This is a genomic window from Enterococcus sp. AZ067, assembly GCF_051715005.1.
Classification (GTDB): Bacteria; Bacillota; Bacilli; order Lactobacillales; family Enterococcaceae; genus Enterococcus_D; species Enterococcus_D casseliflavus.
Genome location: NZ_JBIOSY010000001.1, coordinates 3,510,172 through 3,625,514, shown reverse-complemented (window position 1 = coordinate 3,625,514; position 115,343 = coordinate 3,510,172). Strand labels below are relative to the sequence as shown.

General features: G+C 39.0%; 105 protein-coding genes, 3 pseudogenes and 1 riboswitch (2 of these 109 only partly in view). Of the genes and pseudogenes, 79 read left to right on the top strand and 29 right to left on the bottom strand.

Going from position 1 to position 115,343, the window contains the following annotated elements:
- On the top strand, positions 1–551 hold the 3' end of the coding sequence (locus IGI82_RS17235) for an ATP-binding protein (protein ID WP_438842559.1). Its footprint begins 1,255 nt before the window's first position; only the last 551 of its 1,806 coding nucleotides appear in the window; the start codon falls outside the window, past its left edge; the stop codon is at positions 549–551.
- A gap of 15 nt (positions 552–566) precedes the next feature.
- Here IGI82_RS17235 and IGI82_RS17230 read toward each other — a convergent pair whose 3' ends face one another.
- Positions 567–986, bottom strand: a complete 420-nt coding sequence (locus IGI82_RS17230) for a phosphate-starvation-inducible PsiE family protein (protein WP_438842558.1) — start codon at positions 984–986, stop codon at positions 567–569.
- A gap of 476 nt (positions 987–1,462) precedes the next feature.
- Between IGI82_RS17230 and IGI82_RS17225 the strand changes: the two genes are divergently transcribed.
- Both IGI82_RS17225 and IGI82_RS17220 read left to right on the top strand, forming a co-directional pair.
- The gene (locus tag IGI82_RS17225; protein WP_438842557.1) at positions 1,463–2,986 is read left to right on the top strand and encodes a flavocytochrome c; all 1,524 of its coding nucleotides are present in this window, start codon (positions 1,463–1,465) and stop codon (positions 2,984–2,986) included.
- A gap of 278 nt (positions 2,987–3,264) precedes the next feature.
- Positions 3,265–4,647 carry a lytic polysaccharide monooxygenase gene (locus IGI82_RS17220; RefSeq protein ID WP_034869493.1) on the top strand — a complete coding sequence of 461 codons (1,383 nt, stop codon included), beginning with the start codon at positions 3,265–3,267 and terminating at the stop codon, positions 4,645–4,647.
- A 177-nt stretch (positions 4,648–4,824) separates the two neighbouring features.
- On the opposite strand, the gene IGI82_RS17215 is transcribed toward IGI82_RS17220, so the two are convergent.
- Complete coding sequence (locus IGI82_RS17215) at positions 4,825–6,105, bottom strand: 2-hydroxycarboxylate transporter family protein (protein WP_005230514.1); 1,281 nt, start codon at positions 6,103–6,105, stop codon at positions 4,825–4,827.
- Positions 6,106–6,118: 13 nt separating this feature from the next.
- Positions 6,119–7,780 (bottom strand): malolactic enzyme, encoded by a 1,662-nt coding sequence (locus tag IGI82_RS17210; protein ID WP_438842614.1) that lies wholly within the window; start codon positions 7,778–7,780, stop codon positions 6,119–6,121.
- 116 nt (positions 7,781–7,896) lie between these two features.
- On the opposite strand from IGI82_RS17210, the gene IGI82_RS17205 reads away from it, so the two are divergent.
- From IGI82_RS17205 to IGI82_RS17180, 6 genes are all read left to right on the top strand, one after another.
- Positions 7,897–8,811 carry a LysR family transcriptional regulator gene (locus IGI82_RS17205; RefSeq protein WP_101699520.1) on the top strand — a complete coding sequence of 305 codons (915 nt, stop codon included), beginning with the start codon at positions 7,897–7,899 and terminating at the stop codon, positions 8,809–8,811.
- Positions 8,812–9,071: 260 nt separating this feature from the next.
- The gene (locus IGI82_RS17200) at positions 9,072–9,215 is read left to right on the top strand and encodes a putative holin-like toxin (RefSeq protein WP_015510573.1); all 144 of its coding nucleotides are present in this window, start codon (positions 9,072–9,074) and stop codon (positions 9,213–9,215) included.
- A gap of 1,165 nt (positions 9,216–10,380) precedes the next feature.
- Entirely contained in the window at positions 10,381–10,782 is a 402-nt protein-coding gene (locus IGI82_RS17195; RefSeq protein ID WP_115232979.1) for a hypothetical protein, read from the top strand.
- Positions 10,751–11,302: an ATP-binding cassette domain-containing protein gene (locus tag IGI82_RS17190; RefSeq protein WP_438842556.1), complete on the top strand. Its 552-nt coding sequence runs from the start codon at positions 10,751–10,753 to the stop codon at positions 11,300–11,302. The genes IGI82_RS17195 and IGI82_RS17190 overlap by 32 nt, the downstream gene beginning before the upstream one ends.
- A complete protein-coding gene (locus tag IGI82_RS17185) occupies positions 11,281–11,919 on the top strand; it encodes an ABC-2 transporter permease (protein ID WP_438842555.1) in 639 nt (212 codons plus the stop codon). The genes IGI82_RS17190 and IGI82_RS17185 overlap by 22 nt, the downstream gene beginning before the upstream one ends.
- A 1,537-nt stretch (positions 11,920–13,456) precedes the next feature.
- A complete protein-coding gene (locus IGI82_RS17180) occupies positions 13,457–14,008 on the top strand; it encodes a hypothetical protein (protein ID WP_438842554.1) in 552 nt (183 codons plus the stop codon).
- 264 nt (positions 14,009–14,272) lie between these two features.
- Here IGI82_RS17180 and IGI82_RS17175 read toward each other — a convergent pair whose 3' ends face one another.
- From IGI82_RS17175 to IGI82_RS17160, 4 genes are all read right to left on the bottom strand, one after another.
- Positions 14,273–16,516: a glycoside hydrolase domain-containing protein gene (locus tag IGI82_RS17175; RefSeq protein WP_115232975.1), complete on the bottom strand. Its 2,244-nt coding sequence runs from the start codon at positions 16,514–16,516 to the stop codon at positions 14,273–14,275.
- A 123-nt stretch (positions 16,517–16,639) separates the two neighbouring features.
- Entirely contained in the window at positions 16,640–16,837 is a 198-nt protein-coding gene (locus IGI82_RS17170) for a hypothetical protein (RefSeq protein ID WP_141373897.1), read from the bottom strand.
- Between the two features lie 1,300 nt (positions 16,838–18,137).
- Entirely contained in the window at positions 18,138–18,770 is a 633-nt protein-coding gene (gene bacL2, locus IGI82_RS17165) for a BacL2 family protein (RefSeq protein WP_271771871.1), read from the bottom strand.
- Between the two features lie 230 nt (positions 18,771–19,000).
- Positions 19,001–19,378: a hypothetical protein gene (locus IGI82_RS17160; protein WP_115232970.1), complete on the bottom strand. Its 378-nt coding sequence runs from the start codon at positions 19,376–19,378 to the stop codon at positions 19,001–19,003.
- A gap of 104 nt (positions 19,379–19,482) precedes the next feature.
- On the opposite strand from IGI82_RS17160, the gene IGI82_RS17155 reads away from it, so the two are divergent.
- The 6 genes and pseudogenes from IGI82_RS17155 to tnpA all read left to right on the top strand — a co-directional run bounded on the left by IGI82_RS17155 (position 19,483) and on the right by tnpA (position 24,510).
- Positions 19,483–20,349, top strand: coding sequence for a helix-turn-helix domain-containing protein (locus IGI82_RS17155; protein WP_375820239.1), 867 nt, complete (start codon positions 19,483–19,485; stop codon positions 20,347–20,349).
- A 43-nt stretch (positions 20,350–20,392) separates the two neighbouring features.
- A complete protein-coding gene (locus tag IGI82_RS17150; protein WP_438842553.1) occupies positions 20,393–20,935 on the top strand; it encodes an RNA polymerase sigma factor in 543 nt (180 codons plus the stop codon).
- Positions 20,936–20,937: 2 nt separating this feature from the next.
- A complete protein-coding gene (locus IGI82_RS17145; RefSeq protein WP_115232967.1) occupies positions 20,938–22,197 on the top strand; it encodes a hypothetical protein in 1,260 nt (419 codons plus the stop codon).
- A gap of 137 nt (positions 22,198–22,334) precedes the next feature.
- Entirely contained in the window at positions 22,335–22,829 is a 495-nt protein-coding gene (locus tag IGI82_RS17140; RefSeq protein WP_115232966.1) for a hypothetical protein, read from the top strand.
- A gap of 423 nt (positions 22,830–23,252) precedes the next feature.
- The gene (locus IGI82_RS17135) at positions 23,253–23,804 is read left to right on the top strand and encodes a hypothetical protein (protein WP_115232965.1); all 552 of its coding nucleotides are present in this window, start codon (positions 23,253–23,255) and stop codon (positions 23,802–23,804) included.
- A gap of 251 nt (positions 23,805–24,055) precedes the next feature.
- Positions 24,056–24,510, top strand: a pseudogene (gene tnpA, locus IGI82_RS17130) (IS200/IS605 family transposase).
- Between the two features lie 306 nt (positions 24,511–24,816).
- On the opposite strand, the gene IGI82_RS17125 reads toward tnpA, so the two are convergent.
- The 3 genes from IGI82_RS17125 to IGI82_RS17115 form a co-directional block, all read right to left on the bottom strand.
- Positions 24,817–25,389 (bottom strand): peptidoglycan amidohydrolase family protein, encoded by a 573-nt coding sequence (locus IGI82_RS17125; protein ID WP_270290804.1) that lies wholly within the window; start codon positions 25,387–25,389, stop codon positions 24,817–24,819.
- Between the two features lie 135 nt (positions 25,390–25,524).
- Positions 25,525–27,765, bottom strand: a complete 2,241-nt coding sequence (locus tag IGI82_RS17120) for a glycoside hydrolase domain-containing protein (protein ID WP_271771875.1) — start codon at positions 27,763–27,765, stop codon at positions 25,525–25,527.
- Between the two features lie 73 nt (positions 27,766–27,838).
- Positions 27,839–28,210, bottom strand: a complete 372-nt coding sequence (locus tag IGI82_RS17115) for a phage holin family protein (RefSeq protein ID WP_087628143.1) — start codon at positions 28,208–28,210, stop codon at positions 27,839–27,841.
- Between the two features lie 667 nt (positions 28,211–28,877).
- On the opposite strand from IGI82_RS17115, the gene fic reads away from it, so the two are divergent.
- The 19 genes and pseudogenes from fic (at position 28,878) to IGI82_RS17020 (ending at position 44,035) form a co-directional block, all read left to right on the top strand.
- Entirely contained in the window at positions 28,878–29,489 is a 612-nt protein-coding gene (gene fic, locus IGI82_RS17110) for a protein adenylyltransferase Fic (protein ID WP_271771879.1), read from the top strand.
- 61 nt (positions 29,490–29,550) lie between these two features.
- Positions 29,551–29,760: pseudogene (locus IGI82_RS17105) on the top strand (recombinase family protein); the annotation flags it as partial.
- Between the two features lie 713 nt (positions 29,761–30,473).
- Positions 30,474–30,809 (top strand): hypothetical protein, encoded by a 336-nt coding sequence (locus tag IGI82_RS17100; protein WP_325837041.1) that lies wholly within the window; start codon positions 30,474–30,476, stop codon positions 30,807–30,809.
- Positions 30,810–31,073: 264 nt separating this feature from the next.
- Entirely contained in the window at positions 31,074–31,592 is a 519-nt protein-coding gene (locus tag IGI82_RS17095; protein ID WP_236550365.1) for a hypothetical protein, read from the top strand.
- Between the two features lie 22 nt (positions 31,593–31,614).
- A pseudogene (locus IGI82_RS17090) lies at positions 31,615–32,029 on the top strand (family 1 glycosylhydrolase); the annotation flags it as partial.
- Positions 32,030–32,142: 113 nt separating this feature from the next.
- Positions 32,143–32,943, top strand: coding sequence for a MurR/RpiR family transcriptional regulator (locus IGI82_RS17085; protein ID WP_087628140.1), 801 nt, complete (start codon positions 32,143–32,145; stop codon positions 32,941–32,943).
- Positions 32,944–33,062: 119 nt separating this feature from the next.
- The gene (locus IGI82_RS17080) at positions 33,063–34,319 is read left to right on the top strand and encodes a PTS sugar transporter subunit IIC (RefSeq protein WP_087628139.1); all 1,257 of its coding nucleotides are present in this window, start codon (positions 33,063–33,065) and stop codon (positions 34,317–34,319) included.
- 22 nt (positions 34,320–34,341) lie between these two features.
- On the top strand, positions 34,342–35,790 hold the full coding sequence (locus IGI82_RS17075) for a glycoside hydrolase family 1 protein (RefSeq protein ID WP_438842552.1): 1,449 nt from the start codon (positions 34,342–34,344) through the stop codon (positions 35,788–35,790).
- Complete coding sequence (locus IGI82_RS17070) at positions 35,774–36,397, top strand: YitT family protein (protein ID WP_438842551.1); 624 nt, start codon at positions 35,774–35,776, stop codon at positions 36,395–36,397. The genes IGI82_RS17075 and IGI82_RS17070 overlap by 17 nt, the downstream gene beginning before the upstream one ends.
- Positions 36,398–36,494: 97 nt before the next feature.
- Positions 36,495–36,785: a PTS lactose/cellobiose transporter subunit IIA gene (locus IGI82_RS17065; RefSeq protein ID WP_271771892.1), complete on the top strand. Its 291-nt coding sequence runs from the start codon at positions 36,495–36,497 to the stop codon at positions 36,783–36,785.
- 38 nt (positions 36,786–36,823) lie between these two features.
- Complete coding sequence (locus IGI82_RS17060) at positions 36,824–37,234, top strand: dihydrodipicolinate synthase family protein (protein ID WP_159161470.1); 411 nt, start codon at positions 36,824–36,826, stop codon at positions 37,232–37,234.
- A 207-nt stretch (positions 37,235–37,441) separates the two neighbouring features.
- The gene (locus tag IGI82_RS17055; RefSeq protein WP_128432556.1) at positions 37,442–37,894 is read left to right on the top strand and encodes a MarR family winged helix-turn-helix transcriptional regulator; all 453 of its coding nucleotides are present in this window, start codon (positions 37,442–37,444) and stop codon (positions 37,892–37,894) included.
- A gap of 13 nt (positions 37,895–37,907) precedes the next feature.
- Positions 37,908–38,426, top strand: coding sequence for a GNAT family N-acetyltransferase (locus IGI82_RS17050; RefSeq protein WP_236550384.1), 519 nt, complete (start codon positions 37,908–37,910; stop codon positions 38,424–38,426).
- Positions 38,427–38,523: 97 nt separating this feature from the next.
- Positions 38,524–39,222 (top strand): B3/B4 domain-containing protein, encoded by a 699-nt coding sequence (locus IGI82_RS17045; protein ID WP_115232955.1) that lies wholly within the window; start codon positions 38,524–38,526, stop codon positions 39,220–39,222.
- Between the two features lie 256 nt (positions 39,223–39,478).
- Complete coding sequence (locus IGI82_RS17040) at positions 39,479–42,040, top strand: cation-translocating P-type ATPase (protein ID WP_115232954.1); 2,562 nt, start codon at positions 39,479–39,481, stop codon at positions 42,038–42,040.
- A gap of 310 nt (positions 42,041–42,350) precedes the next feature.
- The gene (locus tag IGI82_RS17035; protein WP_271771894.1) at positions 42,351–42,842 is read left to right on the top strand and encodes a helix-turn-helix domain-containing protein; all 492 of its coding nucleotides are present in this window, start codon (positions 42,351–42,353) and stop codon (positions 42,840–42,842) included.
- Between the two features lie 113 nt (positions 42,843–42,955).
- Positions 42,956–43,162 carry a hypothetical protein gene (locus tag IGI82_RS17030; RefSeq protein WP_142967669.1) on the top strand — a complete coding sequence of 69 codons (207 nt, stop codon included), beginning with the start codon at positions 42,956–42,958 and terminating at the stop codon, positions 43,160–43,162.
- 173 nt (positions 43,163–43,335) lie between these two features.
- Complete coding sequence (locus tag IGI82_RS17025) at positions 43,336–43,629, top strand: hypothetical protein (protein WP_375820219.1); 294 nt, start codon at positions 43,336–43,338, stop codon at positions 43,627–43,629.
- 13 nt (positions 43,630–43,642) lie between these two features.
- Positions 43,643–44,035 (top strand): hypothetical protein, encoded by a 393-nt coding sequence (locus IGI82_RS17020; RefSeq protein ID WP_438842550.1) that lies wholly within the window; start codon positions 43,643–43,645, stop codon positions 44,033–44,035.
- A gap of 161 nt (positions 44,036–44,196) precedes the next feature.
- Here IGI82_RS17020 and IGI82_RS17015 read toward each other — a convergent pair whose 3' ends face one another.
- A complete protein-coding gene (locus IGI82_RS17015) occupies positions 44,197–44,523 on the bottom strand; it encodes a YbjQ family protein (protein ID WP_438842549.1) in 327 nt (108 codons plus the stop codon).
- 15 nt (positions 44,524–44,538) lie between these two features.
- Entirely contained in the window at positions 44,539–45,270 is a 732-nt protein-coding gene (locus IGI82_RS17010) for a MerR family transcriptional regulator (protein ID WP_438842548.1), read from the bottom strand.
- Positions 45,271–46,157: 887 nt separating this feature from the next.
- Between IGI82_RS17010 and IGI82_RS17005 the strand changes: the two genes are divergently transcribed.
- The 11 genes from IGI82_RS17005 to IGI82_RS16955 all read left to right on the top strand — a co-directional run bounded on the left by IGI82_RS17005 (position 46,158) and on the right by IGI82_RS16955 (position 58,957).
- Entirely contained in the window at positions 46,158–46,508 is a 351-nt protein-coding gene (locus IGI82_RS17005) for an LPXTG cell wall anchor domain-containing protein (RefSeq protein WP_438842547.1), read from the top strand.
- A complete protein-coding gene (locus tag IGI82_RS17000) occupies positions 46,505–47,332 on the top strand; it encodes a WxL domain-containing protein (RefSeq protein ID WP_438842546.1) in 828 nt (275 codons plus the stop codon). Before IGI82_RS17005 ends, IGI82_RS17000 begins: the two co-directional genes overlap by 4 nt.
- 103 nt (positions 47,333–47,435) lie before the next feature.
- Entirely contained in the window at positions 47,436–48,494 is a 1,059-nt protein-coding gene (locus tag IGI82_RS16995; protein ID WP_438842545.1) for a DUF916 and DUF3324 domain-containing protein, read from the top strand.
- A gap of 14 nt (positions 48,495–48,508) precedes the next feature.
- Positions 48,509–50,911, top strand: coding sequence for a WxL domain-containing protein (locus IGI82_RS16990; RefSeq protein WP_438842544.1), 2,403 nt, complete (start codon positions 48,509–48,511; stop codon positions 50,909–50,911).
- Between the two features lie 60 nt (positions 50,912–50,971).
- A complete protein-coding gene (locus IGI82_RS16985; protein ID WP_438842543.1) occupies positions 50,972–52,249 on the top strand; it encodes a helix-turn-helix domain-containing protein in 1,278 nt (425 codons plus the stop codon).
- A 59-nt stretch (positions 52,250–52,308) separates the two neighbouring features.
- Positions 52,309–53,793, top strand: a complete 1,485-nt coding sequence (locus IGI82_RS16980) for a helix-turn-helix domain-containing protein (protein ID WP_438842542.1) — start codon at positions 52,309–52,311, stop codon at positions 53,791–53,793.
- Between the two features lie 161 nt (positions 53,794–53,954).
- On the top strand, positions 53,955–54,308 hold the full coding sequence (locus IGI82_RS16975; RefSeq protein ID WP_438842541.1) for a DUF7006 family protein: 354 nt from the start codon (positions 53,955–53,957) through the stop codon (positions 54,306–54,308).
- 533 nt (positions 54,309–54,841) lie between these two features.
- On the top strand, positions 54,842–56,248 hold the full coding sequence (locus tag IGI82_RS16970; protein ID WP_438842540.1) for an ABC transporter permease: 1,407 nt from the start codon (positions 54,842–54,844) through the stop codon (positions 56,246–56,248).
- 80 nt (positions 56,249–56,328) lie between these two features.
- The gene (locus IGI82_RS16965; protein ID WP_438842539.1) at positions 56,329–56,964 is read left to right on the top strand and encodes an ATP-binding cassette domain-containing protein; all 636 of its coding nucleotides are present in this window, start codon (positions 56,329–56,331) and stop codon (positions 56,962–56,964) included.
- A gap of 12 nt (positions 56,965–56,976) precedes the next feature.
- Positions 56,977–57,645 (top strand): response regulator transcription factor, encoded by a 669-nt coding sequence (locus IGI82_RS16960; RefSeq protein WP_438842538.1) that lies wholly within the window; start codon positions 56,977–56,979, stop codon positions 57,643–57,645.
- Complete coding sequence (locus tag IGI82_RS16955) at positions 57,626–58,957, top strand: sensor histidine kinase (protein WP_438842537.1); 1,332 nt, start codon at positions 57,626–57,628, stop codon at positions 58,955–58,957. Before IGI82_RS16960 ends, IGI82_RS16955 begins: the two co-directional genes overlap by 20 nt.
- Positions 58,958–59,064: 107 nt before the next feature.
- On the opposite strand, the gene IGI82_RS16950 is transcribed toward IGI82_RS16955, so the two are convergent.
- A complete protein-coding gene (locus IGI82_RS16950) occupies positions 59,065–60,879 on the bottom strand; it encodes an alpha/beta fold hydrolase (RefSeq protein WP_438842536.1) in 1,815 nt (604 codons plus the stop codon).
- Between the two features lie 55 nt (positions 60,880–60,934).
- Positions 60,935–61,519 (bottom strand): TetR/AcrR family transcriptional regulator, encoded by a 585-nt coding sequence (locus tag IGI82_RS16945; RefSeq protein ID WP_413126892.1) that lies wholly within the window; start codon positions 61,517–61,519, stop codon positions 60,935–60,937.
- A gap of 176 nt (positions 61,520–61,695) precedes the next feature.
- On the opposite strand from IGI82_RS16945, the gene IGI82_RS16940 reads away from it, so the two are divergent.
- The 3 genes from IGI82_RS16940 to IGI82_RS16930 all read left to right on the top strand — a co-directional run bounded on the left by IGI82_RS16940 (position 61,696) and on the right by IGI82_RS16930 (position 62,852).
- Positions 61,696–61,944: a hypothetical protein gene (locus tag IGI82_RS16940; RefSeq protein ID WP_015510558.1), complete on the top strand. Its 249-nt coding sequence runs from the start codon at positions 61,696–61,698 to the stop codon at positions 61,942–61,944.
- Between the two features lie 135 nt (positions 61,945–62,079).
- Positions 62,080–62,364: a hypothetical protein gene (locus IGI82_RS16935; RefSeq protein WP_016608520.1), complete on the top strand. Its 285-nt coding sequence runs from the start codon at positions 62,080–62,082 to the stop codon at positions 62,362–62,364.
- Positions 62,365–62,480: 116 nt separating this feature from the next.
- Positions 62,481–62,852, top strand: a complete 372-nt coding sequence (locus IGI82_RS16930; RefSeq protein WP_005230536.1) for a hypothetical protein — start codon at positions 62,481–62,483, stop codon at positions 62,850–62,852.
- A gap of 759 nt (positions 62,853–63,611) precedes the next feature.
- On the opposite strand, the gene IGI82_RS16925 is transcribed toward IGI82_RS16930, so the two are convergent.
- Together IGI82_RS16925 and IGI82_RS16920 are read right to left on the bottom strand one after the other, a co-directional pair.
- A complete protein-coding gene (locus IGI82_RS16925; protein ID WP_271771945.1) occupies positions 63,612–64,478 on the bottom strand; it encodes an aldo/keto reductase in 867 nt (288 codons plus the stop codon).
- Positions 64,479–64,553: 75 nt separating this feature from the next.
- Entirely contained in the window at positions 64,554–64,973 is a 420-nt protein-coding gene (locus IGI82_RS16920) for a MerR family transcriptional regulator (protein WP_015510553.1), read from the bottom strand.
- Positions 64,974–65,364: 391 nt separating this feature from the next.
- Here IGI82_RS16920 and IGI82_RS16915 point away from each other — a divergent pair, with 391 nt between their 5' ends.
- Positions 65,365–65,817 (top strand): GNAT family N-acetyltransferase, encoded by a 453-nt coding sequence (locus IGI82_RS16915; RefSeq protein WP_271771948.1) that lies wholly within the window; start codon positions 65,365–65,367, stop codon positions 65,815–65,817.
- A gap of 130 nt (positions 65,818–65,947) precedes the next feature.
- On the opposite strand, the gene IGI82_RS16910 is transcribed toward IGI82_RS16915, so the two are convergent.
- The 3 genes from IGI82_RS16910 to IGI82_RS16900 all read right to left on the bottom strand — a co-directional run bounded on the left by IGI82_RS16910 (position 65,948) and on the right by IGI82_RS16900 (position 68,845).
- On the bottom strand, positions 65,948–66,106 hold the full coding sequence (locus IGI82_RS16910) for a hypothetical protein (protein ID WP_008380281.1): 159 nt from the start codon (positions 66,104–66,106) through the stop codon (positions 65,948–65,950).
- Between the two features lie 62 nt (positions 66,107–66,168).
- Complete coding sequence (locus IGI82_RS16905) at positions 66,169–67,776, bottom strand: ATP-binding cassette domain-containing protein (protein WP_271771951.1); 1,608 nt, start codon at positions 67,774–67,776, stop codon at positions 66,169–66,171.
- Positions 67,777–68,458: 682 nt separating this feature from the next.
- Positions 68,459–68,845, bottom strand: a complete 387-nt coding sequence (locus IGI82_RS16900) for a hypothetical protein (RefSeq protein ID WP_438842535.1) — start codon at positions 68,843–68,845, stop codon at positions 68,459–68,461.
- A 194-nt stretch (positions 68,846–69,039) separates the two neighbouring features.
- Here IGI82_RS16900 and IGI82_RS16895 point away from each other — a divergent pair, with 194 nt between their 5' ends.
- From IGI82_RS16895 to IGI82_RS16880, 4 genes are all read left to right on the top strand, one after another.
- Positions 69,040–69,681 carry a hypothetical protein gene (locus IGI82_RS16895; protein ID WP_438842534.1) on the top strand — a complete coding sequence of 214 codons (642 nt, stop codon included), beginning with the start codon at positions 69,040–69,042 and terminating at the stop codon, positions 69,679–69,681.
- Between the two features lie 25 nt (positions 69,682–69,706).
- A complete protein-coding gene (locus IGI82_RS16890) occupies positions 69,707–71,116 on the top strand; it encodes an amino acid permease (protein WP_016612532.1) in 1,410 nt (469 codons plus the stop codon).
- Positions 71,117–71,145: 29 nt separating this feature from the next.
- Entirely contained in the window at positions 71,146–72,540 is a 1,395-nt protein-coding gene (locus IGI82_RS16885) for a glutamate decarboxylase (protein WP_005233215.1), read from the top strand.
- Between the two features lie 536 nt (positions 72,541–73,076).
- Positions 73,077–74,525, top strand: a complete 1,449-nt coding sequence (locus IGI82_RS16880) for a helix-turn-helix domain-containing protein (RefSeq protein ID WP_438842533.1) — start codon at positions 73,077–73,079, stop codon at positions 74,523–74,525.
- A gap of 295 nt (positions 74,526–74,820) precedes the next feature.
- Here IGI82_RS16880 and IGI82_RS16875 read toward each other — a convergent pair whose 3' ends face one another.
- Together IGI82_RS16875 and IGI82_RS16870 are read right to left on the bottom strand one after the other, a co-directional pair.
- Complete coding sequence (locus tag IGI82_RS16875; protein WP_115232937.1) at positions 74,821–75,219, bottom strand: YxeA family protein; 399 nt, start codon at positions 75,217–75,219, stop codon at positions 74,821–74,823.
- A gap of 411 nt (positions 75,220–75,630) precedes the next feature.
- Positions 75,631–77,052, bottom strand: coding sequence for a cryptochrome/photolyase family protein (locus tag IGI82_RS16870; RefSeq protein WP_115232936.1), 1,422 nt, complete (start codon positions 77,050–77,052; stop codon positions 75,631–75,633).
- A 353-nt stretch (positions 77,053–77,405) separates the two neighbouring features.
- Here IGI82_RS16870 and cls point away from each other — a divergent pair, with 353 nt between their 5' ends.
- From cls to IGI82_RS16840, 6 genes are all read left to right on the top strand, one after another.
- Positions 77,406–78,935, top strand: a complete 1,530-nt coding sequence (cls, locus tag IGI82_RS16865) for a cardiolipin synthase (protein WP_115232935.1) — start codon at positions 77,406–77,408, stop codon at positions 78,933–78,935.
- Positions 78,936–79,436: 501 nt separating this feature from the next.
- Entirely contained in the window at positions 79,437–80,747 is a 1,311-nt protein-coding gene (locus IGI82_RS16860) for a PTS sugar transporter subunit IIC (protein WP_438842532.1), read from the top strand.
- Positions 80,748–80,769: 22 nt separating this feature from the next.
- Positions 80,770–82,242 (top strand): glycoside hydrolase family 1 protein, encoded by a 1,473-nt coding sequence (locus IGI82_RS16855; protein ID WP_438842531.1) that lies wholly within the window; start codon positions 80,770–80,772, stop codon positions 82,240–82,242.
- A gap of 19 nt (positions 82,243–82,261) precedes the next feature.
- Positions 82,262–83,524, top strand: a complete 1,263-nt coding sequence (locus IGI82_RS16850; protein WP_429947869.1) for a prolyl oligopeptidase family serine peptidase — start codon at positions 82,262–82,264, stop codon at positions 83,522–83,524.
- 68 nt (positions 83,525–83,592) lie between these two features.
- On the top strand, positions 83,593–84,507 hold the full coding sequence (locus IGI82_RS16845; protein ID WP_438842530.1) for an ROK family protein: 915 nt from the start codon (positions 83,593–83,595) through the stop codon (positions 84,505–84,507).
- Between the two features lie 73 nt (positions 84,508–84,580).
- Positions 84,581–85,432, top strand: coding sequence for a MurR/RpiR family transcriptional regulator (locus tag IGI82_RS16840; RefSeq protein WP_413130837.1), 852 nt, complete (start codon positions 84,581–84,583; stop codon positions 85,430–85,432).
- 198 nt (positions 85,433–85,630) lie between these two features.
- Here the strand turns inward: IGI82_RS16840 and IGI82_RS16835 are convergent, their stop codons facing one another.
- Positions 85,631–86,104 carry a DUF3955 domain-containing protein gene (locus tag IGI82_RS16835; RefSeq protein ID WP_115232929.1) on the bottom strand — a complete coding sequence of 158 codons (474 nt, stop codon included), beginning with the start codon at positions 86,102–86,104 and terminating at the stop codon, positions 85,631–85,633.
- Positions 86,105–86,529: 425 nt separating this feature from the next.
- On the opposite strand from IGI82_RS16835, the gene IGI82_RS16830 reads away from it, so the two are divergent.
- The 5 genes from IGI82_RS16830 (at position 86,530) to IGI82_RS16810 (ending at position 90,702) form a co-directional block, all read left to right on the top strand.
- Positions 86,530–86,844: a rhodanese-like domain-containing protein gene (locus IGI82_RS16830; RefSeq protein ID WP_005230579.1), complete on the top strand. Its 315-nt coding sequence runs from the start codon at positions 86,530–86,532 to the stop codon at positions 86,842–86,844.
- 2 nt (positions 86,845–86,846) lie between these two features.
- Positions 86,847–88,505 carry an FAD-dependent oxidoreductase gene (locus IGI82_RS16825; protein ID WP_438842529.1) on the top strand — a complete coding sequence of 553 codons (1,659 nt, stop codon included), beginning with the start codon at positions 86,847–86,849 and terminating at the stop codon, positions 88,503–88,505.
- Positions 88,498–88,797: a rhodanese-like domain-containing protein gene (locus IGI82_RS16820; protein ID WP_010748942.1), complete on the top strand. Its 300-nt coding sequence runs from the start codon at positions 88,498–88,500 to the stop codon at positions 88,795–88,797. The genes IGI82_RS16825 and IGI82_RS16820 overlap by 8 nt, the downstream gene beginning before the upstream one ends.
- The gene (locus IGI82_RS16815; RefSeq protein WP_005230585.1) at positions 88,794–89,054 is read left to right on the top strand and encodes a metal-sensitive transcriptional regulator; all 261 of its coding nucleotides are present in this window, start codon (positions 88,794–88,796) and stop codon (positions 89,052–89,054) included. The genes IGI82_RS16820 and IGI82_RS16815 overlap by 4 nt, the downstream gene beginning before the upstream one ends.
- Before the next feature lie 331 nt (positions 89,055–89,385).
- Positions 89,386–90,702, top strand: coding sequence for an MATE family efflux transporter (locus IGI82_RS16810; protein ID WP_438842528.1), 1,317 nt, complete (start codon positions 89,386–89,388; stop codon positions 90,700–90,702).
- Between the two features lie 65 nt (positions 90,703–90,767).
- Here the strand turns inward: IGI82_RS16810 and IGI82_RS16805 are convergent, their stop codons facing one another.
- Together IGI82_RS16805 and IGI82_RS16800 are read right to left on the bottom strand one after the other, a co-directional pair.
- The gene (locus IGI82_RS16805) at positions 90,768–90,974 is read right to left on the bottom strand and encodes a hypothetical protein (protein ID WP_005230591.1); all 207 of its coding nucleotides are present in this window, start codon (positions 90,972–90,974) and stop codon (positions 90,768–90,770) included.
- 368 nt (positions 90,975–91,342) lie between these two features.
- Entirely contained in the window at positions 91,343–92,083 is a 741-nt protein-coding gene (locus IGI82_RS16800; RefSeq protein ID WP_008380252.1) for an SDR family oxidoreductase, read from the bottom strand.
- A gap of 165 nt (positions 92,084–92,248) precedes the next feature.
- On the opposite strand from IGI82_RS16800, the gene IGI82_RS16795 reads away from it, so the two are divergent.
- Positions 92,249–92,686, top strand: a complete 438-nt coding sequence (locus IGI82_RS16795; protein WP_005230594.1) for a MerR family transcriptional regulator — start codon at positions 92,249–92,251, stop codon at positions 92,684–92,686.
- 142 nt (positions 92,687–92,828) lie between these two features.
- Here IGI82_RS16795 and IGI82_RS16790 read toward each other — a convergent pair whose 3' ends face one another.
- The 3 genes from IGI82_RS16790 to IGI82_RS16780 all read right to left on the bottom strand — a co-directional run bounded on the left by IGI82_RS16790 (position 92,829) and on the right by IGI82_RS16780 (position 95,903).
- The gene (locus tag IGI82_RS16790) at positions 92,829–93,578 is read right to left on the bottom strand and encodes a SagB/ThcOx family dehydrogenase (protein WP_438842527.1); all 750 of its coding nucleotides are present in this window, start codon (positions 93,576–93,578) and stop codon (positions 92,829–92,831) included.
- A 287-nt stretch (positions 93,579–93,865) separates the two neighbouring features.
- Entirely contained in the window at positions 93,866–94,966 is a 1,101-nt protein-coding gene (locus IGI82_RS16785) for an iron-containing alcohol dehydrogenase family protein (RefSeq protein ID WP_438842526.1), read from the bottom strand.
- The gene (locus IGI82_RS16780) at positions 94,902–95,903 is read right to left on the bottom strand and encodes a bile acid:sodium symporter family protein (RefSeq protein WP_010748949.1); all 1,002 of its coding nucleotides are present in this window, start codon (positions 95,901–95,903) and stop codon (positions 94,902–94,904) included. Before IGI82_RS16780 ends, IGI82_RS16785 begins: the two co-directional genes overlap by 65 nt.
- Before the next feature lie 600 nt (positions 95,904–96,503).
- Here IGI82_RS16780 and IGI82_RS16775 point away from each other — a divergent pair.
- The 9 genes from IGI82_RS16775 (at position 96,504) to IGI82_RS16735 (ending at position 107,247) form a co-directional block, all read left to right on the top strand.
- Positions 96,504–97,139: an NAD(P)H-binding protein gene (locus IGI82_RS16775; protein ID WP_005230609.1), complete on the top strand. Its 636-nt coding sequence runs from the start codon at positions 96,504–96,506 to the stop codon at positions 97,137–97,139.
- 341 nt (positions 97,140–97,480) lie between these two features.
- Positions 97,481–100,129, top strand: a complete 2,649-nt coding sequence (locus tag IGI82_RS16770; RefSeq protein ID WP_438842525.1) for an HAD-IC family P-type ATPase — start codon at positions 97,481–97,483, stop codon at positions 100,127–100,129.
- Positions 100,130–100,323: 194 nt separating this feature from the next.
- A riboswitch (FMN riboswitch) is annotated at positions 100,324–100,462 on the top strand.
- A 112-nt stretch (positions 100,463–100,574) separates the two neighbouring features.
- A complete protein-coding gene (gene ribD, locus IGI82_RS16765; protein ID WP_375820181.1) occupies positions 100,575–101,651 on the top strand; it encodes a bifunctional diaminohydroxyphosphoribosylaminopyrimidine deaminase/5-amino-6-(5-phosphoribosylamino)uracil reductase RibD in 1,077 nt (358 codons plus the stop codon).
- The gene (locus IGI82_RS16760) at positions 101,636–102,223 is read left to right on the top strand and encodes a riboflavin synthase (RefSeq protein WP_005230617.1); all 588 of its coding nucleotides are present in this window, start codon (positions 101,636–101,638) and stop codon (positions 102,221–102,223) included. The genes ribD and IGI82_RS16760 overlap by 16 nt, the downstream gene beginning before the upstream one ends.
- A 13-nt stretch (positions 102,224–102,236) precedes the next feature.
- The gene (ribB, locus tag IGI82_RS16755) at positions 102,237–103,412 is read left to right on the top strand and encodes a 3,4-dihydroxy-2-butanone-4-phosphate synthase (RefSeq protein ID WP_438842524.1); all 1,176 of its coding nucleotides are present in this window, start codon (positions 102,237–102,239) and stop codon (positions 103,410–103,412) included.
- 21 nt (positions 103,413–103,433) lie between these two features.
- Complete coding sequence (gene ribH, locus IGI82_RS16750; protein ID WP_061053393.1) at positions 103,434–103,907, top strand: 6,7-dimethyl-8-ribityllumazine synthase; 474 nt, start codon at positions 103,434–103,436, stop codon at positions 103,905–103,907.
- Between the two features lie 473 nt (positions 103,908–104,380).
- A complete protein-coding gene (locus tag IGI82_RS16745; protein ID WP_005233272.1) occupies positions 104,381–105,454 on the top strand; it encodes a FecCD family ABC transporter permease in 1,074 nt (357 codons plus the stop codon).
- Between the two features lie 4 nt (positions 105,455–105,458).
- The gene (locus IGI82_RS16740; RefSeq protein ID WP_010748955.1) at positions 105,459–106,241 is read left to right on the top strand and encodes an ABC transporter ATP-binding protein; all 783 of its coding nucleotides are present in this window, start codon (positions 105,459–105,461) and stop codon (positions 106,239–106,241) included.
- Complete coding sequence (locus IGI82_RS16735; RefSeq protein ID WP_005233274.1) at positions 106,234–107,247, top strand: ABC transporter substrate-binding protein; 1,014 nt, start codon at positions 106,234–106,236, stop codon at positions 107,245–107,247. The genes IGI82_RS16740 and IGI82_RS16735 overlap by 8 nt, the downstream gene beginning before the upstream one ends.
- 149 nt (positions 107,248–107,396) lie before the next feature.
- Here IGI82_RS16735 and IGI82_RS16730 read toward each other — a convergent pair whose 3' ends face one another.
- Positions 107,397–107,738: a MazG nucleotide pyrophosphohydrolase domain-containing protein gene (locus tag IGI82_RS16730; RefSeq protein WP_034858689.1), complete on the bottom strand. Its 342-nt coding sequence runs from the start codon at positions 107,736–107,738 to the stop codon at positions 107,397–107,399.
- A gap of 86 nt (positions 107,739–107,824) precedes the next feature.
- On the opposite strand from IGI82_RS16730, the gene IGI82_RS16725 reads away from it, so the two are divergent.
- From IGI82_RS16725 to IGI82_RS16710, 4 genes are all read left to right on the top strand, one after another.
- Positions 107,825–108,385, top strand: a complete 561-nt coding sequence (locus tag IGI82_RS16725) for a TIGR00730 family Rossman fold protein (RefSeq protein WP_167823289.1) — start codon at positions 107,825–107,827, stop codon at positions 108,383–108,385.
- Between the two features lie 147 nt (positions 108,386–108,532).
- Positions 108,533–109,501, top strand: coding sequence for a tRNA dihydrouridine synthase (locus tag IGI82_RS16720; protein WP_252708779.1), 969 nt, complete (start codon positions 108,533–108,535; stop codon positions 109,499–109,501).
- A gap of 268 nt (positions 109,502–109,769) precedes the next feature.
- The gene (locus tag IGI82_RS16715) at positions 109,770–112,475 is read left to right on the top strand and encodes a family 78 glycoside hydrolase catalytic domain (RefSeq protein ID WP_438842523.1); all 2,706 of its coding nucleotides are present in this window, start codon (positions 109,770–109,772) and stop codon (positions 112,473–112,475) included.
- Complete coding sequence (locus tag IGI82_RS16710) at positions 112,472–113,638, top strand: MFS transporter (RefSeq protein WP_438842522.1); 1,167 nt, start codon at positions 112,472–112,474, stop codon at positions 113,636–113,638. Before IGI82_RS16715 ends, IGI82_RS16710 begins: the two co-directional genes overlap by 4 nt.
- A gap of 20 nt (positions 113,639–113,658) precedes the next feature.
- On the opposite strand, the gene IGI82_RS16705 is transcribed toward IGI82_RS16710, so the two are convergent.
- The gene (locus tag IGI82_RS16705) at positions 113,659–114,657 is read right to left on the bottom strand and encodes an AraC family transcriptional regulator (protein WP_115232917.1); all 999 of its coding nucleotides are present in this window, start codon (positions 114,655–114,657) and stop codon (positions 113,659–113,661) included.
- Between the two features lie 69 nt (positions 114,658–114,726).
- Between IGI82_RS16705 and IGI82_RS16700 the strand changes: the two genes are divergently transcribed.
- Positions 114,727–115,343: the 5' portion of an ROK family protein gene (locus IGI82_RS16700; protein ID WP_438842521.1), read on the top strand. The gene runs 304 nt beyond the window's last position; 617 of the gene's 921 nt are visible here — the first part of the coding sequence; the start codon lies at positions 114,727–114,729; its stop codon lies off the right edge, out of view.

Sequence of the window (115,343 nt, the reverse complement as noted above, 5' to 3'; positions counted from 1 at the left end):
TATCCAGCAATGTGCTACGTTTTTCGAAACTCGAAAGTGCCGATAAAACTGTGCAGTCGATCGCTACTACCTTGACAGAAGCCATCGCTACTATGCGCGCACTGTTGCCAAAAGCCTTTTCCCTTACGTATGATATCCAAGAAGTAGGATATGCCGTCTATGAGAAGATCGATCTGCAAGTCATTATTTACAATTTGTTGATGAATGTGTACCAAGCAAATGCCGATTGCAGCATTCGATTGAGTCGCACTTCGACAGAAAGCGCCACCTTTCCGTTTCGTAAGCAAGCTTTCTCCGCACAACAGGAGTTTGCTTTGATTGAAATCGTCGACAACGGTCCCGGCATACCAGAAGCAATCCAAGAAAAAATCTTTACCCGCTTTTTCACGACCAAGAGTGCCACTGGCGGTACTGGTCTAGGACTCTTCACTGTCTCTTCAATCGTGGAAAAAAACGACTGGTTGATCGATGTTACAAGTACGCCTAAAGGAACCACCTTTTATATTGGTATTCCTCTAACTGATCCCGAAAAAGCCACTGAACCCAACTGATCCGACGGGCTAGTTTCAGTGGTCTTTTTCTTGGGCATGCTGGAAGGCATTGATTTTTTGCAGGACTAGCAAGACCAGTACCAAGACAAAAATCGCTAGAGCAAAAAATAGGGCATCGTTCGCCATGCCTTGCGTTAACAATAGCTCGCGCAAAATCGCAGTAATACTGATCAAAATCAAGTAACGGACGGGAATATGGTGTCCGTCCTTCATATACCGCAGCAACATCAAAATGATTTCTAATAAAATGAATAACGTGGCAATTTCTTCAATCAAAAAGGACAGGTGGGGCGCTTCACTTAAGGGAAAGAGCGTCGTGCTGATCATAAAAATCGCTTTTCCCATAAAAATCAAGACGATAACAACTAAGATCGCTAACATGCTATCAATGCAAATACTGATCACTCGCTCGAACATTCGGGTCAATTTTTCCATTCGCCACTCCATTTCTGCTTTTTCTTTTATTATACAAAAGAAGGCGTAGGACAAAGGGAAAAGAACAGAGAAAGAACAATCGCGGCCATATCTTTTTGACCGTAAGCTTAACGATCCTTCTATGGGCGTGTCTTTTGTGATAGCTTTCAATAGCAGAAAGTAGCGAGAAAAATATAGTATCTTTTTTGGTAAAATTAGAAAACAATGAGAACGAATAGTTAAAATATACACAAATTATTACGGGACACTTAGTTTCTTTTTTTGTTACAATGGTTAAATAAAATAGAACGCTGTTAAAATGTTGCTTAAACAATGTTTTTGTCGCTATCGAATAGAAAAATAGTCCGATCGCAAGATGTTTATCATTGTTAATAAAGTAACAAGTTGGCAGAGTTCGCAAGAAAAATGCTGCTTTTCTTATTGTATATGACGGGGATCAGTGAGGAGAAAAGAGCAAGAAAAACGGAGGGAAACAAATGAAAAAAAGTGGATGGTCAAAATGGGTGATTGGGGCAGCCTCATTATTGTTGCTTAGTGCATGTGGTGCCGATGGCGGAACAAAAGCCAGCAGCAGTGCGGCAAGCTCTTCTTCAGAAAGTGAAGTCACTTCAGGTGCTTCCCAACAAGAGTATACCGATCCAGCAGAGTTAAAAGATCAATATGATATCGTCATCGTTGGTGCTGGCGGTGCAGGGATGGCAGCAGCCTTGTCGGCTAAAGATGCTGGAATGAATCCAGTCATTTTAGAAAAAATGCCGATCGCAGGCGGAAATACCTTGAAATCTTCTGGCGGAATGAACGCATCAGAAACCAAGTTCCAAGAAGCCCAAGACATTGAAGATTCGAATGAACAATTTTTTGAAGATACCCTTAAAGGTGGTAAAGGAACCAACGATCAAGAATTGCTACATTATTTAGTAGACAACTCTGCTTCAGCGATTGATTGGTTGGATTCAATGGGGATCACTTTAGACAATATCAGCTATAGCGGTGGTGCCAGTGTAAAACGGATCCATCGTCCTCACGACGGTTCAGCAGTCGGTACGTATTTGGTGGATGGCCTGTTGAGAAACATTCATGAGCAAGAAATTCCTTTATTTGTAAATGCTGATGTGACAAAAATCAATGAAACAGACGGCAAAGTCACTGGCGTCAACGTGAAAATCAATGGCGAAGAAAAAGAAATCGCTGGCGATGCGGTCGTTGTTACTACTGGTGGTTTTGGCTCCAACAAAGAACTGATCGAAAAATATCGTCCAGACTTGAAAGGCTATGTCAGCACGACTTCTGAAGGAAGTACAGGCGATGGCATCAAGATGATCGAAGAATTAGGCGGCGCAACGGTTGATATGGATCAAATCCAAGTCCATCCAACAGTAGTTCAAGATACAGGCATGTTGATCAGTGAAACCGTTCGTGGAGAAGGCGCCATCTTGGTGAACCAACAAGGGGAACGTTTCTACAATGAATTAGAAACCCGCGACAATGTTTCTGCTGCTATCACAGATCTGCCAGAAAGCTATGCCTACTTAATTTTTGACAATGCGTTAGCAGGTAGAGCCAAACAAGTCGATTACTACAAAGAACAAGGTGTAGTTGTAGAAGCCGACACCATCGAAGCCTTAGCTGAAAAAATCGATGTCGATCCAGCAACCTTGAAGAAAACCTTAGATACATGGAACCAAGCAGTGGCAGGCAAAGCCGACAAAGATTTCGGTCGTGAAACGGCGATGGACTATGATCTGACGGAAGGGCCATTCTATGCGATTCAAATCGCACCTGGGATCCACCACACAATGGGCGGCGTCAAAATCAATACGAAGACCCAAGTATTGAAAGAAGATGGCACACCAATCACTGGCTTGTATGCAGCAGGTGAAGTGACCGGCGGTATTCACGGACAAAATCGAATCGGCGGCAATGCTGTAGCCGACATTATGGTCTTTGGTCGCCAAGCAGGCGCGCAATCCTCTGACTATGTGAAAGAAAACGGGAAATAAGCGGCTGTTTTTTCCTGAAAAAGATCGTCTATAAAGAAAGAAACTTGGAACGAATCCTCTTAAGCGATTAGGGAGGAGAATCGTTTCAAGTTTTTTTGTATTTCTAACTGAAAGGACGGAAAACTAGTCATTATAATCTTATAATGATTAAGTCGTTTATCATACATATATAAATAAACTATTTATAAATGTAGGGTTTGCTTTTCAATGAATCGGAATCAAGGAATAAACGGATAGGATTGGTTTATTCGATGATAAAAAATTTTAGGAGGCAGAGTATGAAAAACGCATTGGTAAAATGGTCGGTCGGGGTGGCAATCTTACTTGGAGGGACCTTGTTCTTCACGGGGAAACAAGTATTTGCTCATGGTTATGTGGAATCACCGGTCAGTCGGGGCTATCAAGGGTCTTTGGATCGCAATACGTTAGGGTGGAGCGCTGCGTTTGAGAAATATGGCAATGTCATTTCAAACCCACAATCATTGGAAACTAAAAAAGGCTTTCCAGAAGCAGGACCAGTAGATGGTCGCATCGCTTCGGCAGATGGTGGACTCGGACAAATCGGGGACTTTGTTCTTGATGAACAAGGAACCAATCGTTGGACCAAACAAGACATCAATCAAGGACCATTGCGGGTCAATTGGCATTATACAGCGCCTCACAAGACCACAAAATGGCATTACTATATCACGAAACCAGGTTGGGATCAAAATGCGCCACTTTCAAGAGATAGCTTGGAATTGATCGCTACTGTGAATCACGATGGTTCGGCTGCCAGCAATAGCCCAAGCCATACCATTACCATTCCAGAAAATCGTCTCGGTTACCATGTCATTTTAGCGGTCTGGGATGTTGCAGATACGCCAAATGCCTTTTATAACGTGATCGACGTCAACGTTTCCGGCTCAACGGTCATTCCCGAAAAACCAGCAGCACCAGCAAATGTCCGCTCAGAACGAGTGACTAGCAGCACGGTGGCTTTAGCATGGAACGGTCAAACCGATGCGAAAGAATACAACGTGTATCGCGATGGTGCCTTAGTGGCAACGACTACTGAGCCAACTTTTACCGACACACAATTAAAAGCCAATACAACCTATAGCTATCAAGTAGAAGCAGTCGGCTTTACTGCGTTAGTTTCAGAAAAAAGTGCTGCAGTGAAAGTGACTACCTCAGCAGACAATCAAGTCGAAACCCCTTCGACACCAGGCAACCTGCATCAAATGAGCGTGACAGACAGCAGCGTTTCCTTAATGTGGCAAGCATCGACTCATACAAATGGGATCGCTGGATATGATGTTTACCGCAATGGCGTCAAAATTGCTACGGCCACAGGAACAACCTATGAAGACACGAATCTAGCAGCGGATACAACCTACAATTACCAAATCAAAGCAATCAGCAAAACGGGCGAACAATCCGCTTTCAGTAACCAGCTGAGCGTGAAAACCAATGCCAAAGAAGAAACGGAAACACCTGGAGGCGGGGAGTCAGAATACCGTGTGTGGAAACTAGGAACTTTCTCTGCACCAGAAGTGTATACAAGCGGTGAAATCGTGAGCCATAAAGGCAGCAACTATGTCGTGATCAACACCCACTCAAATTACGGGGACACCACTTGGTCTCCTGATCAAGCACCAACCTTGTTTCAGAAGTTGTAACCCTTGAATGAATCAGGAAAGCAAGAGCAGTGCGGAGGCACTGCTCTTTTTGGCTCTTTTATGAGGAAATGGTTGGACCTTTGTTTGATTCGTGCAACCAATTGGACGAATTCGTTTGAGGAATGCAAAAAGTGCTGCTATGCATCATGCGTAGCAGCACCTGTTTTTTGTTTTAGATCAAGAATAGAAGAAACGGATCAAGATTCCACCTAGAATCAGCACGATCGCACCGCATAAACGGTTGGCCATTTGGGCAAAAGCAATCATTTCCATTCTATCAGAGGCAGACAATACAGCGATATTGCCTGTTCCCCCCATGGAGTTGTTGATCATACCGGCGCCAATTGCGGTTTCAACGGGGTACATCCCCAATACCATCCCGAAGAACCAGCTGGCAGCCCCCATAGATACGACACTGGTTAGGCAAAGCACGACAAATTGCCAAGTAAAGGCAGAAGCCAATGTTGACAGATCGATCAATGCCAAACCAATCCCCGCCAAGACTGCGTGGGTCAAATTCGTCATTACAACATTGTTGAACATCACCACAGAATCTTCGAGTTTCTTAGGGACAATATTCAAGGCTTTCAGAATAAAGACAATCACGATCATAAAGGCATACTCGTGAATTTTAGGGAAAAAGTCGCTTAAAATCGCACCAACGACCAACAGTGAAAAGGAAAACAGCATCCCGACCCCGATTTGTTGGGCATCAAGCGTTATTTTTGGTTTTTCTAATTCTTCTTTCGTGGCATTGATCAGGGTGCCATGGCCATTGTATTTGGTTTTAGCAAAGGCCTTTGCGATAAATAAAGCACCAATAATGGCAAGAATATTCCCGAAAGTAACTGCTGGCGCTAATTGAGAAAAGATGGCGGCTTGATTGCCGTTTGCCAAGCCATCAGCATAAATTTGTGAAAGTGGGGTGATTCCCGCCCCCATCCCGCCAGACATCATTGGTAGAGACACATACATCACCGAATCAGCAAAGCCATTGCCTAGCAGCATACCGACAAGGCCGACGGAGAAAAAGCCTACTACCATGGTGATCAAAGCAACAGGAATGAATTTCGTAGAAGCCTTCACCAACAAATTGCGGTTCATACCTAAAATCGAGCCGCAAATCAAAGCGGCAATATAGAAATCAAGAAAACCAAAACCGCCCCCCATGAAGTCACTGACCGCGTCAATGACTTTCGTGGGAACGAGATGGAAGGAGGCCAAAAGGGTGGCACCAAGCAGGGTAAAAACTGACCCACCGCCAAGATAAGAATTCATGATCGGGAGTTTTTCCCCAATGAAATACAGCAGGTGTCCTAAGGCAACCAGTAAAATGGTGATCCCAACCATATTTAATGGCAACTTGTCTAAGGCAATCGCACTGAATATGACAACCATGAAAAAGAGATACAAGGGAAGACTAATTCCCGAAATCGTCATCGTTTTTAATTTATTCATTTTTCAGACCTTCCTAGTATGTTGGATACCATTTAAGATTTTGGACAGCTTTTGCCATATCGGTTTCTTGCGCTTGGGCTAGTCCTTGTTCTTTGGCTTTATTGGCAACTGCTTCAGCCACTTTGATAGAAACGTCCGCAACGTATTCAAATGGTGGAAGAACAGGTGCACCGGGTTGGCTCAAATCAACCAAACCACTTAATGAGTGAGCAGCGGCACCAATCATTTCGTCGGTCAAGAGAGAGGCTTCTGAAGCCAACATACCTAACCCTAGACCAGGATAAATCAAGGCGTTGTTTGCTTGGCCGATTTGGTAGTCGACTCCTTTGTATTGGATCGTTCCTGAAGGGACACCGGTTGCCACAAAGGCTTTTCCATCAGACCATTCGATTACTTGCTCAGCCGTTGCTTCTAATTTTTTGGTTGGATTCGAGATAGGGAAAATCACTGGACGAGTAGTGTTTTCACACATCGCTTCCACAACTTCTTTGGTAAAGGCACCGGCATTGGTTGAAGTACCGACCAAAATCGTTGGTTTTGCGACTTTAATGACATTGATCAATTGCGTCATATCGCCAGCATTGGCAAAGTCAGCCCGTTTTTTGGCAAATGGTTTTTGTGCAGGAGTCAAATCGGACATATCATCGAACAAAAGCCCTTGTTTGTCAACCATAAAGAAATGATTGTAGGCTTCTTCTTCTGAAAGACCTTCGCTGACCATTTCGGCATGGACACGGCTGGCAATCCCGGCACCAGCGGAACCACCGCCATAACATAAGTAGACTTGATCCGTTAATTTTTCACCTGTAATATCCAGTGCACCGAAGATACCGCCAAGTACAACGATTCCCGTTCCTTGGATGTCATCGTTAAAAGTTGGAATTGTTTGTTTGTATTTGTCCAGAATCGTTGCAGCATTTGAACGGCCAAAGTCTTCCCAATGCAAGTAAAGTTTAGGGAACAATGATTCTGCCGTTTGAACAAATTGATCGATGAATTGGTAGTAGGCATCACCGTAGACACGTTCTTGACGATTGCCTAGATACAAATGATCCTCTAACAATTCTTTACGGTTGGTACCGGCATCGATCACGATTGGTAAAACAGAAGCAGGGTCGATCCCAGCAGCAGCTGTATAAATCATCAATTTACCGACAGAAATATCGACACCTTGGACACCCCAGTCACCAATCCCAAGAATCCCTTCAGCGTCAGTGGCTACGATCAAGCGAATGTCCCGATCGCCAGCGGCATTTTTCAACGTTTCTTCGATGTTCTCTGGATGATTGATATCTAAGTATGCTGCATATTGAGGATCCACAAATAGGCGGCTGTAATTTTCAATGGTATCGGCAATCGTTGGATCATAGACGATCGGATTGAATTCAACGATATGTTGATTGAACAAATAGTAGAACAATGTCCGATTGGTATTAAAGATTTCCATTAAAAAGTGACGTTTTTCAATGTCTGATTCTTTGGTGACATATTGCAAATAAGCTTGTTCTGCTTGTTCTTCGATCGTTTGCACGTGTGGGGGCAATAAACCGATCAGCCCTAGTTCTTTTCGTTCTTCTTGTGTAAACGCGGTTCCTTTGTTCAAAAATGGGTTATTTAAGATGTCATGTGCTTTCATTATGTTCCTCCAATGGATATATTTTGAGTACTCGTTCATTTCCATTAGCTACTTTAATCCTCGGACAGAATTATAGTCAACTATCGGTGGTATAATAAAAATTATTTATAACAAAACCGCTGCTAGTTTAAACCGGTTAAGGGAGGAATCAGACGATGAATATACGAGATTTAGAATACTTTAACGCTTTGGCAGATATGCTTTCTTTTACCCAAGTGGCGCATAAATTTGCGGTCAGTCAACCAACCGTCAGCTACGCTGTCAAACGCTTGGAAGAGCATTATGGCTGTGATTTGATCGTGCGAGAAGCCTCACATCGCTCCATCTCATTGACCACGGAAGGGGAAATTTTGAAGGCTCATGCGCAATATATCTTAGATGAATTTGTGACCTTAGACAGAGCCATCGACCATGCCAAAAACAACCGCACCCACATCGGCCTGCCACCGATCATTCGTTCCAAAGTCTTTTCAAAACTCTTAGATGAAAAAGAGATCATCCGCTTTATTTCGAAATTTCACTTGGTATCTGGGGGATCCAATGAATTGCTTTCAAAACTATTATCAGGAAAAATCGATTTTAGCTTGCTGGGCAGTGTCAATCCCCTCGTCCACCCGAATCTGCAGGTGAAATTATTGCATCAGCAAGAGTTTTTTATTTTTGTGTCAAAAGAAAACCCGTTAGCTAAGAAAAAGGAAATCTCATTTGAAGAAGCTGCCGAATATCCCTTTATCCTATTGGAAAAAGGCTATACCCACATGCGCGCTTTTCAGAATTTAAGTGAGAAATCAAAGAAGAAGCCGGAAGTCCCCTTTTATTTTTCAGACGTCCAGACGATTGGCCAGCTGGTCAGTTCCAATATCGGCATTACCTTGATGACGGAATTTCCTGTGTTTCAAGAAATGGAAGGCTTAGTGAAAATACCGCTAGTCCCTGAAGATAAGGAAATTTTTTATATTCAATATGCCTATTTAAAGAGTGCGATGTTGAATCAAGAGGTTCAAAAGTTGATTAGGATCTTGGATGAGCTGTCTTGGGAGGAGGAAGAGGGAGGAGTGGGGATTTTTTGAGGTAAGGTCAGAGAAAAATGGTGCAGGTGCGTGTTCTTCGGATGTTGAAATAAAAGGGATCTTTCAATGCGGGACAAGACGAATGGATGGTTCCTTTAACCAATGAAACGAGAAAAAAATTCCTTTACTTAGACCGCTCTTATCGCATGACAAAACGCTAAAAACCTTGATAACTATCGGTTTATAGCGTGTGTTTTTGGTATAATAGTAGGACAGTAAAGTTTGTGACGGTGGCTATCTTTTGAAAGGTGGTGGTGCTTATGAAAGTAAGTGTTCACTCTTTAGAAAGGAGAAGCCTTTTGTCTGTAGCTGAAGCATTAGGGCTAATGATTAGTTTCGGTTCTTTAATCGCAACGATTATCTTTGGCATCCTAACTGCAGCAAAAAACGACAAAAAAAAGTAACCAGTCACTAAACTTTGGCGAGTTGACTGATTACTAAAATAATATAAAACTTGCCACCGTCTTAAACGGTGCTGTAGGGGAGTTGTTCACGCAACTCCTCTTTACACAGTAATTATAGCAAGATTTCGGTGAGATATCAATCATTGACGCTACAGACGTGCTATTGCACGTCTATTTTTTTGCCCTCCTAAGTGGTGGGGAGCAGCTGGAAGGTGGAGGGCAAAAAAGATCGCTTTTCTTTCTTAAAAATTTCTAAGTACTACCATTGTTCCATAATTTAATAACACATTTTCTCGGTATTATTAATCTATCGGGTACTTAAAATATCTTTCATGTGCATGAAGAAACTGAATGAACAATGGAAAATACCAATAACGCCCTACAATCGGCGCTTATACTGGCTGCCTAGCTGTACAAAATGTGATTGCGGTGAGTTAGTAAAACAAGTTTATGTGAAAAAAGGGGATTTTTTCTATCCTGATGGGCTTTTTAAGTAACGCTGCGACGGTTGAGAATCTGCAATTTACGCAAAGAAAAGAAGAGTTAGGTATTTTTAAGAAGAACGAAGCAAAGGCAATCCTTGATGCCATACATGCACTATAAGATGAAGAGGATGTGATCCGCAAAACTTTTACAGATAGCGGTCATGTTGACTGGGTATCTGGAACGTATTTTGATTTTGAGATTGCAAAATTAACGTTTGAATAATTACTGAAGGAATGGTCAAAACCAATTAGAGGAGGAACAACAATGGATGATTTATTTCTAAATAAGGAACACATTTCTGGGCGCCATTTTTGGAGTTAGTAAAGAGTCTTTTATAGGATTGAATAGTTTGATTAAGTCGGATAATCACTTAGTAAATATTCTAATAACCAAGGTCAATCCTTTTGAAATTATCAGTATAATCATACTCGCATATCTGTTTACAAAAAAATAGAAGGAAGTAAAAAAGATTTTACACTTATTATTTCTATATGGTATATCCTGGATTTGCTTATTCTTTACTTTTTTTCTAACTAAGAGGGGTTACTTTTCTGATGTTCCAAGATTACAAGAAAGAAATGCAAAATTAATGCGTTATTTTTTTTAACTTACTTTATTATTGTTATTATTAGTTTGATGTTCATAAACTTAGATCGGCCAGAAGTAGTAATGGGCGAAAATGATTTTTACTTTTTCACAAAAGTTTTTTTCAATAATTTCATTTTTTTTTATATTATGTAGCGGATGTGTTCTAAATAAGTATGTTACCTATGTTGTAATAATATCTAATGCTTATCTTCTAGGCATTAATACGCCGCTAATTATTATGTTACAAATGGGTGCAGTATCCGTTCTACTTCATGGAGGGATCGAGTTTTTTGGTTTTTTCTTGGGTGCACTTATTGGTTTGAAAAGTATTGAATATCATGTGGCAAACGTCAAAAATACAAAATTAATTTTATTATTAGGAATTATCGCTATTTTTCTAGGTGCATTGGTAGAAGCATATATCACCACTATTTTTAATGATTTAAATAAGGAGAATTACTATGCAGGAAATTTTGAAAGTAACAGATGTTAATTTTGAGAGGAGCGACTTTAGTCTCAACAACATAAGTTTTAAACTCTACAGTGGGGATATTGTTGGTTTGATAGGTGAAAATGGTGCAGGGAAAACAACTTTATTTAACGTAATATTTAAAAATTTAGAGCCGTCCAATGGAGAAATATCTTTTTGGGGCGATCAGCACACAAAAACAGACAAATCAGAAATGGCCATTATTCTAGACAAAAATCATTTCAACGCATCATTTACAGCTATTGATATAAACTCTATTTTTAGCAAAGTTTTTAAAAACTGGAACAAGAAGCTATTTTTTTCATACATAAAGGAATTCGACTTACCAAAAGATAAAAAAATTAACGATTATTCACATGGTATGAAAGTGAAATTAAATTTTGCCTATGCTTTTTTTCGAAAGCCCAAATTGTTGTTGCTGGATGAGGCAACTAATGGATTGGATCCCGTATTTAGAAACACATTACTATCTTATATATCAGATTTTTCAGAGGAAACTGGATGTGCTGTGTTTATTCCTTAAGGAATAAGATTAAAGTAATGTATGTTATCTCATTTTTGATCATATACTTTACTGCTGTTTTGATATTTAAAGAAACTGGGCTTATAATAGCTAATATTATTAGTATATTTATTTCTGTATCGATTGTACTACCATTATTCACAGATGATCATAAAGACGATTGGTACTATTTTTCTACTACTTTGCCTATTAGACATACGGATATAGTCCTATCAAGATATACTGTTATGGGAGTTGTTCTAGCAACTATTTCACTATTCAATTTGATTGTAAATTCTATATTTTTACTTTTTTACAACCAATACTCAATTTTGGTATACTTAAGTGTTATAGGATTATCAATAGCTATTAGTGTAATATACACTTCCCTTTTAGTACCAGCGGTTTATTTAGCTGGAATAAACGGAAGCTCAATCGTTTTTCTGATACTGATTGTTATATTCATGTTAGTTCAAAACTTATTGAAAACTTCTATGATAAATGAAATATTTAAATTATCAAATTACATTCTCTTTTTCTGCTTGTTCTTAGTTTGTTTATTGTTTTTGCTTATATCGATATACCTATCTTTTAGAATTACAAAAAAGATGGTTAACCAATGTCCAAATACAGATTAAAGGAGCTTTAACATGTACGATGTAAAGTCAAAAAAATTTTATTGTAACAGATGTAAGAAAGAAATAAGTACTTATGAAACATGTTGGACTAAATGGCAATTTCCTCCCAAAATCAATAGCGCTCAAGAAAAATCCCTCAAGGCTTTAGAGAATCAAAATGCATCTATCTTATGTTTAAAGTGCGCCAACGATATTTTCTCTGAACCGTTTTAAAAAGTTGATGTATTTATACTTCCCGTTATTAGTCACCAAATAAGATGTATTTCAGGATAAAAAAGGTGTCAGAAACTTAATAGTTTTTGATTCTTTTTTGATCCCTCGTTTAAGGGGGCACTGGAACATCCGTACAGAAAATAGCGGTAGTTTTTGGGAATGATTAATTAGAATCATTTTGACAATGACTTTTTGAAACTATAAAACATTGTTATAATAAGATTTTATAACTTATTTTACTGATTGCCAAAAACTAATGTTCCAGTGGCCCTTATAGAGACAAATTTATAACAAGAAAAGTCTATTCTGAAAAACACTATATAATAAATATATACACGTTATAGTGTTTTATCACGAAGGGATGATTCATATGGTTTTTGAGCGGAAATGTTACGGTGACCAAGGGAAAGTACCTATTACACCGTATAATCAACGATGGTATTGGCCACCTGATTGGATAGAATGCGATTGTGGTGATCTAGAAAAAATTACGGTAAGGAAAGGAAATTCTTTTTACTCAAATGGACATTATCTATGCAAAACTTGTGACCGAGAGTATCGAAAAATTGATGGTACTAATCGATTTGTTTTAGTGAGAGATAAGGTAAATTAAAAAATTTATTAATCCATGTATTCTTGGAGCATTGCTAATAGTGCAGTGTTTTTTTTATGAAGATGATGCAACTACTTTATAAAATTTACCTAATAATGTATTTCCCTTCTATATCAGTAATCGTTTACAGTGTTGTTTTATTGCATCTTCAAACTGTTATCTAGACTAAGATGTGTTTTTTTTATATAATCAAGATAATTAATTACTTGAGGGGTTTAATAATGAAAAAGAACTATCAAAAATTATTTTTGTCAGTGTAATAATGGTCTCAGCTTTGTTGATAATCAGATTCCAAAAAAAGAAGTTAGCTACCTTCCAGTTCATTATTTTACAGAAGTTATTACAGATAATAAACAAGAACTAATTGATAGATCGAATATAAACAAAGTCTCAATTGCTGATAAACAATTAATTGTAGAACTGAAAAATGAATTGAACAACTATGATGAAGAATCATATTTACTCGATGGAAATGATGATGAACTAACGTTGTCACTTTATATTAATCAAAATAATAATAGAAGTAATAATTCTCAGAGTCACAGTAAATCAACCTTAGTTTTTCCATTAACTAACAACATTAAATCTGGTATCAATATAGTGAATATATAAGCTAATAATTAATAAGAGAGCTGAATCGATTCGAAAAGAGTAACAAGGATGATTTTGAATTTTAAATTATTAGATTAGGTGAGTGAGGAATATAATATAATGATTATTTATATAGTATGTTATTGGGTGTTACTCATTGCTTGTGGTGTACTAATTAGACAAAATGAAAAAGGAAATAAACAAATTTACCAAAAAATTGCAAATGAGTTTGGCTCAATGTCTTTAAAAGAGGCTGAAGGATTGTTAAAAAAACAAACCAATTATTTTTTTAAAGAAAATCCTAAAACTGGTTTTTTCTTGCGTCACCTAGCGTATTTTTTTCAATTCATATTCATACTCCTATATTTTTTTACGCCATTCTTATCAATGGTGTACTGGTTAAGTGTCCTTTTTATTTTTTTTCAGTTAACTCTTATAGCGGATATTATAGCTATTTTATATGTAAAAAAAGTATATTCGAAGAACGAAATTGAATTGTTTTGGAAAGAATATTTAAACAATCATCCTACAAACTTATTGAAAGTAGCGTTAGATAATGGATATTACACACCTAAGTCAAATGTCCTATTAATTAATCGTTCTATATTGCTGCTTGTTTTTTCAGCTACTGTAGCGTTAATTCAATTCTTCTATCACAACTTTGGTGTATGAGAAAATGATTTAGGGATTTTTAAGGGTGTTTATAATGCTGGTGTATGTATAGAATCATATCTTAATATTGCTCGAAATACTTGATGTTATAAACGATGTCAAATGTTAAAGCTAAGTCCTCCACAAAAATTTGTCATGTTTTTAGAAGGACTTAGCTTTTTTCGTCAGTCAGCTTATAAAAATTGTGTTCTAAATTTCAATTCACACGTCCATCATCTCTACAACAAAGAATGTGATAACATCATCCGGTCGCTTTAATGGAAATTAGTCTTTAAACGTTTCTTCAAAAAAAGCTATCATAGTAGCTAGTATTGCTGCAATACCTTGTAATACTCCCTGTGTAGCAACAATACCTGATAAACCTAAGAAGCCTAATACAGCTACTGGAGTAAGACCAACACCTAGTCCCACTGCCAAACTGAAACGGCGATCAAATTCTTCAATTTGGATTTTGTATCTGTCCAACTCTGGAGATAGTCCTGGTGGAAGCTCTCTTGGATCAAAATAGATACCTAAAGATACAGAATAATTATAATTTATAGGCTCATTATTTAATCTGATAGTATCTTTTCCTGTAGACTTAATGAGCACCCCAATAGCACCAGCGTCATTTATATCCATAGAAATCTGAATGTCTCCACTATTCATGATTTCACTAATTCTATTGACAATATCTACTACTTGATTATTTCCACCCGTTAAATCAATTAAGTCTTGAACCAGCTGCAGATCTTCTTGAAATTTAAGCTCTGGTTTTCCATTTTCAATTTTAAACTTTGCATAGTTTCCATCAAAAACATCAATACTATTTGATATTTTTAACTGCAAAACAATATTACCTACAACTGCAGTCTGTTCAATCTCAGAAGAAAATTCAGTGGTTAAATTCTCTTTAAATAGTGGCAGTGCTTCTGTAATTTTTTTTGCGATAGAGATTTTTTTAGCTTCTTCTAATTCTAGAAGGCGTTCAGCATCTGTGGGATATTCAAACGATGACTGACCATTATCCCAATACCCTGATACACCGACTTTATCAATATCTATTCCCCCAAGACTATATTCAAAGAATTGATCAAATGACCAGTTCTTAGGCATTTTATACCCTAGATTAGCACTAAACCCCGAGGACATATCTGATACAAAACAATTTTGAATTTGGATAATTGAGTTCATTGCTTGCGTACATACATTTCTTGGCGCGTACAACGAAACGCCGTACTCAGGATATTTGCTTTGCATGGTATGGACTACATCTCTTAAGTAACTCACAACTACTGGAATTTCGTCACCCAAAACATCAAAGTCACATGCAAAATAAATTGTAGTTCCATTTTTAAACCCAAGAGACTTAGCGGCGGCACCAGCCTGGACTGCATCATTAATTCCTTGCCCATATCTAGAAAAATAAGCAAGACTAGCACCTCCATTCTGATAAATGGGGAATACTTTAAAATTATTTGCTTCTAGTAATTTTAATTCTGGAATAGTTAAGTTTTTTGGTCGTTCATTACTTCCAATTCCAACAGTACCAGTCAAATAACGACCGATTGTATTATAACCTGCATTTTTCAAAATATTAATCTGATCCATAGTTAGTATTTGGTAGGATGTATCGCAAGCAGTTGTTTTCCTAGAAGTATCCCCCGTAGTAGTTAACAAAGCTTTTATAACAGGCATGTCTGCGGTATCGTTTACAGGTGAAATATTCATAAAATTCTTGTAGTTTTTTACTGCTGCAGAAAGTGACGACGTCCAAATCCCATCTAAATTTCCACTATATTCTTCATTAACAATTAAAGCCGCTTGCAAAATGGCAATATTATTCTTTGAGCCAATTGAAGGAGATAAAGTTGGACAGTTTGCGGTAGTTCCTTCACCAAAAAAACCATTAGCGACACTTGTTGACATACCCATTTCAGCCTGTAGAGCATAAATCAAAGCTTTATTTGTTTCTCTTTGATAAATACCATCACATGGCAGAATTCCAGTATAACGATTATAATTTTGATTTAAATACATTTGAACTTGTTGAATTTTTAAACTTCCTCCATACACTAAACTAAATGCACTCATATCAAATAATGCTTTAGCCCACATAGAAGAGAAATTATCAGTTGATTCGTTGACTCCAGCTGCATACTTAAACTGGAGAATAGCATTTTTTGTTGATTGGGTATATTCTTCGCTAAATGCACCCGTCCCCATTCCCTTACAAATCATACCAGCATCTATCAACTTAATAATCCTATGTTTTGTTCCTAGAACAAGAAGGCTACTAATTTTCGCATCCCACTTCGCTTGTGTAGTAACACCGAAGTTATTTGCAAGTGAAGTAATTCCAAGTTCATGTTGTACAGCTTTAATTATTCCATAAATAGTAGGCCATCCAGTTCTACCATCTTCAGGAACACTTCCCCAACCTGAAACGGTATTGTATGTTTCATTTAACCAGTTCTGCACATTTAAAACCCATGGATCCCCATTGCTTTTTACATTTAAATTATTCATAATTATCACCTCAATAATAGTATTTGATTCGAATCATAAGTATATGTCGTAGTATTTTTGAATATGTGACACTAACTTATTAAAAATTTTTCCTCATAGAGATAGTTTTTAAATTTTTTTCTACTACGTTCTTTTGTTTGCGAAATTTGTTAGTATATTTTTTTCTCCAAAAGCAATTTTTGCGGCTTCTGAAGTAGAATATCCCTGAATTAACAACAAGAAAAAGTATGTTTCAGTGGGTTCTTTTTGACTAAATTTTAAAAACAATTCTTTGAAAATAAGAGAAAAATCATTGAAATCTTCATACATTGAATCAAGCAAGGTACACTCCAATGATTTCCAATGAGTTGCTTCATAAGTAGTGCCATTTATATCTGTTACGCTATTTGAATTTTTCTTATAAGTTCTCTAAACGTCTTTTTCAGCTATTTTTAATCGATATAAAACAATAGTCTTAATTTTTTTGATATCTATTACTTCCGCGTGCAGGTCCTCAAGAACTTTCCAGACTGACACAAGATACGTGCTATAAAAATCTTCAAATGGTACATAGGCACCAGTCATTCGTGCACGAAATTGTGCGCTTCTTGCATTTTTTAAATAGGGAGTAAGATGGTTAATCACATTTTTCAATGTAGTACTTTCCCGTATCTTAGTATCCGTTTCCAAAATAATTTATAAGTCATTCCAAAAATCCATAAAATCAACTCCAAACGTAGTTACATCTCTGTTATGTGTTTTACTGTGTTGTTAAGTAATTTTTGCGTAGTTTACTTTGTCAAAGCCATTCAATGTGAGGTTCAGATCGTTTATTCAGATAAAACTATTTAGTAAGATATGATGAATATAAAATATCTGCTTTTTAATAACCGACCTTTGTAATCTTTTAAATGTAAAAAACAATCAATTTGTGTAAACTAACTACATTCATTAGAATATATGTTCGCTTTAGAGGTCAAGCGAACGAAAAAAATTTTTAGACTTCATCAACTAATTATGTAAATATTGGAAATTTGATATTAAATCAGATAAGTCAAAAAACTTGAATCGGAAATTCTTGTGCTATGTGTAAATAAATTTAAAGATGAATGCGATTATTTTTGTAAAAGATTACTTCTCAACGCAAAGAAAAAGAATAAGCAAAAGCCTATTCTTTTTTAGAATAATCTAAAGAGTCTTGTTAGTATATTGGCGGAAATACTCTGCGTTAAATAAAAAATTGTTTTTTTATCGATTTTATATTGTGAGACCTTTTAATTTTCTTGTTCTAAAGGATATATAGATCTATTTTTCTTTTTCTGCATAATTGAAATCGGTATTTAATCTATCAGGATTTGACTCGTCTATTAAGGCTATAGCAGACACTTCTTCAAAATATCTCTGCTCTTCCTTGGTTTGAAGGGAATATTAAAATATAACCCAAGATACTCATGGCTGCACCGAATGGGCAGTAGAAAGAACTTTTAGCTACAGTTATGTCTTCTGTGTTGTACATCTTTGGGTGAAAAAGCCGGTCTATTATCCTCAAGGACAGCAACGGGTCCAAAAACCTAAAATAAAAGTGAGAAGCACCATATTTCTTTATGAATTGATACTTAAACAATAGTTTATAGTATTTTGTTTACATAAAAATAGAATACTTATTTAAATTAAGATACCTTTCAAAAGATTTCTTAGCTCTTTCGACTTTTTTTCTAGATGCGGTATCATAATTATCGCTTATCCCCATAATTTTTATTGTCTCAGAAGGTGAATATCCAAATAATAGCAAAGAAATTAGTTGAGAATTCTCTTGTTTCTCGTTTGCGAAATTACGAAAATCATCGTTCATAATTAACATATAATCTGTAAATTGGTTATACGTTTTTTTTGTTACTTTTTCATTATTCAATTCTTCCCATCTTGCTGATGCATAGCTTACACCATTTTTGTCCCATTCTGTTTTAGTTTTTTTCTTGTACAATCTCCAAACTTTTTTTTCTGCAATAAATAATCGTCTAAGGATTATATTTTTTAAGGAAAGATTTGTTGAATCTAAAAATGTTTCTATACCTTGCCAAAATGACAATAAATATTCACTATAAAAATCCTCAAAAGGTATATAGACTCCTAGATTTTCAGCTTTTTTTCTTGAATTATGAGCGCAAGTTTTTAAATACTTAGATGAGCATAAAATAATATCATCCATATCATAACTCTTTCTTGAACTTATATATATATTAACTTTAATTTCTAATTCTTCCCAAAATGACATTTAAACACACTCCTACTAATTTAGAAGGTATGTTGTGAGAAAATGCTCCTTGTGACAGAATTATTTTTTTATCTATCTCCATTTGAAAATAAATAGCGACTGAAGTATAAACACTAAAAAATTATTTAACTTAAAGAACATTGAACGAAAAATGGTATTCCTTTAGACAAAGGAATACCATTCAAACTTATTTATATTTTTATTCTTCGTTCAAAAGAACATTATTTAATCTACCAAGTTGTATATGTATAGGCAGAGTAATAACTTCGCTTATTGTAAGTTCCATTATCGTTATACCAAATTTTTTCGTTATAATTATTCTTATAAGAATCATATCCTTTATCCCAACGGATTGTTAACCAAGCAGTAGTAGTTGAGTAAGTTTGAACCCATTTACCATTTTGCCATTTTTCTTCAATATATTTTGTCTTTGGTACAGTTGCTTCAAATTTCCACGATGCTAATTTTAACTGTTGATAAGAATTATTATCAACAGTTTGTTCAGCCGTAACATTGCGACTAAACGAGATAAAGATAAATACTGTGAGTGATAGTAAAACTATTAACTTGCCTCTTTTTAGATTAAACCAAGGGTTTAATTCCCACATAATACCATCTCCTAAAATTATTATTTGATATAATTAAATAATACAATTAGTTAGTTTAAATAAAATAAAATGGTTAAAATTTAGGCAAAAAGGATGGAATGAATATGAAATCAAATTTAGGAGTAATGTTGAAAAAATTGAGAGTAGAACGAGGTTATACCCAAGTGAAATTAGCAGAAGGTATATGTGATAGGCACACTTTGGCTTCATATGAGAATCAAACGCATGACATACCAGTAAAAAAACTATTTAAATTTATATCAAAAATGAATATTTCTATAGAAGAATTCTATATGTATATTAATGAACATACCTTGGAGGATAAATACAAAAGTAGCAACAAACTGTATTTGAAGTATATGAAGAATGAGATGGTAAGTAACGAGGAATTAACATTTTTAATTGAAAAATTTACTAATACAGATGATATTTTATTTTTAGCAACTTACCTTCAACTTAAAGGAGCTATGTCAAAAAAGCAAAACACAGTGAAATTTTTCAAAAAAATAGAAAATCTAAACATTAACTATTTGAAGGATTATTTGAATAGTATAGAGACATGGGGATATTTCGAGATAACTATATTTATGAACTGCTTATACATTTTTGATACCGCTTTTATTAGCCATCAATTAAAGAAGGTTTTAGACAAAGCAGAATTTTATAGCCAAAATAGAAAATTTGATCGAACTTTGTTAATACTTTGTATTAATTGTAGTATTCTCTTTTTTGAATCAAATGAATTCAATTTAGTATTATATTTTCTGGAAATTGCACGAAATGATTCTAGTTTCTCTTATTCGTTGAGAGAAAAATTTATAATCAATTATATTCATATGTGTTGCGAGTATAAACTCGGAAAAATAAAAGGGGAGAGTTTAGAAAAATTTCTTAAAAATCTAAAACTGCTTGGTGAAGATGATTTGGTTGCATATTTAGAAAAATTTTTTAAAATTTGTTCAGTAATTTGAATGGTAAGTCTTGTATATATATATAAAGGAGAGGAACTGAAAAATGAATGAAAATGATGAAATTTTAAAGGATATGCTAATAAAGAAAGATAATGAAGCCATAAAAATTATAATAGATGATTACTCTCACTATTTATATGGTGTAGCAGCTACTATTATTTCCCAAGATTTTGGACAAAGGCCACAATTAATTGAAGAAATTGTTCAAGATGCATTTGTTTTTATTTGGCATTATCCTGAAAAGTACAATCCTAAAAGATCATCTTTAAAGACATACTTATCTTGGAAAGTAATCAGTCTTTCAAAGAATAAAAGAAAAAAAGAAAAAAAAGAAGAGAAAATATCATTTTCGTTAATTAATCTATATCAATTTAGTTCGAAACCCGAATGGTTTGATGATACTTATCTGGATATGTTTATCAATATGCCAGAAAAAGCGAGGAACATAATGATTAGAAGACTTATATTGAATGAAAAGCCAAAACAGATACAAAGAGATCTTTCTATATCAATTAAAGAAATAAATAATACACTCTTTTACTATAAAAAACAATTGAGAAAAATGATAAAGGAGGAATTGAATTAATTATGAAAAATAAAATAAAAGAAAATAAAATAGATGAATTTTTAAGTGAGCAGGGATTATTTGATGAAATCAATAAAAATAAAATTTATGATACAGTGATATTGGCAAGTAAGAGAAAAAATACTATTTGCTCAAAGCATACCATACACACGTTAATAATATCTGTAGTCCTTTTTTTCTTAGTTGGTTTTGCTAGCTATCCGTATATAAATAAAATAATTGATAATTATTTTGGAGATAATTTTAGTTCTTTGTTAACAAATAAAGGGGACAATAGTGCTAAGAAAAAGAATATAACCATAAATTTGTTGCAAAGTTTTAAAGATAATAGCGTCTATTATAATATAATATCTATTGAGGGTAATAATCAATCTATTAGAATTGAACCAGGTAGTATCTCAGGGGTTTCAATGATTGAGGAAATTACACCGCAAGATGAAAGTGATAAACAATATTTTATTTTGACGAGCTTTGATAAACTATCGGAAATAGCGATTAAGGAATTACAAACTTCTCCAGAAATAGTAAGTGAAAAGATAAGTTTAAGCAATCTTCATAATTTAGAGACTAATAAATATGAGTATATTTCACGAAGTTCTATTTTAAGCAGTACTGGGCTAGCGTCAGATGGTAAAGAGTTATCTATTTTGAAATATGAAGTAAATGAAACTCAGCACCTTTTAAATAATGAAATAGAAATAGTTGGTTTTAACAGCGATAACAATCAATTCCGCTTTCAAATTCAAAGTGAACATCAGTCAATAGATAATATTTTAGTTTCGGCAAATTCAACCAACAATATTACTAAAGATCCTATTAATACTTATATGTTTGAAAGATATCATTCAACTAATCGAGAATATGCTAGAGAATTTGTCTTTTCTAATGAGGATCAAGAGGATATAAAAGAAGTAAATATCTATGGTGAGTTATATACTGATGTTATTTCCTCTGACTGGACACTCAAACTGGGTTCTTTTGATGACTTACCTCAGAAATTATTTGTAAATAAAGATAGAACAGTATTAGTTAAAGTTTCACCTATCTCGGTAAGTATAGATACTAGTAAAGATCTTGAATTAAAAGGAACAAGTGTGATTGGACAAGATTCAGAGGGAAGTAGAACAGAATTGATAAAACTAAATCAAGACAAATATTATATGTCAGAAGACTATTCTTACTTGGCTTACTATTCTGATATTGATAATCTTAAAATGATCTATATAGGGAAGGAGGAATTTCAACTAAAAGAAAAGGACTAATTATTTACCATCAATACTCCAGGTAGAAGAAGTAGAGTACACTATATATAGATATCTACTAAAACTTGCAAGTTAAATTAGGGACAAGATAAATACTAACTTTTATTCTTGTTTAATTTGAATGGAGTGATTACATTATGGAAAAGCAAATGTTAAGATGGTTATTAGTAATAATATCGACAATATGTATTTTTTCTTATAAGACAAGTTGGGCAGATGAGCAAAAATCTATTACTGCTGAAAGTATAACTGAAGAAGTAGAATCGGCTATTAAACAAGAAGCTGAAAAATATCCATTAGGAGTCTCTAATGCAAGTATTAATATTAATGGTAAAAAATTTTTATTTAATGTAACTTTGGGGGATAATAGTGAGCCATTATTATTTGTTCTCCGCGCAGCAAAAAAAGAAGCAACTGTTCCGAGTACTTCAGAAGCCTTTTTAGTACGTAATTCGGCAGGAGGGTTCACTTTTGATCATGAAAATGTGTTATCATGGAGAACAATTTTCTATTCAAACTCTTTTAGTAGAACTTATAGAGTGACAAAAACTATTAGTATACCCCGATCCGAAGCAGATAGGACAATAGTAGCTAAATTTGAATATCGAACATATGATTATGCTTTAAGATGATTCATAAAAAAAAATTACAATTATATACAGACAATTTTGGTATAGTATATTTATTAATGAAATATACTATACCAAAAATCACAAGTAAATAGATAAAAGAAGAGACAAATTTCTGATTAGTCTCTTCTTTTATAAAAAAAATAAAAATCTCATTTTTTAACCAAACTTGAGAATAAAAAATATTGAAACAAGCAAAAAATTACTTTATGTGACAAAGAATATTTGATTTCTATAAAAATTTATCGTAAGTCACTACGTAAATTATATTAAGAATTACCACATAGTATTATAAAAAAATCAAAAGGTTCTATAAGTAAATACATAAAAATCGGATTAGATATCAATTAATCGCTACGCTTTTTATTCTTTAATAAAAGCGCAGGCTTAGCTCCATCATATAAAATAATAAGCAAGGAGGACAATATGTTTATTTATATTCTACTATATTGGATGTTTCTAATAATAAGCGCAATAATTTTACACTTTAATAAAACTGAAAATCAAAAAATATATCAAGAAATTGCAAATAAATTTGGTTCATTGTCTTTAAAAGATGGCGAGGAAACATTAAAAAAACAAAGTAATTATTTTTTTAAAAATAATCCTAAATCAGGATTTATAATACATTATTTACCAATTATATTTCAGATTTTTTTTATAATCATATATTTTTTAACTCCACTATTTTCTTCATTGTATTGGATAAGCGCACTTTTAATTCTCTTTCAGGTGTATCTTTTAGCTGAATTGATTATTTTCTTATATTTAAAAAAAGTATATTCAAATATAGAAATTAAAATTTTTTGGGAAAATTACCTCAATGCTCAACCCAATAATTCTTTAAAAGTTGTTATAGAGGGGGGGTACTATACTCCAAAATCCAATTTCCTTATTAAAAATAGAGTCGTACTAATTATTGCTTTTTTTGTGACTACCATTTTAAGTCAATATATATATTCAAAATTTGGTTCTTAGCTATGGATTTTCGACATTTAGTATTGTTGAATATAGCTCAACAGAAAATAAAATAAGATCCATTTGAACAGAGTATTTAAATGGATCTTATTTTTGTTATGTCTTCAGACCCAGTTGAGCTCGTATAGCGTGCGAAACAAAAAATCACCTGCTTTGCGGGTGGAGTGTTAAAAAGTTCTACAAAAAAATCTCGTCATTAGCGTTAAAATTTAGTTTTTCAGGCCACACAGTAATGAAAGGAAAAGATTTTAATGGCTAATAAAGCAATTAGCTTAACCCATACAAAATGGTTATGCAAATACCGTATCGTCTTCACTCCAAAGTATAGAAGAAAAATCATCTATACTCAATATCGAGCAAGCTTACAAGACATTATAAAATGATTGTGTAGCTATAAAGGAGTTGAAATTATAGAAGGGCATATGATGTCCGATCATGTACATTTACTTTTAAGTATTCCCCCGAAAATGAGTGTTTCAAGTATTGTGGGTTATTTAAAAGGGAAAACGTTATGATGATTTTTGATAAACAAGCCAATTCAAAGTATAAATTTGGGAATCGCTATTTTGGGGCAAAAGGATACTATGTTAGTACAGCAGGGCTCAACGAAGCGACCATCAAAAAATATATTCATGAGCAATAAAAGCATGATATAGCGTTAGATAAATTAAGTGTTCGAGAATATGCCGACCCTTTTAAGGGTTAAGAAGTGATAATACTACCACTTAAGAGGTAGCAAAAGTGATAAAACCAAATGTGGCTTGAACAAAGTGAAAGCTAGCGCCTTGAGATGCTGGATAGTAGTAGAGGCTTATAGCCTCAGAGCAAACCACCCTTTTGAAGGGTGGTTATGATTTTAATAGTAACTACTTGCTTTTTTACAAAAAAAGATTGTTCGTCTATTAACTCTGTATGTGGATTCTTTTATGAGCGATTAAAGATCGAAGTGTTTAATAAACACGACTGAAAATATACCTATGATAATTATCTATCTTTGATTATTTAATAGAAATTAATAATTTTTTTTTAAAATTTCATTTACCATATTTTGAACAGTTATTGGATTGTATCCATTTTCTTCTAAAAATTTTATACGAGAAGATCCATTTCCCCATAATCCTTGGATTACTTCTATTGCTACAGTTTCTATTGACTTTTTACTTGGAATATTATTTTTAGTATCGGTAATTTTATAAAAATTATGTTTCAAATTTGTTCCCATATAACTATCATCTTTATCAATATGGATACCATTCCATGTATATGAACAATGAATAAAACTATTTTCATTAATAAAAATTCCAGTGTGCCCCATAGCACCATTTGAATAACCAGGTATTCCAGAAATAAAAATATCTCCACGTTTAACATTTTTTCGACTTATTTTGTATAGTAATGTGCCATTCATTTTAAATAGAGTTTCAGTATTTCCCATACTATTCGTTGGTAAAAAATTGCCCGCAATTAGTGAAAAGAAAAGCGCTGAACTACAATCATAACTATCTGGTCCCAATCTATTTTTCAATGAATAGCTAACTTTATTTTTTCGACTTTCCATCCATCCAATCATATTTTCAATACCCATGTATTTCAACTCCTTATCTAAATAATTAGTGATGTCTTGTGTGATACTATTCGACTAATAGAGCCTCCTACAATCTATTAATTATAGGAGGCGACAGCATACTTTCTATCGTAAATTTTATTTAATAGTAAATATTTATTTTTTAAAAGGTTTTGCCAATAAAGTTAGCATTGTAGAAATTATTACTGCAACACTTTTTAGTATTCCAGTTCCAGCTGCTGCTCCGGAGAGCCCTAAGAAAGCAAGTACAACAACTGGTGTTAGAGCAATAGAACCTAAAGCTAAACTAATTCGACGATCCATTTCGGCTACTTCAACTTTGTATTTGTCTAGTTCCGGAGAAAGTCCAGGTGGTAGTTCCCTTGGATCGAAATAAATCCCTAAAGATACAGAAAAATTATAGTTTAATGACTCATTGTTAACTTTTATAGTATCATTCCCAGTAGATTTAATTACTACACCAATAGCACCAGCATCATTAATATCCATAGAAATCTGAATATTCCCGTTATTCATTATTCCACTAATTCTATTAACAATATCTACTACTTGGTTATTTTTATCAGTTAAATCAATAAGGTCTTGAATTAGCTGCATATCTTTTTGAAATTTAAGCTCTGGCTTTCCATTTTCAATTTTAAACATTGCGTATTTTCCATCAAAAACATCCAGACTATTCGATACTTTTAATTGCAAAACTATATTACCAACAACTGCTGTTTGTTCGACTTCAGAGGAAAACTCTGTTGTCAAAGTTTCTTTAAATAGTGGTAGAGCATCTGTGATTTTCTTTGCGATGGCAGCTTTTTTTGCTTCTTCTAATTCTAAAGAACTTTCAGAGTCTGTCGGATAATTAAAAGAAGATTGACCGCTATCCCAATATCCTGAAACACCAACTTTGTCTATGTCAATACCGTTAAGTCTATATTCATAAAATTGATCAAATGACCAATTTTTAGGCATTTTATATCCGAGATTTGCGCTAAAGCCCGAAGACATATCTGACACAAAACAATTTTGAATTTGTATAATTGAATCCATGGCTTGTGTACATACATTTCTAGGAGCATATAAAGAAACTCCATACTCAGGATACTTGCTTTGCATCGTATGAACAACATCTCTTAAATAACTAACGATTACAGGAATTTCGTTTCCTAAAACATCAAAATCACAAGCAAAATATATAGTGGTTCCATTTTTGAAACCTAGAGATTTAGCAGCTGCACCTGCTTGGATTGCATCATTAATTCCTTGGCCGTATCTAGAAAAATAAGATAAGGAGGCTCCACCATTTTGGTAAATTGGGAAAACTTTAAAATTATTAGCCTCTAATAATTTTAATTCTTTAATACTCAAATTTTTAGGGCGTTCAGTATCACCGATTCCAACAGTACCTGTCAAGTAACGACCAATTGTGGTATATCCAGCATTTTTCAAAATGTCAACTTGGTCTGGGGTTAGTATTTGATAAGAAGTATCACATGCAAATGTTTTTCGTGCAGTGTCTCCAGTTGTTGTCAATAATGCTTTGATTACAGGCATATTGGCGGTATCATCAATAGGAGATATATTCATGAATTTTTTGAAATTCTTTGTCGCTGTAGATAAAGCAGAATTCCAGATTCCATCTAAGCTGCCACTGTATTCATCATTAACAGTCAAAGCAGCCTGCAAAATGGCAATATTATTTTTTGTACCTTTTGAAGGTGATAAAGTTGGACAATTTGCAGTCGTTCCTTCACCAAAAAAACCATTAGCTACACTTGTAGACATACCCATCTCTGCTTGTAATGCAAAAATTAAAGCTTTGTTAGTATCTCTTTGATACAAACCATCACATGGTAATATACCTGTATAACTACTATATTTTTGATTTAAATACATCTGTACCTTTTGAATTTTTAAACTGCCCCCATATACTAAGCTAAATGCGCTCATATCAAACAAAGCTTTAGCCCACATTGATGAGAAACTATCAGTCGTGTCAGATGCTCCAGCAGCATATTTAAACTGTAAGATAGCATTTCTTGATGCCTGACCATACTCTTCGCTAAAAGATCCTGTTCCCATTCCCTTACAAATCATTCCAGCATCGATTAATTGAATAATTTTATGTTTATTTCCTTCAACAAGAATACTACCAATTTTCTCATCCCATTTTGTTTGTGTAGTAGTTCCAAAGTTATCAGCAAATGTAGAAATTCCTAATTCATACTGTACAGCTCTAATTATGCCATATATTGTTGGCCAACCAGTTTTTCCATTTTTAGGGACACTTCCCCATCCTGGGATAGATCCATATGCTTCATTTAACCAAGTCTGAACATTTTCAACCCAAGGATCTCCGCTACTTTTTGTATCCAAATTATCCATACTTTATTTCACCTCAATAAATTATTTGATTCGAATCATAAACAAATGTCGTAAAATGAGTTATGTTGTGACATTAAAAGTCCTTGGTAATCGTATCTTTTGCTTTTTTCAGTATTTGTTTTAAATATTCTACAAATTCGCTTTCATACAGATTTTCTACTATACTTCCTATTTCTGTAAGAATTAATAAAGATATAAACAAATTATAAACTGAAAACTGAAATTGAATTCCATTTTCTTTAATAATAAAGTCCAATATTTTAGCTAATATTATAAGAACAAAACTACTTACTTTTTTCCATAAGCCATTCCAACTAAGGCTTGAAAGCCAGACTTTCTTTACACTCGCTTTTATCCATCCTGTTACTATATCCATAATTGCTACAAGAAAAAAAATATCCAATAAATTATTATTTTCTCGAAACAAATTAGCAATGAATTCCATTCTTTTTCCTCCTAAAATTTTTCTACCTTTTAATTAATTGTTAAATTTTTTTTTGAAATGTGACTTTGTGGGTAAAATTAAAAGATTTAAAATTTTATTTTATTTTCATATTTTAATCAGTAAGCATACAAATAATATGTTACAAAAAAGAATTGCTATTAAATTATCTAAAATCGGAAAGTCGAAAAAAGTTCTCAATCGTTGATTTAAAATAAAGGATTGATTATCTTCCAATCAAAGAGACAAGAATTGGGGGCGTCTCTTTTAATATGCTTATTTCCAATTTTTTTACGAGACCAACAGAGTATACGCTGTTGGTCTTTCTTCTGAATGAATTATATAAACCGTTCTTGGCGACCAGATATATTGTGAAAATTAGATTTCAAATAATAGAATGTGTATGATTAAATTGTTAAAAAGAGTGTCCAGAAATTAGTCATTTTCTGGACACTCTTTTTAGATACTATGATTGATATGCATTATTATATTTTCGTGTCCATAAACTCATAAATTATTCACTGCTCAATTAAAAATTAAATTTATGAGATTAATTACAAATCTTGAATGGTGACATAAACTTAATAGATTTTGATACACAAATAAATGCTCAGTATAATAGACTTGTGAGTAGTTTATAAACTAATGTCATTAAGTTGGGGGATTTTGCATGATTTTAGATAACAATTTGGGTTTAACCAATCAAGCTGCATTAGACAGGGCTGAAGAAAAACTAAGCAAGCAAAAAGCGAAAAAATTATACGATTCGGGGAAAATAAATGAAATCGAAGTGGGTACTTTTAAAGGCTTAGCTGAAATTCATGAATTTCTCTTTTCAGAGATTTATGATTTTGCTGGAAATATTCGAACGGTCAATATCGCAAAAGGAAATTTTCAATTTGCGCCGGTCATGTACTTGGAGCATTCTTTAAAACATATTGATCAGCTACCGCAAACTTCTTTTGAGGAGATTATCAAGAAATATGTAGAGATGAATATCGCTCACCCTTTTCGTGAAGGAAATGGTCGGACTACTAGAATTTGGCTGGCTCTCATTTTAAAAAAAGAATTGCAAAAGGTTGTAGATTGGAACTTGATCAATAAAGAAGATTACCTTTCGGCAATGGAGCGAAGTCCCATAAATGATTTAGAGATACGCTATCTAATTTCTAAGGCATTGACTGACAAAATTAATGATCGCGAGTTGTATATGAAAGGAATCGACGTCAGCTATTTCTATGAAGGTTTCTCCACATACACGATAGATGATTTGTTAGAGTAGGAGAGATACAAAATATGATTATGCATGTGTCTGAACCACTTTTTAAATTACGAAAGAGTAGATTCAACAACAACTTGTGAACGGTGTTGAGAAGGAGCATTTTTTCTGAAACATTTATAGGTATGATACGGGATTGTCCAACATTTAATCAGCTGATAGTTGGTCTGAAGCCTGAAGATGAAATCGTTGTTACAAAACTTGTTTGATTCCCCGTAATACACGAAAAGCATTAGAAGTTGTCAATTTTTTACTGGATAATAACCTCACGATTAATGAGTATACATACCTCTTAATGACAAATGAAATTTTCTACCTTTGCAGGAGTTTACTTTATTCCTAGTGCTGGACAAATTGCTTTGTCTGCGTCTGAAGCGATTGTATTAGGTGAAATTATGATCGATGTAAGCACCGAGCATATAAAACAATTAATGATGGGCTAAAGAATCCACAAAATAATGCTGCTAAAGCTCATGGTATTCCTAAAGGTTTACTAGATTCGAATAGTCGTATCAACTTTAGGAATTTTAACCAAAAAGTAAACGGGAAAAATGCTTTGCTTAACAAGATCCTAAAACAGGCTATGCTAAAGAAGATAACGTAGGACCAGGCGGAAGAAAGTGGAAAAATAAAAGATAAAACTGGAATAGGAAAGCTTCAACTACATGTAAGGACTAAACTTTCAATCTAACACATGGACCTTTCGATTAGTACGTTTCTCTATATGTCATTTTTAAACACTGTGATTGTTTTTATACATTTGCAATGTTATGATTAACTAGAACTAAATAAATATAGATATGTTTGAAACTAGGTAATTGTTCATACTGGCTGTGATTCTAATTTTGTTTTGGGTCATTTAGTCAGTGGAAAGATAAATGCTCAAGTTGCGGAAAGAATAGCAGCACATACCCTATAGAATGGTATGAATTAAATGCAGAATATTCCGACATTCCTTAAAACAATGAACAAGAGGAAGGTTTTTATATGAATTACAATTTGATTTATTATGGTAGAAAAGTTAGAAGATTTTTGCTATTTACTATTAAATTTATCGATGTTTTTTTGTTATATCTAGTGATTGGAAGGCAAACGTATTTAGCAATTAAAATTTTTTTGTTTATTGTACTCATATGGATAACAGGGGCTGCAGTTGTATTAATAAGAAGGAAAATCCTGTATGGAACAATAAATTATAGACCAAAAGAAGATGGGTATTTGCATCCAATTCATGACAGAAGAGAAAATATTATGTTGCTAGTATGTGTTATGTTATTAATCATGCAATTATATATTCTTTCTCTGCCATTACCTACTATATAAAATGCTAGTTTCCTATCTTCTGGCTCTCACCGTAATAGTAAATCCAACAAGGGAGTATTTTTTCTGAGAATGAAAGTTAGGCTAAAGAACATAAGAGAGAAAAATGAAAAATACTCAAAATTTGTACTTTTCCAATCGACAATAGTGACAGGGATAAAATACCCACAATTACATTACTGGGATTTTTTTTTAAAGATGTCAGATGAAGAGAAGTATATAGCAACTATACAAAATTTTATCAAAATAAAATTAGGAAGGTCCTAAATGAAAACAAAGCTTAGAGGATTAAAGCGCAGATGGAAACTAATGCTAAAAAACTTGGATAATATGGCTGAAACAATTGATTCTACTGACGATGAAATTTTTATTAAAGAATCCTTCCAAGATTTCAACAGAAAAATATCTTCCTCATATAAAATTGAGTTATTTGATAAGCTATTGCATATACTTACTACTAAACAAAAACAAGATGGTAAGCGATGTTATCTATTATGGTATCTTCCCAATGACATATTTGAATCTAGTATTTTAATTTTTAACGGATCTGTTGCATTAGAAAAGTTTATCAAAGAAAGATCCTCTAGTGCTATTGATAGTGGCGAGTATCGGTTGTTTTTAAATGAAGAGAACAATCCAGAAAATTATATAAGTGCTAGAGTGAAGGATGAAGAAATGTTATCCGCAATAGTGACAATTGAAGATGAGGAATATATATACAAAGTTCCTGTGATTTTAATCGCTAATGAAAAAATCATTTCTATGATAAAAATTGGACTGAGTTGAAAAGATTGTCATAATGATTTAAATCTCATTGCTCTCCCTGTATGATTGCTATCGAATCCCTTTGTTTATTGTAGAAAACGGCATGGGCGCAGCAGATGAAATCGATGAGAAGGGAGAAATCAATAATCAATTTAGCCCTAAAAGAAGGCGTTGAACTGATGGATCATAACTCATGGGGCTGCATTGATATCGTCAGTGCCTCGACTTCGCAAATGTGTGAACGTTATGGTTTTATCTATGTTGATGCTGATGATGAAGGAAATGGCACCTACGATCGGAAGAAAAAAAATCCTTTTTTTTTGTATCTTAACAGTGAGATTCGTGAAATTTGGAACGACAGATATAGTGTTGTTAGTAAAAATATTAAAAAATTATTGTCCAATACAAATCGAATTAATATAGTTTTTTCATTGGAAAATATGTTCAAACTGTTTTGATTTAACATGAATTCTATTAATTTTGAGCATATCCTATATGAACTTTAAATGGAGTTTAAAGAGGAAGGTTAATAGTGTTATAATATATATAAAATAAAAAAGGTGAACAAACAGTGGATAGAAAGAAAATATCGGATAATCTCTATATTAGATTAGTGGATTTTATTTATAAGTGTGACAAATTAAGTACAGATTTCTATATTGCAAAATTTTTACTTGATAATTTAGATAAATTTCCTGATTTAACTAGCCAAGAAGTTGCTATGAATGCCTTTACCTCCAAGGGATCAGTTACAAAGTTCTGTAAAAAACTCGGTTACGAAAGTTTTTTCGACCTTAGGCATGATCAAGAAAAACTATCTAAAGAAGCTCATCTATTCCATGAAATCCAATCAGACAATCCACAAAAGAGTATTCAAAATTTCATCCAAAATTCTTATCAACTAGATTTAAAAATTTTTTCGATGTTTGATTACCATCAAATTATAAGAATAGCCAGCTTGATTCAATCAGCAAATTCAGTAGCACTGATTTCACCCGCATTTACTTTTGAATCTGTAAACTTATTGAAAGAAGTCCTCCATAGTAGTGGTTACAGAGTTTTTTTATTAAATAGATCCACACCTGTAGGGACTTTATTGGATATGGCTGATGAAGCTGATTTATCAATATTTATCTCTATGACAGGACAATGGATGGATAGAGAAAAAGTAGAACAGCTAGAGCGAATTAAAGATAAATCTGTTTTGATCACTACTAATCTGAACGAACGGACTCACTCACATAAAGACTCTTTCAAAGAGCTAGTAATTCTTGACAAAACATCTTTTTCATCTTCTAATTTTATTTCGACTAAATTATATACAAACTATTTTGTAGCGTTGCTCTATTATCTTGATATCAATGAATTATGACCTTCTTGACAGAAGGTTTTTTTGTATCCAAATTTGGAAACTTTACACCGTTGAAATCGATTTCTTTTGCTTAGTATAATCTACTTGTAGCTACAAACTTTAAGAGATGGGGAAAAATAATGAATAATGCTATGAGTTTCATTGAAGAGAGATTGATGCCTCCAATGGTTAAATTGGCTAATCAACGACATTTAAAAGCAGTGAGAGATGGATTAATTGCCACAATTCCATTAACTGTTATAGGCTCAATTTTTTTATTAGTTGCAAGTTTGCCATGGCCGAAAAGTTATGTGGATTTTCTTGCAGATAATCCTGATTTAGTCTCCCAATTGAAGATTCCATTTAGAATGAGTGTAGGGCTGCTTTCTGTATATGCTTCTTTCTCAATTGGGAAGCGATTAGCGGAAAGCTATAGATTAGATGGCCTTTCTGGAGGAATTGCTGCATTTTTTACATTTTTAGTTACTTTGGATTTTACATCTTTTGATGAAGGGACATTTCTATCAACTAAGTATCTTGGCGGAGAAGGTATGTTCACAGCAATCATTACAGCAATCGTTGCTATTGAAGTTATGAGGTTATGTAAGAAATATAATGTTGGGATTAAAATGCCGGAAGAAGTGCCGTCTAATGTTATGCAAAGCTTTTCTTCCATGATTCCAATTTTTTTATCGATAGGATTTGTGTGGTTTGTTGTTCACTTCTTAGGATTTGATATTAATGACTTGATTAGTAAAATTGTCTCACCTTTGTTAAGTGTGGGATCAAATACGATCTGGGCACCTTTAGTATTTGTTTTTCTAACCTGTTTAATGTGGTTATTCGGAATGCATCCCAATGTATTGTCAGCAATTATGACTCCTATATGGATTATGAATGCTGAAGCAAATATGTTGGCAGTTCAAGCTGGTGAAGCTATACCCAATATTGGTGTTAAACCGTTTATCTTTACGTTTATTTGGATAGGTGGAGGAGGAGGAACTTTGGCATTGTGCACATTAATGTGTTTCTCAAAAGCACCTTATCTTAAAAAATTGGGGCGGCTCTCAATTCTACCTGGATTTTTTAACATAAATGAACCATTGCTATTTGGTCTTCCAATTGTATTAAATCCAGCATTAGCTATTCCATTTTTTATAGCACCAATAATTACCGTTCTTGTGACATACCTAGCTTTTTCAACAGGGATTATCCCTGGTATGGCCTATCCTCTAGCAGTAGAATGGACTGTTCCGTCTATATTCGGATCGGTTATTCTTACCACGAGTCTGAAGGCTTTAGTTTTAGTGATAATTAATTTTCTAATCAGTTTAGGCATTTATTATCCTTTCTTTAAGGCATATGAGTCTAAATTAATAAAAGAATCAATGGATTAGGTATATTTGAAAGGAGAAAATTATGAATAAGAATAGTACTGTATTTCCAAAGGATTTTTTATGGGGCGGTGCGATTGCTGCCAATCAAGCAGAAGGGGCTTGGAATAAAGACGGTAAAGGATGGAGTATTGCTGATATTAACCGTTTTGAAGCTGATATTCCATTAGATCAAAAATATAATGAAGAAATAACATCTGAGTATGTGACATTTGCAATGAAGGATACAAAAGGAATCTATCCTAAAAGAGAAGCTATTGATTTCTATCATACGTATAAAGATGATCTGAAATTAATGAAAGAATTAGGACTAAAAACATTTCGTACTTCCATTAGCTGGGCTAGGGTATTTCCTAATGGAGATGATAGCACACCAAATGAAAAAGCCTTGCAATTTTATGATGATTTAATTGATGAGATCATAAAAAATGATATGGAACCAATGATTACCTTATCGCATTATGAAATGCCATTAAATTTAACTACTAATTATACTGGTTGGTATAGTAGAGAACTCATTGCCTTTTTTGTAAAATTTTGTGAGACATGTTTTGATCGTTATAAAAATAAAGTCAAATATTGGATTATTGTAAATCAGATTAACTTAATCGTTCATGAATCTTTTAATCACTTAGGAATAGCAGAGGATAAGGTGAATAATCTGGAAGAAGCGAAATATCAAGGTGTTCATAATGAAATGGTTGCATGTGGGCAAGCAACTGAAATTGCTAAGAAAATTAATCCGGATTTTCAAATTGGAATGATGCTATGTCATCAACTAGCTTATTCTGAAACTTGTAAACCAGAAGATGTTTTGGCAACTTTAAAAAGAAATCAAATGGAGTATTTCTTTGGAGACATTCTCTTACGAGGTGAATACCCTGGATATGCGTTTCGTTTTTTTGATGAAAAAGGATTTAATATTGAGATCACAGAACAAGATAAGAAAGATTTAAAAAATACAGCTGATTTCATGTCTTTTTCTTATTATTATTCTAAAATCACCAATGCAGAAACATATATGAATAAGAAATCAGCATTTAGAAATCCTAACCTTAAAGAAAGTGATTGGGGATGGAGTTTTGATCCAATTGGGTTGAGAATTGCGCTTAATGAGTATTGGGATAGATGGAAGAAACCGATTTATATCACTGAGAATGGTGTTGGTGCATTTGATAAATTAGAATCTGGTAAAATACATGATCCCTACAGAGTACAGTTTTACAAAGATCATTTGATTCAAGTAGAAGAAGCAATAAAAGATGGTGTTGATGTAAAAGGGTTTTATGCATGGGGGCCAATAGACATTGTTAGTTGCTCTTCCTCTGAGATGGAAAAAAGATACGGTTTTGTTTATGTCGATTACGATAACTATGGTAATGGTTCAGGACAACGTATAAAAAAAGACAGCTTTGAATGGTATCAAAAAGCTATTGCAACAAACGGAATCTCTCTGCATGAAGAAAAAAATTAGTAGAAATACTTGGGGCATATTTTCTTTAATTATTTTAGGCGTTAGCATTATAGCGATTGCTTATAATTCTTTTCTAAACCCTGCACAAATAAATTCAGGAAGTGTCGCTGGTTTAGCAACTGTTTTAAATGAATTCATGACGATTAAGGTAGGCTACATTATTTTTCTAGCTAATGTTCCTGTACTTGTTTGGTGTTACGTATATTTTGGACTATCAGTTTCGATTAGAACACTCTTAGGAGGATTATTACAACCTGCTTTAGTCTTAGCTTTTGAAGGCATACCTGTGTCACCATTCGATAATTTTGTAAATGCTGTTTTGGGAGGAACTTTAACTGGAGTTGGTGTCAGTATACTATATTATGCAAATGCTTCTACAGGTGGATCTGCAGCAATCGCTTTAATCATAAGCCATATGAAGAGACTAAACAAAGGATTTATCTTGTTTCTTATAGATGGGAGCATTGTTTTGAGTAGTCTAATAGTATTTCCTGGTGAAAAAGTTTTATATTCTTTTTTAAGTGTATTTTGTTTAACCTGCACAGTTACTATTATTCAAAAACTTTATGAAAGGTTAGCTCTTTCTACTTGTACGACTTTAGAGTAATGATAATATAACTTAATTTCTGTTATCTGTGATACGATCTAGTAAATAATCTAGGAACGAAAGAGGAAGCGAAACGGATAATAATTTGGAAGTAATCATGGGATTGATCGTCAATGCCGGTGATGCAAAGAGTCACGCTATGGAAGCGATTCGGGAAGCAAAAACAGGGAATATTGAAGAAGCTTACCAGAAAATTCGGAATGCTGATAAAGCTTTGGTGGAAGCCCATCATTCACAGACTAGTTTGTTATCTGAAGAAGCCAGAGGTAACCACATAGAAATTTCTCTTTTGATGGTTCATAGTCAAGATCACTTAATGACTGCAATTGCGTTTAAAGATTTGGCAAAAGAGATTATTGATTTATATAAGTCAATTTCAAAAATATGAATATTTTATGAGGTGGTTTACGCCACCTCTATTTTTGTATTGGGCAGCAGAATTTTATTGAAGTAGCGGCTTCTTCAACTAAGAAACCTATTATTTTATACAATAACCCTAAGCGCACTGGAATTGATTGCAGCCCTGTAGTCATTAATGAAGTCCTCAAAATTCATAATATAATAGGAATAAAAGAAGCTGGAGATCATAATAAAATAAAAGAATCTGTCTTCCCTCAAGGAAAAGAAATATATCTTTATTCTGATGGAGAAGAGGATTTAAACAAAAAAATCGAATTAGGCTTTACACGTCTTTCCACCGTATGGGGAAATATTTATCCTTTAGAGGTCAAGAATTGGTTTAATAATCTGCTAAATAGAGAAAATAAATCCTTTGAATATGATGAGCAATTAAATGACCTTCTATCAAAGAGTCCTATTCAGCAATTGAAAAAATAAATATCAAGAACAAAGAATATTGATATGGGGGTTGCAAGAAAACCATTGGGTATGCTTGAGTGATAGTAAGACATAATTATTTTAGAAACCAAATTTTATTTGGTCTTTTTTATTTAAGAATAGGGTGATAAAATAAACATAGCCCATTATTGTTGCATATGCAACAATAATGGGCTATTATAGTGCTAGATAGGGAGGGGATAGTTCGTGGAGGATATACTTCGTGAGATAGGTTCGATCAGTAGAATGTTGGAATCAATTGCTAATATTGAATTTAAAGAGGTTCAACTCAGTAAAGGGCAATACATTTACTTAGTTCGTATATTTGAAAATGAAGGAATTATTCCTGAACGATTAGCCGAACGGATCAAAGTTGATCGCACGACTTTGTCTCGGGCGGTAAAAAAGTTAGAGGAAAATGGTTTTATCCTAAAAGAGTCAGATAAAGAAAATAAAAAAATCAAACACTTATACACAACTTCCAAAGGAAAACAGGCAGTTCAATTAATCATAAGAGAAAATAACTATTCAAATAAAGTAGCGATTCAACAGTTATCTGCTTTAGAAAGAAAAAATCTTGCGGAAATGCTGGCAAAAATAAAATCTTCGGTAGAAGTTGATTGGGTCAACGTCAAGAATGGGATCAAAAGAGACTATTGAAGGGAGAAGGCAGATGGAAAGCTTACACTTGGTTGAATGCACAGAACGTGACGTTGATATTCTGAAACAGGTAAGTATTGAAACGTTTACGGATACATTTAAAAATCAAAATGAAGAAGAAAATTTGATGGACTACATCAATTCAAGCTATACAACAGAAAAGTTAAGGGAAGAGATCACTGAGGATGAAAGCCATTTTTATTTGATAGAAAAATCGGAAGAAATCATTGGCTATTTAAAGCTAAACGTGGGCAATGCTCAAACAGAAAGCATGAAAGAGAACGCTATGGAAGTTGAGCGGATTTACATTCGATCGAAATTCCAAAGAAGCGGGTATGGAAAATACCTCATCCAGTTAGCTGAATCTATAGGAAAAAAATGGAACAAATCATACATATGGTTAGGTGTGTGGGAAAAGAACTTCAACGCACGTTCTTTTTACGAGCACATGGGCTTTCACAAAGTAGGGCAACATTCATTCTACATGGGAAAAGAAGCACAGGTAGATGATATTTTGTTAAAAAGGATATAGCTCGGCTGGCTGCTGAAAAAACAGAGAGCCTGAAAAATAAAGGACATGAATTTGTTCAAATAAACTAAATAGGAGTGTAGAGAAAGTGAAGAAAATAATGATCGATCAAGAATTTTGGGCACTATTTCCAGAAGCACAAGTCAACTGCCTTGTTGTAAAAAATATAAACAATGTTGCCGATGCTGCACACGAAACGTTTTTTACTGACTTGCTAAAAAATAGTAAAGAACAAGCAAAGCGTTACTTAACGACCGACACCTTCAGTGAAAACCAGGTGATCCAAGAATGGCGAAGTGCTTTTCAGCAATTTAAAACGAAAAAAGGGGTACGCTCTTCCATCGAAGCACTGTTGAAGCGGGTGAATCAAGACAGAGAATTTTCTCCCATCAATCCTTTAGTAGATATCTATAATAGTATTTCCTTGAAATATGGTGTCCCTTTAGGCGGAGAAGACCTCGATACAATCGTTGGCGACCTTCATTTAGGCGTTGCAAAAGGCGGCGAATCTTTCTTTCCCTTAGGTGCAGATACTGATTCCCCGGCTTTGGAAAATGAAGTCATTTACTATGATGAGAAAGGTGCAATTTGTCGATGCTTGAATTGGCGGGAAGCCCAACGTACGATGCTAACAGAAGAGACCACTCATGCTGTTTTATTCATCGAGTCGATCAATGAAACGCAACGGGCTCGTGCAAATGAAGCAATCAAAGAGTTAAGTCTGTTGATTCAAGAATATTTTAACGTAACAGGTAATGATTATTTGCTAAGTAAAGAAAGTCCTGAAATCATTTTGTAGAGGGAAGCTTCTTGTCTCTAGGATCAGGATGTGCACCTACTTTTTCTCGATTTTGCATACGATTCTCTCATTTTGATTACTCGGTCATCGTGAAAATCTTGACCCAAATACTCGGATGTGCAATAATTAGGTGGAATTTAAATAATGACATTAGATTTGTTCGCCGGAATAAATCTTATTGAAGTCAGAAAAACTAACCTTAGGCTTTTATGGTTAGTTTGTCTGACTTCTTTTTTGTTTTAGGAGGTATAGGCAGATGTTAAAAGAACAATTGAAAGAATACGGAAAGGGCCCTAACCAGTCGGGACTTTCCAGTAAAGAAGCAGAAATGAAGCTAGAAAAATATGGATTTAATTCCATAGAAAGCAAAGATGAGAAGCACTTTTATGACTATTTGAAAGAGTCGATGAAGGATATTACCATCTTGATTTTAATCGTTGCAACGCTCTTATCTTATTATGTTGCTTTTCAAAACCATCCGGATGATTTTACGGAACCGATAGTCATCTTTTCAATTGTCATTCTTAATCTATATTTGTCGATTCGACAGCAAAAAAATGCGGAAAAATCAATGAGTGAATTAAATAAGATGAGTGTTCCCGTAAGTAAAGTATTCAGAGATGGGGTGTTAAAAGAGATTGAAAGTTTGAACATTGTTCCTGGTGATATTGTTCAGTTGGCGTTAGGGGACCGTATTCCAGCAGATGCTAAGCTTTTAACGAGTAGTAATTTCTTTGTTGATGAATCGTTTCTAACTGGTGAAAGTGAACCAAGTGAAAAAGATCCCACCTATATTTCTTCTAGTGAAGATTCTTTAGGGGACAAAAAAGACTTGGTTTTTTCTGGCTCATTGGTCGTCACAGGAAAAGCAAACGTTCGAGTGGAAAAGACAGGAATGAATACGGAAATTGGTAAAATATCGAGCTTATTAAGCAAGGAAGAAACAACCGTAGCACCTCTACAAATAAAAATGCAAAAACTTGGGAAAGTTCTAGGACTAATCGCTATTCTCTCTGGCTTTCTAGCGATTGCTATAGGAATCAGCAAAGGATTGTCTTTAGAGACCAGTATCATGACCGCAATATCCATGGCTGTTGCTGCTATTCCAGAGGTTTTGCCAGTCGTAGTAACAATCTCTCTAGCAGTTGGGATGAGGAATATGGCACTGAAGAAAACCATCGTTAGGACTCCTTCAACAGTGGAAACCGTTGGAGGTGTTTCAATCATCTGCTCAGATAAAACTGGAACGATTACGGAAAATAAGATGATCGTGAAAGAAGTTATTATCATGAAGGATAGACTGACTTCCTGCTTAGAAATAACAGAAGAGAAGGATAAAAATCTCTTATTTCTCTTCTATCTTGCTAGTTCGATGGAAGAAAATACAACAGTAACTAGTAATCCAACAGAGTTGGCGATCAGAAAAAAACTGGCATCGCTCTTCACTAAAGAGGAACTAGGTAAAGTCGCTTCAACCTTTGAACAGATTCATGAAGTTCCTTTTGATTCAAAACGAAAAAGAATGACTGTCTTATATAAAGTAAACAACCAATATGTTTCTGTCACAAAAGGGGCTTTTGATCGCTTGGATCTCATTGATGCGAACAACCCCACCTACGTGAGCAAGCATGATGAGTTGGCCAATCAAGCCTATCGTGTTTTGGGCGTTGCTTATAAAAGATACGATGAAAGACCTACACGTCTTACTGAAGAAATTCTTGAAAGTCAGTTAGAATTTGCAGGATTTGTTGGGATTATCGACCCAGCTCGGCCCGAAAGCTATCCGGCTGTTTCTATTGCAAAACAAGCAGGGATTCAAACCGTAATGATCACAGGGGACCACTTACTGACAGCAAAAAAAATCGCAGAGGATGTAGGAATTCTCACCGATGGAAAGAAAGCAATGACCGGAGCGGATTTACATGAAATGAGCGATGAAAAACTAGCCCGTGTGATTGATGACTATCGAGTCTTTGCCCGTACTTCCCCAGAAGATAAAATTCGAATCGTAAAAGCATTCCAAAAAAATGATGAGATTGTCGCCATGACTGGCGATGGTGTCAATGATGCACCTGCATTAAAAGCAGCTGATGTAGGGATCGCAATGGGAGGAGGCACAGAAGTAGCAAAGGAAGCCTCTGATATGGTTTTAGTAGACGATAATTTTGCGACGATTGTGCAGGCGGTTGAAGAAGGACGACGGGTATACAGCAATATCAGAAAATCATTATACGCGATGCTTGGTTGCAATATTTCTGCACTGACGATCGTTTTAATTTCCTTGCTCGTTGGGTGGGGAGCACCTGTTACAGCGGTTCAATTGTTAATCATAAAAGTAGTTGCAGATGGAATCCCAGGAATGAGTCTTAGCATTGAACCAGTCGATAAAAAAGCAATGAAGGAAGCCCCTGTCACTAAATACACGAGCATTTTTGCGCAAGGATTATTGGTAAGAATTGTAGAAATCTCAATTGTTTTTACAGTCGTCACATTAGGCGCGATTCTAATTGGACGTCTAGAATCGATAGAGGTTTCGCAGACAATGACATTTATTGTATTGGGATTATCAACTATTGTGCATATGTTTAATTGTAGAAGTAAAGAATCTATCCTGAAGCTGCGTTTTTTGAGCAATCCGTTGTTAGTAATGACAACCTTCATAGGTGCATTGATCATTATCTTGTTAGTAACGATTCCATTCACGCAAACCATTTTTGGCTTTGTCTCTCTTCGTGCAGTTGACTGGCTATGGGTAATCGGATTATCCATTTTTTCTTTAGTGTATATTGAAGTGAAAAAATACTTTGGTTTCTTCTAATAAGAATGATAGATAGAAAATCTTCTATTAACAAATTTTCTTGAGAAATGATGGAGGGCAAAAACTGGGAAGTTTTTGCTTCTCCTTTAATTATTTACAGATACTTATGATTTCTGGTTTGATAGTATTTAGAAGATATTAGAATGCACAGCAACTATTGTTGTAAGGAAGGATTCGGTAGTATGTTTCAGGCAAATCGCCAGAAATAGCCAAAAAATCCTCTCTATTCTACTCTCTTTTTCAAGAATTCCTGTTAAATAATAGGTTTTATGTCAAAATGAAGGGTAGAAATGGATGAGGAGTGGTTGAAATGAAAGAAACGATATTAGCAATGAAGCTGAAAGAATATAGAGAAAAAAACAAGCTAACGCAAAGTATGCTAGCAGAATTATTAGAAGTAAGTGACAAGACGATCTCAAAATGGGAGTTAGGTGCTACGTACCCGAGCAAAAAAAATATGATCAAAATAGCCGAAGAATTGGATATCTCATTAGAAACATTACTTTTGGAAGAAACTAAGAAAGACAATGAGGATTTAAAAGTAAGTATCAAGTATGGGGTGATTAGTTTTTGCTTGATCTTTTTTGTCACGATGATCATAACTTCGTTCAATCAAGACTTCAGCAGGATTATGAATCTTTCTATTCAAGAAAAATTAGGCGTACTTTTAACCACCGCTTTAAAATTATTGAGTATCTCTGTGCCGCCAGCAATCATCATTGGCTGCGTGTTTTATTTTTATATCTTCCCAAAAAATAAAAAAGAGAACGAACCATTTCCTCGATTCCGACAGAAATGGTAGATTAGGGTAGAGGAATCAAGTCATGGACAGAAAAACGGCATTTTAGATAAAAAAGCGTGCGCAGTCTGGCTGGTGTGAAAAGCGTATGGATTTTACAAGAAGGAGAGAGCAGAATGGGATTATTTGGTAAAAAGAAAGAAGTCAGAAATTTAACGAAGGAAGAAGCAGCAGAGATCAAAGAAGAAATGGCACGACAAATGCTTTCAAAAAACGAAAATGATATTGGCATGGTCAAGAAAATCAAAGACCTGACAAACATGAGCACAGGACAAGCGAAAGAGCTATTCCTGAAATTCAGGGATGAGTTAACCGAGAGATAGCGGATAGGGAATCAGCCAACACCAGCCTTTCAAAAGGGAGGCAGATTCGCTTCATTGACAGCTTATGCGGTTGAAAAGGATGTTGTAATCTGGTCAGTTAGTATTATAAACTTTGGTTACTCCGTAAAACTTCTATTACAATCAATTTTTTCTTCAAATGGAGGGGCACAACGATGTCGAAAGATTTAAAAAAGGTTTACAGTATTACGATGATTCAGGTAGTGATTTACGTGATTGCATTCGCCATGGCTTTTCTCAATCGTGGGATCTCACCGAACTGGCCCTTCTACTTGGTCCTAGTAGGAATATTAGTAGGATTTTTTATTCCCGAAAAATATCGCTCACAATTTTCTTCGACTGCTCCGGGTATTTTTTTAAAGAACCGTACGCGACGTACAGAAAATATAATCGAACTGACCGTCACTTGTTTCGTCATTTTTCTGGTAATTTATTTAAATCTTGTCTAGAGGGGGTGTGACTATGAATACGATCAAAAAGAAGCGGCGGCTAGGATTGGTGGGTCTTTATTTACTTTTAATTACAGTGTCCGCACTTATACGACAAGTGAAGTACTATGGCATAACGACGATGCTTATGATCATTCTCACTTTCCTCGTACTGGTCATTTTATGGGGGTCTTTGCTTCGTCATAACGTTATTCGTGTCACTTGGACAAGTATGACTTATGAACCAAATCTTCATAAAAGTGAACGGGCGTTTTTGTTTAGCCTCGTTACTTTAGTAGCGCCGGTTCTTAGATTTCATGACCTAACTGTCTATGACCTAATCGTTTCTGTTGTAGCTATATTGGTAGGGATAGCTGGTTTTGTAATAAATGAGCATCGATTAAATCGGAAAAAACAAACGCTATAGTAGAATTTTCCATTTGATCTCAGAAGTGACCGTTTTTATGCGGTCGCTTTTTTAATGAAATAAATGATCTTTTAAGCGCAATGAAAATAAATCAGATCACGGTGATCCGTACCGTGTCTTCTTTATTTTGAAACGCGTTTTATAGAAACATACAAAATTCTCTAGTCTTCAACAACAACCGCTGTTCCACTGGCTGTCACCACAATTAACATAATATCTGAATTTACAAATTGATTGTAACTGATATGCGTACTGACTATGGCGTTTGCTGATAAGCGATGCGCTTGTTCTTCCAACTCCACGAGAGCTAACTTTCTTCCTTTAGAATATTCATCAGAATAGGTAGTAGATTTTCCACCAAATATTCCTTTTATCCCACTTATGGCGTCCTTTACGATGTTCACGGAAATCACTTGTTCATTAAAAATAGCTCCTTTTACTTCACTGATTTTTTGGTCTGCAATGGTCTCGGTTGTTACTAAATACATAATAGATTCCTTCTTTCACAATTTCATTTCTACAGTAAAAATAGTGGCGCTGTTATAGGCTAATGAGCAATTGACGTTTTCAAAAAATAAGAGTTGATTTTGAGAAATATTTCTGACAGACAGCAGTTTGTCCGTTAAAAAAAGGTCGATATTTTGTTTGATACAATCTTCCGTCTCCACGATAAAACTCATACTTGCATAAGTCCCTTTAGTAAAAGCAAATTCCCCTTCTTCCTTTTTACTTTCAAGACAAGGGATATCTTCATTTTCACGATGAACATAAAAAATTTGATCGAGAGAGGATAGATTCATATTATTGGCTTTTATCAAATCCACCTCGCCATTTTCCACAACTGATTCTGGAAAAGAATGAAAATAACGATCGGACCTCTCGAAGAAACTTATTTCGTTTAACTTGTAGGAATTTTGGGCCTCGATAACGGCGTGTACGGTATTTTTTATAGCTAGTAATTCATCGATCTTTTTTTGGATCGTTTGTTCGGCTTCAATAAAAAAAGGTGCCATGTTTGATTGGGGCAAAATGGTTTTGATGGAACGAAGCGAGTACCCAATATTTTTAAAAACGAGAATCTGATAGAGTTTGTAGATATTTTCTTCATCAAAGAAAAAATACCCGTTTTCATTCCGTTCCTTTGGTATGAGCAATTCGATATCAATATAGTGTCGAATGGTGTGTTTCGAAATAGAAAACAATGATGCTAGTTCACTTGTTGTAAGTAATTTCATAAGCAGCCTCCTGAGGATAAGTATATCGTGTCGGGTAACCACACAGTCAATAGCTTATGAAAAAAAGTTTAGATGGTTATATTCAAGTTTCTCTCGGTTGTTTTTTGTAGTGTGTTGAGAGAGGCGTTCATTTATAGTGAGCGATAAAAAATGAGTGATTGAATTGGAACAGCTTGATTGAGTAAGTTAGTAAAATGAATTCTCTGGAAAAAATGGAAATTAGTTTTTTTGAGTTCAATAGGTACTTAGACATGCCAGAAACAACTTTGATTAACTGGATTATGGAAAAAGAGAATAATAAACAATAAGGAAAGTTAGACAGTATAGAAGGACCATAGCTGCCTGAGTGTAAGGAAATGAGAATCAAGAATCCAGATGAAAAGTAAGATTACACTCACTTACCTCATTTGAGAAAGAAACGGAATCGTTAAGAGAAATGGTGCTTTTTGCGAGTTCTTTGATTTCTGCAACAAAGTGCGTTCATGAATGAGCGTGTTATTATCAATTCCTACGACAGAAATATTTTCTGTTTGGGGATTCAAATTACTCGAATCTTTTCTTCTCTTTAGGAAACGACTCGTTAAATAAGTTCTTTGTTTTCAGACGTTTGCGTAAATATGCAGGATGCTATGAAAATATCGATTTTCTTTTTCTGATCACAGCTTGTAATCTAATAGGTGTAAGACAAGCATTAGATGTGCGGTACTTATGTATTAAAGATTATCAATAACCATCGTTTTTTAGAATGGCGATTCTGTATGTATTCTATTTTCTAGAAACCCTAATCTAACAACTTTTTTTCAGACATTCGATTGAATCGAATGTCTTTTTTGTCGTCTTCCCACAAACGATGGTTATTGAGCTGAACCAATAAAGGAGGAGGGAAGATGAAACGAAAGCTGGGGCAGCTATTTGGGATTATAGGTATTTTATTGGCCTTGCAATTTCCAACAACGGTTAACGGAGCTCAAGTCCGCTCTGTAGAAACGGAAGGGATGATCGGCTTTACCGGGGGATATGAACCCATCGGGACGCCTGATCCGAAACCGCCGGAACACATCGTTAAACCGCCCGTACCAACCAAACCTGGCGGTTCCTTACCGCAAACCAATAGTGAGACAACTGTATGGCTCCTTTGGTTAGGGCTTCTACTTGTAGGGATTGTGTTCTATCTAAGAAGACGAAACAAGCAACAACACACCAACGAAAACAAAAAAGAAAGCAGGAGTATTTTATGAAATTTATTCGATTAGCAACGATTGCCGCATTATCAACAACCATTTTAGCCGGGAGCGCAAGTGCCGTTCTTGCCGATGAAGCAACAGAAACAAAGGAGTTACAAGAAGTTCGCAACCTTCCGACCGACGGTCAAGTCGAATTTCGTCCCGCAACGGATGAAGATGATGAAATGGAGATTATTATTCCTGATCCAGACCCAGATGTGGACATTGATCCATTGATTCCAACGGCTGGACCACTCTCTCTGTTAATGGCCCCAACGATGAACTTTGGGACGCAAGTGATCTCAAACCAAAACAAAGAGTACAACATGGTCGCAGAGATGCAACAAAAAGCAGGCACGACGGGCGAAGAAAACAAAGTACCTTATGTCAGTTTCGCTCATGTTCAAGATATCCGCGGAAACAATGCCGGCTGGGATTTATCTGTTTCGTTGAGTGAGTTTGAATCTCAAACCCAAAACAATATTTTAACCGGTGCAGAAGTCGTTTTTGTCGGTTCTCGCATCCAATATGAAGGAACGCCAGAAAATGCCCCTTCTTCTCACGCAGATGGTCTTACATTGAGCCCAACGACAGGCGCCCAAAAAGTGATGACTGCAGGACCAGGCAAAGGTGCAGGTGCATCGTCTGTTGTCTGGGGAAATCAAGCCGAATTAATGGATCAATTTGAAGCAGACGGTTTTGATCCAGAAAATGATGTTGTCGAAAACGGTGCGATCCAATTGCATGTACCAGGTTCTACCACCAAAGATGCGACAACGTATAAAGCAACGTTAACTTGGGACTTAACATCAACCCCAGGAGATGAGCCTGTAAAATAGAACCTGGACTTAGTGAAATTGGTACCTGAATGAACTTGATGAGAAACTCTCGACAGCGTTGCATGCAAGTGTAGCGCTGTTTTTTTAAGAAAGGACGATTGATTTGAACCACCAACGTATCGCTAGTTATCTACAAAAGAACCGGATTCTGTTTTTAGCCCTTGTCACTGTTTTGATTGCCTTGTTTCCAGTGAGTGGAAAAGCAGAAGAGGCGAACTTGAATTTTTACGTCACCCCCGAATTTCCAGACAGCCAAGTAGAAGGATCAACTAGTTATTTTGATCTGAACCTGAAACCAGGTGCCACTGAGTCTTTGACCTTAACACTGCAAAATGCCAGTGACGAACCCATTCAGGTACGAATCACGCCTCATACGGCGTATACCAATGTGCATGGTGTGGTGGAGTATGGGAAAGATGCGGAGGAAGCTGATCCGACCTTACCCTATGCTTTGGATGAAGTGATTGAATCACCGGAGGTGATCGATTTAGCAGGAAATGAGACCAAAACGGTCGACGTTGCTTTACATATGCCTCAGGCTTCTTTTGATGGTTTTTTAGCTGGCGGGTTGCGAATCAGTGAAGTCAAAGAAGAAAGTGAAGAAGATCCAACGGATGAAGAAGGTCTGGCGATCAAGAATGAGTTTGCCTATGTCATCGGCGTTATTGTCAGTAACTCTCGGAATTCAGTCCAACCCGACCTTGAGTTGTTAGATGTGTTTGCGGATCAATTGAACTACCGCAATGTGATCAGTGCGACGATCCAAAACTTCACGCCGACGTTTGTGAACCGCATGGCTGTGGAGGCAACGGTTCAACGAGTGGGCGAAGACGATATTCTCTATGAAGCCAGTGAAGAAATGATGCAGATGGCGCCGAATTCACACTTTCATTTTCCAATTTCCCTAGAAGGTGATCGTTTTGTGGCCGGCGACTATCTCTTAAAACTAAAAGCAACTTCTGGAGAAGAAGAATGGGCATGGGAACGAACATTCACGATTGAGGCCGACGAAGCACGCAGTTTTAACCGTGCAGATGTGACGATCGACTCAAGTCTAAATTGGTGGATGATCGGTGCAATCAGTTTATTGCTTTTATTAGCAGTTGTTCTTCTTTACTTGATCATCAAACGAAGAAAACAAGCAACGAAGCAAGAGAAGTAAGGAGTGAAGGATGTATGATAAAAGTTCGCAAGCAAGCGGCTTATTTTGGCGCAATTCTTTTAATTTTCCAAGCCATTTCGCTGTCTTTGACACAGGCTTATGCCGAAACGGACGACACTGTGGATCCACAATTGGTTGAAGCGTTTCGCTCGCACCAACCGGAGTATCTCAATCTGAACCAATCCATGATTCCTTCGGAACAGGAAACAGAAGTGGTACAAGAGTTTTCATTCATGGATAAGACCTTTCGAACGACAGTGGGACAACCAGTTCTCTTGCGTTTCACGAGTACGTTGCCAGCCAACGAAGTATTGGTGAGGGTTCCCAAAGAAGGGGAAATCGTTGAATCTGAATTTCTAAATGGAGAATCAATTCAACATTCCCACGGGGAGTATTGGACATTAAAAACAAATAAACAACAGACAACATTTGAACTACCGGTTGTCTTTGAAACCGCTGGGCAATATTTTTTGACCGTTGACCATGACGCAGATCATTTCTATCTGGAAGTAGAGGAGGGTAATTCAGAAAACGGGACGATTGATTCAGCTGTTCAAAAAGAAACTGATCTCACTAATCTAGAAGAAATAGATGTGAATGATCAGAAACAAGATATTCAAGAAAAAGATGGAATGAATCATAGTCCAATTGCAATTCAACCAGTGATAGCAGTTGAGAAAAATCTATCTATCCCTGATGAAGTTATTGCGGAAGAAGAAGCGCGTATTTTAAATGAAATAATTGATCCTATTACAAGAGTAGCTAGAGCTAGCAATTGGTCTCAATTTAGAAGTTCGTGGAACTCGTCTACTGTTACGACAATCAATCTTGGTAATATATCTTTTTCTAGTTCCATTTTTGGAGATTCTCTTAATACAAGATCATCATCCATAACAATTAATGGGGGATCTCTGGGATTTGAGAATTCAGGATATAGTTTAGTAATGAGTGGTGTAGCAGGGCTAACTATAAATTCTACACGAATAGTTGATCATCCAGCACTAATTGGAAGAGACTCTCGTACAGCTCCTATCATTCTTCATAATGGGAGTGGGCTAATAGAAATTAATGATTCAAATATTGCTATACAGACTGGTACTGCAGGCTCTGTAATATCTGGTCAGAATATAAATGTAAATGGAGCTATAAGCATTACGTCTGCACAAGCTGTTGGAGCTAGTGCAACAGTGCGTGCGACAGGAATAGAGTTGGTTCGAAGTGGTACTCTGAAAATCATGCCTAATAATGAAGTAGGATGGATTCAATCAACCCATAATTCTGATTTGAGACCTATTCTTTCAAATGCAGGGAGTACAATAATTATTCAAACAAATAGATTTTCTATGATATCAGTGAGAACTGGTGGAGGGAATTCAGGTTTAAATTCATGGAATAGTATAGATGTCATCCTTAGTGGATTAAATGGAGAGACTGTTGTGAATAGCAATAGTAATCCAAACGATTTTAATGAAAGATATCTTACTACGTTTAATAATCCTCTATATGCCGGTATGCTCTTTAATGCTAGTGGTGGAGGATGGGTCCCCCCTCCAACTCAGTCATACAAACTGTTTTTTCAGACAAACATTCTTGAAGCTGGTAATCCTACAGCAAATTCGACAGTGCTAGAACAAGGTGACTCTACTATGATTTTTGCAAATCCAAATGAGGGCTATCGCTTCGTAAACTGGGAAATTGTTTCAGGAACAAATGCAAGAATCACAAATGTAAACGCAGAAACCACGACTTTTACCATGGGCAGTTCCGATGTCGTCTTACAGGCAAATTATGAAGAAGAAGCGACCGATGTCCGTCCAGTGGATCCATTGGATCCAGAAAAAGAAGTCGATCCAGAAAACCCACCGACTTTGCCAGAAGACCAGGGACTATTCAGTATCGATTTCGTGTCCCAGTTTGATTTCGGGGTCCAAGCGATTTCTGCGCAAGACCAAACGTACTATGCCAAGCTGCAACGGCTATTGGCCGAAGACGGCACCGTGCTTGAAGGAGAAGAACGACCGAACTATGTCCAGATCAGTGACCGACGTCCGACCCAAGAACGAGACGGCTGGGAATTATCGGTGCGTCAAAACGATCAATTTACAGACAGAGCAACTGGTCAGGAGTTGACTGGCGCACGCTTGGTCTTACAAAACCAACAGATCGCCTCTGCACAAGGTGGCACCGCACCGGGTCTGGCCCACACCAATCCGATGACCCTAAACCCTGGAGGCGCCAAACGCACCTTGCTAAAAGCCCAAGGTCCCGAAGGGGAAGGGACGTGGATCTATCGTTTTGGTGATGCGGAATCAGCGGATAAAAGTGTCGTGTTAGAGGTACCTAGAGGGGCGACCCCAAGTACTGCCAGTTATCAGACGACACTCACATGGGAATTGAGTTCTGTTCCTGCTAATTAAAGGTAACGAGAAAAGAGCCTCGGCTCTTTTCCTTTTTCATAGAAAGGAGAGAGGGGATAAGTGTCTACGCTCTTTTATCAATTGATCTTTAATGTCAAAACCAAACGTTGGTTTGAACTGTTAGAAGTTTTAGAAGAGACCGAACAAACGACTGCCCCTAGTTTGGTTGAACACACTGGATTCGGTCGGCGTACGATCATGAAAGATATCAAAGAACTCAAAGACTACTTTGGTGAAACCATCCAGCTGATTGGTGATGAGAAAGGCTATCATTTTTCTTTTTTAGATCCGCAAAGTTACTATGAAAAAAAGCAAGCACTGTTGGTCGAAGAAAGCTTGTTTCTTTTCGTGGATCAACTGGCAGCGGGGAAGCAAATGGAGAATTATCAATGGGGCTATTATTTGGATATCCCTGTTGGCAGCTTCAGTCGCATCAAACACCGCTTGCAGGAGATATTACTAACCCAATATGATTGCCAATTAGTTGGGAAACACAATCAGCTGACGGGGGAAGAACCCAGTATCCGGCAGTTTTTGTATGATTTTTATTTTACTTTGCCGTTATATCCGACAGTACTAGCTGATCAGGTACAGCAGATGCAGATGAAAAAAACAGCAATTAAGAGCGGAAAATGGCAATTGGAACCTACGCTTATGAATCAATGGCTGATAATCACGAAACTGCGTGTCGATCAAGACCATCTATTACCTGAACAAACAAATCATCGAACACAACAAGTGGCGCTTGCTGCTGCGTTGGATCAACAAGTAAAAGTTCCCCTTCCTATAAGGGAAAAAGCAGCACTCTTTCTCCTGTCACTCAATGAGCAGCAGTTTCTAAATCCGTTGATTCAAAAAGAGTTTATCCGTATGTTTTCCCCAACGGTTGATATGAGTTTTCCTATAAGAGAAACAGAGGGATTGGCGTATCGTTTATTTGAAACGATCCTACTTCTGATGGAATGTTTCTTTCAATTACCTAAAATTGCTGGCATTGATGATCAAAATCTCGTACTTGGAGAAAAGCAATCTTTATTAGAAGCCTTAATTACTCGCTTTATAGCTGAGCAAAACCAATACAGCAATACTATTTATGTGACCTATCAATTAGCTGGCGCTACTTCTTTGAAACGGTGGATCAAACTGGAAATGCTGGCTGCTTTTCAAGAAGCTGGGTTTTATTTAGTAGAGGCACCGATTTTTATGCAGCCAGGATTTGTCCGTCATGTAAAAGTAACAAATCAGACTTTATTTGAGACGAATCAAGCCACCATCGAGTTACCTCAATTACCAAGTAAAGAAATAATCCAACAAGCCCTCGCTGTCTACTTAAAATAGCGAGGATAACATGGGTTTTACAGGGAATCAAAGCATTATAAAAAAAGTGAGGGCATAGAATGCGTGAACTCCAAATTGCTTTTATTACAAATCCAGTGACTAGGCGATGGATGCGAATATTAAAGATTATTGAACGAGAAGAGACCTTCACGACAACTTCCTTAGCACAACGCTTGGGTATTTCCCAGCGGACTTTAATGAAGGATATTCACTCGATTAAAGAACATTTTTTTGAAAGTGCCGCTATCTATTCTAATAACAGTGGGTTTCGTTTTGAAGAAAAGGACCGTCTCTTGTATCAAGCGAGAAAAGAGCAATTGTTGGAACAAGATGTCCTTTTTGATCTTTTAGAAAAAATATTTTATGGTGAGGAAACAGAACTAGGAGAATTGGCTGATCATTATTGTTATGCTGAAACGACTTTACGCCGTTTCTTAAGTAAAATCCAGCCTATACTAAAAGAATATGGACTATCACTTAGCTTCAATCCAGTAACATTTATAGGGGAGGAAGCAAACATTCGGAAATTCTTCTTTGATTTCTATTACGGTGGAGACTTGACTCCTCAAACGGTGCGACCCCCTCATGGCTTACATCAAGTGGTGCTAAAGGGACTTTCTGGGAAAATAGAAAGGAAAGAAGTAGGAACGGGACTATCGATTGGGGCATTCTATTCGCTGCTGTATTTAACGATGATGCGTGTTCAACAAGGGCAGTTTCTTTCGGTACCAAAATGGGCGCAAGAGCTGGTGTACAAAGAAGCAGATTTTCAGCTGTTACAATTACTTGTTCCAATCATTGAAAGGGCGTACGGCATTATCTTGCCAGATGAAGAGTTAGTATGGTTGCACTTGATTATTGTTTCAAGACGAACCACTAATCGTCCGGATCAAGAGCAACTGTTCTTGACTCATTTCAACCAATGGCCAGAATTGGAAGGCACCGCTACCGCCTATTTTTCAGAAGAATTCTTTGAAGATTGGGATCGTCCCCACTTAGAGACTTTTCTAAGTGCATTCTTGGCTTCTCGAAAACTCAATGATACGCTTTGGCCGATTTGGAACAAACAACAACCAGAGGCAGAACAACTCGTTATTGGTCAAGCAGCTTACGAAAAGAATCGAGTATTTCTAAAAAAACAGCAGGAAAAACTACAATTTTCGGAAGCTTTGTTTGAAGATGTAGTGGTGAGTTTCACAATATTTAGTGAGTTGTTGCTACATGCGCACCAACCTAAAAAAACAATTTTATTTTTATTAGAGGGGGATTCAATGGTCGTCCAAACTATCCAGCTTCAAGCTCAGCGTCTATTGGGTGAGCATTATCAGCTCATTTTTCTCCCCTTACATGAGTTAACAGAAGAACGACTGAAATCCCAGAAAACAGATTTGATCGTAACGAACTATCGTCCATATATTTTTGACTATGGGTTAAGAGAAGATTATATTCTTTTAAACCCGATCCCGCTTGAAAAAGACTGGGTGGGGATCAAACAAAAGTTAAATCCTCTATTAAAAAGTGATTCAACAACAAGCAAGCCTTAAGCAATTAGGTAATAGGACAAAACTTTTCTTATCATCTAACTAGTAAACCACAGGCGATCAGAAATTCTTTCGACAGCTAATTGCTGGAAGAAACCAATAAGGAAAGTTACGATAGAAGCTGTTTTGTATAAATAGACAAATGACAAAAGGAAGGTGAAAAATTGCTGATGATTACAAGTAAAGAAGAGTACTTAGCAGGTTTTTATACTATTTTTAACGAGATAGAAAAAAGAAAAGAACATAAGCAGTTAGCAGTTTACCTGAATGACCAGCTGAACCACTTTGAGCGTTTATTGGAAAAAATATCAGAAGAACGATTCTGGCAAGTATTTCCAGAGCTCCTGGGTATTGATGCAAGAATGAGTTTAGTTGCTGAGCTCATTCGGTTGGATGATTTTTCGGAGGAAGAAATCATTCGCATCGCTGAAAGTGATTATGCGACTTACTTCAAAGAACTTTGCGGCTATGATCTAAGTATGGAAACCAAGCATTCGATCATATTTAATGTATCTTGATTAGAATATAGCAACCTTTAAAAAAGGCCATTCAGAAAACAGTTCTTTCTGAATGGTCTTTTTTTATTCGTCTGATTAGGAACATATTGGGTTTTAGACAGTTCTTCAAAGCAATCTGACAGGTTTTATATACAGGCCTTTCCACTCCTTAAAATAATTCTAGCGAAACGAAGCTATCAAGATGTATCTCATAGCTTTACTTATTAATAAACAATTGCAGATCAGCTTCATTACATTTTGAAGGTAAAGTCTAAATTTCCGTTTAAATTTAAGCGAAGAAAAGATGCGTGTCAAAAGAATGGTGTTTAATCCTGCTGAATAGTGGAGGTATGCATCTAACGAATAATGAAAAGATAGATTTGATAGAAAAAACCATATTCATATTATTCGGAGGATTCAAAAATCAAAATTATTGCAATAAATCTAAAGACTCTACATTTACTACTACGGCTAACTTCATGTAAAACACATATTGACAACATATTCGACTAACGTTCATCCTGTATACTTTCGTTTATTAAAGGAGGAATTTTATGAAATTTTTGAACCGTATTTTCAAAAGTATTGTCAGTCTAAAAAAGAGAACAGCTATTATCGGTGGTTTGTTTCTGGTCATATCGACCTTTTTAATCACAGCTCGACTGACTCAAACTGAATTGCAAAAAGTATTATCCAATGTCCAAAAAGATTTGAACTCGCTAGTGACCATCGAATTGGATTATGAGAAGGTCTTGCAGGCCATGTATTCTGGTGAACTAGAGGCAGAACATGATGTGCTAAATAAAGAGTTGATTGAAAAAATCGAACATTCTAGCTATGTCAAAGAATTTTCTGTCAGTGCAGTGGCACAGTTGTTCACCCAATATTCCGACCGCACACCGAAACACGAGGATAAGGTGCCTGGGGGGATTATTGAACCCACTAATCAGCTTGAAGTTTATGATAACAATAATCCTGAATTAGCGAAGTACCAGTTGGAGATCATAGAAGGTAAGCTTTCTGATGACATCAAAGAAAAGTATCCCATCTTAGTCTCAAAAAAATTTGCGAAAAAAAACAATCTGAGTGTTGGCAACTCTTTAGATCTGGATTTCAATTCCGGTTTTGATGAAGAAAAAGATACTTTGAAAAAAGACGGAATTATCACTGGTATCTATGAATTGGCTACCAATAATCCTCGTCCCTACAAAGAAAACGAAGAGCATCTATTTTTTTCTACGAGGAGTGTCCTCAAGGAAGTGAAAGAATTACAATTCGGGGATAATACGCCATTGATGGCAGGATTTGACAAAATCAAAGTCAGTTTGAACGATCCAATGGATACACAGAAGTTCTTGAACGAACTGGATGCCAATAACAATAAATACCAGCAAATTGCCTTCAAAAGCTCCTACGACCAATACAAGACGATCCAATCAATGATTGCTGACTTTTCTTCAATTTTGAACTTTATCCAACTCTTTTTAATTCTGTTTGCCCTAATCGTCATTGGCTTGATCATGCTGCTTTCTTTACGTGAACGTAAATATGAAGTCGGCTTATTACTATCTTTAGGGGAAACGAAATACAAAATCGTGATGCAAATGTTTTTAGAGGTCTTTATTGTTCTAGTTGTTAGTTTTGGAATCAGCTTCGCCTTATCGACAGCAGTGATAGCCCCTCAAGCAAGTGAGATCATTAATGAGCAGATGCAGTCCTCTATGAAGGAATTAAGTGAGGAGAACGGTCCAAGCATGCCACGAGGAGAAAATTATGTAGAAGACGAAAGTACCAAGCTTAAAACGGATGTTTCGGTTACACGAACCAGTTTCAAAAACTCAGTGGTTGCCTCCTCGATTCTTTTTTTATTGCTTGCAGGAATCACGTGTATCACAACGATTCTGCCGTCTCTAAAGATCGTTAAAAAAAGTCCCAAAGAAATTTTATCGAACAATGAATAAACCAATGAAAAATAGTAAAAGTGCCTACATTTATTCAAGAAAAATTCATGGATTTCATTAATACTAAAGGAGAAGATTTGATGCTCAAAATTACAGATATCAGTTACTCATATAAAAATGAAACGATTTTAGAAAATGTCACTCAGGTGTTTGACTCTGGCAAACTCCATACAATCATCGGCCAATCTGGTGTTGGAAAAAGCACCTTTTTGTCTTTGATTTCCGGTCTGGAATTTTTACAAAACGGGACTGTTGAATTTAAAGGTCAACCGATGACCGATTTAGTTCAATATCGCCGAAAAGTCAGCTATATTTTTCAGTCGCTCAATTTGATTCCTTACATGTCGCCTCTAGAGAACATCACGATTGCTACGAATATTCATAAAGTAAAAAGCACACAGTCACCCAGTAATTATTTGAATAAAGTTGGAATTTGCGGTGATATACAACTAAAAAAATGCCACCAGTTATCTGGTGGGCAGCAGCAGCGAGTGGCAATTGCCCGAGCATTAGCGTTGGATTCTGATCTAATCATTGCAGACGAACCGACTGGCAGTCTGGATCTGGCAAACAGCGAAAATGTTATGTCAATCTTTGAAGAATTACGAGACGCTGGCAAATGCATCATTATCGTTAGTCATGACCTGACCTTCAAAGAGATTTCTGATTGTGTATATACCATCAAAAACGGACAACTGACCTTGCTTAAAGACTAAAGGAGGAGCGCCATGCCCAAAGAAATTCTTCTCATCGAGGACACCAATGAAATCAGAAGAGGAATCGAGCTGAGTTTAAAAAAAGAAGGCTATCAGGTTACATCCTTTGACAGAGCAGAATCCGCATTAAAAGTTTTGGGAAAACAAACATTCGATTTGATTTTATTAGATTTAATGTTACCAAAGATGAGTGGGGAAGAGTTTTTAAACCATTTAGTTGGATGCAATCAGATACCAGTCATTGTTATCAGTGCATTGAATGATGAATTTACTCAAGTAAACCTATATAATAAACGGATTGAAGATTATGTAGTCAAACCCTTTTCTATCAATATCCTTTCGTTAAAAATCAATGCAATTTTACGTAGAGCGGGGGCAAAGGAAAACACGGTTATCACCTATAACGATCTGAGGTTGGAGGTCAATAACTATCAAGTTCGTAGACAAAACCAACCGATCGAATTGACCTCGAAAGAGTTTGAGATTTTGCAGATGATGCTCCTAAACCAAGGGAAAGTTTTTTCAAGAGAGGAGTTCTTGGATGCTATTTGGGGATATGATTCCTTTGTTGATTCTAGAGCAATCGATGTTCACATCAAAAATATCCGTAGCAAATTAGGGAAAGATAGTATTCAAACTGTTAAGGGGATCGGTTATCGAATTGAAAAAGAGAAAAATTAAGTGGAGCATCAGTCGAATCATCTGCTTATTTACATTGACAATGTCTTTTTTGACTTTTGCAATCGTGGCCGGTTTTTTCCTGTTCAATATCGGTCCTCAAATTGAGAAGAAGCAGCAAGCTATTTTTGATTCAGCAGTCAGCGCTATTAAAGGCATTGTCAGTGCGGATGAGCTCTCTTTTCAACATTTAGATAGCTATCGGATCGAGGGTTATACAATTATTATTTTTGACCCTCATAATAATACTGTTTATCCGATCGAGCAATCATTCTCTGCAAAAAATGGGGAGATCCTGCATCTGACTAATGGCTATCAAGCAACATTTGAAAGCAATAGCTATAAAGTCTATATCAGTTATCCTACTCAAATCAGTGCCCTTGATGTGAGAGAGATAATTTGGTTAGCAACCCCTTATATCTTACTGCTAGTGTCTCTTTTTACTTTGGTGGGTAGCGCTTTATACACATACTTGTACCGTCGTGAAAAAAACAAACTGGACTCGATCTTTCGTATGATGGGAAAAAATATCCCTTATGAAGACATTCGTGAAGTCAACGCGATGATCAAGTTGAACGATTACCTAGTAATCGAAAATCAAATCATGTTTTTGTATCAACAGCTACAATGTGCTCAGCGTGAGGCTTTGGAACAAGTAAAACAGATCACGCAGCTGGAACTGGAAAAAAAGAGCCTCCTAGAGGGCTTTACTCATGAAATGAAAACACCAATTATGGCTAGTCAGTTACTGTTAGCGAACATCAGAGATGGCTACTTAACGGAGCAACAGCAAGAGTCGTTGTTCACAACAGAGAATGAACTAAAAAAACTGCAGCAGCTGATCAAAGAAATCCTTTTCGTTTTTCATAACAAGCAAACCCACGAAGAACAACCACTTTCAGTCAGAAACATGATAGATCAGTTAATCGAAGAATATGATGTTTTATGGAAAGACAAAGGATTATCCATTGAAATCGATCAACAGCAAGAGCTAACATTTTACTATCATCCGAAATTGGCGAAGAAGATTTTCTCCAATCTATTGAGCAATGCAATTTTCCATTCCCCGGCTGAAAGTACAATTACCATTATTTTTACAAGTAAACAAATAATCATTAAAAACCCTGTCAAGCAAGCTGTTGTAATGAAACAATCAGATCTTGCGAAGCCCTTCTTTTCTTATGGAGAAAATGCTGGTACAGGCTTGGGCCTGTATATTGTAAAAACAATGCTGAAACATTCTCGCTATAGTTGTACCTTTGATTATCAGAATGATTTCACCGTAACTATCTATGAAAAGGAAAAGGTCATTTAGCTGTCTGAATTTCAAAAGACTGATGGGGAGCGAAATAGAATTTTTCGTTGAATAGTAGAAGAATGTATTCAGCTTACGATAACGAATCATCGCATGCCTCCCTAAAATCAACCTTCGATCAACTCTACCAGCACATCAGCTGTTTCTTGCGGATGGCTGATTGGGAAATGATGACCCAATGGCAGATCGACTATTTTAGTCGCTTCCCTTGGTGGTAAATAGCTTTTATCCTCGGTTCCCCATACGATTGGAATTGAAGGGTCTATTCTTTGGTGAAGGGTCATTTCTTTTAACAACCGATTTAGTTGAAGTGTTGTGTTGACTATCCGTGAAGAACGAACACTCTTTTTCACTCTTTTTACGTACTCGCTAGAAGAGGCTACTTCGTCTATCAGCAGTCCTTTTTTTGTGAAATAGGCGAGTAATTGTCGTTCAGATGCATGCTTTAAAGCTAGTTTACTGAGCCATGTTGCAGGGACCGAATCGGTTTTGTGGACAGGTGGTTGTAAAAGAATCAGTTGATCGTTCTCTGAAAAGAAGCGCTGTTCAGCGGCTGTTAGTAACAAGGCGGCACCAAAAGAATGGCCGATAAAGACAGAGCCATCAGGCAGGATATTCTTTAGTGAACGTATCAACTCAAGATATGGTGTCAACAGCTGTTGCTTTTTAATAAACGGAGATCTTCCGAATCCTGGTAAGTCTGCAATGATAATTTTTCTGCCTGTTTGTTTATTCAATGCTAGCCCCAGTTGAAAGAGATCGGTGCCATCGCTAAATAAGCCATGCAAAAGCACGAGAGGAGTAGCAGAGCCCTCCAATTGATAGACCGTCGCTTCGTTGACAGCTATTCGTGTGTAGGGTGTTAGGCTTTCTTCCCCATAGGTCAAGCGAAAATCAATGTCAGCTACTGCTAATGGGATGTTTGATGCTGCTATTTTTTTAATCAGTTCCGATTCAAAATCGCGTTTTGTCAGCCGATTGTCAAAGGTTCTATTGGTCAAAAAGTTTAAACTGCTTTCAGGAATACCCGTTAATTTGCTTCCGCCAGCTGCCATAACGAACTTGAGTAAACCAAAAGGAACAGTCATACGAGGTTTGTTTCGATTAAGACTTTCAGAAATCAGTCCCATCAGTTGAACGATCTCTTTATCGGCGTGTTTATCGGCAACAAGGGGATACGTCATTTCGTCTTTTGTCTCATTGAATATGGTTTTGACAATAAATTGAGCGAGTACATTTTTATTGATCAACGGCAGTCGATAGTCGGTTCCTCCGGGGATAACAGGTAAGGCTCCACTTCGGATTATTTTTATAAATAAGCCAAAGCCTTCGAGTTGTTCGGTGCTGCCGGTTTGCTCATCACCGATGACGGTTGGCGGATTGATTACTGCTAAAGGAATATGGTGCTTTTTCGCTTCTTGTCGAATATAAATATCAGATAAAAACTTCATCTGCTCATAAGGCGGGGTTCCAAGTAACGTTGGATGCACCTCTTTGAACACATCCGTCGTTTCCCAGACAGAAGAATCATCCGTGAATGGGCTCATGTACCCAGCTACGTGGATGATCTTTTTCAATTTGTTTCTCTTGTTGATTTCTGTTGTAAGGGTCATGAGGTTTTTGCTGCCTTCTAAAAAGGAGTTCTTCGCGGCTGCTTCTGATAAAGTGATATCCATCGGACCGCCGCAGTGAAGAATCATGTTGCAGTGCATTGCTCGTTCGTGGTCGATCGCATTTAGGCCTAAGTTTTCTTTTGTTAAATCGCCTGTTACCAACGCTATTTTTTCAGGGGCTAATGCTTGTAATGGTCTTGCTTTCGCTGGATTTCTGACAAGTAATGTTAAGAAAACATCTTCCCTTGCGAGTTGTTTGACGATTTCTTTGCCAATAAACCCAGTTGCCCCGATAATTAAAATATTCATTATTTTCTCCTTCTTTAGAACTGTTTAGTCCTAATTTTATATAAAAAAATTACTCTTAAACGAGTAATTTAAATAAATTTTTGGCTGTAGTAGTGAGATACTGACTCTCTTTTTTTACTTCTGCTAAAAAGAGTGCCCCTTCAAGGTTATTCACAAAAATCTCCGCCGTTTCTTTGACGTTGATGTCTTCACGAAATGCTTTAGTATTTATTCCTTCTTGAATCAATCCCTCGCAGATACGCGTTAAATAATCAAAAAAATGATTGATTTTTTCTTGGACCAGCCGATCATTTTTCGGTGCTTGCATAATGAAAGTAATGAAGGGACAGCTGCCTTGATAGTCCCGCTCTTCAATTTCTTCAGCTAAACTTTCTAGAAAGGTCAGCATTTTTTCTTCCAAAGTTAGATCAGTCTGTTTCAAAATGTCTGCTAGTTTTTCTCGGTATACAGTGATCCAAAAATCAATCACTGCTAGTAATAATTCCTCCTTACTTGAGAAATGGTAATAGACATTTGATTTTGACACACCGCTTTGCTGCACGACCTCATCCATACTGGTATACGTGTAGCCGACTTTGAGAAAAAGGCTGGCGGCTGTTTCGATCACTCGGTTTTTATTTGAATGTTTATAATTTGTCATAATAGAACTATATAGTACTAATTGAGTCTTGTCAATTTTTTGTTTACCGATTGATTCATTTTCTTTTTATTGTTGTAAAATTAATGTTAAAAAATAATTTAAGGTTCTTTTTTTAATGATTGGTATGTATAATAAGAACATACAGTAAGAAAGTGTATGCTGAAAAGAGGACCCTTATGAAAAAATTTGCAATTGGCTGTTTTGGGATCAGCCTTTTTATGACGATCGTTGGCCTTTTTTTACAGACGATTTTGATCCCTATTCAAGATTTTGACACAATCAGCAAAGAAGAACTTAAGAATATCCAACTTGATCTTGCTATTAATTATCCATTAGGAACTGGTATGCTCTATGTCGGGCTTCCTTTGTTAGTATGCTCGAGTGGTTATTTGGTTTTTTGTTATTTTAGAGATAGGAAGAACTGAAGCTTATCTTGAAAAAAATGCTTAAGAGGAACGCAATATAATATGATGTATGTTTGTATTTAAATGAAAAGGTAAATATTGTTTGTTTGGATCTGTAATGTTTGAGGAAATACTAACTAATTAAGGAAGTGCTTTATGAAAATAAATGATGTTTTGCATAGACGCCAGTATACGATTAATTTATCTTCTAATACTCCACCGCTTGATTTAGCTTCTTTAAGTAATATGGGGGTCTGGAGTAATCCAAAAGAGAAACATTATATATTGACTTTGACACACAATGACGATCCCATTAACGATTCTTCTATGTTTGAGAAAATTTTTAAGGAGCGTACTGGATTACAGTCAAAAGATTTTATATATGAAGCAAAACATGGACCGATGACCCTACAACGTGCTGTTGATTCGACTTGGTTTTGAAAATATAGAGTTTTTTGAATAGATGCAATAGCACAATGCATGAAATCATGGTATTGAGATTATTTTGAAGGAATTGAAAATAATGAATTTTTTTAGGGAAGCAGGTCTGAATAGCTATGAACAATCACGAAAAGAATCGAAAACAACATTCAATTAGCAATCTATCTAGTAATTCCTTTAACGTAATGAATACAAAATCTGATCCTTCACAAACTGGATCACCAATACCTTTTCAAAATGGCGACTTTTCATCAGTTGATCGAAACATTCATTCTTCAAAAACAGTCGCTGAAATGCTTTGTTTCTATTTAGCAGGTAGTATTATTGCGGCAATTGGGTGTTATTTGTATATTAAGCTGCCCTTATTTGCTAATTTACTGGAGAATACGATTTTATCTTTTGCTATTACTTTTGGGATTATCATCCTAAGCTTTGTTTTGTCTCATTTTATAACGAAAGTACTTACTGCTCATATCAGAAATAAATGACCAATATGAAATGAATTGTGAGGATAAATAGATGTATTCAAATTACCAGAAGCTGCCGCACTATTTAAAAAAGTGGTATGCATTATTTTATATTTTACCATTGATTCTTCTTTTATTTGTTAATGGCTGGACAGAGTGGTTAACGTTTCCTATAACAGTAGGAATCCTATTTATTCTTTATGGAATAAGTTGTTTTTTTGCTACCAAGGCGTCTTATGGTAAAAAAGAATGGTTTGTTTTAGATGGTATCACTTTTGGGATTGTGTTGATCGGTCTTTTTATCATTTTCAGTTAATAGATAGAAAGGATGGGTTTTTTATGCAGGAACAATTGGGGGAATCTCTTGATTACATGTTGTCTATCCTTGTGCTGTGTTGGAAGCTGTTATGTTCATTTAAAGATTACTATTTCTTGACGATAGCCATAAGCGTAAAATAAATCTATGGTACCGTAGAAATGTGCGTAGAACTTCTAAAGTTTGATTGGCTGAAGCTAATTTGAGAGGCCAGATAAACGTTTTAGGCTTGTTGTTTTGCACAGTTCTTATCTACGAATGTCTGTCTTTCGTCATTTTGTAGGTCATCATTTAGGTCCCACTATTAATATGAAAGGCAGTTACTTGATCAGTGCAGATTCACTAGCCGGAGTTCCAAAAACAGTTTCATTTTTACAAAGAAAATTGACGACCTACCATTCAGTAAGAAACAATATAAGTCCGCCTCCTTTTGCAAGGGGAGCGGACTTATATTGTTTTCCTTATTAGCTTTCAGTATCTAACATCCGATTCATAAACCATTCCACTTGTTGGGGGGCATCGTGGTCAAAGAATGCAGACTCTTTTTTATCTAAAGCGGCTATTTTTTCAATGTCTTCCTGGGAAAGCTCAAAGTCAAAAATAGCAATGTTTTCAGCCATCCGTTCTGGACGAACTGTTTTTGCTAAAGCGACGATCCCTCTTTGCATCAACCAGCGAAGCACAACTTGACCAACCGTTTTGCCATATTGCTTGCCAATTTCTGCTAATGTCGGATTGGTAAATAGGTCATGGCGTCCTTCTGCAAAAGGTGCCCAAGCTTCAACTTGAACGTCGTATTTTTCATGCCATTCCTGATCTTCCACTCGTTGATTCCAAGGGTTCACTTCGATTTGATTGATTTGAGGTTTCACCTCATTCAAGCCGACAAACTCGATCATCTTAGCTGATTTGAAATTTGAAACGCCAATTGCACGTAATTTCCCTGTTTTTTGAGCAGCAACCATTGAGCGCCAAGCACCATAAATATCTCCATATGGTTGGTGAATAAGGTAGAGATCAAGATAAGTCAATCCCATTGTTTCAAGCGAATGCTCAATCGTTTCTTTAGCTTTATCTTCGGAAGCTTGTAGAATAAATAATTTAGAGGTAACAAAAAGTTGTTCTCGAGTGACTAGATCTTCACTGATGGCACGCTTGATTCCCTCGCCGGTTTCTTTTTCATTTCCATAAATAGAAGCAGTGTCGATCAGTCGATACCCAGCTTTGATTGCTTGGTAAACAGCTTCGGCTGTTTCTTCCAAAGGAATTTGATAAACGCCAAATCCTAGTTGCGGCATGGTGACACCATTATTGAGTGTGATTGTTTGCATAGTGTTTCCTCCTCTAATTTTCATTACATGTTCTATCCTAAACCTTGGAGTTAGGTCTATAGCAAGTAAAAGATGTTACTTTTTTCGTTCCCATAATTTTTCCACTTTATCAGGGGTCATATTTCCTGCTTTGAATTTTGCGATATGCTCATCATACGTTTCTATCTTATAAATAAGCAGGTCTCGCACTTCCTGCATTTCTGCTAACTTTTTCTCTAATTCTTCGAGTTGATCGGATAAAATCTGTTTCTGAGCTTTTTCGACATTTTGACTTTCACGCACTTGTGCCAATTGTGCAAATTCAATTAGCGATTCGATGGACAATCCTGCATTTCGTAAATGTTTTGCTAAATAGATCCAGTTTAGATCATTCGTTGTGTACACCCGATAGCCACTCTCATTGCGTTGAACAGGTGGAATCACACCGACTCGTTCATAATAGCGCAATGTGTCTACGCTCAAATCAAACATTTCCGCTGCTTTTTTTATATTCATCGTTGGTTCTCCTTATCTTTTTCTATAAGTAATCATAAACCCTAAAGTGGACTCTAGGGCAAGTGGTTTAAAATTATTTATTTAAAAGAATATATTTTGTTCGTCAGGACGACTATATAGGATGAAAAAGTTTCAAGCATTTTTATTTCAACAGAATGATTTGAGCAATCATCAGTATTGAAAGCTCCTTTCTTAGTGTTTTTCAAAGCAAGTCATACTCTCTTAGAATTGATTGTTTCGTTATCTATATGAGCGAGGCATTTTTTGTCCATAGATTTTAAATAAATCCATCTCATGTTATGATGATGATGAAAATTTTTAACTTGGATCAAGGAAACAACCGGTTCTTGTTATGAAAAACGAAAATAAGCTGATGAGAGTGTGACTATCCATGAATATAAAAGAAGTAAGTAGTATGAATCAAAAGTTAGAGCAACAATTAATTGAAGTTTGGGAGAGTTCTGTTAAGGCGACGCACACCTTTTTGTCAGAGTATGAAATCCAAGCCATTAAGCAATACATTCCAGAGGCATTGCATCATGTGCCACATTTGATTATCGTAGAAAGTGAAAATGGAGAGCCAGCTGGCTTCATGGGGATCTCGGATCGAAATCTTGAAATGCTGTTTATAGCAAATGAACAAAGAGGCAAGGGCCTAGGAAAGAAACTCTTGGCATACGGGATGGAAAACTATGCTGTAAATGAACTGGGAGTAAATGAACAAAATCCTCTAGCGAAAGGATTTTATGAACATATGGGATTTGAGGTATACAGAAGAAGCGAGTTGGACGAACAAGGAAATCCTTATCCGATTCTTTATATGAAGAAAGTTGATAAAAAGTAGCTGTTAAAAATTATTTGTGTTTGCGGGAAATATGTAAGAAGGGGTCGAGACATATATAGCTAGTCACGACCCCTTCTTTGATTGCTATTATCCTTATTAATAAGTAAAGTAAGGATCAAATGATTTTCTCTTAACTAGCTTTCTCTTCTTTTTTTATCTCTTCTTTTTTCTGATTTGAAAATGGTGTATCAGTCTCTTCAGGTAAGATGATTGGTGGATGATGGGAATGCTGATTACTTCCACACATGGTGATGATTTGTTCTTTTGAAGCTTCAGAGATTACTTTCATTGTATACCTCTCCTTTCTTTTATATTTCCAGATGACATAAGGTAGGCCTATATCATCTAAATTCATGATTTATTTAACTGAATTAGCTCATCAAATGAACCTAGAAATTCCTGATTTGTTGAGTGAGTAACGACAATGATTATTTTATCTGTAAGTGAGCAGATTAAGTCACTGATAATCATCTCGTTTATACTGTCTAGACCAGATGTTGGTTCGTCAAAAAGAATAACATCGGAATCTTTAAAGATTGCCCGAGCAATCTCAAGCCGTCTAAGCTCGCCGCCAGAAAGAAAGTTTATCCATGTATTATCTTGCGTATCGGTTAAATCATTGTTATCAAAGCGATCATCTAATCCACTTCGTTTTAAAACATCAACGATTTTTTCAAGTTCGTATTCACTAAAAATAGAAACGTTGTAAGCAATACTCGTCTGGAAGATAGCAGTTTTTTGTTGGACAAGTGCGACTTTCTCATAAAGGGAGTCTCTAGATAGCTGATTCATCTCTTGCTGGTCAACCAATACTTGATGATCGTCGATAGGGTAAATTCCCGCTAAAATATTCAATAGTGTCGACTTCCCACTACCGCTTGCGCCAGTGATAGCATATTTTTTTCCACGCTCAAATGTTTGAGTAAAACCATTAAAAATCAAACGATTTCCATGATGGAAATGCAGATTTTCAATCGATAAAGTAGTTATTGGTTCTGCAAGTTCAAGTGAGCGATTGGGCTCATCATCATCGGTACCATCAATGAAAGCTATAAGATCGTCCGCGACCTTCTTGCTCGCTAAAATATCTGTAACTGAAGTACTGAAATACTCTAACGGACCGGCAATCGTACTCATTAGTGTAGTCATCGCAATAAGATCGGGAATGGTGATTATTTTGGCAGCAACAAAGAAGCCACCAACGATCCATGTCCCCGAATAAGCAAGATCCCCAAGTCCAAAAGAAATTGCATAAGTCAGTCCTTGTAAGGTTTCAAAAGTGATACTTTCCTTTTTTAATCGTTCACTACTGTTAGTAAAAATTTTCGTATATTTTGGAAAACCTTTGCCGACACGTAAGGTCATGTATCCTGAGAGAAGTTGGTCAAATAAACTAAGTGTACGATCTTGCTCCAGAACAACGGACTTGCGACGATCACTAAGGATTCGCTTAGCGAAATAAGGGGCTAGCAAAGGACTAAAAGCTAAGAGCAGCATAATCAATGAAAAAGAAGTGTTTAATTTTAGTGTGAATAAAAGAGAGAATAGAAAGGTAAAAATGCTTAAAATCAGTCCAAATCCGGGCTTTAAAAATTCTAATTCAACGACTTTCATTTCATTTGCCAACTTTGAGAGATACTCGTTTTTCTCATTTTTAAGAAATAGTACCGGATTCATTCGAACGATTTTCTGCGAGAGACTCTCTCTCAGTTGATTCATTATTGATTGAACTAAGATGGATTTACTTCTTCTTGGAATAAAATCGCTCATCGTGTTCAATAAGATGTAAAAGAAGGCGAATATACCAATAAATAAAAGTCTTTTTACATCTCCTGACATAGCAACCTCAGTGATTTGTCTATACACCAAAGCAACCCCAACTTGAATGAGCGCTGCAATTGCGCATAAAATCACATGCAAAAAGAAAAGTGGTTGGTTTCTTTTTAATATTTTTTTCATTCTCTCCCTCCTATGTAAAAACTATATCACAAATTAAAAAAATGTATAATTAATAATTTGTGGATGGTGCGGCTACTAAAAATGAGAGAAAGATACAATTTTAAAGGTATTTAAGCTCTTTTTTGCAATGTATTGACGCATGTAATAGTCACTATTGAACCTTATAAAACAAAAAGCAAAATTTAGATTTTGAGGGAAACGAATGAAGGAGCATGAGAATATTTAGTTGAAATGGATTTATATAGGTAATTTGATAGATCATTAATAGAGTTCAATGATATTCAAAGAGAGACTTAGCTGCTGTACTAAAAATTATAAGGAGTCAAACAAGGTGTAAACCCAAAGCAGCCCCCCGAAAAACAGTTTCGGAGACTGCTTTGGGTTTGGGGGCTTAGCTAGCTAAGCAATGATCGATCACTAAAAAATGATCAAAACAGAATAGGCAATTTTTTCTTTTCAATCAAAAAATTTTGATCATTTTATCAAGCAGAGGATGGCACAAGTAAGTGGAAAGTAGGTAGTGGCTATTTTTTGTGTTCAGGATGGGGAAGTAGATTTGTCTAGGATACGCCCGAGGATAAACGTTTTGAGAATCATTTGTTTTTGACTTACCTATGTGCCATCACTGCGAAAACCCTGTGGATGAAGGCGTCATGTACGACACCAGATACTCGGATGAGAGCTAAGGACGGTTGATTGCCTGTGCCTGACACGCTTTTTCTAACCGCAAAGTCGTAAGGGCTGAAGAGCTGCAACGCTGAGTAAGTTGGCTGCCCCGTGCGGTTTTTGGTGTTTTTTGAACCCTACAAGCTGCTATTACTCCTCGTCTATTCGTCGCAAGCTTGGAAGGTCTTCTCAGAAAATGCCCGTCAGCTGTCAGCACGTTGTCTTTTGCATCAGGAAGCATCAACGTTCCGACGAATCTTTGTGACCCAGTAGGCGCCCACTCATTTTGGGCAACTTCTATCCGAGAAATCGTTGCGCTAGAAGTAGGTCCGTCCGTACTTTCCAGACAAAAGGCAGCTGAAAGTGGGCGGATACCCAACAAAAAGGCGGTTATGACGACCACAAGCGCTCTCAAAAAACTCAGTCCTTTCTTTTCAATGGTCATTGTTCTTATCTGCACTTCATGATAGCACCGAAACGCGAAGTATTTTTCGCGTTTTTTTGTTTTTAAAATAAAAAATTAGATATTCGCTTTTTTTAGATAAATGGTATACCTGAGATGGAATAAAAATAATAAAAGAAAGGACAGGATTTACAATGAAAAAAACATCATTAGTTGCAGGTTTCGTTTTAGGTGTAGGCGTTTTGTTCACTCTAGGTGCGTGCTCAACAGTGGAAGAGTCAGGGGAAGTGGTCTCTGGGTCAGGAACCGAAACGTTGATCAGTGATTCTTCAGATGAGGTGATCGTGGGAAGTGAAAAATTGAGTGATGACGGGTATTTTGAAGAAATCGTAACCAAGGGAATCGATCCGAAAGTCAAAGATGTTGTTTGGTATGAAACGAATTATGAAAATGCTGGTTGGGATCACATTCGCTTTTTAGTGAACCATGTAAAAATCGTGAATGTAGAAGAATTCAAAGACAAAGACAAAGAATACAAAACATTGCTCTCACTGAAATATCAATTGTTTAATGAAGATTCGAAAGACAAAAAAATCAAACCTGACAAAGCCTATTTGGTGTTGAATGATGGCAAAAAAGTAGAAGCGGAAGTGTTTGTGGACTACTTAGATGATGAGATTTTGACCCATGACAAACATAAAGATGGCTTTATTCATTTTAAAGTGGCGCAAGAACAAAGTTTGCCAGCGATCAAAGCGGTCGAAATCGAATTTAAAGCAGATGGAGATTTGACACATACGTACCATATTGATCTATCTTCCGCTGCTGAAAAATAGTATCTAACGATAGGAGGTAAAAAAAATGGATACTAGCAAGAAAAAACTATCATTGTTGAGTTTTTTTGCGATAACTGCTTCAATGGTGATGACGGTATATGAGTATCCAACCTTTGCGACATCGAAGATGAATCTAGTTTTTTATTTACTCGTCGGCGGTTTCCTCTGGTTTATCCCTGTAGCCCTTTGCTCTGCGGAGATGGCTACTGTAAAAGGATGGGAAAAAGGGGGACTCTATACCTGGGTCTCAAAAACATTAGGAAGAAAATGGGGCTTTGCTGCCATTTTCTTCCAATGGTTCCAAATCACGGTAGGCTTTATTACGATGATTTACTTTATTGTCGGGGCGCTTTCCTATGCCCTAAATTGGCCGGCTCTTAATACGAATGTTTGGCTGAAGCTGATTGCCACTTTAGTGATCTTTTGGCTGATCACGATCTCGCAATTTGGCGGAACAAAAAATACTGCGAAGATTGCCAAAGTAGGGTTCTTTGTGGGGATCGTCGCAACAGGGATCATTCTTTTTATCTTAGGAATTGTCTACATTGCTCAAGGGAATCCCGTCAAAGTTTCTTTTGGATCAGGCGCTTGGATTCCTGATTTCACGAAAATCAATACGCTGGTCGTTTTTGTTTCCTTTATTTTAGCCTATGCAGGGGTTGAATCTTCTGCCAGTCACGTAAAAGATATGGACAATCCTGGAAAGAATTACCCGAAAGCTATTTTGATTTTAGTTGTAGCAACGATTCTTTTGGATACGTTAGGTGGGGCAACGGTGGCTGCCACGATTCCCCAAAATCAATTGTCTCTTGATACTGGCGTGATTCAAGCCTATTCTTATTTGATCCATCATTTTGGCGGCGGAGAATGGCTGGTTCGTTTGATTGCCGTGGTCATCTGTTTAGGTGTCATTGCAGAAATTGCTGCTTGGGTGGTCGGCCCATCGACTGCGATGCTTGAAGCAGCTGAAAATGGCTTGCTGCCAAAACAAATGGCCAAAGTCAATCAACACAATGTCCCAATCAATATCGTTTTGGTACAAGGCATCATTGTTTCCATTTGGGCGGTTGTCTTGACATTAGGCGGTGGAGGCGCCAATCTATCCTTCTTCGTTGCGATGGCGTTGACGGTCTGCATCTATCTGGTGGCTTATGTCCTCTTGTTTCTTTCTTATATTAAATTAGTCAAAGAAAAAGACGACTTAACAAGAACGTATCATATTCCTGGTGGGAAAAATGTGAAAATTGGTGTTGCGATGGTTGGTTTGCTTGTTTCTATTTTTTCTTTCTTTATTTCCTTCTTTCCACCGAGCGATATCGGCTCCGGAAAGGGCGGAACCTATTTAGCCATCTTGATCATCAGTTGGCTGATTATTGTCGTGATACCGTTTGTCATCTATAAATATGTAGGTGAAAAAGCAAGCGATAAAAAATAAAAAGCACAACCTATGAGGAGGAGAGCCGCATGTTATTTAGTAAAAAAAATCGAAAAGAAGCCCAATATTTGGAGCCTATCTATGGGAATGAGGCAATGGATCAAGCGATCCCTATGTACAAATTACCAAAAGAGTCCTTGGTACCGCGGGATGCCTATGAATTAGTCAAAGATCAATTGATCGATGAAGGGGTCTCAAGACAAAATTTGGCGACGTTCTGTCAAACCTACATGGAACCAGAAGCAGTCAAAATTATGAGTGAAACCCTTGATAAAAACGCCATCGATAAAACCGAGTACCCACGGACGGCTGAAATTGAAAACCGCTGTGTCAACATGATCGCTGATTTATGGCATGCCCCAGAAGCGTCCGATTTTATCGGTACATCAACGGTAGGCTCAAGTGAAGCGTGTATGCTAGGTGGATTGGCCTTAAAATTTGCTTGGCGCAATCGGGCAAAAAAACTTGGCTTAGATATCAATAAACAAAAACCAAACTTAGTGATTTCTTCTGCCTATCAAGTCGTTTGGGAAAAATTCTGTGTCTACTGGGACATTGAAATGCGAACGATCCCTATTGATGAAGAACATGGCAGCATCAATGTTGAAAAGGTCACGGACTATTTAGATGAATATACGATCGGGGTCGTCGGTATTTTAGGGATCACTTACACTGGACGATACGATGATATTAAAGCACTAGACAAGAAATTAGAGGAATACAACAAACACACCGACTACAAAGTCTACATCCACGTGGATGCGGCTAGTGGTGGATTGTACACACCATTTATGGAACCAGAACTTGAATGGGATTTTCGTTTGAAAAATGTTCGTTCCATCAGTACGTCTGGACATAAATATGGGTTAGTCTATCCTGGTATCGGTTGGGTGCTTTGGAAAGAAAAAGATTTCCTTCCAGAAGAATTGGTCTTCAAAGTAAGTTATCTTGGCGGTGAAATGCCAACGATGGCCATCAACTTTTCAAGAAGTGCCAGCCAAATCATCGGACAATATTACACCTTTATCCGCAATGGGTTTGAAGGCTACCGCTTGATCCACAAAAAGACCAGCGATGTTGCCCAATATTTGGCAAAAGAAATTGAAAACATGGGCTACTTCGATATTTATAATGATGGGTCACGGTTGCCGATCGTCTGCTACAAATTAAAAGAAGATGCCGACATTTCTTGGAATCTGTATGATTTGACGGATGAATTTGCCATGAAAGGCTGGCAAGTCCCTACCTATCCATTACCTGATAATCTATCACATATCAATATCCAACGCTTTGTCTGCCGGGCAGATTTAAGTATGCAAATGGCAATGGATCTGGTGCAAGACATGAAAGAAGGAATCGAGCGCTTGAACAAGCGACCAAGCCGTCATGTTTCATCTGATCAAACCTATGGCTTTTCCCATTAAGAAACGGTATCGCTAGAAACCCGTTCATTGCTTTTTTCAATGAATAAAAAGACCCTTTATGAAACGTTTTTTGCAATTCTGAATGAACAATGGTTTATAGAAAAATCAAAGGCGGTCGCATCGACTGCCTTTGATTTTTTTGCTTATAAGAACGGGTAAGTACTTGATAGGGTCATTTTTTAAGAGAAAGTAAAAAAATGGCGCTTGATAATTTCATTTATTGACATTTCTAGCTTGTGATAGTATTAATTATTATGGTCTAAATATATTTTTTTAGAGAAGAATGTTTTACATAAACAAAAAGAAAATCCGAGAACATTGTCGCGAGGAAACTCTGAGGAAAGTTCGTCTGGCGTGGCGCATTTTTGTTCGTTCGTTTTGGTTTATTTGGGGAGTAAGTGAAGGAAAAGTATGTGTAAAAAGGGCATGTTTTTACTGCATTTGTTTGTTTCATAGGAATGTACTGCTATCTTTTTCTGTAAATTGGTTGTAACTATTCGAAAAGAATAAGGATTTACATAGGAGGAAAAACAGTCATGTATAAAGAAGACTTACTGGATAAAGACTTGAAATTGGAGTATATCTTGCTCAAATTCTTGTATTTATCGACGGGTCATATCAAAAAAAGTGATGCGTGTCGGGAATTAGAGATTACGATGCCAACCTTGACGAAACTATCAGAAAATCTTCAGCAACAACTAAAAAATGAGAAGGTCTCTTTTGCAATCAACCGTTATACCCTTGATTTGCAAGTAAACGACAGCGTCTCATTGGATGATTTGACCGACACGTTATTGAAAAAATCTGTAAAATATCAAATTATCCATTATTTGTTTCAACATGCAGGCTATGATGCTTTCGTATTAGCTGATGAATTAAAAATAAGCGTCGGGACACTGAATCGTGTGATTGCAGAGTGCAATCAGCTGCTGCAGCATTTTGAATTAAAGATAAAGAACAAAAAGCTAGCGGGAACGATGACGCAACGCATTTATTTTTACTATAATTTTTTAAAAATGGGGGAAACAGCGATCGATTCTGTTTTGATCGATGACCTGGTGGCGGAGCTAGCGAAAAAAATAACCCTCTCGATTGCGCAACAAAAGCAGTTGAAGATCTGGCTATTTGTGATCATGAAAAAAGTCACGCCTCACACGACCTTGGGAAGTTTAAGTCCAGAAGAACAAACCAAAATCGAGCGCTGCCAAGAGATGCCCCTCTGTCACTTTATTCGACAGATCTATGCTTCTAAAAAATGTATCTGCTCAGTAGATGAAGCGAAGATCGTGCCATTCTTTATCTGTCTCTTCCTCATTACGGTGGGCGGGATTCCTTACGAGGAACTTCGCTTAGGATTGTACACCAATAAAAATCCCGTCTTTGAGATCACCGATGAAGTCATGGCAGCAATCCAGTCCATTTATCGTCTTGATGCCTCGCATACGACGATCGATATCAAAGCCAATGTCTTTTCCTTAATCGCACAAGTTTATTACTTTCATGGAGTGAATTATTCCATCGATCGAGTCACGCTAAATTATTACCACAAGCTGTTTCACAACTCCTTGCGAGATCAAGTGATCTCAGACATTCTGGAACACATTATTGCACCGACCAACTTGTTTACGCCCACGAAACTCAACTATCTCAAGAAACGCCTAGTCTTTTTAATTTATATGTTATCGCCTAAAGAAGAATATCGGGTACGGATCGGGGTCTTAAATATGTGCTCTAGTCTTTTGGCGGATGCTTCGATTTACTTGTTAAAAAATGAACTAAAAGGCAAGCAAAATGTTGTTGTTTTACCCTATACTCCGGACGAGACATTTGACTTGTTGATTTCCAATGCCAATCTCCCCCAATTAGGGAACAATTATGACCAATTTTATCAAGTGACCGCCATTGGTGCCGATTTAGATGTCAATCAGGTTTCTGCGATCGTCGATCAAATTGCTTATTCTAAATATCATTCTTTTGTGGTGTGAGCCATCACTTGTTAGTTAAAAAGCAGCGAGTCAACGGATAGGTGATTCGCTGCTTTTTCAATTATCTGCGAAGTAGGGAAAGGAAAAGGCGCTTGAATTGCTCTTGTCATTGATGCCGAGATGAAAACAGAGTCAGTCAAGCAGCTTTCTGCTAGATAAAAATGTCCAGTATCCTTGTATAACGTATCGCAACAGAGCAGAAGACATCAAGCGTGAAAATAATAGAAGGGATTCAAAATGCTGATTTTGGAAGGAGGTAAAAAAAGACCCACATAATGATGTGAGTCTGGCATCGTTAGTTCTGATTTTCTAATTTCTCTAGAACCTTTTTGGGAATTGCGTCTTTTTCCACGCCATTCGGGCCTTTTATTGCACGCTTTTCACTGATCACCGCTTTTATATAAGAATTTGGTGTTAATGGTTTTGCGTTATCTTCTGATAGTGAGACCTCAAGGGTTTGGGTGCTGCCATCTTCTTTTACAAAGTTTAATGTGTAATCGTAAGAATACCAAGGAGACTGGTCGCCGATGCCGCTCTTACTTTCGTGTTGGACCTTAGGCGGAATCTCAGACGGGACATACGCGTAAGCTGTTTGTCCTGAGTAGGTGGATTGATAATATTCATATCCTTTGTATCCAACAAACCCTAAAAGTACGACTAAGATGAATCCGATTATTTTTTTCATATAAACCATCCTTATCCTCAAATATGGAGCTATTATAACAGAATGGTTCTATAGATGACCTTTCATCAGACGAACAGTTTTGCAAGGAGAAACGTTGCTAGCCAGTCGTGAAAAAGCAGGGAACGCCGCTAGTAAGGGGTTCGATCTATGAATCGTCAGGGGATTGGTGCTTAGAGCGACTAGAAATAAGAGGGGAAGCAGACAGCAAGACCTTAATTAAAAAACACAGCATGGAAAATGTTTCTTTTATGTATGCCCAGCAGCAGACAGCTTGATGAGACGTGCCGTTTGTTTTTTCACTATTGAAAGGCGAAAAAGGGCGCACCAGTTTCATAAAAAACCAGCAAAGTCGCTCCGTAAGAGACCGTCTTTGCGGGTTTTTTCTACCGAAAATGCTTGAGAGCAGTCCATGGCAGCTTTTTATGGTTCGATTTTACTATACAAATCGAGGGCTCTTTTTCTGGCTTCGTTGTGGTCAACTACAGGCAACGGATAGTCGGTGTCTAAAACTACCTTTAGGTCGGCTTGTTCTTCATCAGTCATCAAGTAGGGTTCATGGATGAATTTTAGCGGCAACTGGGCGAGTTCGGGAACAAATTGTTTGATAAACGTCCCCTCTTTGTCGAATTTTTTCCCCTGAGTGATGGGGTTGAAAATTCGAAAGTAAGGAACCGCATCGGTGCCGGTCGAAGCTGCCCACTGCCAGCCGCCGATATTGCTGGCAGCGTCGTAGTCGATCAATTGTCGAGCAAAATAGGCTTCTCCTTGCCGCCAATCGATCAGTAGATCTTTGGTTAGAAAGGAAGCGACGATCATCCGTAGACGGTTATGCATCCAACCGGTCTGATTCAGCTGCCGCATCGCGGCATCAATGATCGGATAGCCGGTTTGCCCTGCTTGCCATTTGTTAAACGCCTCTTCATCCTTTTGCCAATCCATGTTTCGATATTTCTCAATGAGTTCATAGTTTTTTTGTTCAGGATGGCTGAAGTAGATCATATGATAAAAATCTCGCCAAGCCAGTTCTTTTAAAAAGGTCGCTTTGCCAGTGCTTGATGGCATTCCTTGGCAAGCGGCCCAAACCTTCCGAATGGAGATTTGTCCAAAAGACAAGAAAGGGGACAGGCGGCTCGTTCCTTTGATCGAAGGGATATCACGGTCTTTTTCATAGGCGGCCAAACGCTTTTGCACAAATGCCTGCAATTGTTTATGCGCATAGTCTTCCCCAACGATCGTTGAAAAATCGGTCTTTCTATTTTCTAGCAGCTTAGCAAGCAGCGCTGTCCCTGCTCTGAAGTGAGAGGCATCATCAAAATGAACGGCTTTTTCAAAATCGAGGTCCTGCTTTTGATACACCGGTTTGGGCAATTGAAGCCATTTCTTATAGTAGGGGGTAAATTTTTTGTAGTACGTCCCATCTTCTTTGGTGACTTCTGTTGGTTGATGCAGATGATGGTCTTCAAAAGAATGGACAGTGATGCCTTTTTGCTCGACCAGTTCTTTTATGTAGAGATCACGTTTACGACCAAATCCACGGTTATCAAAGTTGAAGTAAAGCTGGCTCCATTCTGGATAGCAAGCGAACAACTGATCAAAGGCTTCTGTCAAAGTCCCTGTCAATAGGTGGATCGTCAGATTTTGCTTTTTGGCAGCCTCGATAAAGTGAGCAACTGCGCTAAAAAAGTAATCATGGCTTGGCGCCTCGGGGAGAAATTGCTTTTCATTGAAATGAAATACACACAACAAATGGTCGTTTGCTTGAAGAGACAAAAGCGCCTCAGTAAGCGCCGTATTGTCCTCTAAGCGAAGATCCTTTCTAAACCACATCACATGAATTGCCATACAAACCTCCTTGATAGTATAACCGTACAAAAAAACGATCGAATTTCGTTTATAGTAATGGAAAGATGGGATTTATTCAAATTTGGCGATTGCGTAAAGAAAATTGCTGTTGCAACAAGTCGAGGGATGCTTACAGGGTTTGTTTTAATTGGTGCACCGATTTGAATAGGCGCTTGTCATTTACCGTTTCGTTTCTGCAAATCGTCTCTTCTTAATAAATAATAGGTAAAAAATGAGTAGTAGGGGATGAAATGAGTTACATTTGCGTAACGAGAACGTATATAATCATAGTATATAGTGAGGCTTTTTACTTTAGCGTTTATTAATAAGCGCATATTTGGATGGAGTGAAGGATGATCAAAAACAAATTACAGCAATATAAAATTTTAACGATTTTACTGATACTTGTGACGGTTGGATTAATTCTCTTTTTAAATCAGATGATTTATGCTTGGCAGGCCATTGAAATTTTGGCGATTCTTCTTTGTGGCTACTTAGTGGTTTTTGATCAAAGGGATGGAACTTCGAAGATTGCTTGGATCTTAGCTTTATTGTTTTTACCGATTGTAGGAGTCATGTTGTATTATTTAATTGGTCGTGAACCTCGATTAAGGAAGTTGCCCAAACAGCAGATACAAAATGAACGGGAAGTGCAGCGAACGGTTTCGGCTATTTTGCAAGAACATTCAGAGGTCATTCATGGGAAACATGATCTCTCCACTGAGATTTTTCATCTTTCAGGCAAATATCCCACAACCAATAATCATCTGACTGTATTAAATGAAGGCGCTGAGGCGTTCGCTTCTTTGCTAGAAGATATCAAGAAAGCCAAGCATCATGTGCATGTGTTTTTTTATATCGTTAAAGGGGATGAAACAGGGGAGGAGCTGACAAATGTTCTGGTCGAAAAGGCTAAACAAGGGGTGGAAGTTCGGTTTATGTATGATAGCGTGGGGTCGATCGCCTTTCCTAATCAATTGTTATTATTGTTGCGAAAGAATGGGGTAGAGGTGCGCACGTATGATTTGTTGAACTCGCCTTGGCTAAGTAATAAAGCGAACTGGCGCAATCACCGTAAAATGGTCGTTATTGATGGGGAGATTGCACATACAGGAGGCATGAATATTGGAAATGAATATAGTGGGCGAGGCAGTAAGTTTTCTTATTGGCGAGACACAAACATCCGGATAGAAGGACCTGCTGTTCTAGAAGTTCAAGAGTGTTTTATTTATGATTGGCTCTTTCTTGATAAGACGGAAGAAACGGTCACTCATTTTTTGACACAGACAGCTACGTATTTTCCGTTGAAGACCGACGTTCAAAGCGGTTCGGAAATCGTTCAGGTAATCTACGGCGGACCCTATGATAGCGAGCGAATCATTAAGGATTCCTTTAATGATCTCATTGGAAAGGCAACGGATTCGATTAAGATCGCCATGCCTTACTTTATTCCTGATGAAGAAAGTTTAGGTGCGCTTAGAAGAGCAGCACGGTGTGGGATCAACGTGCAATTGATTGTGCCGGGAAAAGGGGATCGAGGAATTTCTTTTCATGGCACGAATTCGTTTATTGATGATTTATTATCTGCCGGCGTCGAAGTCTACACCTATGTTGAGACTGCTTTTATTCACTGTAAATATATGATCGTCGATGAGTTTGCTGCAACGATCGGGTCAACAAATTTTGATATTCGTAGTTTTTACCTTAACCATGAGTTATCTATGTTCATCTATGGACCGTCTAACATAATCACAGAGTTAAATCAGCAATTTATGGAAGACTTAGCTCATGCAAAATTAGTAGAAAAAGAAGAATGGCAAGCCAGAAGCCTTTTGACGAAAACAAAAGAAAAAATCAGTGGCTTGTTTGTTCCGATTCTTTGAAGGAAGATAGTGAACAAAAGAATGAATTATTTCTGATCCATCAGTCTCATATATGATTGCCCTATGATTCCTAGCGGATAGCATCTTCTCAGCTAGGGATTATTTTTTGTTTGTGCTAATCTATTGGCTGCATGGATGGAGAGTCTAGCGAATTGCTAGGATTTGTAGTGATTAAGCGATGGGGGTGAGTGAGACGGTGCGTTCACCTGAATCTGTCCACGATCATTCGATTTTTGTGTGTAATGCCCCGTTTTTATGTGAGGAGGGAATGCTAGGAGCTGCTCGTGTCTTCAGAAGATCGTTTTTGAAGAAGCGGGGAACAATGAGACCTCTTTTTCATGTTCCACGCTATTTCATGACGAATCGTGAAACAAACGTTTCAGTTTCAAGGCTGCCTATTGAAATAAGCAATAATTTACGAGATATTGAAATCGGTTACAAGAGTTTTATCCGGAGAAACTTGATGTGATTAAAAGCCAATTTTTTTCAGGGAGGAAAACTATGAGTGAATCAAAATCTATCATCAATGATCGAATAATGCCTGTAATGGGGAAAATTAGTCAGATAAAAGCGATTCGAGCGATTCAATATGGGGCGATGTCTACCATGCCATTGACATTGGGGGTCAGTCTGATAGCTATTTTAGTCAATCTGCCCGTTGAGCCTTGGTTGGCTTGGTTAGCGCAAACTGGGATCGATGAACATATGCGTGCCACTATCAAGGTGACAATGGAAATTACTGCGTTGTATATGACGTTTATGATTGGTTACCACAACGCAAATGAGAGAAATTCGAATCCTGTGACGGGTGGAATTTTATCGCTTGCTTCGTTTTTCGTTTTGATGCCACAAGTGATTCCCTATGATGGGGGCGAAGTAGCAGGTCTAAATTTCGATTATATCGGCAGTAATGGTATTTTCGGCGGGATGATCGTTGCGCTATTGGTGTCTAGTCTATATTGTGTATTGGACAAAAAAGGCTTGGTCGTTAAACTGCCAAACTCGGTGCCACCAATGGTTGCCCAGTCGCTTTCACCGACCTTTATTGCCATTATTATATTTGTACTTGTTTGCTTAACCCGCATTGGCTTTAGTCTAACTGCGTGGGGCGATTATTTTGATTTTATCAATGGCGTGGTCGGGGCACCGATTATGAACTTGGGGGCAACACCGATCTCGGCGATTATTTTTATGATCACTATTTCGATCTTCTGGTTTTTTGGGATCCATCCCAATACGATCCTCAGTATTTACTTGCCGGTCTTAATGGCTACAGGGGTTGCCAATCTTACTGCTTTTATGGATGGGGAGCCGATGCCGCATTTGGCATTCACAGCTGCAATGGCCTTTTATTCGCTTGGTGGTGCCGGCAACACATTAGGAATCTCTTTGTTGATTCCCTTTATTTCAAAATCACAGCGCTATAAAACCCTCGGGAAACTCAGTTTGGCACCAGCGATCTTTAACATCAATGAACCACTAGTGTTTGGTTTGCCACTGATGCTGAATCCAATTTTCTTTATTCCGATGGTCAGTACTTCTTTAGTAAATGGAATTTTAGGGATCATCGGCTACAATCTCGGGGTGTATGATACGCTGAATCCTTCGATCTCGCTGCCTTGGATCATGCCCGCCTTCATAGGACCTATCCTGACGATTGGGATCAAAGGGGTGATTGCGGTAGTCATTGCGATTTGTATCAATGGGTTGATCTATCTACCATTTTTCTTAAAAGCGGACAAATTGGCATTTGAGGAAGAGCAAGCAATCGAAACTGAGATCATGACCGAGAAAGTTACCGAGGCAGTCTAGAAATAAAGGAGGAGCAGTTACTATGAGTTTACCAGAAGAATTTTTATGGGGTGGCGCTACTGCTGCCAATCAATATGAGGGGGGCTTTGATCAAGGCGGCAGAGGACTATCTACATTGGATATTGTTACCAGCGGCAGTCAGGAACAGCCCCGTCAACTTACCGTGAAAGATGCGCAAGGCAAAATCCGCAACATTTCTATGTATGAAGGAATGCCAGCGGATTGCCAAGGATACTTAGACGAAAATCAGTATTATCCTAGCCATCGCGCCACAGATTTTTACCATCATTGGCAAGAAGACATTGCTTTATTTGCTGAACAAGGCTACAAGGCTTATCGGATGTCGATCAGCTGGACACGGATTTTTCCTGATGGAACGAAAGAATCGCTTAATGAAGAAGGAATTCTCTTCTATGAAAGGATCTTCAATGAACTGCTCAAATACGGCATTGAACCAATCGTTACCTTAAATCATTTTGATATGCCGCTGGCTTTAGCTGAAAGCCGTGAAGGATGGCTGGATCGGCGCACGATTGAAGATTTTCTCGATTATGCAGTCTTGTTGTTCGAGCGTTTTAAAGAGCAAGTGAAGTACTGGATCACCTTCAATGAAATCAATTTTTTGAATGGCTATGTTTTTTTAGGGATCAAAGGAAAAGACTTAGGAAAAAGGGCGCAAGCATTGCATCATGTCTTTCTTGCTAGTGCCCGCTGCGTGATGGAAGGGAAAAAAATCAATCCCGATTTTCAAATTGGAATGATGCTTGCCAGTGCTGGTATGTACCCAGAAACCTGTAATCCAAACGACAGTATGCGGGAAATCGAAGTTTCTAGAATGTTCAAGTATCTGTATAGCGATGTTCAGTGCCGTGGCTATTACCCTGAATATGCCTTGAGGGAGTATGAACGAAACGGCTGGCAGCTGGTCATGGAATCAGATGATCTTGATCTTTTACGCGTAGGGACGGTCGATTTTCTTTCTTTCAGCTACTACAATTCAGCGGTCATCTCCACAAAAGAACAAGAAAAAACGAGCCGTGGCAATATGATGGAAGCGGTAAAGAATCCCTACTTAGAGGAATCGGAGTGGGGGTGGCCGATTGATCCGACAGGTTTGCGGATCGTATTGAACCAATTGTATGATCGCTACCAGCTGCCGTTGTTTATTGTAGAAAACGGCTTAGGCGCACTTGACACTTTTAACGAACAAAACGAGATCATCGATGATGGGCGTATCGCTTACCTCAGCGCCCATATTGAGCAGATGATCAAAGCGGTTGTACATGATGGCGTGAAACTACTGGGCTATACACCGTGGGGCTGTATTGATATCATATCTGCAGGAACAGGGGAAATGAAAAAACGTTATGGGTTCATTTATGTAGACTTGGATGATGCTGGAAAAGGGACTTTTGCCCGCAAAAAGAAAAAATCTTTTTACTGGTACAAAAAAGTGATTGAGTCTAATGGCACCTCGATCCAAGCAAAGTCTTGATTCAACCTGGAGGTTTTTTATGACAAAGACAGAGACTGATACACCTACCCAGATTACGTATTCCGTCCATTGCCAAGGATACGATTGGGGACCGGCAAACCATAAAATTGTGATTGATTTTGGACAAGTGATCGATGAGCAAGTAGATGCCTCGTTTTTTGAAGTACTAGGAGAAAAAGAAGGCTTTGATTGGTCGACGAAAATGCCAAAGCAGATAAAAGGCAAGATCGAACTCAAAGAGGCTTATTTATCTGATTCGACAGGACAAAAGCAACCCGTCGATCTGCCGACGACGTGCGTTACATTGGCGTTGCAGGTTCATCCCGATGCCCCGTTGACATCACCCTTTGTCTTTAATCCACAGCTGTTTTTGAATCAAAAGCGACAGACGATGTATACGATCACGCTAAAGAATCCTCTGTGTATTAATGGTTCTTCTTTGAACGAGCTCGTTTTGACGAACCAACAGTTTGAAGAAACCGTTTATGAAGGGACCGAGCAATTTCTGCAAAAAGAATTTTTTTATGAAGATGCTGAGTTTGGTGAGATCACTTTACACCATGCACTTTTTGAACCGAAGGATAAAGGGAAGCATCCCCTAATCATTCTTTTGCACGGCGCGGGCGAAGGCGGAACCGATCCTGAAATTGCGCTTTTGGGCAATAAAGTGGTTGCTTGGGCTGATCCCGAAGTACAAGCGATGTTTGGTGGCGCCTATGTTCTGGTTCCTCAAGTGCCAGATATGTGGATGAACGATGGAAGCGGCGGTTACACTCAAGATGGCACCAGCAAGTATACCCGAGCTGTCAGCCGTTTGATTGATGAAACAGTTCAGACCTTTGAAACGTTCGATCCAACGCGGATCTATTTAGGCGGCGGCTCCAATGGCGGCTTTATGACCATCAATCTGCTTTTAAGAAAGCCCAATTTTTTCGCGGCAGCTTTTCCTATTTGTCAGTCCTATAAGACACAATGGCTCGATCAAAGACAACTTGAAGGCCTCAAGAAGATCCCACTTTGGTTGACTCATGGCATTCACGATCAAGTCGTTTCCTTTAACGAGCATAGTCAGCCATTATATGAAACGCTAAAAGCGATGAACCATCCAGATCTTCACTTGACTGCTCTGGATGCAGTAACAGACGAAACAGGCGACTATCAGGACGATACGGGCGAACCATATCGATACAATGATCATTGGGCATGGATTCCAGTTTATAATGGTGAGATTGCGAATGAAACCCAGTCGTTGTTTCACTGGTTAGCAAAGCAAAAACGATAATGGGTTATCACCTCGGAAGATATCATATATTCCGAGGTGAAATATTTTTTGAGAAAGTTGGGTAAACAATGAATTATCTTGTTTATGATATAGGAGGCAGTTACATCAAATACTGTTTAATGACGGGGGATCGTGAGATTTTCTTCAAAGGGAAAGTAAAAACACCTCTTGAAGAGAAAGCCTGCTTTTTAGTCGCTGTCGAAGAAATTTTTCGGCAATTCGAAGGGCAAGTCGATGGTATCGCCATCAGTATGCCAGGGAAAATTGATGTATATAACGGCTATGCTCATTCAGCTGGTGTGCTGACCTTTTTAGAGCAGACAAATATTGTTGATGTCTTTCATACATTTACTGATTTGCCGATCTCCGTCGAAAATGACGGCAAATGTGCGGCATTAGCAGAATCATGGGTCGGAGCGCTAGAGCATACAGATCATGGTATCGTCTTGGTCTTTGGTACCGGCGTCGGGGGCGGATTGATCATCAATAATCGTCTGCATAGAGGGTATAGCGGAATCGCTGGCGAGTTCAGTTTTATCCAGCAAACCGATGCCTGTCAACAACCAACTGTTTATTTCGGTGCCGCCGCCAGTGTCCGTTCACTGGTTAGTGAGGCAGAACGAGTCAAAGGGGTGGAAAAAGGCTCACTTAGTGGTGAGTTGCTGTTTCAACTGATTGAAGAAGGCGACGAAGAACTGCAAGGCGTTCTAGAAAAGTATTGTGATACGATTGCCCTTCATTTGTTCAACCTGCAGTATATTTTTGATCCCGAGATATTTGCTATTGGGGGTGGAATCAGTGAGCAAAAACGATTTATCCAAGAAATCCAAAAAAGTATTGATCGGTTGAAAGAGAAACACACATACCAGCTTGCGGTGCCGAAGATCGTTCCGTGCAAATTTCGAAATGATGCGAACTTGATCGGTGCCTTGATGAATCATCATTTAAATAAAGTGAAAAAAATAAAACAAAACCTTTTATAAGCACGCGAGACACTCTGCGTTTTAGAAAAATGCCAGAAATCGTTCGATGCAAAATCATTTGGGAGATACAGACATGAATTTATTTGCAAAACTGAATTGTGTTAAATATTTATCTGATACAGAACACAATATTATTGATTTGATTAATAAAGACCCAATTGCTTTTACACAGATGACTATTCAGGAGATCAGTTCATTGGCGTTTGTTTCTAAAGCAACTATTTATCGCTTTTGCAAGAAGTTGGGCTATTCTGGGTTGAATGAATTAAAGTTGATGGTTACTGCCTCATACGCCGATCAATTACAGCATGCAGATAAAACAGTAGATTTGAATATTCCTTTTGGAAAAACGGACTCTGCATTTACCATCATCTCAAGCTTGAGAGATTTGTACGAGCGTTCTTTGTTTTTGGCAACGACTTTTATTAGTGTCAAAGATCTGCAACAGATTGCCGTGGACTTGATCAATGCTGTCAATATTATTGTGTTTGTCGATGATGAGCAGCTGCATGTAGCAAAAATTTTTAAAGATCGAATGGAGAGCTGTGGTGCCAGAGTCACAGTCCCTGCAAATCTCTATCAAAAAATTTCACTTGCACAATCAGCAGGCACCCAAGACATTGCGATATATGCTTCCTATCATCCTGTTCAAAAGCGTCACTTGGAGCTAGCAAAGATTTTAAAAGGCAATCAAGTGAAAATGGTGGTCATCAGCTCATCTGATGACCACTTACTCAATCATCATGGCGATCGCAACCTCGTAGTAGGCCCGATCGATCATGAAAAAGACAAGATCGCTGATTTTGCGATTACGATCATTTTTCAATTTTTGTTTGATTCCATCTACTCTGTATTCTTTAAAGAACGCTATGAAGAAAACATTGAGAACTTACGTGCCTCTTACTTGAAGTATCGGAATATCTGAAAGGGGAGCTTGTGCCTAGAAATTGTGTTTTTATGCGGTGAATAGCTAACTGTGGGACTATTTTCGTTTAGGGGTGGATTATCCGTTAGAGTCTGGAAATGCTGCTTGGTTGAAGGACAGTGTTCATTGAAGGGACTATTCTTTATTAAACAAAAGTTAAAAACTCGATTCCATCATCTGGAATCGAGTTTTTTCGCGTCATTTTCTCCTAACAGCTCGAAAATAACTGATCCCGGTTCCTGCAAATACTACGAAACTAGCCAATAGGAACAAAAATCCTACAGGAATCAGGTAGAAATTTTCATGTAAAATGCCGGATTGATCGATGTATTCTACGGCGCTTGCTTTGATGAAGAAGCAGGCAAAGCCGAATAGTAGTAAAAATGTTCCGATCAAGGTCGTGATCAAATTGAGTTTGGCGCGTCGGGTCTCGCTGCCGTCTTTGATTAGTTTTTCAGTGATCTTGTTCACTTGAGTTCCTCCTAAAATCAATTCATCAAGCGAGAGTTGAAAAATCGTGGCGATGGCAATCAACATTTCTAAATCTGGTAGATTGCGATTGTTTTCCCAGTTCGAAACGGCTTGTCTCGTCACGTGTAGTTGAGTGGCAAATTGTTCTTGGGTCAAGTTATTTCTTGTGCGTACTTCTTTGATTTTTTCGCCAAATTCCATCTTTTTTTCCTTTCGCTGATGTGACTTAAGCATAGTCGAAACCCGCGTTGTTTCCAAGAAAGCAGGGCTTGCTGCTTGATAAATCAAGGGAAAGTGGTGCTTGCGTCGTTTTTTTGATCGCTATTGTTTAGGGCGGGAGCCAATCATCTTTAATAATCGAAGCGATCAGCTGCTAAGTAAACGATTTGATACGTGTTATTTTTACAATGTATCTTTTCTTTTATTATAGCATTGTGATCGATGGGAGGGAAATGTATGATACTGGTCTTTCGCTGCTTGATCGGTAGCTGTCCGACAGCTGACGAGAGTATCAAGTGAGGAGGAGCGCATCAGCAAGTTTCTTTTCTTAAAGAAAATCACTTAGTTGACAAATAGTAAAACATCTTGTTTAATATACCCCAAGGGGTATACGAAAGGAGCAAGAAATGTTTTCACTATTTAAACGCATACCAAGTATGTCAACAGCAGATTTACAAAAAGAAGGAGCCAAAGAATGGACGGTTCTGGATGTACGCACGCCGGCGGAGTACCGCAGTGGGCACATTGCCTATGCGAAAAATGTACCGTTAAACAAGATTGCTGGATTTACTCAAAAAGGCGACAAGAAACTGGCAGTCATTTGCCAATCGGGGATGCGAAGCAAACAAGCAGCCAAAATCCTAAGTAAAAAAGGTTTTGATGTGGTCAACGTTCGTGGCGGCATGAATCAATGGCGAGGAACAACCAAGGGAGGAAAGTAATGATGGAAAAAATAGTTATTGTCGGTGGGGTAGCAGGGGGAATGTCTGCAGCCACGCGCTTACGTCGGCTTAAAGAAGCAGCGGAGATCATTGTTTTTGAAAAAGGTCCCTTTGTCTCTTTTGCGAATTGTGGGCTGCCGTATGCTATTTCTGGTGAGATCAAAGAGCGAGATGCCCTATTGGTCCAAACACCTGAAGCATTAAAGAAACGGTTCAACTTAGATGTGCGACCTTTTCATGAGGTACTGGCGATCGAGCCAGAGGAGAAAACGGTGACGGTCAAACATGGCGAACACGTCTTCACGGAATCTTATGATGCGTTGATTTTATCGCCGGGGGCAAAACCGCTAGTACCAGCGATCAAAGGTCTAGAAGAAGCAACCAACGCCTTTTCTTTGCGCAATGTTCCTGACTTGGACCAAATCATGGCGCATCTTGAAGACAAAAAGCCTCAAAAAGCAACGATCATTGGCGCTGGGTTTATTGGGTTAGAAGTCGCTGAAAATTTACATAAAAAAGGCCTCGAAGTAACGATCGTAGAAAAAGCACCCCACGTATTGCCACCTTTGGACGAAGAAATGGCTGCGTATGTCAAAAATGAATTGATCAAGCAAGGGGTCAATGTTTTGACCTCGCAGTCAGCGACCGCTTTTGAAAAAGCAGGGCAAGAAATCGTTCTGGAGGATGGCACGGTCCTGGCCTCAGATGTCACGATTCTTTCGGTTGGTGTCCAACCAGAAACGGATTTGGCGAAACGTGCTGGTATCCAATTAGGACGCCGGGGGGGTATCCTGGTAGATGAGCAATTCCAAACCAGCAAGAAAGATATTTACGCGGTGGGTGATGCCATCGTTGTGAAACAACAAATCACCAACGAAGACACGTTGATCTCCCTGGCTTCACCAGCCAATCGCCAAGGTCGGCAAGTAGCCGATGTGTTGGGAGGACTGGCTCGCAAAAACAAAGGCAGTATCGGGACTGCGATCGTGCGCGTATTCGATCTTGCGGCAGCGTCCACAGGGTTGAGTGAGCGCAGCGCCAAACTGGCAGGGCTAAATCCCCAGGTGGTTCATCTTTCAGGCAAAGACCATGCAGGGTATTATCCTGATGCGACGGATATTTATTTGAAACTGATTTTTGATGCTAATACTGGAAAAATCTATGGTGCGCAAGGCATCGGTGCCAAAGGGGTCGATAAACGGATTGATATATTGGCAACAGCGATCAAAGGCGGTTTAACGATCTTTGACTTGCCTGAACTGGAATTCACCTATGCACCGCCTTTTGGCTCAGCCAAAGATCCAGTGAATATGCTTGGCTATGCAGCGATCAATCTGGCGGAAGGAATCAGTGAGAATATTCAGTGGCACGAATTGACGGATGCCTTAGAAAACGGTAAGCAGTTGTTGGATGTTCGTTCAGAGATGGAATTAGCCAATAATGGACGTTTTCAACAGGCGCTCCACATTCCGTTAGATGAATTGAGGGATCGGTTGTCTGAATTGGATCCAAGCGTTTCGTATGTCGTTACGTGTCATAGCGGATTGAGAAGCTACATTGCCGAACGCATCTTGAAACAAGCGGGCATCAATTGTCAAAACCTCGATGGTGCCTTTTCGTTGTATAATACTATTAAGCCGGAGATGATTATTCATGATTAAAGCAATATCTATGGAGGAATTTGCCCAAAAAGAAAAACGTGAACCACTTGAGATCCTTGATGTCAGAGAAGTCGATGAGTTTGCACAAGGACACATCAAAACAGCACAAAACCTACCGTTGAGCGAGCTGACAGAACAAATCAGCGACTTAGAGAAGGATAAAAACTACTATGTCATCTGTCATTCAGGGGCTCGTTCGCAAATGGCATCTGAGTTTTTGAGCCAGCAAGGGTTTCAAGTGACCAATGTCCTCGGCGGCATGTCAGCATGGAGAGGAGAAATCAAACGATGACCGCATGCAACAAAGATATTTTGAATCGGTTAAAACGAACCGAAGGCCAGTTGCGGGGGATTCAAAAAATGATCGAAGACGAGAAAGAATGCGTCGATGTCATCACGCAATTGTCCGCCGTCAGTTCCAGTGTTAACCGTATTATGGGAATCATTGTCGCTGAAAATTTGAAAAATTGTTTGGAAAATCCAGACAGCGACACGGAAACCCAAAAGCAGAAAATCGATCAAGCCGTTCAGCTGATCGTGAAGAAATAACGGGATTTTTGAAAGGTTTGTCGCGTTTTTTATCATCCTATGGAAAAGGTTCAGAAGAGCAGCATGTTCTTCTGAACCTTTTTACTCTTCATCAGCGATTGCTTGTCGACGCCAATAGAGGAAATAAGCGGAGATTGTCGGTATGTTTTGTTTTTTAATTACGAAGGAATATACACCGAGAAGGCTGTATGGTTAAATGGAGGGAGAAACGTCAAAAAGCCCGATGGGTCGTTGAGTATATGTAGCGACCAACGATCGCTTTCCTTGTGATTAAAATCACAATAAGCGAGTGGGTGTTGCGCAGTTATGACGAATGAGAGAGGAGAGCTTTTTGAACAAAAAAATACAGTCTTTTACATTGCCCTTGATTGCTTCCAATTTGTTTCAAATCATTATTGCGCAAGTTTCATTAGCGATTATTTCAAGAAGATCCACGGAAGCGTTGGCGGCGATCGCGCTGATCGACGGGTTTCTCTATGCTTTTGCGGGTATTTTAGGTGCGATTGGCCTTGCTTTTAATATTTATGGCGCAAAGGCAGTCGGACAAAGAGAAGAGACGCAGTTAAATGATTATCTGTCGTCGGTTCTTTTTCTAGTAGTCGCGATCGGCGTGAGCTTTTTCCTGATTTTCCTGCTTTTTGGACACGGCATTTTGCAGGTTGTCTACGGATTTAGTGAGGAGCTGCTAAGGACCGCAACATTGTATCTTGCAATCATGTCTCCCTATATTTTACTTACGTTAGTCACGTTTGTTTTTACTAGCCTTTTAAAAATTGAAAAGAAAACGAACTACATCCTCGGTGTTTCCATTATTAGTGCGTTGGTACAGGTGTTGCTTAGCTATCTATTGATCAACGGCAATCTCGGTTTTCCCGCAATGGGGGTATTAGGCAGTGGCATCGCAAATATGCTTGCGACTTTGTGCTTGCTGGGGATTTATGGGGTTCTTTTACGAGAAAGTCTAGCCAGGGGGCTGAAACAAAGACCACGAAAACGCACCTTTTTATTGAAAAAAGCGGTCCCCTTAATGATTCAGGAATGCTTTGAAGGCTTAGTCTTTATTATTGCTTTTGAAGCTTTCGTCTCACGATTGGGTGTCAGTACGCTGGCAGCCTATGCGATCGGCAGCCAAGGATTGATGATCGCACGGTTGCCTGCTTTGATGTATGGCAACGCAGTGACCGTCTTTGCGAGTGAGGCGAATGGACAGAAAAACCGTCAGAAGATTTTAGCAGTGGGGAAAATTGCCTTCGCTTCTTCTTTTGTGGCTTATGTTGGAATCGCCAGTCTGATCTGGGTCTTTCGTCCTGCTTTTTTTCAGTTGTTTACTACAGATGTCGCTGTTTTAGACTTGTTGCCAGCTATTCTACCAATCATGCTGGGGATAATGCTCGTCAGTCCGTTATATGAAATTACAAAATACCTATTACAAAGCTTGGAGTGCAGTCGCACGGTTTGTGTGTTGACAGGATGCGTCAACAGTCTGGTTTTAATGGGAATCATGGGCTTTTGGAGTAGTGGGCAGCTGAACTTTTTCTTCCTCTACTGTCTATATGGCATGAATTTCCTGATTCTCGGTGGTTTCTTTGCAGGATTGTTTTATTGGACGATCAAGCAGCGTGATCCTCAGGGCAAAGGACGCCTTTGAGGGTTAAAAAAGCGAAGGTGCTGCTGAGCCTTCGCTTTTTCGTCGCCTACAATTGGACAGGGGGATTAATTGTGGCTGACTTCTTCGTAAAAAATGGCGTTGCGTTCTGCAATCAGTTGGGTTTCCCTTCGCTCTAATTCAAGAAAGGTTTCGTCTGCCAGCAATTCGGCAGCAGAGTAGCCGGCAGCCAAGAAATTTTCGGCATAGGTCAATTTTTGATTCGTAATGTTTCTTCGTTGCTCGGCAATAATGAGTAGCTGTTTTACATTCATATACACACTCCATTCTTTTATAAAAAGCAAGTACTAAGAAGAGGACAGCTAAGGCAGTACTTGCAAGTCAACGGTGAAGGTAGGGCTGCGCGCTTGCTTGGCTATTCATCGTTCATGAGGAGAACGTCCGGTTTGTTTCTGATTGGTCGTTTTTATACGGAAGCTTTGTACTAAGTATAAAAAAATTTCCACCGTAGCAACAGAACCTAGTCGTTTACATAAAGCAACCATTGGTTTACATTCTTTGGACAAGCGGGTGTTACAAGAAAATCAAGCAATTTTGTCCTGGAAAACGGTGGGATTTGACGACAAAAAAACCTGCGACCAGCCTGAAGCGGTCGCAGGTTTCGTAGATAAGTAGAAATAGCTTAAACGGTTTGTTTTGCTGGGCGCAGCAAGACTTCGCTGATCGCCACATGTTTGGGCTGTTGAATGGCATAAACCACTGCATTTGCTACATCTTCTGGCGTTAGGCTGTTGCCTTCTACGCGAGAGGTTTCTTTCAAGGCTGCTTCTAGTTGAGCATTGCCGACGGTTTCAAACAATTCCGTGGAGACCATTCCTGGAGAGACGATGGTAGAGCGAATGCCATGTTCACGTTCTTCTTGGCGCAAGCCTTCCATGATTGCACGAACTGCAAACTTTGTCCCGTTGTACACGGCAGAACCTGGGTAAATGACATGTCCGGCAACTGAGTCAGTGGCGATGATCAAACCGTCTTGCTGTTTTTGCATGATGGGCAACACAGCGCCGATCCCGTTCAATACCCCCATGATATTGATATCCAGCATTTTTTGCCAGCTGTCATAGTTCAACTCTGCCAAGTTTCCTTGAGGCATGATGCCAGCATTATTGAAAAGGACATCAATCCGACCAAAGGAGGTCATGGCTAAATCAATGACTTGTTGGACTTGTTCGCGATTGGTGACATCAGCTGTTTGATACAAGACATTTTCTCCTAATTTTTCAGCCAGTGCTTTGATGCGCTCTTCACGGCGGGCAGCGATCACTACTTTTGCCCCTTGCTCGGCTAGTTTAACGGCAGTTGCTTCCCCAATTCCTGAAGATGCTCCCATAATTACGATAACTTTTTCTTTGATTTCTGTCATTTGTATTTCCTCCAATGAATGATTTTTTCAGCGAATCCTGCTACTGCCAATGGTGAACCTGTGAGACGATAGGTGATTGACAGTACAGTGTTTGCGGTGTATTTTAATTGTAGAACTTGAAGTTAGGTTTAGGTCAAGCAATAAACAAAATTTTTTTTAGGAGCGATGCAAGTGAGTTACTCGATTGGCGAAGTATCACAAACGACTAATATCCCCATCTCGACTCTGCGTTATTACGATCGAGAAGGGATGTTTCCGAAGCTGGCCCGCAGTAATGGCGGCATTCGGGTGTTTTCAGAAAAAGAAGTAGCGACGATCAAAGTGATCGATTGTTTGAAGAATACTGGTATGCCTATCAAAGACATCAAGAATTTCTTGGATTGGGGCGAGGAAGGCGATGCGTCTTTGCAGAAACGGCAGCAGCTGTTTCATGAACGTCTGGAAGAAGTCACAAAGCAAATGGCAGCCTTGCAAGAAACCATGAATACGATCAAATACAAATGTTGGTACTACGATACCGCGATGGCAGCAGGCACCGAAGCGGTGGTGAAAGAGTTGCCGCTAGAAGAAATACCAGAAGAAGTCCGAGCATACAAACTATAAGCCCATCGAAAAACCACCTGCTGTTTTTGCAGGTGGTTTTTCGGTTCTACTGGTTTTTCTGGGAAAATCAACCTTGCCAGTTGCCGTTTTCTAACGGCAGTTCGTCAGTCCCATGAAAATTGGGTTTCGTTCGTCGGCAGTGCTACTCAATAACGCCTACAGGAATCAAATAGCGGGGTTCATTTTCTGTTGGCAGCTGCAGCAGCTCTGTGAGTTCATGATCTGTGAAGGCACCGATCGGCACAGCGCCTAAGCCTAACGCTTGGGCTTGTAAAAGGACATTTTGGGCGGAATGACCGACTTCGATATAGGCATAGCGTTCGATTCCTCGGTCTCCATAGCGCTCGATCAGTCGTTCATAAACCACTGTATAAAGCAATGTGGCAGGTGCCCGTTGGATCGCTTGCTGGTCCAACGAACCTTCCGCCAATGCGGTCCGAAAATCACCGGCAAGAACTTTTGCTAAGGTATGCTGCTCTGGTTGATACAGATAAAGCCCTGGCTCAAGCCCCGTTACATGTGTGACCACGACATAGAGGTCTAAGGGATACAAGGCACCAGCCGAAGGCGCTGTCCGGCGACCATCTTCTGTAGTGACACCGGCAGCGGCCCATAAAAGCTGTGCCAGCTGTTCTTGTGTTAGCTCAGTGTCAAGAAAATCCCGTTGCGAGCGCCGCTCGAAGAGAGCTTCCGACACACTGGTTTCCCCGTTTAAAATCGGTTGCGGCAATGGAAAGGTTTCATAGGAAATTGCTGGTTCAGAAGAAGTGGCGGTGTTGGTAGTCGGTTGTTCTTCAATTGGTGCCGTATCCGCACTGCAGCCAGTGAGGAGTAAGCCCAACACCAAAAGAGCGCCTAAATGAACAAAGCGAAATCGTTTGTAACGGGTCATAAGGATTCCTCCTTTTCTAAGGAATTCGTGTTATTTATAAGTATAACAAGGATTGCTTTTTCATGCGCTTTTATTCACAAGTAGATAATTAGGGAGGTAAGCAGTCTCTCAGTCGTATCATAGGCTGATTGTGCTTTTTAATATTTTCTAAAGACCTAGATAATGAGTAGTATCGTATTAACTTGCTATGAATATTTTTTATGAAATCCAAACCGACTGCAATCAAACGTAAGAGAAAAAAAGGCCATACAAAAACCCTCCAGCAACGAATTGCTGGAGGGTTTCATTTAATTGGCAGCTGTCAATGCTGCTTGGTTTTGTTTGGCATGATAGGCTTCCACGTCTAGGATTGCCTGTTTAAACATTTCTCGCGTGATCTCATAAGGCACGTGGACGATGTCATTGGTGGTCATTGCTTTGTCTAAGATTGCCTCAAGATCGCTGGTGTCGTTAAGGCCCATATCCGCTAGGCAAACCGGCAGTTTGTTTTCCTTCATAAAGGCGTAGATGCGCTGGAAGAGGGCATCTTGCTGATCGAGCTGCAACAAGGCCAAAACGCCGTAACTAACGGATGCGCCGTGTAAATAGTCTTCCATTTTTTCCAAAACGGTCGTTCCGTAGTAAAAGGAATGAGCAAGGGCGGAGTTGTAATCATTGACGACTAAGACGGAAACTAAGCCGGTGGTTACGATGATATCCAAGACGACTTGCTCAATGGCATAAGATGGCTGATTGGCGGCACTGTCTTTCAAGGCTTGTGTGCCGTATTGCAATAAGCGTTCCGTGCACATTTTGCCGATTTGGATGCCTAACCCATCGGTGTAGTCTAACTGATCGCCCCGCGCTGAAAACGTCGATTCGATCTCTTTGGAGAGGGCATCGCCGATTCCTGCCCATAAGTACTTATCGGGGGCCTGGGCGATGATCTCACTGTCGATAAAGGCATGGGTCGGTGGTTGCGAAGGGAAAAACAGCCCTTGCATCTCGCCGTTTTCTTTATAGATGACACAGACCGCGGTGACTGGTGAGCAGTTGGAGCCGATCGTTGGGAAGGTGAAGACTGGTTTGCCAGCTTTTTCCCCAACCACTTTGACGGTATCGCAGACGCGGCCGCCACCAACGGCGAATAGAACATCGGCGGCTTGGACACTTGGAGTAGCGAACAGCTGATCGACGTTTTCATAGGTCGAGTTGCCGCCGTACCACAAGGTATCCGTCACTTGGACTGCTGACGTTAAAGCGGCTTTGATCTTGTCTTCGGCTTTTTCAAGGGCGGTTTTTCCGCCGATGATCACGGCATTGGTGCCGTATGGTTTTACGATGTCATTTACTTTTTCGTAGGCGTCCGCCCCGATTGTGTAGTTTGGCAAAAAGATACTTTGACTCATACTTTTCTCCTTCTTTCTTGGCCACGAGATTGGCTAAAATTGGTCCGGTAATTTGATGGATCACCATGCCGACTGCGGCAGGGGTAACGGCTGCAGCAATGGCGGCAAAGTGGGCATTGGCTAACGAGATCGCTAGGCCGGTATTTTTCATTCCTAATTGAAACATGATGGATTTGGCTTGGGTGGCACTGACGCCCATCACACGGCTCAGACCATAGCCTGCGCCGTAGCCGATCAAGTTATGGAGCAAGACTAAGAAAATCACGATCAAGCCCGATTGGACGATGACGGCGCCGTTGCGAGCGACAGTTCCGGCAACGATCAATAAGATACTGACGGAAGAAATCAACACAAATGATTGCAGAAATCGCTCGATGTGCTTGGCAATGAGTTTGTGGACGATCACCCCTAAAATGATCGGCAAAAGCACCATCTGCAAGACAGACAAGAGCATTTCCCAGAAGGAGATCTCGGTGTACTGACCAGCCAAGACATAAACCAAAAAGGGTGTAACGACGGTCGCTAACAAGGTCGATACCGTGGTCATGGAAACGGTGAGGGCGACATCGCCTTTGCCGATGAAGGTCATGACATTGCTGGCGGTTCCGCCAGAAACGCAGCCTAGTAAGACAAAACCGATGATCAAACCGGAAGAAAGACCAAACAGCTGCGCTAAGCCGTAAGCCACCAAAGGGCTGATGGTGAACTGGAAAAGCACCCCTAAGATGAATGCTTTGGGCTGTAAGACGACCATTTTAAACGCAGCAACGTTTAGAGTCATCCCCATACAAAACATGATGATGCTCAAAAGAATCGTTGTACGAGGCGGAATCCATAAGAAGGGTTGCGGGAAAAAATAAGAGACGATCATCAATAAAATCATGATGTAGATCAAATACTTGTTTACAAAAGCAGCGATCGTGTTGACGGTTTTCATAATAAAAAATCATCCTTCCTTTTTTCTGCTTGACAAATCAAGTGTCCAAACAGAAGGGGTCTTTAGAATAAGTGCAGTGCATAACCGCGGGGAATCGGCAGCAGTTGGTCAACGAGCGTTTTGGATCTATCTGACATCAAGGTGTCAGCTTGCAAAAGGCCGCTTTCTTGAAAATGGGTATAAAAAAACACTCCATCTCAAGAAGCTGTTCTTCTTTTTGGATGCAATGTGAATAGAGACTCTTTGAATGTATAAAATCAAACAGTCCCGACTATAATAATAAAATAATTCGTTTGCTAACATTGGTGCGGGTCATATACGTCACCGTCCTTTTCTTTATTTTGAATTTTCTGAATATTTAAATTATTTCTACCTAGTCTACAAAAGAGTCAACGCTTTGTCAATCGTTTGAGAAAATTTTTTTCATTTTTTTGGGTGTTTTTTAAAAAACATAGGTTTCTATGGGGAAAAACAGCAAGAATTGGTTTGTGCTGTGCTTTTTTCCCCTTCGTTTAGAAACAGAATAGTTGTTGGATCTTGGTTTTTGTCCTACGATGATACTAGCAAGAGTTGGAAAAAGAAACGAGAGGAGCAAAGAAAATGAAAATTTTTGTCGTTGGTGCTACTGGACGAGTAGGCCAAAAATTGATCACCTTTCTAGAAAAACAAGGACACATCGTTTATGCTGGTGCGCGCAGCAGTGAGAAAATCACAGAAACGGAGACGATCAAGCCCGTGTTCTTTGATTTACACACGGAACCGGAAGAGATGGCGGCGAAATTCGCAGATGCGGAAGCGGTATACTTCGTGGCGGGGTCCCGAGGCAAAGACTTGCTGCAATCTGATCTGTATGGTGCGGTCAAAGTGATGCAAGCCGCTGAAGCAAAAGGAATCAAGCGCTACATCCACCTTAGCTCAGCCTATGCCTTAGAACCTGAACAGTGGCAAAGGGAAGGCATGGCGTCATTGATGGATTACACGATCGCCAAATTTTTCTCTGATCGCTGGCTGATCGACAACACCGCACTAGACTATACGATTTTGCAGCCGGGTGCGTTGAAAGAAACACCAGGTTCTAGTTTGATCGAGATCAGTGAAACGACCTCTGGTGCGATCCCCATCGAGGATGTCGCCGTCTTGTTAGGTGAAATGCTGGAACGTCCAGCAACTTATCAAAAAGTCATCAAAGTCCAAGCTGGGGAAACCCCCATTAGCGAGGCACTGGATCAGCTTTAAGGCGAGCCTTTGGGCTTGAAGAGAATGTACTGAAGGAGCTGCACGGCAATGAATCGTTGGCGTGCGGCTTTTTTTTGTGAAGAAGCCAGCCACTTTTCATTTTTGAAAGCGGTGACTCTTGACTTTGGAAAAATAGTTTGTTACGCTTATTGCTAACTTTAGAGGGGGTGGTAAACGAATGTCAAGCGACTCGAGTGACGGTGAGCAGAAACACTATTTTGACTTGCCTTACTTTTTAATTGAATAGGAGACAAACAACAGCGCGTTATTTAGGAGCAGTTTCTAAATAGGGGGCTTATTTGTGTTATCCATCAATGAAAAAGAAAAGGAAGAAGAAAAAAATGAATAAAAAAGAGTTTCAGTTATCAGTGTCAGAAACAATCGAACAGTATCAGGTCCCCTCTATCGATCAAGGATTAGATGAGGCGCAAGTAACCGAGCGGTTAGAAACCTACGGATTGAACCAATTAGCGGTTAAAAAAACCGCCAAGTGGCAGTTGCTGCTGCGACAATTCCATAACACGATCATCTACATTTTGATTTTCTCCGCCATCTTAACGCTGCTGATGGGGCATTTCTCTGATGCCGTGATCATTGGCATCGTCGTGCTGGTCAATGCGTTGATCGGTTATTACCAAGAAGCGAATGCTTCCGATGCATTAGAACGGATCAAAGAGATGCTATCAGCAGAAGCCACGGTCTATCGGAATGGGATTCGTCAAGATATTCCAGCTGCCGAAGTCGTTCCAGGGGATGTCGTATTCCTAGAAGCTGGTGACAATGTGCCCGCAGATCTGCGAATCATCGAAGCCGACAACTTGCGTATCCAAGAATCCGCCTTGACTGGTGAAGCCGATTCGGTGGAAAAAATAACAGATGCCTTAATGGATGAAGCAACTCCATTAGCGGAACAACGGAATTTGGCGTTTGCTTCGACTTCCGTGACATCAGGAAGCGGGAAAGGGATCGTGATCGCTACTGGCGTCAAGACTGAGATCGGGAAAATCTCAGCTGAAGTCAATCAAACGGAAGAACGAAAAACGCCATTGATGAAAGAGATCGATGGACTGGGGAAAGGCATCACCTATGTGATCATGGGCGTGGCGGTCTTGCTATTTGTCGTCAGCTTGTTCCAGCAAACCTATGCGATCTCTGTCTTATCCTTAGCCGTTGTCACCATGATCGTCGGCTCGATCCCAGAAGGATTGCCAGCAACGACCTCGGTGGTTTTGGCGATGGGTGTCAGCGACATGGCAAAAAACAAGCACACCATCATCAAAACGCTGCCAGCGGTTGAAACGCTAGGCTCAGTGGATGTGATCGCGACGGATAAAACAGGTACCCTGACCAAAAATGAAATGACGGTCAAAGACATCGTATTGGCTGAGCAGGAATATGAAGTGACGGGTGACGGCTATGCGCCGGTGGGAGAAATTCGTCCAAAGCAGGAGGACGTCCACGCGCAAGACACCTTGCAGTTGTTTTTGGAAGCTGGTTACGAAGCCAACGATACGGTACTGGTCCCAGAAGGAAATCACTGGACGATCAATGGGGAACCAACAGACGGCTCCTTTTTGACGCTGTATCATAAGCAATTTGCCTATCCGCAAGCACCTGCTTACCAAGAGCTGGATATGCTGCCCTTTGATTCGGACAACCGCTACATGGCGAAACTAGTGGCAAACCCTGCGGGGGAACGTTTGTTATTTGTTAAAGGCTCCCCAGATAAATTGTTTGAAATGGTGCAAAAACAAGCGGCGCCTTTTGATGAAGCCTATTGGACAGGCCATGTCCGCCGCTTGTCGGCAGAAGGCAAACGAGTGGTAGCGGTGGGCTATCAGAAAGTTTCGATCGATCACATTGATGAAACGATTTTTGAGCAAGGGCTGCAATTACTAGGGATCGCTGGGATCATCGATCCGCCGCGAGAAGAAGTGATTGCCTCCCTGAAGGAAATGAACCAAGCCGGTGTTCAAGTGAAAATGATCACTGGGGATCACCCTCTGACCGCCAAAGCGATTGGGGAAAAGCTTGGCTTAGCGGATGAGATTCACGTCGTGACTGGTGCCGAGTTGGATCAGATGAGTGAAGCTGAATTTCAAGATGCTGCCTTGACGAATCAAGTCTTTGCACGAACCACGCCGAAAAATAAATTGGACATTATCAGAGCGCTACAAGCCAAAGGCAAAGTCACGGCGATGACAGGGGACGGAGTCAACGATGCCCCTGCGTTGAAGCGGGCGGATATCGGTGTAGCGATGGGGATCAGCGGCACGGATGTAGCCAAAGACTCTGCTGATATGATCTTGACCGATGACAATTTCGGTACCATGTCCTTAGCGATTCGCGAAGGACGCAGGATCTATGACAACATCAAAAAGAGCATTCTGTTTCTGTTGCCGACATCTTTTGCCGAAGGGCTGATCATTGCCTTTACGATCATGATGCAAAAAGAATTGCCGCTGCAGGCGACACAACTGCTGTGGATCAACATGGTTTCTGCTATTACGATCCAGTTTGCGTTTATCTTTGAACCAGCAGAGTCTGGGATCATGAGCCGCAAACCGCGAAAGACAGGCAATAAATTGTTGAATCGCCACGATATTTGGCAGATGGCGTATGTATCGATCTTGATGGCAGTCATCAGTTTGATCGCCCATGACTGGCTCTTGCTGCAAGGCGTCAGCGAAGCCGTTGCTAGTACCATGATGGTCAATATCGTGGTCTTAAGTAAGATTTTCTATTTGTTCAACATCCGTACCAGTGCACCAGCGTTTTCTAAAGCTTCCTTCACCAATCCAAAAGCGTTCGTGATCATTGGTGTGATGCTAGTTCTGCAACTGTTATTGACCTATGTTCCATTTATGCAAAGCGCCTTTCATACGGAGGACATGTCCTTGATCGGCTGGGTCATCTCAGCAGCTTCCGGGATGGTCGTCTTACTCGTGACGGAGTTCGATAAATGGCTTCGTTCGAGAAAAAATATTTAACCTAGGTTTTCTCGTGTTTTTTTACAGGCAAAATCGCCTTGCTGCAGCTTAGGAAAGTGGCGGAACGACAAGGGATTTCTGCTGTCGCTGCTTTGGGGTTGCCAAAAGAAAAAGCCAAGAGGAATTCCTATTGGCTTGTAATCAGGCCTATTGACAAACAAAAATGGTCGGGCTAAAATGCACATGAATTGAATAGTATTCTTCGGGGCAGGGTGTAATTCCCGACCGACGGTGACAAGCGCAATGCTTGAAGTCCGTGACCCGCATAGCTATGCGGTGGAGCCAGTGTGAATCTGGCACCGACAGTGAAAGTCTGGATGGGAGAAGAAAAACCACAAAATTTCAAGGGGCGCAGTGCGTCTAAAATTGATTTTTTGCTGGTCTTGTTTGTCTATGCCTCGTGAGATTCTCACGAGGCATTTTTTTATTGAAAGGAGGAAGGAAGATGCATAACGAATACATGCGTTTGGCGATCACAGAAGCCAAAAAAGGGCGTTACCAAACCTTTACCAATCCGCTAGTGGGCGCTGTGATCGTCAAAGAGCAACGGGTCATTGCCAAAGGGGCTCACTTAGTCTATGGGCAGTCCCATGCGGAACGAAACGCCATCGAACAATGCCATTCCTCCGAAGACCTAATCAATTCGACTTTATACGTGACGTTAGAACCTTGCAACCATCAAGGAAAACAGCCGCCTTGCACCCAGCTGATCATCGACAGCGGCATCAAAAAGGTAGTCATCGGCCAGTTAGACCCTAACCCGATCGTGGCTGGACAAGGCAAGCGCTTTTTAGAAGAACAGGGCATCGACGTGTTGGTGGGCATCGAAGAAACAGCGGTGCGCCGTTTGAATCCACACTATAATTTTTACCATCGGCATCAGCGACCTTACGTGGCGTTGAAGCAAGCGATCACTTTAGATGGCCGGATCGCTCATGATGCGTTGACCCGCAGTGCGATCACTGGTTCAGCGGTTTGGCAAAACGTCCATCAAGAACGTGGAGACTATCAAGGAATCTTAGTGGGCAGTCAGACGGTGTTGACGGATGATCCCACCTTATTGACCACGGTTGAAACCAGCTTTCCGCCGATTCGCATCGTGGTAGACCGTCGGGGGCGAACGCTGTGGCAACCCCATTTGGCACTGTTTGCCGATGATTCGGCACCTGTGTGGATTTTTACGCAGCAGACAACTGTCAGTGATTTGCCAGCTCATGTGTCAGTGATCCAGCTGGAAGAGTTGACAATTGTTTCATTGCTGAAGGAGCTTGCCGCACGACAGGTCCAATCGCTTTACGTAGAAGGAGGCGCTGCGATCCATGATGCCTTTTTAGCCAGCGGACTGTGGCAAGAAAGCATTACCTATGTGGCGCCAAAGTTTCTTGGGGGCAATAGTCTCGCAAGTTTTACCAGTGAGCGTACCCCGAAACAGCTGCAGCAGCTAACAGAGGTGACGGTGACTGCAGTTGGGGAAGATGTTTGCATCCGAGGAAGGAGACCAGAGGAATGTTCACAGGATTGATTCAGGAAAAAGGCCGCATCAAAGAGATCCGCAAGCAAAGCCGCACGATCCAGCTAACCTGCAGTGCGTCCGAAGGATTACTGGCGGATTACCAGATCGGAGACAGTATGGCGATCAACGGGACGTGTTTGACGGCGATCGCCAAACAAGCGACGACGTTTACGGTGGATATCATGCCAGAAACCTTTCAACGAACCACCTTTAAACAACTCTCGGTGGGTGCCGAAGTCAATTTGGAGCGAGCGATGGCAGCAACGCAGCGTTTTGAAGGCCACTTTGTCGCAGGCCATATTGATGTAACGACCCGGTTGATCCAGAAAAAGCAGTTGGAAAATGCCTTGATCTTGACGTTTGCTTATCCTGTCAGTGTGCAAGGGGAAATCATTCCGCAAGGGTCGATTGCGATCAATGGCGTCAGTTTGACGGTTACCCAGACGACGGCACAGGCATTTTCCGTTAGCTTGATCCCCCATTCCAAAGACCAGACGACGCTGGGGCAGTTGAAACAAGGGGAGTGGGTCAATATCGAGACGGATATGATCGGGAAATATGTCAAATACCAACGAAAATGAAAGAAGGCAGACGATGCATAAAGTAGAACAAGCAGTGGAATGGTTAAAAATAGGCGGCTTAGTGATTGTCGCCGATGATGAAAATCGGGAATCAGAAGGAGATTTGATTGGGATCGCTGAATACGCAACGCCAGAAGCCGTCAATTTTATGGCGACTTATGGCCGCGGCTTGATCTGTGCACCCATCTCACAAGCGATCGCTGAAAAGCTGGCATTGCCTGAGATGACCGTCAATAATACGGATGCCTTTGGCACCGCGTTTACCATCAGTGTCGATCACGTGACGACGAGTACGGGAATTTCTGCGAAAGACCGGGCAGTGACGATTGAAAAGTTGGCTGATCCTGCGTCACAGGCTGCGGATTTTTATCGCCCTGGACATATCTTCCCATTGACCGCTCAACCTGGCGGCGTGTTGGAACGCAGAGGACATACAGAAGCGGCTGTGGATTTAGCAAAGCTTGCTGGCAGCGTGGAAGCAGCCTACATTTGTGAGATTTTAAATGAAGATGGCACGATGGCTCGGGTCCCAGAATTGAAAAAATTAGCAGAAAAATGGCAGCTGCCGTTTTTGACCATTGATGAGTTGGCGGAATATCTACGAGGAACCACGCCTATCACGGTGGATCTGCCAACGGCTTATGGGGCGTTCCAATTGTCCTTATTTGAAGATGAGTTCGGCAATGAACACCTTTTACTAGCCAAAGGCGAGATTCAACATACTACCGAGCCGCTGTTACTACGGATCCATTCAGAGTGTTTAACAGGCGACGTCTTCGGCTCTCATCGCTGTGATTGCGGCGAACAGCTGCAAGAAGCGATGTGGCAGATCGAAGCAAAAGGCCGCGGTGCGATTTTGTATCTACGCCAAGAAGGCCGCGGTATTGGCTTGCGGAACAAGCTCCGTGCCTATCAGCTGCAGGAACAAGGCATGGATACTTATGAAGCAAATATTGCATTAGGGTTTGCAGCAGATGCCCGTCATTACACGTTTGCCGCTGATGTTTTACGTTCCTTAGAAGTGCAGGAGATTCAATTGATGACCAACAACCCTGACAAAGTGAAGGAATTAGAAAGCTTAGGGATCAAGGTAGCAGAACGAGTACCGCTGGAGATGCCTGCGCATAAAGAAAACAGCAGCTATTTGAAAACGAAGAAAGAAAAGTTTCACCATTACCTATCTATTTAATCAACCAAAGGAGAATGAGCGATGACAGTATTTGAAGGAACGTTTCAGGGAGAGGCAGTCAAAGTAGGGATCGTGGTCTCACGATTCAACGAGTTTATCACTTCCAAGTTAGTGGAAGGCGCCAAAGACAATTTGGTGCGTCATGGAGTCAAAGCAGAAAACATCGATGTGTATTGGGTTCCAGGGGCTTATGAGATTCCGTATATTACCAAAAAAATCGTTGACCACAAACAATACGATGGGATCGTGACATTAGGTGCCTTGATTCGCGGAGCAACGACCCACTATGAATTGATCTCAAATGAAGTGGCGAAAGGCGTAGCCCAAATTGGTCTGAATGCCGACATTCCGATCATGTTTGGTGTGTTGACGACTGAAACGATCGAACAAGCCATTGAACGGGCGGGAACCAAAGCTGGCAACAAAGGCAGCGAAGCCGCTCAAGGTCTTTTGGAGATGATTTCGTTGAATCAGCAAATCCTTGGCAACGCATAGGTTTCACGTTCGAACAAAGGGAAGCTAGCAAGAACAAGCCTGCCTGAGCATAGGCATCAGACTGGAGACAGACTTCGTACAAAATGAAGTCTGTCTTTTTTTCATCATAAAAAAAACACTTGATTATTATGCCAAAGGATTCGCTTCTTCACGGGTACCGTGTTTTCGATCGGTCAATGGAGAGGAAAACGCCCAATCAATCACGAACATTAGAATAACTCTTATTTAAGGAAATTTTCAGAAAATTATTTACATTTCACAAAAGGTTCCTTATAATGACTCTATTCATTGAGAGTGATTCTCATTTGCAAATAGATGTCAAAGCAGCACATGGCTTTGGCGCTTTTCATGAGAAGAACTGTTATAAGCGAAAAAACGCACAGATGCTTCTTTTATGATGACGGCGAGGCAACAGTCAAGGTTGTTTTTGCTGTGAAATCAGGAGGGAGTCGTGCTGAATAAAGGAGAATCACATGTCGGTAGGGTTGATTAAATCAAATCGTTGGATGGTTTCGACAATCATTTGCTGTGTTTTAGTTGTCGCCATTCTCTTATCTGCAGGAGTTGCTTTGGCAAACGGCCAAGCCAATATCACCCTTGGCGAAGTTTACCAAATTCTCTTCTATAAAATCAGCCATGGATTGGTTGGTGATCTTTCAGGCATTTCAGACGCAAACATCAATATCGTCTGGTTTGTTCGGGCACCCCGGGTCTTGTTGTCTATTTTTGTGGGCATGGGGTTAGCGATCAGCGGGGCAGTGATGCAGGCAGTGGTCCAAAATCCGCTGGCAGATCCCTATATCCTTGGGATCTCTTCTGGCGCATCCTTAGGGGCGACCTTCGCCATCTTAGTCGGTTTTGGCGGCTCGGCGCTAGTCTTGCAGCTGGGCTTATCGTTTGGTGCCTTTGCAGGAGCGGGGATTGCCACCATTTTGGTGCTGCTGCTTGCTAGTATCGGTGGGAAAATGACTTCCACAAAACTTGTGCTGTCGGGGACGATCGTCAGTGCCTTATGCAGCTCTGTTTCAAATTTGATCATCTATCTGGCTAGCAATGCAGAAGGGATGAAGACTGTGGCGTTTTGGTCGATGGGCAGCTTAGCCTCGGCTTCTTGGAACAAATTAGGCTTTATCGTGGTTCTGGTTTCTTTGATCACGCTGTTCTTCCTGACGCAATACCGTGTTTTGAATACGCTTTTGCTGGGAGATGAAGTTGCTTCCACCTTAGGGGTCAAGCTGACTTTCTATCGTCGTTTTTACATGCTGCTAGCAGCGCTATTAACCAGTATCATCGTTGCGAATTCTGGTATGATCGGCTTTGTCGGCTTGATCATTCCTCATATCGTACGTGGAGTCAGCGGGTCGGATCATCGCCTGTTGATGCCTTTGACCGCTTTGACAGGCGCGTTGTTTTTGATTTGGGCGGATGTGATCGCCCGCTCGACCCTGCAAGGAGTCGAACTGCCGATCGGGATCATTACAGCGCTGATCGGTGCACCGATCTTTATCTATATCATTGTCAAACGGCAATACAACTTTGGGGGGTGACGGAATGAAATTAGCAGTTGAAAAGCTCAATCTGACGATCGGGGATCAGCAGATACTAAAAGACATCTCCGTCCAAACCGCACAGGGGCAATTTGTCGGCTTGATTGGTTCCAACGGCAGCGGCAAATCTACATTGTTAAAAGCTATCTACAAAACGTTGAAACCTGACAGCGGCGACATTTATTTGGGTGAGATGAATATTTTGAAAAGTTCCGAAAAAAAAGTCGCCCAGCAAGTCAGCGTCGTCAGTCAGTTCAATGAGTTGAGCTTTGATTTAACAGTAGAACAGATGGTGCTTTTAGGCCGCACGCCCCACAAGGGTTTGTTGGAACAAGACACCAAAGCCGATCATGAGCTGGTCACCGAAGCCTTAGCCAAAACAGGGCTAAGTGCCTACAGAAAACGCAGCTACCTCTCATTATCAGGAGGCGAAAAACAGCGGGTCGTCCTTGCTCGTGCCATCACCCAAGAACCGAAATTTATGATTCTCGATGAGCCGACCAATCATTTGGATATCCGATATCAACTGGAAATCTTAGAAACCGTCAAGCATCTGAAGATTGGCTTGTTGGCGGCGCTGCATAATTTGGAACAAGCAGCCAATTATTGCGACATCATCTATGCCTTAAAAGATGGTCGGGTCGTAGGGTATGGCGAACCAGAAACGTTGCTGACAGAAGAACTGATCGAAGAAATCTATGGCGTGAAATGCAGTATTTACCATCATCCGATTACAGGCGGATTAGGGTTTCATTATTATTTTGAAAAGGAGCAAACAGATGAATAAATGGGGAAAAATGATTGGGGTAGGATTGGCAGTCTTTACATTAAGCGCTTGCGGCAATACGAAGGATGAAGGAACTTCGGCTTCTTCCTCACAGGCAGAAAGTACGTATCCCTTAACCATCAGCAACTACACCAAAGCAGAAGGCGGCACGCAATGGACTGCCAAGGACCAAACCTTTAATGAGGCACCAAAAAAAGTCGTAGCCAACACACGACCAGCAGCGGAATTGCTGCTGCATCTCGGCCTCAAGGATCAGATTGCGGGTGTCGGTGCAACCTTTGGTGCCGCTGATGAGGAAGTTGCTGCTGATTATGCAGAACTAAACGACCTGGGCAGCGACTATATCAGTAAAGAAACGGCGCTCAGTGTGGATCCAGATTTGATTTTTGGTCGCGGGGGACTTTTCGATAACCAAGATTGGGGCGTCGGCACCGTTGATTCATTGAACGAGATGGGTATTCCGACTTACGTCCAAGAAACCTCTGTCACTGGGGCGACATTTGATTCCGTTTATCAAGACATTGAAAACCTTGGCAAGCTCTTCAATGTCCCTGAGGCAGCCGCTGCTTTTGAAAAAGAATTAAAGGATCGCCAGAGTGCCTTGGAAGAAAAAGTAGCAGACAAAGAAGAGCAAACCTTTGCCCATCTCTTTATGTCTGATCCAAGTGTGGTCAGTGTCTATGCCGCTCAAGACGAGTCTTTTTTCAACAGCAACTTTGACATGATCAAACTGAACAATGTGTTTCAAGACTATTCAGGAGAAGTCAGTGTTGAAACCTTGATCGAAACGGATCCCGATGTCTTGATCGTCGGTGACTGGTCAACGATCGAAGGCAGTGTTTCTGGTCAAGAAATCATTGAAGGCTTGTACAAAAATGACAAACTCTCCAGCATGAAAGCCATCAAAAACAAACAAGTCTACAGCATGGACTACAATTATCTCTTTGGCTACGGCTACCAAGCCTTGACTGGATTGGAAGAACTGGTAGAGCAAATGGCACAATAAACACCTCCTATTGCATAAAAAGGAGAACCAACTTTTTATATAATAGAAGGAAACCAACGTTTCACTGGCCGATCGACCACAGAAACGTTGGTTTTTTGTATTTAAGAAAAGCAACCTTTGCCGCTGCCCGTTCCGCAACAAGTAGCCCGTTAGCTGTTTTTTTCTGTCATATGGTCCATTTGATAGCGAGACAATAGCTTCTCTTTGTGTTTTTGCATGATCGTTTCTAGAGAAATATCGTATTTATCGGCGAGAATAAATAAGTTATCCAGTACATCGCCTAATTCTTCCGTCAGGTTTGCCAGTTTTTCTTCTGGCAAGCCTTCTTGTTCATCGGGACGGTCGCGACCGATCTCCAATGTCCGAATGGCACGGCTCACTTCCCCGACTTCTTCTGCTAAAAAATTCGCCCGAATAAACGGATCGTACTGATACCAGTTGCGGGCTTTGTAGAAGTCACTAATAAATCGTTGATACTCCTCAATGTTCATAAATTTTTTTCCATCCTTTCCCAGAACCTTTATCAGAATCATGATATACTATTTCAAAATGATTGAGAAGGATGATGGAGAGTTTTATGAAAATTGCAGTCTATTGTGGTGCCAGTGTCGGTAATGAACCTAGTTTTGCAACAGCCGCCCAAGAATTGGGGCAGTGGATCGCTTCACGAAAAAATACGCTGGTTTATGGTGGCGGAAAAGCAGGCTTGATGGGCGTATTGGCAGATGCTGTCCTAGAAAATGGCGGTCAGGTGATCGGGGTGATCCCAACCTTTTTAAAGGATCGGGAACTAGCACATCCTGGGTTGACCGAACTCCATGTCGTCGAGACGATGTCAGAAAGAAAACGAAAAATGTTCGAATTGTCGCAGGCTTTTGTCGCACTACCAGGCGGTCCTGGTACGCTGGAAGAAATCACGGAGATGATCTCATGGTCAAGAATCGGTCAGAACCCGAATCCGTGTGCTTTTTATGATGTGAACAACTTTTACCGTGCAACAAGAGCTTTGTATGACAATATGGTGGAAAATGAGTTCTTGACGCAAGCCGATCGTGAAAAAATCGGCTTTGCACAAACAACTCAGGAGCTTGAAGCTTTTATTCAAGCCTACGAACCGCCAGTTATTCGGCAATATTAAGCGTCTGTTGCAAAAGAGCAAGGCGAAGCACCGGCGGGTGTCGTCTTGCTCTTTTGCTTCTTTGACGCATTCTTAGTATAATGGGGTTTGTTTTGCAAGTGGGGGTCATAAAAGAAGATCCTTGGACAAAGAAATGGAGCGTAAATCATGACAACAAATTTTTGGGCTGAATTGCCGAAGCCTTTTTTTATCCTAGCACCAATGGAAGATGTCACCGATGTCGTTTTTCGACATGTCGTTCAAGCTGCCGGCGCACCAGATGTTTTCTTTACGGAATTTACCAACTCCGATAGTTACTGCCATCCAGAAGGACGCGACAGTGTGCGAGGACGTTTAGTCTTCACCGAAGATGAGCAACCGATGGTGGCACACATTTGGGGCGATAAGCCAGAGTATTTCCGTGAGATGAGTATCGGTTTAGCGGAGATGGGCTTTAAAGGGATCGACTTAAATATGGGCTGTCCAGTGCCGAACGTTGCTGGACGAGGCAAAGGCAGCGGCTTGATCTTGCGACCAGAAGTTGCTGCTGAGCTGATCCAAGCAGCCAAAGCTGGCGGCTTGCCGGTCAGCGTCAAGACGCGTTTGGGCTATACCGAACTAGGAGAAATGGAAGCTTGGTTGACCCATGTCCTGCAACAGGATATCGCCAACCTTTCGATCCATTTGCGAACCCGCAAAGAAATGAGCAAGGTCGACGCCCATTGGGAATTGATTCCTGAAGTGGTTGCCTTGCGGGATAGAATCGCCCCGCAAACGAAGCTGACGATCAACGGCGATATCCCTGATCGTACCAAAGGTTTAGAGCTAGCAGAAAAATATGGCGTAGACGGAATCATGATCGGTCGGGGTATTTTCAAGAATCCCTATGCCTTTGAAAAAGAACCGAAAGAGCATACCTCAGAAGAGCTATTAGGCTTGTTGCAGTTGCAATTAGACCTGCAGGACCATTACGCCAAAATGGTGCCACGCTCGATCGCAGGATTGCATCGTTTCTTTAAAATCTATGTCAAAGGCTTCCCTGGAGCCAGTGATTTGCGGGCAAAATTGATGAATACGAAATCAACGGATGAAGTTCGGCAACTGCTGGCAGAGTTTGCTGAGGGAAAGACAGAATAACTTAGGCTGCTCCTTAAAGAAAGACGAGTGAAATAGATCGAAAGTAAGATGATCGTTTGCTGAACGGGTGATTATTAATAAATGTAAACATAATAAAGTAGTTCCCTTTTTCTTTTATTCGAAAAATGGGACTGCTTTTTTGTTTTTGCATTGATCGATAGTGAAGCAACTATGTTTCTTATCTGTAGATAGTTCAATTAATATCGGTGAAAAGTGAATTGTATCCGTTTTCTATCTTGCTTAAAATAAGAAAAAAAGGAGGAATTCCATGAATATCAGGAAGATAATAATCAATCACTTAGACGCACCAATTGGTGTTGGCGGAGAACAAGTAAGTTTTTCGTGGCAAATCGATTCGGAAGATAGGAATATTAAACAAAAACGGTATGATTTGCAACTATCATTAGACAATGAGTTTAAAACGGTTATCTGGCATCACAATGAGTGGAGCGAGCAATCAACGAATATCCAATATAAAGGCCCCAAGCTGGCTTCTCGACAAACCTATCATGTACGGGTAAAAAGTCTGGCGAGCACTGGACAAGAAAGTGATTGGGGAGTAACTCATTTTGAGACAGGCTTGCTTGAAGCAGGCGATTGGCAAGCCGATTGGGTGACAACAAAATGTCCCATTGTTGAACAAGGGAAAATAAAACCGTTTACAGGTGCTTACAAGTTTACGATTCAACAAGAAGTTGTGAAAGCCAGAATTTATCTCAGTGCTCTGGGTATCTATTTTGCAGAATTAAATCAAATGAAAATTGGGGATGATTATTTTACTCCAGGCTGGACGGACTATAACGATCGTATTCAATATCAAGTTTATGACATCACTTCGCAGTTGCAGCGCCAAAACGAAGTGCAAATAACCGTTGCGGAAGGATGGTATAGCGGCTATCTTGGTTGGGAGAAAAAGAAAGACACTTATGGAAACTTTAATGCATTTATTGCTCAGATTGAACTGACTTATGCAGATGGATCCACCGAAATAATCGGTAGTGATGAAACGTGGCAGGAGTATAGCAATCAATGGCTTTTTGCTGATTTATACAATGGCGAGGAGCAAAATCTTCTTCTAGAAAGAAAGTATAACGGTCATTTGAAAGCGATATCTTATTCGAAAAAACAATTAACCAATCAAGAAAATGAGCCAGTACGAAAGCAAGAGGAATTGACCCCGATTGATTTGTTCCGTGATCCTTCAGGGCGTCTGGTTTTAGACATGGGACAAAATATGGTGGGATGGGTGCGTTTTACGATTAAAGGAGAAAAGAATCAAGTCGTTCGTTTGATACACGGAGAGGTGTTAGATCGAGACGGTAATTTTTATCGTGGCAATATACGGGATGCCCAACAAACAGATACGTATACATTAGACGGTTCTGTTCAAACGATCGAGCCGATGTTCACCTTTCATGGCTTCCGTTATGTTCATTTAGAAAACTTTCCTGAAGGCATCAAAAAAGAAGATTTCTCAGGTGTGGTTTTACATTCTGACATGCCAAAGACTGGCCTTTTCGAGACCTCTGATGCAGCAATTAACCAACTACAGCACAATATTCTTTGGGGACAAAAAGGAAATTTTTTAGATGTCCCTACCGATTGCCCGCAAAGAGATGAACGGCTAGGCTGGACTGCTGATGCACAAATTTTCTTTCCTACGGCTAGCTTTAATATGGATACGTATCAATTCTTTTATAAGTGGTTGAAAGATTTACGCTTTTCTCAAATGAAAGATGGCTCAGTTCCCTTTGTTGTTCCGGATGTCTTAAAAGGGGTCTTTGCAGATAATGCTGCAAGAACAACCGCAGCTTGGGGGGATGCTGCAACGATTGTACCGTGGGAAATGTATCAACGATACGGGGATCGCCAAATCTTAGAAGAAAGCTTTGACAGTATGAAAGCTTGGGTGGATTACATCCGAGGACAAGGGCCCGAAGAAGCGCTGTGGAATACGGGATTGCAACTTGGGGACTGGTTAGCGCTGGATGCAGAAGAAGGCAGTTTTTTTGGCGCAACGGATGAAACACTCGTTGCTACTTGCTATTTTGCTTATTCTACCAGAATCGTTGCAAACACTGCTCGCATATTAGGGAAGTATCAAGAATACAAGATTTATGATGAGCTGTATCGCACAGTCAAAACGAAAATAGGAGAAACATATGTTACAGATAATGGGTTAACTAGCGATACTCAAACAGCCCATATTCTTATCCTGATGTTCGAACTTTATCCAGAAGGGCAAAAGCTTTCTATTGTCAATCGACTAGTAGAATTGATTGAACAAAAAGATCGGCACCTCGATACAGGCTTTATTGGGAGTCCCTATATCTGCCACGTTCTCTCGGAAAATGGTCATTTAGATTTAGCCTACCAGTTACTTTTTAACAAAGATCTTCCCTCATGGTTGTACCAAGTAGAAAAAGGAGCGACAACGGTTTGGGAGCATTGGGATGGAATCAAAAATGACGGAACGTTTTGGGATGATGGGATGAATTCGTTTAACCATTATGCATATGGATCGATTGGTAATTGGATGTATGAAACAATCGCCGGCATTAAGGTAAAAGCTCCAGGTTATCAGCAATCAATTATTGCTCCTAAATTATCTCAGCACTTAACACATTGCAATGCTTCATTAGAAACGATGTTTGGTTCCTTGTGCAGTAGTTGGAAACGAAACGAAGAGACTTATGAACTAACGGTTGTAGTACCTGCTAATACAGAAGCAGAGATCGTTTTACCATCAGTAGCTGATCAAGAGAACGTGCGAAGAGAAATCAGTGAAACCTGGCAGCCAAAGCGATTTGGTCACAGATCAGGTCGCACAGTCGTTGATATCGGCATTGCGAAATATGTGGAACATGAAGCAGAGTATCCATCGGTACAAGAAGGACCAAATGATCTCACAGTCTTCGTGGGATCAGGCACCTATCATATACGTTATGAATTAGAAAGGAAAGAAAATAAATGACGAAAAAACGAGGTTTCCTATTTAAGATAACGCTTTTGTCAATCTCTTTATTACTAACATCGGCGAATGCTATTTCCATGACAATTCCTATGATTCAAGCTAATTTTCCAGATATCAGCCAAACGACAATTGAATCTTTAGTGACCGTCCCCTCTTTTACCATGATGATTTTTGTCTTGTTAAGCGGTTTTATTTCATCAAAAATTGGAAGCAAGAAAACTGTTATGCTAGGCTTGTTGCTCTCTTTGGTTGGTGGTGTGTTTCCCCTATTTACCCAGAATTTTACGTTGATTTATCTGTCTCGCTTTATTTTTGGGGCAGGTCTAGGCTGTTACAACTCTTTAGCTGTAAGTTTGATCAACGATTTTTATGAAGGTGATGAAAAGCAAGCGCTGATTGGGTTTCAAAGCGCTGCCCAAAGTTTAGGATCAAGTTTTGCAACGTTTTTAGCAGGGATCCTTGCAACTGTCAATTGGCATTATGCTTTTGCCGTCTACTTATTGGCATTGCCTCTCTTGATCTTATTTCAGTTTGTTGTACCAGAGACTCAAGGAGCTTCTCAACAGACGAAAAAGACAAAACAACAGATCAATCTGCCAACGTTTTTTTATGCAGCTGGCCTCTTTGCGCTCTTGGCAATGGTAATGGTCGTCTTTACAAAAGTAGGCTCTTTGGTCAGCGAACAGCAGATGGCGCATGCTAATTTTCTAGGGACAGCACTCTCCTTAATGACGTTAGCAGGGTTTATTAGTGGCTTAGTGTACGGAAAGTTCTTTCAGATTTTTCGCCAATTTACCCCTGTGGTTGGTGGGGTAGTGGCAACGATCAGTTTCTTTTTGCTTTCGATGGCTACTAACATCTATGCAGTGACAAGTTATCTTGTGTTGATTGGATTTTGTTTATCTTTGTTCATTCCTTACATCTTTGGTGCTTTGCTGGGCGCTGCACCAAAAGGATCAGAAACATTAGCCGTTTCGGTGGGGATGGTCGGCTCGAATCTAGGGTCTTTTTCTTCCCCTTATATTAGCTCTTTTTTCGCTCGTATTTTTGGAAACACCACAGCAAGTTTTGCTTTAGGAATTGCTGGTGCTGGCTTTCTTATGTTAACGGTGATTTTCTTTGTGGATATTTTACGAAAAAGAAAGCAGGTAGCCAATAACTAAATGATTTTGCTGAACACACCCTAATGAGTTTTTTCATGGCTCCGCATACTTTTGGGAGTCGTTTGAAACACTCGTTTAAATTGCCGATAAAAATAGCTTGTGGAGTGAAAGCCTGCAGTAGCAGCAATTTCTTCTATTGAATAAGTCGAATGCAACAGTAAATCTTTCGCAACTAATAGCCTTTTTTGGAGGAGCGTCTCTTGGAAATTTTTCCCAGTTCCTTTTTTTAACGCGTTGCTGATATAGTTTGCATTGAAGTTGAAGACTTGACTAAGCTCGTTTAAGGACACACTTTGGTAGTGTTCATCAATGTATTCAAGAACATCAAGCGCATTAAACTGACTGGTCTGATTTCTACTAACTTCGATCGTATAAAGCCGCATCAATTCTGAGAGGATCAGTTGTAAATATTGGCTAATAAAACGAAAATCGATGACTTCTGATCGCCAGTACTCTTGCAACAGTAATTGAACTTGGGTATGTAAGTGCGGCGTAGAGCTGGTATGAAAAAGTAGGAACTGATCATGTTGGGCTTGTTCATCAAATGCAGTAGCCAAAAAATTCCCGATCAAGCTATTATTACGTTCTAACTGTAGGCAAAATAATGAAGTAAAGGTTTGATCATTAATTAATATATTGATGAGTAAGTCGTCTTCTTTTAATGGATCGATAGAGTGGGGAACATCGCGATCTAACACACAAAAATCGCCTTCAGTCAGGAGTATTTTTTGACCTTTGATGTATTGGGTACATTCGCCACTATAAACATAATTTATTTCAATAAAGTCATGAATGTGTTCGATCATCGGCCCAAAACGATTGTGCTTTGCAATATATACCTGATTTCCTTGGAAAAACGGGGCTTTGGGCAGTCGGAAATGACCTGTCGCAGAATCAAATAAATCGTTACCATTATCTGAAAGGTTCGGAATATTATTGATGCTCGTCCCTGTTTTTCGTTGTTCTTTTTCGTAGTCATTGATCTCTCTAAGGTAGGTTTCTAATTCTTGTTGATTCAAGAGCGATATCCTCCTATTAATTTAAAACATGGTATGTAATAAAAGTAGCAAGAGAAAGGAAAGATAGCAATGAAAACTTATTTGGCAATTGATATTGGTGGAACATATTTGAAATTCGCGCTAATCGATGCGTTTGGAAAAATGCAAGACGTCCAAAGAGAGAAAACGCCGCAAACCTTGTTCGGGTTAAAGCGATTGTTAGTATCGATCATAGCTGCACAAGGAGGAGATATTGCTGGTGTAGGAATTTGTTGCCCTGGTAAAATCGATCATACTCAAGGGATAATATTTAATGGAGGGGCATTAACGTTTCTACATGAATTTGCTATTTGTGATTTTATTGAAACAACATTTAATCTCCCTTGCTTAGTCTGCAATGATGGAAAGGCAGCAGCATTAGCTGAATTATGGTTGGGTAATCTAAAAGGAAAGAAGAACGCTGCAGCGATCGTTTTAGGAACAGGCGTCGGAGGTGGAATCATTTTAGATGGAGCGATTCTTCAGGGAGAGCATTTTCAGGCAGGGGAATTGAGTTTTTTGCCACGAACACCAGAATCTGGCGAAACAAAGAACCTCATGGGAGTTACGACTTCAGCTGTTCAATTTATTCAGCGTGCCGCAAAAGAATTAGGGTTACTAGATTTAGATGATGGAAAAGCTGTTTTTGAGGCATTAGAAATGGGGGA

Bases quoted from the DNA above. Each gene is read 5' to 3' on its own strand.
- IGI82_RS16770 (WP_438842525.1), top strand. From the start codon at position 97,481: ATGAATAAAAAAGAGTTTCAGTTATCAGTGTCAGAAACAATCGAACAG.
- IGI82_RS16935 (WP_016608520.1), top strand. From the start codon at position 62,080: ATGAAAATAAATGATGTTTTGCATAGACGCCAGTATACGATTAATTTA.
- IGI82_RS16745 (WP_005233272.1), top strand. From the start codon at position 104,381: ATGTCGGTAGGGTTGATTAAATCAAATCGTTGGATGGTTTCGACAATC.
- IGI82_RS16920 (WP_015510553.1), bottom strand. From the start codon at position 64,973: ATGAATATAAAAAAAGCAGCGGAAATGTTTGATTTGAGCGTAGACACA.
- IGI82_RS17030 (WP_142967669.1), top strand. From the start codon at position 42,956: ATGGGATTATTTGGTAAAAAGAAAGAAGTCAGAAATTTAACGAAGGAA.
- IGI82_RS17195 (WP_115232979.1), top strand. From the start codon at position 10,381: ATGATTTTTACTTTTTCACAAAAGTTTTTTTCAATAATTTCATTTTTT.
- IGI82_RS16855 (WP_438842531.1), top strand. From the start codon at position 80,770: ATGAGTTTACCAGAAGAATTTTTATGGGGTGGCGCTACTGCTGCCAAT.
- IGI82_RS16980 (WP_438842542.1), top strand. From the start codon at position 52,309: ATGCGTGAACTCCAAATTGCTTTTATTACAAATCCAGTGACTAGGCGA.
- IGI82_RS17010 (WP_438842548.1), bottom strand. From the start codon at position 45,270: ATGAAATTACTTACAACAAGTGAACTAGCATCATTGTTTTCTATTTCG.
- IGI82_RS16790 (WP_438842527.1), bottom strand. From the start codon at position 93,578: ATGACCCGTTACAAACGATTTCGCTTTGTTCATTTAGGCGCTCTTTTG.
- IGI82_RS16780 (WP_010748949.1), bottom strand. From the start codon at position 95,903: ATGAAAACCGTCAACACGATCGCTGCTTTTGTAAACAAGTATTTGATC.
- IGI82_RS17000 (WP_438842546.1), top strand. From the start codon at position 46,505: ATGAAATTTATTCGATTAGCAACGATTGCCGCATTATCAACAACCATT.
- IGI82_RS17175 (WP_115232975.1), bottom strand. From the start codon at position 16,516: ATGAATAATTTAAATGTAAAAAGCAATGGGGATCCATGGGTTTTAAAT.
- ribB (WP_438842524.1), top strand. From the start codon at position 102,237: ATGCATAAAGTAGAACAAGCAGTGGAATGGTTAAAAATAGGCGGCTTA.
- ribD (WP_375820181.1), top strand. From the start codon at position 100,575: ATGCATAACGAATACATGCGTTTGGCGATCACAGAAGCCAAAAAAGGG.
- IGI82_RS16835 (WP_115232929.1), bottom strand. From the start codon at position 86,104: ATGGAATTTGGCGAAAAAATCAAAGAAGTACGCACAAGAAATAACTTG.
- IGI82_RS16940 (WP_015510558.1), top strand. From the start codon at position 61,696: ATGAAAAAATTTGCAATTGGCTGTTTTGGGATCAGCCTTTTTATGACG.
- IGI82_RS17215 (WP_005230514.1), bottom strand. From the start codon at position 6,105: ATGAATAAATTAAAAACGATGACGATTTCGGGAATTAGTCTTCCCTTG.
- IGI82_RS16735 (WP_005233274.1), top strand. From the start codon at position 106,234: ATGAATAAATGGGGAAAAATGATTGGGGTAGGATTGGCAGTCTTTACA.
- IGI82_RS16910 (WP_008380281.1), bottom strand. From the start codon at position 66,106: ATGAAAGTAATCTCTGAAGCTTCAAAAGAACAAATCATCACCATGTGT.
- IGI82_RS16895 (WP_438842534.1), top strand. From the start codon at position 69,040: ATGAAAAAAACATCATTAGTTGCAGGTTTCGTTTTAGGTGTAGGCGTT.
- IGI82_RS16800 (WP_008380252.1), bottom strand. From the start codon at position 92,083: ATGACAGAAATCAAAGAAAAAGTTATCGTAATTATGGGAGCATCTTCA.
- IGI82_RS16860 (WP_438842532.1), top strand. From the start codon at position 79,437: ATGAGTGAATCAAAATCTATCATCAATGATCGAATAATGCCTGTAATG.
- IGI82_RS16845 (WP_438842530.1), top strand. From the start codon at position 83,593: ATGAATTATCTTGTTTATGATATAGGAGGCAGTTACATCAAATACTGT.
- IGI82_RS16710 (WP_438842522.1), top strand. From the start codon at position 112,472: ATGACGAAAAAACGAGGTTTCCTATTTAAGATAACGCTTTTGTCAATC.
- IGI82_RS17200 (WP_015510573.1), top strand. From the start codon at position 9,072: ATGAAAGTAAGTGTTCACTCTTTAGAAAGGAGAAGCCTTTTGTCTGTA.
- IGI82_RS17100 (WP_325837041.1), top strand. From the start codon at position 30,474: ATGAATTACAATTTGATTTATTATGGTAGAAAAGTTAGAAGATTTTTG.
- IGI82_RS16715 (WP_438842523.1), top strand. From the start codon at position 109,770: ATGAATATCAGGAAGATAATAATCAATCACTTAGACGCACCAATTGGT.
- IGI82_RS17045 (WP_115232955.1), top strand. From the start codon at position 38,524: ATGATCGATCAAGAATTTTGGGCACTATTTCCAGAAGCACAAGTCAAC.
- IGI82_RS17185 (WP_438842555.1), top strand. From the start codon at position 11,281: ATGTGCTGTGTTTATTCCTTAAGGAATAAGATTAAAGTAATGTATGTT.
- IGI82_RS17025 (WP_375820219.1), top strand. From the start codon at position 43,336: ATGTCGAAAGATTTAAAAAAGGTTTACAGTATTACGATGATTCAGGTA.
- IGI82_RS16965 (WP_438842539.1), top strand. From the start codon at position 56,329: ATGCTCAAAATTACAGATATCAGTTACTCATATAAAAATGAAACGATT.
- IGI82_RS16875 (WP_115232937.1), bottom strand. From the start codon at position 75,219: ATGGTTTATATGAAAAAAATAATCGGATTCATCTTAGTCGTACTTTTA.
- IGI82_RS16915 (WP_271771948.1), top strand. From the start codon at position 65,365: ATGAATATAAAAGAAGTAAGTAGTATGAATCAAAAGTTAGAGCAACAA.
- IGI82_RS17210 (WP_438842614.1), bottom strand. From the start codon at position 7,780: ATGAACGAGTACTCAAAATATATCCATTGGAGGAACATAATGAAAGCA.
- IGI82_RS16775 (WP_005230609.1), top strand. From the start codon at position 96,504: ATGAAAATTTTTGTCGTTGGTGCTACTGGACGAGTAGGCCAAAAATTG.
- IGI82_RS17160 (WP_115232970.1), bottom strand. From the start codon at position 19,378: ATGTGGGAATTAAACCCTTGGTTTAATCTAAAAAGAGGCAAGTTAATA.
- IGI82_RS16885 (WP_005233215.1), top strand. From the start codon at position 71,146: ATGTTATTTAGTAAAAAAAATCGAAAAGAAGCCCAATATTTGGAGCCT.
- IGI82_RS17020 (WP_438842550.1), top strand. From the start codon at position 43,643: ATGAATACGATCAAAAAGAAGCGGCGGCTAGGATTGGTGGGTCTTTAT.
- IGI82_RS16890 (WP_016612532.1), top strand. From the start codon at position 69,707: ATGGATACTAGCAAGAAAAAACTATCATTGTTGAGTTTTTTTGCGATA.
- ribH (WP_061053393.1), top strand. From the start codon at position 103,434: ATGACAGTATTTGAAGGAACGTTTCAGGGAGAGGCAGTCAAAGTAGGG.
- IGI82_RS17005 (WP_438842547.1), top strand. From the start codon at position 46,158: ATGAAACGAAAGCTGGGGCAGCTATTTGGGATTATAGGTATTTTATTG.
- IGI82_RS16825 (WP_438842529.1), top strand. From the start codon at position 86,847: ATGGAAAAAATAGTTATTGTCGGTGGGGTAGCAGGGGGAATGTCTGCA.
- IGI82_RS17125 (WP_270290804.1), bottom strand. From the start codon at position 25,389: ATGGGTATTGAAAATATGATTGGATGGATGGAAAGTCGAAAAAATAAA.
- IGI82_RS17225 (WP_438842557.1), top strand. From the start codon at position 1,463: ATGAAAAAAAGTGGATGGTCAAAATGGGTGATTGGGGCAGCCTCATTA.
- fic (WP_271771879.1), top strand. From the start codon at position 28,878: ATGATTTTAGATAACAATTTGGGTTTAACCAATCAAGCTGCATTAGAC.
- IGI82_RS17205 (WP_101699520.1), top strand. From the start codon at position 7,897: ATGAATATACGAGATTTAGAATACTTTAACGCTTTGGCAGATATGCTT.
- IGI82_RS16785 (WP_438842526.1), bottom strand. From the start codon at position 94,966: ATGAGTCAAAGTATCTTTTTGCCAAACTACACAATCGGGGCGGACGCC.
- bacL2 (WP_271771871.1), bottom strand. From the start codon at position 18,770: ATGTCATTTTGGGAAGAATTAGAAATTAAAGTTAATATATATATAAGT.
- IGI82_RS16720 (WP_252708779.1), top strand. From the start codon at position 108,533: ATGACAACAAATTTTTGGGCTGAATTGCCGAAGCCTTTTTTTATCCTA.
- IGI82_RS17190 (WP_438842556.1), top strand. From the start codon at position 10,751: ATGCAGGAAATTTTGAAAGTAACAGATGTTAATTTTGAGAGGAGCGAC.
- IGI82_RS17220 (WP_034869493.1), top strand. From the start codon at position 3,265: ATGAAAAACGCATTGGTAAAATGGTCGGTCGGGGTGGCAATCTTACTT.
- IGI82_RS17155 (WP_375820239.1), top strand. From the start codon at position 19,483: ATGAAATCAAATTTAGGAGTAATGTTGAAAAAATTGAGAGTAGAACGA.
- IGI82_RS16950 (WP_438842536.1), bottom strand. From the start codon at position 60,879: ATGAATATTTTAATTATCGGGGCAACTGGGTTTATTGGCAAAGAAATC.
- IGI82_RS16840 (WP_413130837.1), top strand. From the start codon at position 84,581: ATGAATTTATTTGCAAAACTGAATTGTGTTAAATATTTATCTGATACA.
- IGI82_RS17230 (WP_438842558.1), bottom strand. From the start codon at position 986: ATGGAAAAATTGACCCGAATGTTCGAGCGAGTGATCAGTATTTGCATT.
- IGI82_RS16880 (WP_438842533.1), top strand. From the start codon at position 73,077: ATGTATAAAGAAGACTTACTGGATAAAGACTTGAAATTGGAGTATATC.
- IGI82_RS16925 (WP_271771945.1), bottom strand. From the start codon at position 64,478: ATGCAAACAATCACACTCAATAATGGTGTCACCATGCCGCAACTAGGA.
- IGI82_RS17050 (WP_236550384.1), top strand. From the start codon at position 37,908: ATGGAAAGCTTACACTTGGTTGAATGCACAGAACGTGACGTTGATATT.
- IGI82_RS16815 (WP_005230585.1), top strand. From the start codon at position 88,794: ATGACCGCATGCAACAAAGATATTTTGAATCGGTTAAAACGAACCGAA.
- IGI82_RS17145 (WP_115232967.1), top strand. From the start codon at position 20,938: ATGAAAAATAAAATAAAAGAAAATAAAATAGATGAATTTTTAAGTGAG.
- IGI82_RS17040 (WP_115232954.1), top strand. From the start codon at position 39,479: ATGTTAAAAGAACAATTGAAAGAATACGGAAAGGGCCCTAACCAGTCG.
- IGI82_RS16850 (WP_429947869.1), top strand. From the start codon at position 82,262: ATGACAAAGACAGAGACTGATACACCTACCCAGATTACGTATTCCGTC.
- IGI82_RS16805 (WP_005230591.1), bottom strand. From the start codon at position 90,974: ATGAATGTAAAACAGCTACTCATTATTGCCGAGCAACGAAGAAACATT.
- IGI82_RS16905 (WP_271771951.1), bottom strand. From the start codon at position 67,776: ATGAAAAAAATATTAAAAAGAAACCAACCACTTTTCTTTTTGCATGTG.
- IGI82_RS16960 (WP_438842538.1), top strand. From the start codon at position 56,977: ATGCCCAAAGAAATTCTTCTCATCGAGGACACCAATGAAATCAGAAGA.
- IGI82_RS16930 (WP_005230536.1), top strand. From the start codon at position 62,481: ATGAACAATCACGAAAAGAATCGAAAACAACATTCAATTAGCAATCTA.
- IGI82_RS16870 (WP_115232936.1), bottom strand. From the start codon at position 77,052: ATGGCAATTCATGTGATGTGGTTTAGAAAGGATCTTCGCTTAGAGGAC.
- IGI82_RS17075 (WP_438842552.1), top strand. From the start codon at position 34,342: ATGAATAAGAATAGTACTGTATTTCCAAAGGATTTTTTATGGGGCGGT.
- IGI82_RS16970 (WP_438842540.1), top strand. From the start codon at position 54,842: ATGAAATTTTTGAACCGTATTTTCAAAAGTATTGTCAGTCTAAAAAAG.
- IGI82_RS17070 (WP_438842551.1), top strand. From the start codon at position 35,774: ATGAAGAAAAAAATTAGTAGAAATACTTGGGGCATATTTTCTTTAATT.
- IGI82_RS16990 (WP_438842544.1), top strand. From the start codon at position 48,509: ATGATAAAAGTTCGCAAGCAAGCGGCTTATTTTGGCGCAATTCTTTTA.
- IGI82_RS16945 (WP_413126892.1), bottom strand. From the start codon at position 61,519: ATGACAAATTATAAACATTCAAATAAAAACCGAGTGATCGAAACAGCC.
- IGI82_RS17095 (WP_236550365.1), top strand. From the start codon at position 31,074: ATGAAAACAAAGCTTAGAGGATTAAAGCGCAGATGGAAACTAATGCTA.
- IGI82_RS16795 (WP_005230594.1), top strand. From the start codon at position 92,249: ATGCAAGTGAGTTACTCGATTGGCGAAGTATCACAAACGACTAATATC.
- IGI82_RS16760 (WP_005230617.1), top strand. From the start codon at position 101,636: ATGTTCACAGGATTGATTCAGGAAAAAGGCCGCATCAAAGAGATCCGC.
- IGI82_RS17115 (WP_087628143.1), bottom strand. From the start codon at position 28,210: ATGGAATTCATTGCTAATTTGTTTCGAGAAAATAATAATTTATTGGAT.
- IGI82_RS16725 (WP_167823289.1), top strand. From the start codon at position 107,825: ATGAAAATTGCAGTCTATTGTGGTGCCAGTGTCGGTAATGAACCTAGT.
- IGI82_RS17120 (WP_271771875.1), bottom strand. From the start codon at position 27,765: ATGGATAATTTGGATACAAAAAGTAGCGGAGATCCTTGGGTTGAAAAT.
- IGI82_RS16830 (WP_005230579.1), top strand. From the start codon at position 86,530: ATGTTTTCACTATTTAAACGCATACCAAGTATGTCAACAGCAGATTTA.
- IGI82_RS16820 (WP_010748942.1), top strand. From the start codon at position 88,498: ATGATTAAAGCAATATCTATGGAGGAATTTGCCCAAAAAGAAAAACGT.
- IGI82_RS17135 (WP_115232965.1), top strand. From the start codon at position 23,253: ATGTTTATTTATATTCTACTATATTGGATGTTTCTAATAATAAGCGCA.
- IGI82_RS17080 (WP_087628139.1), top strand. From the start codon at position 33,063: ATGAATAATGCTATGAGTTTCATTGAAGAGAGATTGATGCCTCCAATG.
- IGI82_RS16730 (WP_034858689.1), bottom strand. From the start codon at position 107,738: ATGAACATTGAGGAGTATCAACGATTTATTAGTGACTTCTACAAAGCC.
- IGI82_RS17180 (WP_438842554.1), top strand. From the start codon at position 13,457: ATGATTATTTATATAGTATGTTATTGGGTGTTACTCATTGCTTGTGGT.
- IGI82_RS17035 (WP_271771894.1), top strand. From the start codon at position 42,351: ATGAAAGAAACGATATTAGCAATGAAGCTGAAAGAATATAGAGAAAAA.
- IGI82_RS16740 (WP_010748955.1), top strand. From the start codon at position 105,459: ATGAAATTAGCAGTTGAAAAGCTCAATCTGACGATCGGGGATCAGCAG.
- IGI82_RS17065 (WP_271771892.1), top strand. From the start codon at position 36,495: ATGGGATTGATCGTCAATGCCGGTGATGCAAAGAGTCACGCTATGGAA.
- IGI82_RS17015 (WP_438842549.1), bottom strand. From the start codon at position 44,523: ATGTATTTAGTAACAACCGAGACCATTGCAGACCAAAAAATCAGTGAA.
- cls (WP_115232935.1), top strand. From the start codon at position 77,406: ATGATCAAAAACAAATTACAGCAATATAAAATTTTAACGATTTTACTG.
- IGI82_RS17150 (WP_438842553.1), top strand. From the start codon at position 20,393: ATGAATGAAAATGATGAAATTTTAAAGGATATGCTAATAAAGAAAGAT.
- IGI82_RS17140 (WP_115232966.1), top strand. From the start codon at position 22,335: ATGGAAAAGCAAATGTTAAGATGGTTATTAGTAATAATATCGACAATA.